Here is a 91,729-nt window from a genome sequence, read left to right as displayed (position 1 = left end):
AAAATCCGCCGAGCAGCTTGCGCCAGCCGCTGCCGGAGGAAAAACAGGTGTCATCCCGGTTTGCGCAGCAAGACCGGGACCCATGAACACCGGATGGATCAGAACCCGGCAAGGCCGCGCCCCATTCGTCAGGCACGGCGCGAATGGGTCCCGGACAAGCCCTGCGGGCTTTCCGGGATGACACGGGAAGCGGGTTCGCAACAAACGCGCCAAAAGGTGAATCCCCCTCTCCCTTGGGGGAGAAGCGCAGCCGGCTAATTCAGCCGCAGGCGCACGCGTTCGCGCTGGGCGCGGGCGGCGAGGGCGGCGCCGCCGTCGAGGGTGCTGGCGTGGGTCAGGGCCTCCAGCGCGCCGGCCAGGGCGCCCTGGCCCTCGCGGGCGGCGGCGACGTCGAGCCAGGGGCGATGGTCGAGCGGATCGAGCAGGGCGCGGCGCAGGGCGGCGCGCTCGGCGCGGCCGTAGTCGCCGGCCGCCGCGGCCCGGGCGAAGACGTTGTTCTGCAGCCGGATCAGCACCGCCCGGTCGCTGGCCGGCGCCATCAGCCGGTCCAGGCGGTCGGCGACGTTGGGGGTCAGGCCCGCGTGCAGCGCCCGGCGGGTCAGCTCGGAGGGCAGCACCACCCGCCCCTCGCTGAACGGGTCCAGGGCCAGAGGGCCTTCCGGGGTCTCGATGCGCAGCAGGAAGTGGCCGGGGAAGTCGACCCCCTGGACCATCAGGCCGCACTTGCGGGCCACGTGCAGGTAGAAGACGCCGAGCGCCACGGGCAGGCCGCGCCGCCGCTCCGCCACCGCCACCACGCAGGCGTTGTCGGGATGGTCGTAGGTGAGCAGGTCGCCGGTCAGGCCGAGGTCGCCGGCCATGGTCTCGGCCAGGGCCTCCTCGGGGCTCTCGCTGCGCAGGCGCGCGGACAGGCGCTCGACGCCGGTGCGGGCCAGGTCGAGGGCCGGGCGCGGATCGCGGGCGGGATCCTCGTGCACCGCGCAGGCGGTCGCGGCCTCCAGCAGCGGGAAGTCCTCGTCCGGCGCCCGTCCGGCCTCGCGCAGTATGGTTTCGGCGTCCTCTTGGGTCATCAGGTCTACTACTATGCGCCGTTCCAGGCGTCGGGACTGTGAACCGGCAGGCGGCCCGGCGCGAGCGCGATCAGATCGAGCCGAACGGCGAGGTTTTGCAAGCTGGGCCGACGTGCGGCGATTGCGCGCCCCGCCCGGCGCAGGCGATCGCGCTGGGTCTGCGACACCGCCTCGAGGGCCGCCTCCAGGCTGGTGCGCTGCTTGACCTCGACCACGGCCAGCACCTGGCCGCGCTGGGCCAGCAGGTCGATCTCGCCCTGCGGCGTGCGCAGGCGGAAGCCGAGGATGCGGTAGCCCTTGGCCATCAGCCACAGCGCCGCCCAGGCCTCGGCCCGGCGTCCGGCGATGCGGGCCCTGGCCCCGCGCGCGCTGCGGACGCCGCTCATTTCTGCTTCAGCTCCATGGCCCGGCGATAGAGGTCGCGGCGCGGCAGGCCGAGCGCCTTGGCGACCTCGGCGGCGGCGTCGGCGGGCTTGAGCCGGGTCAGGGCGTCGGCCAGGGCGGTGTCGGCGTCGGCGGCGGTGGCCGCCTCCTCGCGGCCGGGGCCGACCAGGATCACCAGCTCGCCCTTGGGAAAGTCCATCTTCGGGTCGGCGGCCAGCACGTCCAGCGACGCGCGGGTGACGGTTTCATAGAGCTTGGTCAGCTCGCGGGCGACGACGGCCTCGCGCGGGCCGAACACCGCGGCCATGTCGGCGAGGCTGGAAGCCAGGCGCGAGCCGCCCTCGAAGAACACCAGGGTGGCGCGGATGCCGGCCAGCTCCTCGAAGAAGGCCTTGCGCGCGGCGCTCTTGGGCGGCGGGAAGCCGGCGAACAGGAAGCGGTCGGTGGGCAGGCCGGCGACCGACAGCCCGGCCAGCAGGGCCGAGGCGCCGGGGATCGGGTGGACGGGCGAGCCCTGGGCGATGGCCTCGCGCACCAGCCGGAAGCCGGGGTCGGAGACCAGCGGGGTGCCGGCGTCGGAGATCTGGGCCACGCGGCCGCCTTCCGCCAGCAGGGCCAGGGCCTTGGGGCCGCTGCGCTCGGCCGAGTGCTCGTCATAGCGCTCGACCTTCTTGGAGAGGCCGTAGGCGTTCAGCAGCTTGGCGGCGACGCGGGTGTCCTCGGCCAGCACCAGGTCGCAGCCGGAGAGGACGTCGAGCGCGCGCAGGGTGATGTCGCGCAGGTTCCCGATCGGGGTCGCCACGATGTAGAGGCCGGGATCGAGCGGGGCTTCTGAAAGGGCCGGCGGGGGCGGGTGACGCGACATGGCGCAAGGCTTCGCCGGTTATCGCTCAGGTCGCAAGCCTTGAGGTGACGTGGTCGAGCAGCAGCCGGCCGGCCGCGGTGGCGCGCAGGCGGGCCGGATCCTCGGCCAGCAGGCCGGCGGCGACCAGGTCGGCGACCTTCGGGTGGGCGGGCGAGAGGCCCAGCACGGCGACCTCCTCGAAGGCCACGCCCGGCGCGATGCGCAGGCCGGCCAGCAGCCGTTCCTCGGCCGCTTCGGTCGGGGTCAGGGTCTCGCGGGCGGCGAAGGCGCCGGCCGCGGCGATGTAGTCGGCCGGCTTGGCGTGGGCGAAGGTGGCGGTGCGCGCGCCGGCCAGGGTCAGGCGGCCATGGGCGCCGGGACCGGCCCCGACATAGTCCTCGCCGGTCCAGTAGACGAGGTTGTGCCGCGAGCGGGCGGCCGGGCCGCGGGCGTGGTTGGAGACCTCGTAGGCCTCGAAGCCGGCGGCCTCCAGCACCTCCTGGGTCGTCTCGTAGAGCTGGGCGGCGGTCTCCTCGCCGGGCGGGACCAGGGCGCCGCGGCGGACGGCGCGGTCGAAGGCGGTGCCGGCCTCGATGGTGAGCTGGTAGGGCGAGACGTGCTCGGCCCCCAGGGCGATCACCTCGGCCAGTTCGGCCCGCCAGGCGGCCGGGGTCTGGCCGGGGCGGGCGTAGATCATGTCGACCGACAGCCGCGGGAAGGTGGCGGCGGCGACCTGCGCGGCGCGGCGGGCCTCGGCGGCGTCGTGGTTGCGGCCGAGCCGGGCCAGGCTGGCGTCGTCCAGCGCCTGCAGGCCGAGGGACAGGCGGTTGACGCCGGCGGCGGCGAAGCCGGCGAAGCGGCCGGTCTCGGCGTCGGTGGGGTTGGCCTCCAGCGTCACCTCGACCTCGCCGGCCGGGGTCCAGAGGCGGCGGGCCAGGGCGATGAGCTCGCCGGCCCAGTCCGGGTCCATCAGCGAGGGCGTGCCGCCGCCGAAGAAGATCGAGACCAGCTCGCGCTCGCCGGTCAGGGCGCGCTGGGCCTGCAGGTCGGCGGCGATGGCGCGGGCCAGGGCCGCCTGCTCCTCGCCGCGGCCGCGGTCGCGATAGACGTTGAAGTCGCAGTAGGGGCAGATCTTCGCGCAGTAGGGCCAGTGGATGTAGAGGCCCAGGGCGGTGGTCAAAGCAGGGCGGCCTTCAGCTTGGCGAAGGCCAGGGCGCGGTGGCTGATCTGGTCCTTGGCGACGGGATCCATCTCGCCGAAGGTGACGTCGGCGCCCAGGGCCCGGAAGATCGGGTCGTAGCCATGGCCGCGGTCGCCGCGGCCGGGGAACACCAGGGTCCCGTCGACGCGGCCCTCGACCACCACCGCCGGACCGTCCGGCCAGGCCACGGCCAGGGCGCAGGTGAACCAGGCGGAAAAGTCCTCGGCCTCGACCTCTTCCAGCCGCTGCTCGACCTTCTTCATGGCCCCGGCGAAGTCCTTTTCCGGGCCGCCCCAGCGGGCCGAATAGATGCCGGGGGCGCCGTCCAGCGCCGTCACCGACAGGCCGGAATCGTCGGCCAGGGCGATCAGGCCGCTGGCCCGGGCCGCGGCGCGGGCCTTGAGCAGGGCGTTGCCCTCGAAGGTCGCCTCGGTCTCCTCGGGCTCGCCGAGGCCAAGCTCGCCGGCGGTGACCAGCTCGAAGCGGTTGTCGAGGATGGCGGCCAGTTCGCGGGCCTTGCCGGGATTGTGGGTGGCGACCACCAGCTTGGCGCCGGTTTCGAGTTTCAGAGCCATGGACATCTACCTGGGTACGGACGGCGGCGGACCATAGTGCCAGGCCGGCCATGTTGCATTGCAAAAGTTTAATATCGTTTTTCGATGTTTCGTTTGCTCGAAAACGGCGTTTGGCTATTGAAAGCCCAGCTTCGCAGCCCCAGATGCTGCGGTGCAACATAAGAACAAAGGAAAACTCTCTCATGTTTATGTCCCACCTCGACCGCACCCTGATGATCGCCGCCGTGCTGCTGGCCGCCCTGCCGATCGCCGCGTTGGTGACGGGCGGAGCTTTCGCCTAAGCTCGCCTGGCTGCGAGAGGACGGAGAACGGCGATGCGCGCCCTGGGGCCCGGCTCGGTTTCGAGCTTTCTGAAGATCATCCTCGACGTGGTGTTCTTCGCCCTGTGGATCGGCATCGGCGCCGTCGGCCTGATGATGCTGGCCGCCGTCCTCTTCAGCTTCAATCCGGAGCTGCTGCGCAACATGTCGATCCGGACCGGCGGCGGGACCGAGATCGACGCCCGCGGCCCGGTGCTGCTGGGCGGCCTGGCCGCCGCCGGCCTCTATCTCGGCGGGGTGCTGGTGATCGTCGAGCGCCTGCGCCGCATCTTCGCCACCCTGACCGCGGGCGATCCCTTTCATCCCGAGAACGTGCGGCGCCTGCGGGTGATCGGGCTGGTGCTCGCCGGCCTGGAAATCGGCCGCTATCTGATCTACGGCCTCGGGGCCTGGGCTCTGCCCGACGCGGCGATCTCGCAGCCGGAGTTCAGCCCGACCGCCTGGTTCTCGGTGCTGGTCGTGTTCGTGCTGGCCGAGGTGTTCCGTGAGGGCGCGCGCCTGCGCCGTGAAGCCGAACTGACGATCTGATGCCGATCCGCGTGAACCTCGACCGAGTCCTGCTGCAGCGGCGCATGTCGCTGACCGAACTCGCCGACCGGGTGGGCGTGACCATCGCCAACCTGTCGATCCTGAAGACCGGCAAGGCGCGGGCGGTGCGGTTCTCGACGCTCTCGGCGCTGTGCCGCGAACTGGACTGCCAGCCGGGCGACCTGCTGATCTACGAGCCGGGTCCAGACGACGCAGGCCTGGACGACGACCTCGACTAGGCTCCGCGCGCCGGGGCGCTAGTATGGGGCCAACCTCCCCCCGTTCCGCGTAGGACCCCCCGCATGCTGCTGCACCTGTCGACCTGGCAAGAGATCGAAGCCTATCTGCAACGTTCCAAGAGCGTGGTCGTGCCGATCGGCTCGAACGAGCAGCACGGCCCGACCGGCCTGCTCGGCACCGACTGGCTCTGCCCCGAGATCATCGCCCACGAGGCGCAGAAGACCTCCGACCTGCTGATCGCCCCGACCTTCAACATCGGCATGGCCCAGCACCACCTGGGCTTCCCGGGCACCATCTCGCTGCGCCCGACCACCTTCATCGCCGCGATCGGCGACTGGTGCCGCTCGCTGGCCGGCCACGGCTTCGAGAAGATCTATTTCCTCAACGGCCACGGCGGCAACGTCGCCACCATCGAGGCGGCGTTCTCCGAGCTCTACGCCGAGGCCAGCTTCGCGCGGGCCGAGCGGGGCTTCGCCTGCAAGCTGAAGAACTGGTGGGAGCTGAAGGGGGTGAACGCCCTGGCCAACCGGCAATTCCCGGTCGGACACGGCAGCCATGCGACGCCCTCGGAGATCGCCGTGACCCAGTGGGCCTATCCGGACGCGATCAAGACCGCGAACTATGCGCCGCAGATCGCCCCGACCGGCCCGATCCGCGAGGCGCTCGACTTCCGCGCCCGCTATCCCGACGGCCGCATGGGCTCGGACCCGGGCCTGGCGACGCCGGAAAAGGGCGGCGAGCTGGTGAAGCTGGCGGCCGCGGGCCTGGTCGAGGACGTCGCCGCCTTCGCGGCCGAGGCGTTCCCGGCGCGGGGGTAGTCACTCCAACACCGCTGTTCTTCTCCCCGGCGGGGAGAGGGGGTTCCAGGTCAGGCCGTCAGGATCTGGCCGTCCACGACCTGGACCGGCCAGGGGGCCAGCTTCTGGTCGGCGCAGGGGCCGACAATGCAGAGGCCGTCGAGGGGGCGGAACAGGGCCGCGTGGCCGCCGCAGAGGATCAGGTCGCCCTCGCGGGTCAGGTAGCGGTCGTCCCAGGCGGCCAGCGGCCAGCCGGCGTGCGGGCAGGAGTCCACATAGCCGCGGACCTGCCCGCCCACCTGGACCACGAAGCCGGCGAACATCTTGCCGTCCTCGCGGAAGCGAAAGCCCTTCGAGCCGGGATCGGCCAGGTCGGCGAGCGCGCAGAGCGCCACGCCGGGGCCCGGCCGGGCCGGATTGTCGGGGCCATCGCGCATCAGTTGGCGAAACCGCCGAGGGTCGGCTTGAAGGCGGTGATGTCGACGCGCTGGAACAGGCCGGCCTTGTTGTAGGGGTCGTCGGCCGAGAAGGCGCGGGCCTGTTCGATGTCGTCGAACTCCATGACCAGCATCGAGCCGATCATGCCGCCGTCGTCGCCCAGCAGCGGGCCGCCCAGCTTGATGTGCGCCCTGAAGCCGCCGGCATAGGCCAGGTGGGCTTCGCGATTGGCCAGGCGCAGGTCGAGCGAGGCGGGCTTGTCGAGGCAGTGGATGGCGAAGATGGTCAAGATGGTTCCCCTTATCGTTCCGACTTGAGCGGGCGCGACAGCAGCCCGGCGATGGCGTCGTCGACCTGCGCCTCGCCGGCCAGGATGGCGGCGACGGCCTCGCTGATCGGCGCCTCGACCCCCCACTTGCGGGCCAGGGCGACGACGGCCGGCGCGGAGGCGACGCCCTCGGCCACCGAGACCTTGCCGGCCAGGGCCTGTTCCAGGGTCTGGCCGCCGCCCAGGGCCAGGCCGACGCTCATGTTGCGCGACTGCGGCGAGGAGCAGGTCAGCACCAGGTCGCCCAGGCCGCAGAGGCCGGCGACGGTCTCGGCCCGGGCGCCCAGGGCCACGGCCAGGCGGGTCATCTCGGCGAAGCCGCGGGTGATCAGGGCGGCGTGGGCGCTGCGGCCCAGGCCCTTGCCCTCGGAGATGCCGCAGGCGATGGCCAGCACGTTCTTCACCGAGCCGCCGATCTCGGCGCCGATCATGTCGGTGGCGAGGTAGGGGCGGAAGGTCGGCAGGCTGAGCGCGGCGGCCAGCCGGAAGCCCAGCTCCTCGTCCGGGCAGGCCAGGGTGACGGCGGTCGGCAGGCCGCGGGCCACGTCGATGGCGAAGCTCGGTCCCGACAGCACCGCGGGCGAGGCCTGGGGCAGGCTCTCGGCCAGCACCTCGGTCATCAGCTTCAGCGAGCCCTGCTCGACGCCCTTGGAGCACAGCACCATGGGCGCGCCGGCGCGCGCGTGGGGGCGGAAGGCGTCCAGGCTGGCGCGCAGGTGCTGGGCCGGGGTGACGTTGAGCACCAGGTCGGCGGCGGCCAGGTCGGCGAGGTCGCCGGTCGCCCGCACCGGGGCGTCGAACACCACGCCGGGCAGGAAGGTCTTGTTCTCGCGCGTCGCGTTGATGGCGCCGACCACCTCCGGCTCGCGCGCCCAGAGCGTGGTGGAAAGGCCGGCCCGCGCGCAGACCAGGGCCAGCGCCGTGCCCCAGGCCCCGCCGCCGATGACGCCTGCGCTCTTCATGCCTTGGCTCCCTTGCGGCCGAATGCGTGGGTCGGGTTGGCGGCGGCCGCCTCCGGATCCAGCGGCCAGCGCGGCCGGGCCGGGGCGTCCAGCGGGTCGGAGATGCCCAGCGCCAGGCGCTCGGCTCCGGCCAGGGCGATCATCGCCGCATTGTCGGTGCAGTAGGCCAGCGGCGGGGCGTCGAACGAGAATCCGTGCTTTGCGGCGATCTGCTGCAGGGCCGTGCGCACCGCCTGGTTGGCGGCGACCCCGCCGGCGACGACGAAGCGCAAGCCTTGGCCGGGCCGCTCGGCGGCGTAGGCGGCCATGGCCCGCTCGGTGCGCTCCGAGAGCTGGCGGGCGATGGCGGCCTGGACGGCGGCGGCCAGGTCGCGGCGCTCGTCCTCGGTGGTCACGGTCGCGGCGAAGCGGGCGGCGGCGGTCTTCAGCCCCGAGAACGAGAAGTCGAAGCCCTTGCGGCCCAGCAGGGCGCGCGGCAGGTCGTAGGCCGTGGGATCGCCGCCTTGGGCGAGCTTCTCCAGGGCCGGGCCGCCGGGATAGGGCAGGCCCATGGACTTGGCGATCTTGTCGAAGGCCTCGCCGGCCGCGTCGTCGATGGTCGAGCCCAGGCGCCTGCAGGCGCCGACGCCCTCGACGCTGAGCAACTGGCAATGGCCGCCGGAAACCAGCAGCAGCAGGAAGGGATAGGGGATGTCCGCCGCCAGCCGGGCCGAGACGGCGTGGCCCTCCAGGTGGTTGACCGCCACCAGCGGCAGGCCGCGGGCCAGGGACACCGCCTTGCCGAACGAGAGGCCGACCATCACCCCGCCGACCAGGCCGGGACCGGCGGTGGCGGCGACGCCCGAGAGGTCGCCATAGCCGAGGCCGGCGGCCTGCATCGCCTCGGCGGCGACGGCGTCGATGGTCTCGACGTGCGAGCGGGCGGCGATCTCGGGCACCACCCCGCCATAGGGCGCGTGCAGGGCGAACTGGGCGCCGATCACGGAGGACAGCACCTGGACCTGGCCGCCGGCGTCCAGGCGCACGACCGCCGCGGCGGTCTCGTCGCAACTGGTTTCCAGGCCAAGGACGGTCAGCGGCTCTGTCAACTAAGGGCTCCCGCCGGTTGCGGCATTCGGTCCGGTCCTATAGGCCGGGGCTTCCTTTGAAACGCCGAGGTAGACTGCGCGTCGTGCCCACGCAACCGCCCGTCCGGATCGGAGCCCGCGGCTCCAAGCTTTCGCTGGCCCAGACCGGCATCGTCCAGCGCCGTATCGCCGCCGCCCTCGGCGCCGACCCGACCAACCCCGCCGAGGTCGAGGCGGCGGCCCAGATCGTGGTGATCACCACCACCGGCGACCGGGTGCAGGACCGCCGGCTGCTGGAGATCGGCGGCAAGGGCATGTTCACCAAGGAGATCGAGGAGGCGCTGCTGTCGGGCGCCATCGACTGTGCGGTGCACTCGATGAAGGACATGCCGGCGCTGCTGCCCGAGGGGCTGTGCATCGCCGCGATCCCCGAGCGCGAGGACCCGCGCGACGCCTTCCTGAGCCACAAGGTCGCGCGGATGGAGGATCTGCCGCAGGGCGCGATCCTCGGCACCGCCTCGCTGCGCCGCCAGGCCCAGGCGCTGAACCGCCGCCCCGACCTCGACGTGCGGATGCTGCGCGGCAATGTCGACACCCGGCTGGCCAAGCTGGCGGCGGGCGACGCCGATGCGATCCTGCTGGCCATGTCCGGCCTCAACCGCCTGGGCCTTGGCCACCTGCCGCAGAGCCTGCTCGACCCGGTGGCGTTCCCGCCGGCGCCGGGCCAGGGGGCGCTGGCGATCGAGACCCGGGTCGCCGACATCGACAAGCCGTGGCTGGCGGCCATCCGCCACGCGCCGACCGGCGTGGCCGTGGCGGCCGAGCGCGGCGCCCTGACGGCGCTGGAAGGCTCGTGCAAGACCGCGATCGGCGCCTATGCGCGGCTGGCGAACGGCTCGCTGCACCTGATCGTCGAGGCGCTGTCCGCCGACGGCGCGCACAAGTTCCGCCACGAAGGCTCGGCCGAGCTGTCGTCCGCCGCCGATCCGCAGGACGCCGCGCGGGCGCTGGGCCTGTCGCTGGGCGAGGCGGTCAAGCGCGAGGGCGGCGACCTGATCCTGCCGCCGGAATAGGTTTCGCCTCGCGGCGGATTGATTCACGCGCTCTACCCCTCCAGGGTTGCAGGACGAGATGAACACACCGCGCCCGTTGAAAATCTGGATCACCCGCGCCCAGCCGGGCGCCGACGCCACCGCGGCCCGCGTGCGCGCGCTGGGCCATGAGCCGTTCGTGGCGCCGCTGCTGGCGGTGCGCCTGCTCGAGGGCGTGCAGGTCGACCTGACCGACGTGAAGGCGCTGGCCTTCACCAGCGCCAACGGCCTGCGGGCCTTCGCCGAGGCGTGCAGCGACCGCTCGCTGCGGGTGTTCGCGGTCGGCGCGGCCACCGCCCAGGCGGCCAGGGACGCGGGCTTTCGGCGGGTGCTGTCGGCGGACGGGGACGTCAACGCCCTGGCCGAGGGCATCGCCGCGCGCAGGAACGAGATCGGCGGGATCGTGCTGCATCCCGGCGCGGCCGAACTGGCGGGCGACCTGGCCGGGGCGCTTGAGCGGGCCAAGGTCGAGGTCCGCGCCCTCACCCTCTACGACACCGTCCCCGACGTTCTGAACACGCACCAGATCGAGCAGCTCGGCGAGGTCGACGTCGCCCTGGTGCATTCGGCCAAGGGGGCCAAGGCCCTGGCCGGGGTGCTCAAGGCCCATCCGCAGCCTGGCCTGCGCATCCTGGCGCTCTCCAAGGCGGTGCTGAAGCCGCTGGCCCGGACCCGCGTGGCGGCGAAGGTCTTCGCGCCCTTTCCCCTCGAAGCGGCCGTGCTGAATCTGATAGATCGTCAGCCATGAGCGACCAGTTGTCCGCCCCGCGCGATCCTGGATCCTACGGCCGGCGCCGGTCCCTGGGGCTGGGCGTCGGGGCGCTGATCCTGTTCGGCGCCGCCTGCGCGGCCGGGGGCTATGGCCTGGCCCGGTTCGGCCCGGCGCTGCCCGAGCTCTATCCCGACAAGCCGCGGACCGGCGCGGTCAGCGAGGCCGCGCCCTTGGCCGCGCTTCCGGCCCCGCCGGCCGAGCCTGCGCCGCTGGCGCCGCCCGCGCCGCCGCCGGCCGCGCCCGACGCGGCCAGCGGTTCGGCGGTGAGCCAGCGGCTCGAGGCGCTGGAGAGCGACCGCAGCCGGCTGGCCTCCGCCTCGGCCTCGGCCCTGGCCGCCAGCGCCCTGCTGCAGGCCGCGCAGGGCTCGCGGCCGTTCGCGACCGAGGTGAAGGCGATGGCCGCCATCGCCCCCTCCCTCGACCTGGGCGCCCTGCAGGCGGAGGCCGAGCGCGGCGCGCCCAGCCGCGCGGCCCTGGCCGCCAGCTTCCCGGACTATGCGGCGCGCGCCGCCTCGGCCGCCCGCGCGCCGGGCGAGGGCGCCGGGGTGCTGGCCCGGGTCGGCCATGCGCTTAGCCGGGTGGTCGCCCTGCGCCGGGTCGGCGAGGCGCCGGGCGATGGCCCGGACGCGATCCTCGCCCGCGCCGAGCGCCAGATCGAGGACGGCGACGTGGTCGGGGCGCTGGCCGTGCTCGACGCCCTGCCGGCCGACGCCAAGGATGCGCTGGGGCCCTGGCGCGACCGGGCCGAGCGCCGCGCCAAGATCGATCGCGAGATCGCCCGCATCCGCGCCCAGGCGCTGCAGGAGCTGTCGCAACTGGCGCGGAGCGGCGGATGATCCGCGCCGCGATCATCGTCTTCCTGGTCGCGGCCCTGGCCACCGCCATGCTGGCCATCACCGGCGAGCCGGGGCACGCCAGCGTCGTCTGGCTGGGCTGGCGGGCGGACATGACCGCGGCGGCCTTCGTGCTGATCACTCTGTTCGTGGCGCTCTCGGCGATGATGGCCTGGCGGCTGCTGCTCTGGGCGGCCGAGGCGCCGCGGCGGGCCGAGCGGGCCCGGGCCGAGACCCGGCGCCGCCAGGCCAACGAGGTGCTGACGCGCGGCTTCGTCGCGGCCGCGGCCGGCGACGGGGCCGAGGCGCGCCGGCTGGCGCTCAAGGCCGCCGATCTCGCCGACGAGGCGCCGGGCCTGGTGCGCGTGCTGGCCGCGCAGGCGGCGGAGGCGGCCGGCGACGCGGCGGCGGCCCAGGCCGCCTATACGGCCATGCTCGGCCTGCCGGACATGCGGCTGGCCGGGCGCAAGGGCCTGATGCAACTGGCGCTGAACCAGGGCGACCGCGCGAGCGCCACGGCCCATGCCGAGAAGGCCTATGCCGAGCCCCGCACCGCCCGCTGGGCGTGGCGCGCGGTGCTGGAGGCCCGGCTGGAGGCCGGCGACTGGGACGGGGCCCGCGACCTGACCCGGGGCGCGCTGGACCGCAAGATCGTCTCGCCGCTGGTCGCTGACCGCGCCCGTGCGGCGCTGCTCGCCGCCTCGGCCGCCCAGCTCGAGGGCGAGGCCGACCCCAGGCGGCGGGCCCAGGCCCAGGAATATGCGGCCGAGGCCGCCAAGCTGCAGCCCGGCTTCGCGCCCGGGGTGGTGATGGCCGCGCGTCTGCTCAGCCTCGACGGCAAGCCGGGCCGGGCGGCGCAGGTGCTGGAGAGCGCCTGGAAGGTCGGGCCGCACCCGGCGCTGTGGCTGGCCTATCGCGACCTGAAGACCGACGAGACCCCGCGCCAGCGCGGCGAGCGGCTGCGGCGCCTGGCCCTGCTCAATCCGGCGGCCCGCGAGAGCCGGATCCTCCTGGTCGAGCAGGCGCTGATCGCCGGCGACGCGCCGGGCGCCCTGGAGGCCGTCAAGGCGCTGGAGGGCGAGCCGGTGACCGCCCGCATCGCCGGCCTGTTCGCCCGCGCCGCCTTCGCCGCCGGCCAGCCGGACGAGGCGCGGGTCTGGCTGGCGCGCGGCGTCAGCGCGCCGCAGGAGCCGGACTGGTCCGACCTGGACCCCGAGGGCCGCGCCTTCGCCTATCAGCCGCAGGACTGGGCCCGGCTGGTGGTCAGTTTCGCCGAGAGCGGCGAACTCATCCATCCGCGCCACGAGCGGCGCGAGCGGACCATGAGCGAGCTGCCCGAACTGCCGATTTCCTATGCCGATTCAGCGCCTTTCCTGGCGACGCACGAGGCGCGGCCGGCCCCCTACGACATCGCCGACGGGGTCTATGACGACGAGGAGGAGCCGCCGCCGCCGGCCCCGCGCGGCGGCGAACGTCGACCTTCTGGAAGGCGACGCTTGGCGAGCGCGCCGAGAGTCGCTAAGTAGGCGCTCCCTCGCGGGCCAAATCGGCCGGCGAGCGCGTACCAGGCCGCTTTAGCTCAGCTGGTAGAGCACCTCATTCGTAATGAGGGGGTCACAGGTTCGAGTCCTGTAAGCGGCACCATCCCACATCAGATGTTTCGCGCCGGCCAAACGAAAAGGCGCGGTGGGCCGCGCCTTCGGTTGTTCGGCTGGCGGCCGCGCTAGGTCGGGGAGCCGGCCGGCGCTGGGGGCGCGGGCGGCTTGGCGGCGGGCTTGGGCGTCTCGGGCTTGTACTTGTCGTTGTAGGTGATCTTCTCGTCCGCGCCCTTGCGGAGGGTCTCGACCTGCCGGGCCACGGCGTCCTGGGTGCGCTGCTGCTTCAGGCCGGCGGTGGCGTAGTTCACGGCGCGCTCGCCGGTGAACGGCAGGCTGCGGCTTTCGCGGATCTGGTTGACGAATATGGCCGAGCCGCGCGGGAAGATGAAGATCTCGCCGGGCGGCAGCTTCATCAGGGTGTCGGTCAGGCCCTCGGGCGCGTTGAGGGTGTCGAGCACGGTGGTGGTGCGCTGGAAGTCCAGGTTCTGGCGCCCGAGCACGGCCTCGACCTGCTCCAGGGTCGTCAGCGGCTCGAACTCCTTCATCAGGGCGGGGGTGAACTTGCCCACGACGATCTGGTCGACGACCATCACCCGCCGGTCGGCGAACATGTGGGGGTGATCGGCGACGAACTTCTCGGCCTCGACCCGCGAGGGGCTGGCGACGGCGGCGGCGATCTTGCGCTGCATGGCGCCGACCAGCATGGCTTCCTTGGCCTGCATCTCCTGCTGGGCGAAGGCCGGCGTCTTGTCGAGCTTCTGTTCCTTGGCGGTCTGGGCGATCAGCTTGCGGGTGATGATCGATTCCAGGGCGGCCTGCTCCATGGCCTTGCGCTGCTGGGCGTCGGCGGGCGCGGCCCCGCCAAGTTCGCGATTGAGTTCGGTGACGGTGATTTCCTCGCCGTTGACGGTGGCCACGACCTGGCCCGTCGGCGCCTTGGAGCCGCCGCCGATCAGGTCGCAGCCGCTCATGGCCACGCAGGCCAGCAGCGCTGCGCCATGAGTCCAGTTCAATTTCATCGATCTCTCCCCGAGTGTGCCGCAGCGGCCCTCCAACCTGGCGCGCCATGTTAGCGTGCGCCGGTCAACCGAGGCTGGCCGCGGGTCTCTTTAACCTCGAAACGTCTTAAGCTGGCACGAACGGCGATCTTCGGCGAGGGTGATCCCGGCCGCGACGAAACGGCCCCTCGCCCGGGGCGCCTTCCTTGGCCTTTGGTGTTGCAACTCAAGGCCGGACAAGGGAAAACGCCTGCCGCCCGCTCGGCCTCGCCGGGTCGGGTCCCCCATGAGGTCCGCAAGTCCCAGCCCATGAGCGACGAACCCAAGCGCCGCCCCATACTCTCGCTCAAGAATCCGCCCAAGGTCGTCGTGCCTGAGGGGCCGAAGAAGGCTGCGCCGCCGCCGCCCCCCCCGGCGCCCGCGCCGGTGCAGCACGACTGGAAGTGCAAGCCCTGCGGGGCGGGGCTCTCGGTCGAGGCGTCGCTGGCGGACGAGGTCGTGATCCGCTGCCCGTCCTGCAACGCCAAGCTCGGCACGGCCGGCGATTTCCGCGCCGATCCGCCGCCCACGAAGCTGCGGGCGCGCCCGGCCAGGCGGGCTTAGGGGCCGACCACCTCGCGCATGACCGGCCCGATCTCGTCGTGCAGGACGATGTCGGCATAGGCGTCCTGGTCGGTGGGCTCGCGGTTGACGATGGCCAGGGCCGCGCCGTTGCGCTTGGCCAGCAGCGGGAAGCCGGCGGCCGGATAGACCACCAGGGACGAGCCCAGCACCAGGAAGAGGTCGCAGGCCAGGGTCGCGGCCTCGGCGCGGTCCATCGGCTCGCGCGGCATGGACTGGCCGAACGAGATCGTCGCCGACTTCACCAGCCCGCCGCAGGCCCGGCAGACCGGGATCTCGCCGCGCTGTGTGAAACTTTCGCGAAATTCGTCGAACTCGTGGCGCAGGCCGCAATCCAGGCAGCGCGCATAGTGGGCGTTGCCGTGCAGCTCGATGACCTTGTCGTCCGGCACGCCGGAATCCTGGTGCAGGTTGTCGACGTTCTGGGTGATGACCGCCGTGGCCCTACCTTGGCCGACAAGCTTGGCGACGGCGGTATGACCGTCATTGGGCCGCGCGCCCGTCCACTTCGCCGTGCCCGAGAACACCCGCGTCCAGGCCTCGCGACGGCGACCCTCGTCGCCCACGAACTCCTGGAAGTAGATCGGCTTGATCTTGCTCCACACCCCGCCGGGGCTGCGGAAATCGGGGACGCCGGACTCGGTGGAGATGCCGGCCCCGGTGAAGACGACGATCCGGCGCGCCTTCGCGATCGCCTGCGCCAACTGCTCGCGCATGCAAGCTCCTCCTGACCACTATCCCCTGGAAGATGGGTAGCGCGTCGCGACGCGCAACGCCATCGCGGTATGACCCGCCGCCGAACAGGTATTACCGGGCGTCGGATATAGGTATTACCACGCCTGAAGCGAGATGATCGTCACAAAGGCGTCGCATCTGTTCCAGCGGACACTTCGGATGCGACAATTTGGCAGGCCCCCATTAATCACGATTAACAATCCATAAGCCTGTTTTCGCTAGTGAATGCTGCGAATTGTACTGTTGGGGGCTTGCAGTGAATTTCAGTAACGCGCGCATATCCGCGAAGTTGATCATGGCGTTCGCCGTGATCCTCTCCGTCTTCACCCTGGCCTCGACGGCCGTGTTCTTCAGTCTCGCGGCCACGCACAAGGCCGCCGAGCAGAACAATGTCAGCAACCTGAACACCCAGGACGTGATCGGCGTGCTCTCCAACCTGGTGGAGCAGCAGAACGCGACCCGCGGCTTCGCAGCGACCCGCGACGCTGACCTTCTGAAGAACTACGAAGCCAACGGCGCGGCGGCCGACAAGAGCCTGGCCGCGTTCGCCGAACGCACCACCCGCCCCGAGCAGCGCGAACGCGCCGCCCGCCTGAAGACGGCGATCGACGCCTGGCGCGCGAAGAACGACGAGATCATCGCCCTGGCGCGGAACCCGGCCACCGAGTTCCAGGCGCTGTCCATGATTGGCGAGGCCCGGCTGGGCGACGTGCGCACGATCCAGGCCGAGATCATGGAAGGCCAGCGCAAGCTGGTCGCCCAGCGCTGGGAACAGCAGCAGACCGCCATGGACCAGGCGCGCATGACCCTGATCGGCGGCAGCCTGGTGGCGATCCTCGCCGCGGCCGCCATGGCCTGGCTGCTGTCGCGCGCCATCGCCACCCCGGTCAGCGCCATGACCCGCGCCATGGATCGGCTGGCCGGCGGCGACAACACGATCGACGTGCCGGCGGTCGGCCGCAAGGACGAGATCGGCCAGATGGCCCAGGCGGTGCTCTCCTTCAAGGAGGCCGCGATCCAGAAGCTGCGCGTCGAGGCCGAGGTCGCCGAGCAACGCGCCGCCGCCGAGCTGGAGCGCAAGGCGCGCGAGGACGAGAAGGCCCGCGAGGCCGAGCAGGACGCGGTCGCCATCGGCGCCCTGGCCGAAGCCCTGGGCAAGCTGGCCCACGGCGACCTGACCCACCGCATCACCGTCGCCTTCGCGCCGAAGGCCGAGCAACTGAAAACCGACTTCAACGCCGCCGTCTCCACCTTGCAGGACGCCATGCGGGTGATCAGCGGCAACACCACCAGCATGCGCTCGGGCGCCGGCGAGATCAGCCAGGCGGCCGACGACCTGTCGCGCCGCACCGAGCAGCAGGCCGCCAGCCTGGAAGAGACCGCCGCAGCGCTCGACCAGATCACCGCCACGGTCAACAAGACCGCCGAGGGCGCCAACCACGCCCGCGACGTCGTCGAGACCGCCCGCGTCGACGCCGAGCGCAGCGCCGCGGTGGTCAACCGCGCCACCGCCGCCATGGGCGAGATCGAGGAATCGTCCAGGCAGATCGGCCAGATCATCGGGGTGATCGACGAGATCGCCTTCCAGACCAACCTGCTGGCCCTGAACGCCGGGGTCGAGGCCGCCCGGGCCGGCGACGCCGGCAAGGGCTTCGCGGTCGTCGCCTCCGAGGTCCGGGCCCTGGCCCAGCGCTCGGCCGAGGCGGCCAAGGAGATCAAGACCCTGATCAACGCCTCGACCCAGCAGGTCGGCCAGGGCGTCGACCTGGTCGCCGAGACCGGCAAGGCGCTGCAGCGGATCGCCGCCCAGGTGGCCGAGATCAACGGCTCGGTCTCGGAGATCGCCGCCAGCGCCCAGGAGCAGGCCGTCGGCCTGCAGCAGGTCAACACCGCCGTTAATCAAATGGATCAGGTCACGCAGCAGAATGCGGCCATGGTCGAAGAGTCAACCGCCGCCAGCCATGCGCTCGCCAACGAGGCCGTCGAGCTCGCCCGCCTCATGGGCCAGTTCTCGATCGGCCAGGACCAAGGCCGCCCGATCGCCCGCAAGGCCCCCGCGCCGCGCGCCGGCAAGCCCGTCGCGAGCCGGGGCTACAGCTCCGGCGCCGCCACGGCGGCGAAACTCGAGCCGGTCGGAGAAACCGACACTTGGGAGGAATTCTGATGGAAGCCGCCACTTCGCGTATCCCCTCGCCCGGGGCTGAACTGATCTCGGTCCGCATCGGCGAGCAGGCCTATGCGATCGACATCATGGCCGTCCGCGAAATCCGCGGCTGGTCGGCCGCGACCCCGCTGCCGCACGCCCCGCCGCACGTGCTGGGCATGATGAACCTGCGCGGGGCGATCCTGCCGGTCATCGACCTGGGCGCGCGCCTGGGCCTGGGACCGGCCAGCCCCAGCGCCTCGTCCGTGGTGGTGGTGGCCCAGATCGGCGAGGCCCAGATGGGCCTGGTCGTCGACGCGGTGTCCGACATCCTGACCGTCACCGAGGGCCTGATCCAGCCGCCGCCGGAAGTCGGCAGCCCGGAATCGACCGCCTATGTCAGCGGCGTGATGACGACCGACACCGGCATCGTCTCGCTGCTTTCGCTCGATCACATCCTGCCGCCGGACATCCAGGCCGCGGCCTAGGGCGTGACCGCTTCAAGCGGCCGTCACGCTCTAAACGTTTGAAGGCAAGCCCTTTTGGTCCGGTTCGGGTGACGTCGCCCGAACCGGAAGGGGTCCAGCGACAGGCCCGCCAAGGGCCTGCACCAGTTCAGTCAGTCGTCGGGGAATCTAATGCTGGCTCGTCTCTCCATCGCATGGAAGCTCATGCTTGCGGCCGGTTGCGCGATCGGCGCGCTGCTGCTGCTGGCCGCCGCGCTCGTCGCGGCCAACGCCAGCGGCATGGTCCGCAACCTGTCCAACGACAACGCCCAGGCGCTGGCCGGCAAGGCCGCCGCGGAGGTGGCCAGCGACCTTGGCGAGGTCCAGGGGCTTGGCCGGTCGATGGCCGAGAGCCTGGGCGCGGCCCATGCGGCCGGCGTGCGCGACCGCAAGATCCTCTCGGAGATGATCAAGCCGGCGGCCTCCGCCGCGCCGATGATCCTCGGCTCGTGGTTCATGGAGATCCCCAACGAGATGGACGGCCAGGACGCCGCGCACATGGGCGACGTCGCTTCGGGCTCCAACCAGCTCGGCCAGTTCACGCCCTATTGGGTGAACGACGGCGGCCAACTGCGGCTCGAGCCGCTCGACACCGGCACCGACTACGAGCAGCCCTTCTACCAGACCAGCTTCAAGAGCGGCAAAGCCGCGATCGTCGAGCCCTATCCCTATGAGGTCGGCGGCAAGACCATCCTGATGACCTCGGTCACCTTCCCGGTGATGTCCGGCGGCAAGCTGATCGGGGTGGCGGGCATCGACCTGGCCCTGGACGACATCTCCACCGAGCTGGGCGCCCTGCGTCCTTTCGGCGACGGCCGGGTCATGCTGGTCTCGCCGGCGGCCAACTGGGTCTCGCACCCCGACGCCAAGCTGCGCATGAAGCCCTACGCCGACCCGGGCGCGGCCGAGCTGAAGACCGCCATGGCCCAGGGCAAGCCGGTGCTGCTGAGCGGCCTGGAGCAGTCGATCGGCAAGGTCGAGCGCCTGGTCACCCCGGCGCCGCTGCCGGGGCTGAACTCGACCTGGGCGGTGGTCATGGACGTGCCGACCAAGCACATCACCGGCCCGGCCCGCCAACTGGCCATCTGGCTGGCGGTGGGCGGCCTGGTGATCCTGGCCCTGGTGCTGGGCTCGCTGTTCATCGCCGTCGGCAAGCTGGTCCGCCAGCCGCTGGCCGGCATCACCGCCGCGGTGGGCGAGCTCTCGGCCGGCCGCTACGACAAGCCGGTGGGCGGCGCCGACAAGCATGACGAGGTCGGCGAGATCGCCCGCGCGCTGGAAGGCTTCCGCCACGGCCTGGCCGAGAACCGCGCCCTGCGCGCGGGCCAGGAAGCGGCCAACGCCGCCGCCGAGACCGAGCGCCGCCGCGCCGAGGCCGAGCGCGCCGCCGTCGCCGAGCAGCAGTCCGTCGTCGTCACCGCCCTGGCCCAGGCCCTGGAGCGCCTGGCGCAGGGCGACCTGACCGCCCGCGTCGACGCCCAGGTGGCCCCGGAATACGAGGCCCTGAAGCACGACTTCAACGTCGCCATGAGCCAGTTGCAGAACACCATGGGCGTGGTGGTCGGCGCGACCTCCAGCATGCGCTCGGGGGCCGACGAGATCAGCAAGGCGGCCGACGACCTGTCGCGCCGCACCGAGCAGCAGGCCGCCAGCCTGGAAGAGACCGCCGCAGCGCTCGACCAGATCACCGCCACGGTCAACAAGACCGCCGAGGGCGCCAACCACGCCCGCGACGTCGTCGAGACCGCCCGCGTCGACGCCGAGCGCAGCGCCGCGGTGGTCAACCGCGCCACCGCCGCCATGGGCGAGATCGAGGAATCGTCCAGGCAGATCGGCCAGATCATCGGGGTGATCGACGAGATCGCCTTCCAGACCAACCTGCTGGCCCTGAACGCAGGGGTCGAAGCGGCGCGGGCCGGGGAAGCCGGCCGCGGCTTTGCGGTCGTCGCCTCCGAGGTGCGGGCCCTGGCCCAGCGCTCGGCCGAGGCGGCCAAGGAGATCAAGACCCTGATCAACGCCTCCAGCGCCCAGGTCGGCCAGGGCGTCAGCCTGGTCGGCGACACCGGCAAGGCGCTGCAATTGATCGTCAGCCAGGTGGCCGAGATCAGCGGCATCGTCTCGGAGATCGCCGCCAGCGCCCAGGAACAGGCCGTCGGCCTCCAGCAGGTCAACACCGCCGTCAACCAGATGGACCAGGTGACCCAGCAGAACGCGGCCATGGTGGAGGAGTCCACCGCCGCCAGCCACTCGCTGGCCGGCGAGGCGGTCGAGCTCGCCCGCCTGATCGGTCAGTTCAAGACCGGCGACCAGGGCGCCGCCGCCGCGCCCATGCCGGCTGCGCCGCGCCAGCGCCCGGCCCCGCGCCTCGCCGTCGCCGGGGGCGCCTCGCGCGCGCTCGCCGCGCCGGAAGAGGGCTGGGAGGAGTTCTGATCAGGGGAGCGGCGGCGGGCCGAGCACGGCGTAGGCCGCCGGCTCGTCCAGGCCGTCGATCTCGATCAGCTTCAGCCGGGCGGTCTCGCCCGAGACGATCCGCAGCGCCGACTTCGGGCGCTTGAGGGTCTTGGCCAGGAAGGCGACCAGCGCCGCATTGGCCTCGCCGTCGGCGGGCGCGGCGCTGACCCTGACCTTCAGATAGGGCCGGCCGCCCGGGTCCAGCGCCCAGCCGTCGACGCCGTCGCGGCCGCCCTTGGGCGTCACCCGCACGGCCAGGCGCATCGACCTAGCCGAGGCCCATCAGCGCGGCGGCGGCCGAGGGCAGCAGGTAGCGCTGGACGCCCGAGATCACCAGGATCGCGATCACCGGGGTGACGTCGACGCCGCCCAGCGAGGGGATGATCTTCTGGAACGGCGCCAGCACCGGCCGGGTCACCGCGTCGAGGAAACGGGCGACGTTGTAGACGAACTGGTTGCGCAGGTTGATCACGTCGAAGGCGACCAGCCACGACAGGATGGCGTTGGCGATCAGCGCGAAGACCAGCAATCCGAGGATCGCGTTCAGGATGTAGAATACGAAGCCGACCAGCGGAGCCATCAGGAAATCCGAGTGAAATGGGGCCTCCTGTATCGGCTGGCGCGGCGGCGCTGGCAAGTCGCGACGCCGCATCGCCGATCAGCGTCTTGACAGACCCCGCCTTCGCCCCCTAAGTCCGCGCCTCCTGGGGCCGTAGCTCAGTTGGTAGAGCGCCTCGTTCGCAATGAGGAGGTCAGGGGTTCGACTCCCCTCGGCTCCACCAATTCCTTCGTGGAATTGGTTGCTTTCAGGATCTTCCGGACAATCAGATCTTCGTGCCGGGCGCGTCTTCGGTCAGGACGCCGTCGAAGTGTTCCTCGCTGGCGTCGGCTTCGGCCTTGGTGGCGCGGACGACGCCGTCGCGGTGTTCGGGCGGGCCATAGAGGGTGTAGAGGCGCAGGGCCTTGTCGCCGGTGTTGACCACGTTGTGGCGGGCGCCGGCCGGGACGATGATCGCGAAGTCGGCCTTCACCTTGGTCTTCTCGCCGTCGATCCAGACCTCGCCCTTGCCCTTCTCGATGCGGAAGAACTGGTCGTGGGTGTCGTGCGTCTCCTCGCCGATCTCCTCGCCCGGCTTGAGCGACATGAGCACCAACTGGAGGTGCTTGCCGGTGTAGAGCACGCGGCGGAAGTCCTTGTTGCTCTCGGTCAGGTCCTCGATGTCGTCGATGAAGCCCTTCATGGCGTCCCGTCCTTTGATGCAGCTCAGGCCCGCAGCATGGCCCCCGCGGGGGTCGCGCGCCATGACTCATGTCAAGTCGGGCGCGGCCCGGCCGCTCAGGCAAGCGTAACGGGAAGCCTGAGGAACACGTTCCCCGCCGCGGTGGGCGGCGGCAGGGCGCCGGCGCGGATGTTCACCTGCAGCGAAGGCAGGATCAGGGTCGGGGCGGCCAGGGTCGCGTCGCGCGCCTTGCGCTGGGCCACGAACTGCGTCTCGTCGACGCCGTCATGGGCGTGGACGTTGGCGGCCCGCTGCTCGGCCACGGTGGTCTCCCAGCGGAAGTCCTCGCGGCCGGCCGGCAGGTAGTCGTGGCCGACGAAGATCCGCGTCTCGCCCGGCAGGGCCATGATCTTGCGGATCGAGCGATAGAGCGTCGCCGCGTCGCCGCCGGGGAAGTCGGCCCGGGCGGTCCCGTAGTCTGGCATGAACAGCGTGTCGCCGACGAAGGCGGCGTCGCCGATCAGATAGGTCACGCAGGCCGGGGTGTGGCCGGGCGTGTGCAGCGCCCGCACGGTCAGCCCGCCCAGCGGCAGCTCGTCGCCTTCCGCGATCAGCCGGTCGAAGGCGTGGCCGCGGTCGTCGGCGTCATCGGCCTCGAAGACCGGGATGAAGGTCTTCTGCACCTGGGTGATCTGCGCCCCGATCACCACCTGCGCGCCGGTCTTGCGGCGGATGTAGTCGGCGGCCGACAGGTGGTCGGCGTGGGCGTGGGTCTCCAGCACATGGACCAGGCTCAGGCCCTGGTCGCGCACGGCGGCCAGGATCGCGTCGGCGGAAGCCGTCGACAGCCGCGCCGCCTTCGGTTCGAAGTCGAGCACCGGATCGACCACCGCGGCCGCGCCGCTCGCCGGGTCGATCACCAGATGGGTCGCGGTCGAGGTGGCCTTGTCGAAGAATGTCTGTACGTGTGGGGTCATGGTCGGTGCCTCCTGTGGCGCCCGACTACATATAAGAATTTGCTAATTTAGAAACAACTCATATATATCGGTCCATGTTCGATCTCGCGAACTTCGACATCGCCCGTTTCGAGGCCAGCGCCGGGGAAGCCGCCAAGCTTCTGCGGGCGCTCGGCAACGAGCGGCGGCTGATGATCCTGTGCCAACTGACCGAAGGCGAGCGATCGGTGGGCGAGCTCCTGCCCCTGGTCGGCCTCTCGCAATCGGCCCTGTCGCAGCACCTGGCGGTGCTGCGCGAGGAAGCCGTCGTGGCCACGCGCCGCGAGGGCCAGACCATCTGGTACCGGATCGCCGACCCCGCCGCGATGAAGGTGGTGGCGACGCTCGCGGAGATCTTCTGTCCTCCAGACATGAAGAAGGCCGATGCAACTGACCGCTCTCAACCCCAAGGACGTCGCTGACCTGCTGGCCCGTGGCCAGGCGGTGCTGTTCGACATCCGCGATCCCGACGAGTTCGCCCGTCGTCACGTGAAGGGCGCGCGCCTGCGCCCGCTGGCCGCCCTCGGCGCCGATCCCCTGCCGGTCCCGGCGGGCCGGATGGCCGTCTTCACCTGCCGCTCGGGCATGCGCACCGCCGCCAACTGCGCGCGCCTGGCCGCGGCGGTGGAGGGCGAGACCTTCGTGCTGGAGGGCGGGGTCGAGGCCTGGGCCGCCGCGGGCCTGCCGCTGGTCGAGGACCATGCGGCGCCGCTGGAGCTGATGCGGCAGGTGCAGATCGCCGCCGGCTCGCTGGTGCTGGCCGGCGTCGCCCTGGGGTTGCTGGTCCACCCGGGCTTCTTCGGCCTGTCGGCCTTCGTCGGCGCGGGCCTGACCCTGGCCGGGATCACCGGCTTCTGCGGCATGGCGCGGCTGCTCGCCGTCATGCCCTGGAACCGGCCGGCGCGCGCCTGACGCGCCATGGATCCCCTTGTCGCGAGCCTGAGCCTGGCGGCCCTGGGCGGCGCCGTCATCGGCCTGCTGCTCGGCGTGTTCGGCGGCGGCGGATCGGTGTTGGCCACGCCGCTGCTGCTCTATGTGGTCGGGGTGCGCGATCCGCACGTGGCGATCGGCACCTCGGCCGCCGCGGTGGCGGTCAACGCCCTGGTCGGCCTGGGCGCCCAGGCCAGGGCCGGGCGCGTGAAATGGCCCTGTGCCCTGGTGTTCGGCGGCGCCGGGTTGGCCGGCGCGCTCGCCGGCGCGCACCTCGCCAAGATGATCGACGGCGAGCAGTTGATCCTATGGTTCGCCGGCGCCATGGCCCTGGTCGGGGTTTCGATGCTGGCGCCCAAGCGGGACGAAGGCGATCCCGGCGTGCGGCTCAACGCGGCGCTGACCCGCAGGCTGGCCCCGCTCGGCCTGCTGGTCGGCCTGGCCGCCGGCTTCTTCGGCATCGGCGGCGGCTTCCTGATCGTGCCGGGGCTGATGGCGGCGAGCGGCATGACGCTCGCCAACGCCGCGGCCTCGTCCCTGGTCTCGGTGGCGTTGTTCGGGGCGGCGACCAGCGCCAGCTATGCGGCGTCCGGCCTGGTCGACTGGCCGGTCTTCGTGGCCCTGGTGGCGGGGGGCGGCATGGGCGCGCTGGCGGGCGGGCCGATCGCCGCCCGCCTCGCCGACAAGGCGGCGCTCGCCCGCCGGGCCTTCGCGCTGATGGTGCTGGCCACCGCCGCCTATGTCGCCTGGCGCGGCTAGGACGCCGCGCGCTGCAGCGGCGGGGCGAAGGAGGGCGAGACGTTGGGGAAGCGCAGGCCGCTCTCGCCGACCTGGTGCTTGAGGTTCAGCTTCGGGAACAGCAGCTCGGCCACGCGATAGGCCTCCTCCAGGTGCGGATAGCCCGAGGCGATCACCGTATCGACGCCGAGCTGGGCGTATTCCTCCAGCCGTTCGGCGATGGTGTCGGGGTCGCCGACCAGGGCGGTGCCGGCGCCGGTGCGCACCAGGCCGATGCCGGCCCAGAGGTTGGGGCTGACCTCCAGGTTGGCGCGGCTGCCGTTGTGCAGGGCGCTCATCCGCGACTGGCCGACCGAGTCCGAGCCCTTGGCCATGGCCCGCTGGAAGGCGGCGATGGCGTCGTCGGTGACGTACTTGATCAGCTCGTTGGCGGCGTCCCAGGCCTGGCCTTCGGTCTCGCGGACGATGATGTGCAGGCGGATGCCGAAGCGGATCGTGCGGCCGCGCCTGGCGGCGCGCTCGCGCACGTCCTCGATCACCTCCTTGAGCTGGGCCGGCGGCTCGCCCCAGGCCAGGTAGACGTCGACGTGCTGGGCGGCGATCTCGCGGGCGATGTCGGAGGACCCGCCGAACCAGATCGGCGAATGCGGCTCCTGCACGAACGGGAACAGCAACTGGCCCTTGTCGATGGACAGGTACTTGCCCTGGTGGGTCACGCGCTCGCCGGTGGCGAGCTGGCGCCAGATGTTCAGGAACTCCTCGGTCTGCACGTAGCGCTCGTGGTGGTCGAGGAAGAGGCCGTCGGCCGCCAGGGCCTGGGGGCTGCCGCCGGTGACGATGTTGACCAGGGCCCGGCCGCCGCTCAGCCGGTCCAGGGCCGCGGCCTGGCGCACGGCCTCGGACGGGTGGATCAGGCCGGGGCGCGCGGCGACCAGCAGCCGCAACCGCTCGGTGAACGGCGCGATCGAGGCGGCGGTGATCCAGGCGTCGGTGCAATGGGCGCCGGTGGGCAGCAGCACGCCCGAATAGCCGAGGCGATCGGCGGCGACCGCGATCTCGCGCAGGTAGCGCGGCGTCGGGGCGCGGTCGGTCTCCGGGTGGCTCAGATAGGCGTTGTCGCCCGCCGACGGGATGAACCAGAGGAAGTCGAGCGGGGTCTTGGACATAGGGTTCTCCATGGCGCCAAGGGGGCGCGTAGATATTCCTACTTAAACCATGGGAATAATCGCACTACGAGAAATCCTTAAGTGAAACCCCAGGATTCCCAATAATAGCGGGGTCGAAAGCCGCCCCAGAAAATCTGCTGCGACTCATATCCTATTTTCTCCATAGGAATAAGGGGTGACGTCCGTCCTCCCCTTCTGGCGTCACGCACCAAGCGAAGCGTGGACCCGGCCGGCGGGTCCACGCGACGCCCTCTGACCGCCGGCGCGCAAGCGCCCAACACGGCGCCGAACGGCGTCTCGAACCTGTTTCATCATCTGGAGGCAGGAGGCGCCCCGTCGCGCCTCTGCGGGGATAGCTGTGCCTGAACTGAGCTTGAAATCCAAACTGATCCTGTCCGCCGCCGCCGTGGCGGTCCTGGCCGCCGCGCCGCCGCCGGCCTTCGCCGACGACGCCGACGTCTCGGTCGAAGAGGTGGTGGTCACCGTCCGCCGCCGCGCCGAGAAGCTGCAGGACGTGCCGATCACCGTCTCGGCGGTCACCGGCCAGACCCTGGCGACCGAGCGCCTGGACCGGGTCGCCGACTACGCCGCCAAGATCGCCAACTTCAACGCCCTGCAGCAGAATACCCGGGTCTCGACCCTGACCATCCGCGGGGTCGGCGGCAACGCCAACAGCGACGGGTCCGAGGCCGGGGTCGGCCTGATCGTCGACAACGTGTTCTTCACCCACCCGGGCTTCTCGTGGCTTGACTTCGTGGACCTGGAGAGCGTCGAGCTGGCGCGCGGCCCGCAGGGCACGCTGCTGGGCAAGAACACCACCCTGGGCGCCCTGGTGGTCACCACCAAGCGGCCGTCCTTCACGCCCGAGGCCCAGGTCAGCGGCACGATCGCCAACAACGAGCGCTACCAGCTTCGCGCCAACGTCTCGGGCCCGCTCTACGGCGACAAGCTGGCCGGGCGGCTGACGCTCTATCGCGACGTCGGCGGCGGCTACGTCACCAACAGGTTCGACGGCGAGGACTATCTGGGCAACGACCGCTGGGCCCTGCGCGGCCAACTGCTCTACGAGGGCTCGAACTTCTCCAACCGCCTGATCGCCGAGCACTACGAGACCAAGGAATACAACAACTTCTACCCGCCGGCCGGCGACCCGACGACCTTCGTCGACGGCACGGCGCGCAACGGCTGGGAGCGCAAGCTGCGCACCGCCTTCGGCTACGTCCCCAGCTACGACGTCTATGACAACGCCGACCTCGACACTCAGAACAGGATCGTCTCGCGCACCGACGGGATCTCCAACCAGCTCGACTGGCGGCTGGGCGGCCATACCCTGACCTCGGTCACCGCCTGGCGGCGGCTCTATTTCCGGCCGAGCAACGACAGCGACCTGACCCCGTTCTCGATCTTCCGGGCCGGCTACGACGTCGACGTCGACCAGTATTCCCAGGAGCTGCGGATCAGCTCGCCGACCGACGGCCAGTTCGACTACCAGGCCGGCGTCTACCTGCTGAAGCAGGAGGTCACCAGCAACTACCGCACCCTGTTCTTCGACGACGCCAGCGCCTTCCTGCTGGGGCCGACGGTTCCCGGCTTCGTGCTCGACGGGCTGGAGACCGACCAGGTCGGCCAGGCGCAGACCAAGAGCGCGGCGGTGTTCGGCCAGGGGACCTATCGGTTCAACGACCGCGCCAGCCTGACCGCGGGCCTGCGCTACACCTACGAGGAGCGCGAGGCCTCCAACCAGGGCCTGGCCTTCGGCGGCGCGCCGCTGACCGGCGCCCTGGCCGCCTACGCCCCGTTCCGCGCGGCGGTGGCCGGGGCTCCGTTCCTGGTCGAGGGGCAAAAGGACTCCGGCTCGTTCTCCTGGCTGATCAACCCGGCCTACAAGGTCACCGACGACATCCTGGCCTATGCCAGCGTCAGCTACGGTGAGAAGTCGGGCGCGGCCAACCTCGGCGCGCGGCCGGGCGATCCGATCATCATCTCGCCGGAGAAGTCGCTCGACTACGAGATCGGCCTGAAGACCACCTGGCTCGGCGGCCGGGCGATCCTGAACGGCAACCTCTACTGGAACGACATCACCGACTATCAGGCCACCCTGACCAGCCAGGTCGGCACGACGGCGCGCTCGTACCTGTCCAATGTCGGCAAGGTCCGCCTGCGCGGGGTCGAGGTCGAGGGGCAGGCGCAGCTCACCGAAGCCCTGCGGGTCTCGGCCAGCGCCGCCTTCAGCGACGCGCGCTACGAATCCTACGCCAACGCCCCGGTCCCGGTGGAGTACGGCTATGCCGGCGGCCCGGCCTTCGTCGACCTGTCGGACACCCGCGTGCCCTTCGCGCCGAAGTTCACCGGCCAGTTCAGCGTCAACTACGAGGCGCCGGTGAGCGGCGACCTCGTGCTGTTCGCCTACGCCAACCAGACCTGGCGCAGCTCGACCTTCCAGCACTCGCTCTCGCAGTACGGCCGCCAGGACGCCTATGGCCTGACCCATGCCGGGATCGGGCTGAAGGACGCCTCGGGCCGCTGGTCGGGCAACATCTGGGCGCGGAACCTGTTCGACCAGGAGTACGCGGCCGCCTTCGGCAACGCTTCGGCCAACACCCCCTATATCGCCATCCTCGGTGAGCCGCGCACCTTCGGCCTCACCGTGAGCGGCCGCTACTGAGGGGGCGCCGGATGAGCCAGTCCGCCCCCGCCCGTCTGCCCGCCTGGCGCCTGGCGGTGTTCGCCGCCCTGGCGATCCCGCTGGCGGGGGCGGGCCTGCCGCTCGCCGTCTACCTGCCGCCCTACTACGCCCAGGAGCTGGGCCTGGGCCTCGGCGTCGTCGGCCTGATCTTCATGCTCAGCCGGGTGTGGGACGCGGTGACCGATCCACTGGTCGGGGTGCTCTCCGACCGCACCCGCAGCCGCTTCGGCCGCCGCAAGCCGTGGATCGTGGCCGGCGCGCCGCTGTTCGCCCTCTCCACCGCCGCGATCTTCGCGCCGGGGCTGTTCGGGGTGGAGCGGCCGGGCGCGGCCTGGCTCAGCATCTGGCTGGTGATCTTCTATGTCGGCTGGACGCTGATCCAGATCCCGGTCTCGGCCTGGGCCGGGCAACTGGCCGCGCAGTACCACGAGCGCAGCCGCGTGCAGACCTACTTCCAGGTGGCGACCGCCGGCGGCCTGCTGCTGGTGCTGATCCTGCCGGCGGTGCTCGACCAGCTCGGCGCCCGCGCCGGCCTGCCCGCCGATCCGGGGCTGAAGGTCGCGGTGATGGGCGGCTTCATCCTGGTCACCTTCGTGCCGGCCCTGATCGGCGCCCTGCTGCTGGTCAAGGAGCCGCCGGCCCCGCCGCCGACCGCCGCGCCCTCGACCCTGCGCCGCGACCTGATCGTCGCCGCCCGCGACCCGCTGCTGCGCAAGGTGCTGACCTCGGACTTCGCGGTCACCCTGGGGCAGCTTATCCGCTCCTCGCTCTTCGTGTTCTTCGTCTCGGCCTATATGGGCCGGCCGGACCTGGCCGCGGGCCTCTTCCTGCTGCAGTTCGTGTTCGGGGTGTTCGCCGGCCCGATCTGGCTGCGCATCGGCTATCGGATGGGCAAGCACCGGGCCGCCGTCGCCGGCGAGCTGGCCCAGGTGGCGATCAATCTCGGCCTGTTGCTGGTCACGCCCGGCGCGCTGCCGCTGCTGGTCGGCCTGACCATCGCCCAGGGCCTGGCCCAGGGCTCGGGCAACCTGATGCTGCGCTCGATGGTCGCCGACATCGCCGACAAGCAGAGGCTGGAGAGCGGCGAGGACCGCACCGGCCTGCTGTTCTCGGTCTTCAGCCTGACCGGCAAGGCCGCCACCGCCGTCGCGGTCGGGGTCGCCCTGCCGCTGGTCGGGCTGCTGGGCTTCAAGCCCGGCGCCGCCAACGCCGCCGAGGCGCTGCTGGGCCTGAAGCTGGTCTTCGCCCTCGGCCCGGCCCTCGCCCACCTGGCCTCGGCCTGGCTGATCTCCGGCTTCTCGCTGGACGAGGCCGGCCACGCCGACATCCGCCGCCAACTCGACAGCCGCGACGCGGCCGCCGTTCCCGCAGAATGACCATCGCTCAAGCCTCGAGGAGACCCTTCAGATGAGCACCCACAACCTCGACATCCGCCCCGTCGCCGGCCGCATCGGCGCCGAAATCGCCGGCGTCACGCTGTCCGCCGACCTCGACAACGTCACGGTCGCAGCGATCGACGAGGCGCTGCACAAGTACAAGGTGCTGTTCTTCCGCGACCAGACGCACCTGGACGACGCCTCGCAGGAGGCCTTCGCCGCCCGGCTCGGCGAGCCCGTCGCCCATCCGACGGTGCCGGTCGCCAACGGCAGCAGCTACCTGCTGGAGCTCGACTCCCACCGCGGCGGCCGCGCCAACGCCTGGCACACCGACGTGACCTTCGTGCCGGCCTATCCCAAGGCCTCGATCCTGCGCGCCGTGGTCTCGACCGCCTCGGGCGGGGACACGGTCTGGGCCAATACGGCCGAGGCCTACAACCGCCTGCCCGACCACCTGCGCGAACTGGCCGACAAGCTCTGGGCGCTGCACACCAACGCCTATGACTACGCCGCCGCCAAGCCGGCCGCGACCCGCGAGCAGATCGACCGCCATCGCAACGTCTTCGCCTCGACCGTCTATGAGACCGAGCATCCGGTGGTCCGCGTCCATCCGGTGACCGGCGAGCGGACCCTGGTCCTGGGCCAGTTCGTGAAGTCGCTGGTCGGGCTCTCGACCGCCGACTCCCGGCGGATCTACGACACCCTGCAGGAGCACGTGACCCGGCTGGAGAACACGGTGCGCTGGCGCTGGCGCGCGGGCGACGTGGCCATCTGGGACAACCGCGCCACCCAGCACTATGCGGTGGACGACTATGGCGACCAGCATCGGGTCATGCGCCGCGTGACGCTGAACGGCGACGTGCCGGTCTCGGTCGACGGCCGCCCCAGCCGCGCGATCTCGCCGGCGCCGGCGACCGCGATCGCGGCGGAGTAGCTCAGGCGTCGTCCCGGAAGGCGCGGAGCGCCTGTCCGGGACCCGCCTGATCGTGCAGGCCTGGGCTCAAGCCGGGGGCGTCGGTGCGAATGGATCCCGGTCTTCGGCCTGTGGCCGAAACCGGGACGACACTTCGTGGGTCAGTGCGCGTCGTCCCAGTTGGCGGCGGCGCGCGCGTCGACCACCAGCGGCACGGACAGCGCCACCGCCGGTTCGGCGGCGCGCTCCATGATCTTCTTCACGACGGCGATGGTCGCCTCGGCCTGCGCTTCCGGGGCCTCGAAGACCAGTTCGTCGTGCACCTGCAGCAGCATGCGCGCCTGCAGGTCGGCGGCCTTCAGCGCCGCCGGCATCCGCATCATCGCCCGGCGTATGACGTCGGCCGCCGCGCCCTGGATCGGGGCGTTGATCGCCGCGCGGTCGCCGAACGCCCGCTCGGCCTGCGACTTCGACTTCACGGCCGGGATGTTGACCTTGCGGCCGAAGATGGTGCTCACGAAGCCCTGGGTCCGGGCCGCCTGCTTGGTGCGGTCCATATAGGCGCGGATGCCGGGGAAGCGCTCGAAGTAGGTCTTGATATAGGCCCCGGCCTCGTCCTGCGGGATCGAGAGCTGGTTGGCCAGGCCGAAGGCCGAGATGCCGTAGACGATGCCGAAGTTGATCGCCTTGGCCCGGCGGCGGGTTTCGGCCGGCATGCCCTCGATCGGCACCCCGAACATCTCCGAGGCGGTGGCCGCGTGAATGTCGTGGCCCTCCATGAAGGCCTTCTTGAGCTGCGGGATGTCGCCGACATGGGCCAGGATCCGCAGTTCGATCTGGCTGTAGTCGGCGCTGATCAGCACATGGCCCGGCTCGGCGATGAAGGCCTTGCGGATGCGCCGGCCTTCCTCGGTGCGGATCGGGATGTTCTGCAGGTTGGGGTCGGACGAGGACAGCCGCCCGGTGGTGGTCGAGGCCAGGGCGTAGGAGGTGTGCACCCGGCCGGTCCGCTCGGCGATCGCCGCCACCAGGTTGTCGGTATAGGTGCCCTTCAGCTTGGAGAGCTGGCGCCAGTCGAGCAGCACCCGCGGCAGCTCGTGGCCCTGGGCGGCCAGGTCCTCCAGCATCGAGGCGTCGGTCGAGGCCGCGCCGGTGGCGGTGATCTTGCCCGAGGCCAGGCCCATCTCCTGGAACAGCAGCTCGCCGATCTGCTTGGGGCTGCCCAGGTTGAACGGCCGCCCGGCGATCCGGTGCGCCTCCGCCTCCAACTCGCCCATGCGGACCGAGAAGTCGTTGGAGAGCTTGCGCAGCGTCTCGGTGTCGACCTTGATCCCCTCGTTCTCCATCTGCGCCAGGACGGGCGGCATGCCGCGCTCCAGGGTCTCGTAGACCGTCAGCAGGCCCTCGGCCGCCAGCCGCGGGCGCAGGTGGTGGTAGAGCCGCAGGGTGACGTCGGCGTCCTCGGCCGCGTAGCAGGTCGCCGGCTCCAGCGGAACGTGCTTGAAGCTCTTCTGCGACTTGCCGGTCCCGGTCACCGCCGAGAACTTGATCGGCTCGTGCTCCAGCCAGCGCTTGGAGAGCTCGTCCATGCCGTGGCTCTTGTGGAGGCCCGCTTCCAGCGCGTAGCTGATCAGCATGGTGTCCTCGATCGGCGCGACCTGGACGCCGTAGCGCGACAGGACGGCGATGTCGTACTTGGCGTTCTGCGCCACCTTCAGGACGGTCGGGTCCTCCAGCAGCGGCTTCAGCCGCGCGATCACCTGGTCGACGGGAAGCTGCTCGATGGCCTCCGGCGGCTCGAATTCGAACCCGCCCGAGCTTTCGTTCTCATGGCCGACGGGGATGTAGCAGGCCTCGCCCGGGGTCACGGCCAGCGATACGCCGCACAGGGCTGCATTGGCCGAGGACAGGGCGTCGGTCTCGGTGTCGAAAGCCACCAGGCCCACGGCCCGGGCGCGGGCGATCCAGGCGTCCAGGGCGGCCAGGTCGCGCACGCAGACATAGTCGCTGGGATTGATGGCCGCCGCCGCGGGGGTGGCGGGCCTGGGGGCCGGGGCCGCAGGCGCCGCCGCGCCGCCGCCGGACACCCGGCGGGCCAGGTTCCTGAACTCCATCTCCTCGAGGAAGGCGGCCAGTTCCTCGGCGTCCGGGTCGTCGACCGCCAGGGCGTCGATCGGCTCGGGCAGCGGGGTGTCGCAGTCCAGCCGCACCAGCTCGCGCGAGAGGCGGATCTGGTCGGCGAACGCGATCAGGGTGTCGCGGCGCTTGGGCTGCTTGATCTCCTCGGCGCGGGCCAGCAGCGTGTCCAGGTCGCCGTACTCGTTGATCAGCAGGGCGGCGGTCTTCACCCCGATGCCCGGCGCGCCCGGCACGTTGTCGACGCTGTCGCCGCACAGGGCCTGGACGTCGACCACCTTTTCCGGCGGCACGCCGAACTTCTCGATCACCTGCTCGCGGCCGATCTTCACGTTCTTCATGGTGTCGAGCATCGACACCCGGTCGCCGACCAGTTGCATCAGGTCCTTGTCGGACGAGATGATCGTCACCTCGCCGCCGGCGTCGCGCACCTTGCAGGCATAGGCGGCGATCAGGTCGTCGGCCTCGTAGCCGGGCAGCTCCAGGCTGGGGACGCCGAACGCCCGCGTCGCGCGGCGCATCAGCGGGAACTGCGGGATCAGGTCCTCGGGCGGCGGCGGGCGGTGGGCCTTGTACTGGTCGTAGAGGTGGTTGCGGAAGGTCTTCTCGGAATGGTCGAAGACCACCGCCAGGTGGGTCGGGCCCTCCGGCTGGGCCTTCATCTCGACCAGCAGCTTCCACAGCATGTTGCAGAAGCCGCTGATCGCCCCGATCGGCAGGCCGTCCGACTTGCGGGTCAGCGGCGGCAGCGCGTGATAGGCGCGGAATATGAAGCCCGACCCGTCCACCAGGTAGAGCCGCACGGCCGGCCCGTCCTGGGTCGGTTCGCGGGGAATGTCGGCGAGGGTGGGGGCGTCGAGGGGCGCGTCGGTCATGGCCGGAAGATAGGATGCGGGCGCCCGAAGGTCACCCGCCTGCGTGGCGCTCGCGCACGATTCACGCCGGGCCGAACCGCTTGTTGAGGTCGGGGGCGCCCTGGCCGGCCTGGGCCAGCGCGCCGGCGTCGCCGTCGGCCAGATAGGCCTCCATCGCCCGGCCCAGCGCGGCGTAGGCGGCGCGGAACGGGCCGGTCGCCGAGGACAGCCGCCGCACGCCCAACTCCTGCAGCCTGCCGGCCGGCGACACCCCGCCGCGGCCCATGACGTTGAGCGGCAGGGCGATCTCCCGCGCCAGGGTCGCCAGCAGGTCATCGTCGGTCGGGCCGGGCACGAAGATCCCGTCCGCCCCGGCCGACCGGTAGAGTTCGGCCCGGCGCAGGGTCTCGGCCAGGGCCGCCTCGCCCTGCGCCAGGCCGCGCAGGTAGACGTCGATGCGGGCGTTGATGAACAGGCCCGCGCCCGCCGTCTTGCGGGCCGTCTCGATCTTGCGCGCGTGCAGGTCGGGCGAGCGGCCGCCGTCCTCGAAATTGATCCCCGCCGCCCCGGCGGCGACCACGCCCCTGACGGTGTCGGCCACGGCGGCCAGGTCGTCGGAATACCCGCCCTCGATGTCGGCGGTCAGCGGGACCTTGAGCACCCGGGCCATCTCGTCGATGGCGGCCAGCAGGGCGGGGACGGGCAGGAGGTCGCCGTCCGCATAGCCGTGCGCCCAGGCCACGGCGGCCGAGGAAGTGGCCACGGCCCTGGCGCCGGCGTCCTCCATCATCGCCGCGCTGGCGGCGTCCCAGGCGTTGGGCAGGACGAGGATCTGCGGACCCTCGTGGAGCGTCTTGAACGTGTCGGCCTTGGTCATAAACGTCTCCTTCTCGTCAGCCTGGACGATATAGGAAGCGCCTGTGCGACGGGCTGGCGGAAAACGGCCTTCGTCAGCGCGCTGCTGACAAGGGATGTCAGTGGCCGTGCGGGCCTTCGTAGACGCCGGGGGCCAGGCGCTCGTCCTCGGGGCCTTCCGAGCCGTCCGGCAGCACGAAGCGGCGGTCGCAATAGGGGCACTCGACGAAGGTGGCCTCGCCCATCTCCAGCCAGACGCGCGGATGGCCCAGCGCGCCGCCGACGCCGTCGCAGGCGACCCGGCCCGAGCGCACCACCACCACTTCCGACGGCGGCAGGTCCGGCGTCCGCGCGCCCTTGGCGGGCATGGGCTCCAGCCGCGAGGAGCGGCCTTGGTCGGGAACGGGGGCTTTACGGGCCATTCTTGAACTCTCCGGCGGCGGAAGCTTGGCGGATGCGCCGCACGCGCCTAGGTATCGGACCACGGCTTCGCCCGTCAATGCACGCCCCGGACGTAAAAGAGACGCATGGACCTACCTGAGTTCGCCATCGAGGCCGAAGGGGTCGTCAAGATCTATCCGGCGACCAAGACCGCGCCGCAGATGCACGCCCTGCGTGGATTGGACCTGAAGATCCCGCGCGGATCGATCTTCGGCCTGCTCGGCCCCAACGGCGCGGGCAAGTCGACCTTCATCAACACCCTGGCCGGCCTGACCAAGAAGACGTCGGGGACCGTGCGGATCTGGGACCGCGACATCGACCAGCGCCCGCGCGACGCCCGCGCCGCGATCGGCGTGGTGCCGCAGGAGATCGCCGCCGACCCGTTCTTCACCCCGCGCGAGTCGCTGGAGGTCCAGGCCGGCATGTACGGCGTGCCGCCGTCCGAACGCCGCACCATGGAGCTGCTGAACGCGCTCGGCCTGGGCGACAAGGCCGAGGCCTATGTCCGCCAGCTCTCCGGCGGCATGAAGCGCCGGCTGATGGTCGCCAAGGCCATGGTGCACAATCCGCCGGTGCTGATCCTCGACGAGCCGACCGCCGGGGTCGACGTCGAGCTGCGCCGCCAGCTCTGGGCCTATGTGGTCGAGCTGAACCGCAAGGGCGTGACCATCGTCCTGACCACCCACTACCTCGAAGAGGCGCAGGAGCTCTGCGACCAGATCGCCATCGTCAACCGCGGCGAGGTGGTGGCCTGCGAGCCGACCTCCAGCCTGCTGCGCCGGCTCGACACCCGCAACGTGGTGGTGACGCCCGAGGAGCCGCTGCTGATCGCCCCCGACCTGCCGGGCTTCGAGACCAGGCCCCGCGCCGGCGGCGCCTTCCAGGTGACCTACCGCACCGGTCATTCCAGCGTCGAACAGGTCCTGGCCGCCGTCCGCGCCACCGGCCTGCACATCAAGGACATCGCCACCGAGGACCCGGACCTGGAGGACGTCTTCGTCTCGCTGACGACCGCCGGCGCTTGACGCTTCCGTTTCGCGCCGCTTTCGGCTAGACAGCGCAACCGCGCTCAAACGCACCCGTAGCTCAGCTGGATAGAGCGTTGCCCTCCGAAGGCAAAGGTCACACGTTCGAATCGTGTCGGGTGCGCCATTTCGGTTCAAAGGCACGAACGCCTAGCACCGCCGCCTCTACGCCAGAGGCGGCGGTTAGCGTTCGGAGCAGTTCGCTCCGCAGACCACGGATGCGGACCTCCTTCCGGCTCACCACTTCGACCCGCTGCGCTACCGCCCGAACCTGGTCGCGGGCGAACGTCCCGTCGTCGTTCCGCAGCTTCTTGCGCAGCGCGGTCGCAAAGGCGCGCAGGCTGTCCGGCGTGATCGCCGGACCGATCTTCACGACATGCGCCAGCGCGCGTTCGGCATCGCCCTTGGCCTGATCGCGAGTCGCGGTCAGCTCGGCGATGCGATCCTTAAGCGAAGAATCGTTCACGTCGATGACGCCGTTCTCGATCGCATCATAGAGTCGCTTGAGCTTCGCTTCGGCCTCGGTCGCACGCCGCTCAAGATCGGCGACATGCTCGCGGCGCTGGTTCACCCATTCGTCGCGGCGTTCGAGGATCTGATCCATCAGAGCTTCGAGCCGCGCCGGGTCGAGCAGCCGCGCTTCGAGATGATCGACCACCGCCTCATTGAGCCGGTCCATCGGCACGGTGATGCCCGGACAGCCGGTCGCACCCTGCCGCGCCTTCGTCGAGCAGGTGTAATAGCGATACTCGCGGCCGACGCTGCTAGTGCCCGTGCGCAGCGTCATCGCGCCGCCGCAGCACGCGCAGAAGCAGATGCCGGTGAGCAGCGTCGGGCCGCCCACCGCCATCGGCGCCATCATCTTGGGGCTGCGCGCCTTGAGCGAGCGTTGCACGGCCTCGAACTCGGCTTCCGACACGATCGCCGGCACTTCCATGACGGCGTGCTCGCTCTCCGGCTTCGGTGTCTTCGTCTTGTGATCGCGGGTGTTGAAGCGGTGCTGGCCGACATAGGTCGTGCGGGTGAGAACCTGATGCACCGCGCCCAAGCCCCAGCGCCCGCCATCGCGAGTGCGGATGTTGTTCTCGTTGAGCCAGATGGCGATCGACTTGAGGCCCATCGGCCCTTTGTTATCGACGCCGTTGAGCGCCATGCGGTAGATGCGCCGCACTGTCTCGGCCTGGAGCGGGTCGATTTCCAGCTTCTTCTTGATCTTCGCGCCACGCTCGCCTGCCGCAACCACGCGATAGCCGATCGGCGCCCGCGCGCCGTTCCAGAAGCCTTGGCGGGCGTTCTCCTTCATCGCCCGCAGCGTATGCTTGCCATTCTCCTTCGACTGGTATTCGTCGAACAGCGTCATGATCTGACGCATCATCACGCTCATCGGATCATCACCCAAGTCCTGCGTGATCGAGACGAGCTTCACCCCGTTCTTCGCCAGCTTGCGGACGTAGAACTCGAACTGGAACTGGTCGCGGAAGAACCGCGAGAAGCTGTGGACGAGGATGACGTTGAATGCCGGTGGCTTGACCATCGCCGCGTCGATCATCGCCTGAAACGCCGGCCGGCGATCGTCGGTGGCGGTGTTGCCCGGCTCGACGAACTCAGCCGCGACCTCCCAGCCGCGCGACAGGCAATAGCCTTCGATTTGGCGGCGCTGGTCGGGAATCGACAGGTCGCTCTCGGCCTGGCGGCCGGTGGAAACCCGCAGGTAGAGCGCGGCGCGGGCGGTGGCCACGACCGGCGCCTCATCCTCATCTCGTCGCAGGGCGGCGCTGGTCATGACGCTTCACTCCTCACTTCACGGCAACGGTCCGAACAGCTTGTCCAGCTCGTGTCGCATATGGCCTTCGACCGCGCGCAGCTCGGCGTCGCCGATCGGAACCTGCTCCGGCCAGTCGTCGGTGACGACAATCGGCCCGTCATCCTCGCGCGGCCGGCGCGAAGCCCGGCGCGGCGCGACGCGGTTGGTGTAGTCATGCAGGTCATCCGGGCATTCGGCCCAGCGACGAGGCGTGCGGCGACGGACTTTGCGAGGAAGGGCCATCTCGGCACGCTGCCGCGTGTCCACACCTCGCACAAATGCTTCATCGCGGCGTAGCGCAGATAGGGACGTGGGGCGGCGGGCGTCATGCTTCGCCCCACGGATCGACCACCGTGGTCCGCCAATCGACGAAATCGCGGGCATTGCGAGTCGCCCGCCGCGCTCCACACGATCGTAACGATCTGTTTGTCGACCAAGCATCGATCGGTCGCACGATCCCCCGGTGTTCTGCCAGCACCATATCTCATCCTCCTTGCAGCGGCCGGTTGGCACCATGCACCACAACGCCTCACATTCGCACCATACACCTATTGATATGCAACGCAAAGCCATATACATGCATCATACTGGCGTGATCGTGCAACGCGCCACTGGGAATCGCTTATGGACCATTTCTCGATCATCCAAGCCCTCTGTCGCGCGGCAATGGCCGACGCTTCACCCGCTCTGCGCAAGCAGGTCGAGCGACTTCGTGACGCGCTGGCTAAGGATGGGGAATCCAAGCAGTCCGCCGCTCTGACCAGCATCCTCACGACCGCCGATCGGACGAAGGAGCTTTCGCCGAGCCGGATCGAGCGCTCCAAAGCGCAGCTCTCTGGTGAGACGCTGACACGGAACACGCCTGTTCCGGTCGACCGAGAGACAGCCGCGCCGTTGGCGGAGATTCTCTTTCCGGCAGACATTCAACCGACCGCGCCGCTCTTCAACACGACCGTCAGTCACGCCATTGAGACCATTATCGAAGAATGGGCCAACTTCGACGCACTGTCGGAAATCGACATTCGGCCTTCCAAGACCTGTCTTATTTACGGTGCTCCGGGGACGGGAAAGACCAGGCTTGCGCTTTGGATCGCGCAACAGCTCGATCTTCCCGTCGTGCTGGTGAAGCTGGACGGGCTCGTATCGTCGTTCCTCGGCACGACCGCACGCAATATCGGGAACCTGTTCGCCTTCGCGAACCGCCACCGCTGCATCCTTCTGCTCGACGAGTTCGATGCGATCGCGAAAGTTCGGGACGATCCGCAGGAAGTTGGCGAGATCAAGCGCGTCGTGAACGCGCTTCTGCAGAATCTCGATACGCGCCGCGATGTCGGCTTCACGATCGGCATCACCAATCACCCGAAACTCTTGGACACGGCCGTCTGGCGGCGTTTCGAGGTTCAGCTTGAGATTCCCAAGCCCGACTTCGAGATGCGAAAGGCGATCGCCGCGCATTTCATGCCGCCGGTAAAAGCCCCGGACATCCATTTGCGCCTGATCGCATGGTTCACCGAGGGCTCGACCGGCGCTGAGATCGAGTCTCTCGTGCGCACCTATAAGAAGGCCACCACCGTTCGCGAGGAGGACAAGCGCGGGCTACTCGATACGCTCCGCCAATTCGCCACGCTGAACGCGGCTCGGGTGCAAAGTGAACGCCGCGCGCTGCTGTTCGACGATTCCAGCAATCTATTTCGGGCCATGCGAGATGATCCGATCCTCGGCTTCTCGATGGCCGACATCGGCGAGATTGCCGGCAAAGATAAATCGACGGTCAGCCGTCAACTCGGCCGAGCGGCCAAGTCTGGTGATGGGGAGACGCTAAATGGCTAGTCCCATTCAGATCGTCCTCAATCCTGAAAACTATGAGGAGGCGCGCGACGCTGGTGGCGGAGGCGGCCGGAAGGACTTTTTCGCTCACCGCGATGCCGAGTTCACCGCCCATCGCGCCGCGCTGATGAGCCAGATCGACACGATTGCTGGCGTTCTCAGCGCCCAAGCACAAGGCGATGTCGGCTTCGTAAAGGTCATCCTTCGTCGCGAGGCTTGGGCCAAGAGCCATCGCCCGATCGCCAGCCTGTTTCGGCACGATCGCACTCCTGTCGTTGGCGCCGGAGATCTCGGGGTTATGCTCGTCGAAGCCCGACCCGGCACGCTCCGCCAGGTGGCCGCGGAGATCGCAAAGGCCGAAACCCACACAGAAATGCGCTTCAACGAGCAGAAGCAGAAGGACGAACCTTATCCGTCTGCCCGAAAGAGCGAGACCGGCGCCATTGACCGGATCGAACTCTATGGGCCGAGCGATCGGCGCAACTTCTCGGTCGATGAGGCTGTGGCGTGGCTCTCCAATCCGATGACCGGCAGCAGCTATCAGGTCGAACTGTTCGACAGCCCGCCGCCGCGCTCGGAGTGGGACCGCCTCGACCCGAGCCATCGGCGCCTTGTCGAGAGCTTCGTTGCCGGCTTCGCCGCGCTGGATCGCGGCCTCGCAGTCGAACGCTTGCCGAACCGTCGCCACAAACAGCCGATCCTCTCTGTCCGACTGGATCAGTCTGGAGATCAGCCGGTTCTACGGCTGAATGATGCCCCGGTCAGCGAGCGGCGGCGAGAGCTTGTCGCATTCAATCCAGACGTGAGTCGCCACGCCCGGCTGCTCGCCTTCCTTGACAGCCATCCGCTTGTGCGCCGGATCGAACTGCCAGGCATTGTCGTGCGGGCCGTCAGCACGCCTATCGTGCGCGCGCGGCCTGCCGATGTCACCATTCCCGCCCGCGACAGCCGCCGCAGTCATCCTCGGCTCGGGATCATCGACGGCGGAATCGGCGAAGCGCTGTCAGACTGGGTCATCGATCGGTGGGACGTTCTTGCGGAAGAAGATACCGACCTTGCGCATGGGACGTTCATCGGCGGATTGGCTGCGGTGGGAGGTGCGCTTAACGGCGCGGAAATTTGCCCTGAGCCCGACGGCGCGGAGCTGGTCGACGTCGCAGTCTTCCCGAACGAACGCAAAGCCGGAGCCTTCGCCTCCTATTATCCTGATGGCTTGCCGCAATTCTTCGATGAAATGGAGACAGCCATTTCGGACGCCCGCGCTCGACATGGGGTGCGCGTGTTCAACATGAGCCTGAATATTCTTCAGCCGGCGGCGCCAGATCGTTACAGTCCCCACGCAGCGCGGCTCGATCAGATCGCTGAGAGCAACAACGCGATCGTTTTCATTTCGGCCGGCAACATACAGCAGCAAGACCTTCGCCCCGAATGGCCTGCCGATGCCACGGCCGCACTCGCCAACCTCGCCACCGCCCGCAACGATGGCCTGCTTACGCCGGCCGAGAGCGCGCGCAATGTCGCTGTGGCGGCTCTAAACCCGCCCGGCCATGACGGGTGCCTTCCATTCGCACCGACGCGCTACAGCCGACGTGGCCCGGGACTTCGCGCTGGCGTCAAGCCCGACTTGGCGCACATCGGTGGCGCGGGTTCCCAGCACCCTGAACTCGGCCACGGGCTTTTCTCGATCTTGCCGGATGGGACCATCGTCGATGGCTGCGGGACTAGCTATGCCGCGCCCCTTGCAGCGAAGACGGCCGCTGTCCTGGATCACGCCATTGAGGGTGAGGTCTCGCGTGAAACCCTGATCGGCCTGCTCGTTCATCATGCCGAAATGCCGACTCCTTTGCAGGTCAAGGCACTCGCGCCGATCGCCAAGCATATGGCGGGGTTCGGAATGCCGCCTTCGGCCGACCGCATCCTAGAAACGGGTGACCACACAATCACTCTCGTCTTCGCGTCGCGCATCCAACGGGACCAGCAAATCAACTTCCGTTTCCAGTGGCCGGCGTCGCTGGTCGGTCCCGGAGGCAAGTGCCGTGGCCGCGCGAAGATTACGCTCGTCTCCACGCCCCCGCTCGATGCCCGGTTCGGATCGGAGTTCGTGCGCGTCAACATTAACGCTGTCTTGCAGCAGGAACAGGCCAATGGCGGGTGGAAGGGGCGGCTTGAGCCGCTCTATCTCCCGTCACGGCGGGAGGCTCCTCCGATCGAGGCGGAGCGCATCGAGCACGATCTCAAATGGAGCCCGGTGAAGGTCTTGGCGAAAACCTTCCCGCAGGGAGTGGGTCCATCCTCGAACTGGCGTCTCTTCGTCGAATATCTGACGCGGGCGGGCGAGATCATGCCCGAAGAAGGCGTGCCGTTTACGGTGATCGTGACCATCAGTGATCCCGACGCCGAACAGCCGGTGTTCAACGATATGCGTCAAAACCTTCAGGCCCTCGGCACCCAGATCGCCGACATCCGAACCGCAGCACGCATTACGCCGCGCGTGTAGTCGCCAGTAGAAGGGTCAGACTCGCTTGCAGAGGCACTACAGGAGACTGTGATGGCAAAATCAGTGACGCTCAGCACCGGAAGGACATTCCCGACCGTCACCGCCGCAAAGGAGCATTTCGCGGAAATCCTCAACGGCCAAGAGCTGAAGCAGGCTTTCTCCGGCAACGAGTTCGCAGATATTCAGGCCACCTATGTCGCCTATTGCGCCAAGACCGACTGGCCGTTGCCGTCAGCGCCAGCTTCGTTCTATCCCGTGCATGATCGCGGCCCCGGCTACACCACGCGATGTTTCGGCGTGACGTTCGAAGACGGCACGACGGGAAACTTTTCGATGGATAAGGCACTTCGGGCGATCGCGGCGTAGGGCGGTTCCGTCCTCTTCTTCGGCTTTCAGACCATTGCGTTTCTGAACTGGGTCTCGATTTCTGGACCTGCTGCCGCCGGGAATTTGGCGCCTCCCTGCGGGACCGCCGCTCTATCTCCGCTGCGCCCCAACCGAACCCCTGACGGGTTTCGACCCTGCCGGGTGACGATCAGCATGGCGGGGCGGCGCTGGCGCGCCGGTCGGTCAATCCGCCCTGCGGATTGCAGTTCTTTCAAGCTGCGGAGATCGGGCCAGGGCTGCGCCGGCCCGATCGCGCTGCTGTAGCTCTCCCCGTCGGTGGGGTAGGCGACGCTTCCCTTTAGGCCCGCCGCGCCGGGCCGCAACGCGCGCGGGGCGCGCTTACCTCCTCTGCGTTCCGGTCCTTTCGGATGCTGCCCGGCTCCGCCGGCGGGCCTGCCGGTCCGCTTCTTCGCCGCCCACCCCATTCCGGGGTGAGTGTGGTTTGAAGGAGAAGTGTGATGAACGTTGTTACCCAAACCGTTGCCGCCGAGCCTGTGTCGGGCGTCGAGATGTTCGTGCCGCTCGCCAAGCTCAAGAAGTCCCCCAAGAACGCGCGCAAGGTGCCGCACGGGGAAGCCGCTATTGAGGCGCTGGCCGCTTCGATCCAGCACAAGGGACTGATCCAGAACCTTGTCGTCGAGCCGGAGACCAAGGAGGACGGGACGCCGACCGGCTATTACCTCGTCACCGCTGGCGAGGGCCGCAGGCTGGCGATGCTGCTGCGCGCCAAGCGCAAGCAGATCAAGAAATCCGAGCCGGTTCGCTGCTGGCTCGATACCGCCAACGATCCGTCCGAGATCAGTCTGGATGAGAACGTGACCCGGACCCCGATGCACCCTGCCGACCAGTTCGAGCGGTTCCGCGAGCTTGCGGACGGCAAGGGATGGGGCGCGCAGGAGATCGGCGCGCGATTCGGGGTGTCGGCGGGCGTGGTGAAGCAGCGCCTTCGCCTTGGCGCTGTCAGCCCGAAGCTGTTGCAGGTCTATCGCGAGGACGGCCTTACGCTGGACCAGCTTATGGCCTTCGCCATCACCGACGACCATGACCGGCAGGAGCAGGTTTTCGCCAACCTGCATCATAACCGTGAACCGTGGATCATCCGGCGCGACATGACCGCGAGCAATGTTCCGGCGACCGACCGGCGCGCGCTGTTCGTCGGGGCGGACGCCTATGTCGAGGCGGGCGGCAACATCATCCGCGACCTGTTCAGCGAGGACCGGGGCGGGTTCTTCGAGGATGCGGGCTTGCTCGATATGCTCGCCGCCGAGAAGCTGCGGGAGGTCGCCGAGCAGGTTCAGGCCGAGGGCTGGAAATGGGCCGAGGCGCATATCGACTATCCCCATGCCCACGGGATGCGGCGCTTCTATCCGCGGTCGGTTCCTCTGTCCGACGAGGACGAGGCGCGGCTGGAGGCCCTGTCCGCCGAGCACGATGAGCTTGCCGAAGGCTATTCGTCCTATGACGAGATGCCCGAGGACGTGGCGGCGAAGCTGGAAGCGGTGTCCGACGAGATCGACGCTATTTCGGCCAAGCGCTACGCCTACGACGCCAACGTGATCGCCCACGGCGGCGCGTTCGTGGTCCTAAACCATGATGGCACGGTCAGGATCGAGCGGGGTTTCGTTCGGGCCGAGGACGAGGCGCTGGCGGACCCCCAGCCGGAGCCGGAAGAAGGCGATGCGACCGAGCCGCAGATGGGCGACGACAAGCAGCCGGAGGACGGCGACGAGGACGAGGAACCGGGCAAGCCGATTTCCGACAGCCTCACCCGCGACCTGTCCGCCCATCGGACATTGGCGCTTCGCGTGGCGCTGGCCGAGCAGCCCGATATGGCGCTGATCGCGCTGACCCACGCGCTCACCGCACAACTGTTCTACAGCTATGCGGAGGCCGGTTGCCTTGAGGTTCGTCCGACCGTGACGCCGCTTGGTAGCCATGCGGACGGGATCGAGGATACGCCGCTGGCCGCGCGGGCGAGCGAGCAGCACGAGGCATGGGCCGAGCGGATGCCGCGCGACGTGGCGGACCTGTGGGGCTTCATCGTCGGGCTGGACGAGGCGAAGCGGACTGCGCTGCTGGCGCATTGCGCGGCTCGCACCGTCAACGCCCTGCGGTTGCCGTGGGACCGCAAGCCCCGGTCGCTGCAAACGGCGGACAGGCTGGCGGGCGCGCTGGCGCTGGACGTGGCGAAGGACTGGACGCCGACCGTGGACAGCTACCTTGGCCGCGTGACCAAGGCGCATATCGTGGAAGCCGTGACCGAAGGCGTGTCCGAAGACGCCGCCCGCCGCATCGCGGACATGAAGAAGCCGGACATGGCGCAGGCCGCCGAGCAGCTTCTTTCCGGGACCGGCTGGCTTCCCGTCGCGTTGCGGACGCCCGAACCGGGGGGAGTGGACCCCGCACCTGTGGAGCCGGAGGACACGGAAAGCGTGAAGCAGCCGCCCGAAGTGGAGGATAGCGAAGCGTCCTATGCTGTCGCCGCCGAATAGCGGCATCGGGTCGGGACCGCGTGAGCGGTCCCGACCTTACTCTTGTGACCGGCGAAAAATCGCGGCCGCGCCCGTTGGGGCGTGGCCGCTTTCCCTTGGCAAAGGCACCCCGCTCCGAGGGCGCGGGGCGGCGTGCTGACGGTGGATCGACCGCTGCGTTTCTGGTGCGCGATTCGTCCAGTGATGTTGCGGACCCGCACGGCGGAATCGCTTGGCGACGATGATGCGGACGGTGAGCGACGTTCTATTCCAGCCTCGCGCTGGATCTCGGCGAACATGCAGGCACAGAGTCGGCGGCGTCTGCTCCCCCGCCATCTCGGCGAAGGATTGCTTGCGAAGTAATCCGGCGCGGGCCAGCAAAGAAGCGAATGCCGCCGCTGACAATGCCGTCATAGCCACAGCGTAGAATTTCCGGTTCGGCGACAACCGCGCGGCCTCTCGATTGGCTTGATCTAACCGGGGTCGGCTTCGCCTTGATCGGCCTGACGCAATGGCACCGCGCGGCTTTTTTCCGCCGCCTTCGGCTTTGCATCGCGAAACAAAAAAGCCGCGCGTCGCCATCCTCCGCTGCGCTCCGGCCGCGAGCGGTGCGCGTCCGATCATCCCCGCTTCACCGATCGCCATCGAGGCCGCGGCGGTCGTGGCCCGAAGCAAAAGGAACTTCGACATGGCTACCATCGGCACCTTCACCCAGGCGGCTAACGGCTCCTTCAGCGGAACCATCAAGACGCTCACCCTCAACGCAAAGGCCACCCTCCGTCCGATCGACAAGGAGAGCGACAAGGCCCCCGATTTCCGCCTCGCGGTCGGCACGGTCGAGTGCGGCGCGGGATGGAAGAAGACCAGCCGCGAGAACCGCGACTACATCTCGGTCAAGCTGGACGATCCGACCTTCGCGGCTCCGATCTACGCTACTCTGTCCGAAACCGAGACCGCTGGCGAATACGCTCTCATCTGGTCGCGCTGACCTCCGCACGGCGCCCCGCTCCCTCGGAGCGGGGCGCCTTCGTGTGTTGGCCCGCCAGTTCATAATATGGACGTGCCAGTGGCCCGGCATGTTGTGAGGTGCTTGGGGCGCTGCCCCCAGCGCCCTTCGGAGCGGCTTCCGCCCAGCTTCCTCCACGCTTCGCGTTCCGTGCAGCCGGTTCCCCGCGAAGCCGCCCACTCCGGTTGCACCCCCGGTCTCGCCGACGGGCAGGGTTTCAGCGCGGCGCTCCGCTGCGCGGAAACCCAGACCCAAGGAGGTTCAGATGCACTACCAGCTTGCCACCCGGTTCGGCCGCAACGCCCATCAGATCAGCGGCCGGGAGCCGCTCGACAATGAGGCGCTGTATCGGCACGTCCCATCCATCTTCGCCCGCGAGGCGCACGACAGCCGTTCGGAGCGGTATGTTTATGTCCCGACCATCGACATCGTGGCGGGATTGCGCCGGGAGGGATGGTTCCCGTTCTTCGCCGTCCAGTCGGTTCCGCGCGACGGTTCGCGCCACGGCCACGCGAAACACATGCTTCGCCTTCGCCGTGACGAGGGCATCGGCAAGCCCGAGGCCGCCGAAGTCATCATCGTGAACAGTCATGACGGAACGAGCGCTTATCAGATGTTCGCCGGAATGCTGCGGTTCGTCTGCACCAACAGCATGATTGCAGGCGAGCGGTTCGAGGAGGTCCGCGTGCCGCACAAGGGTAATATCCAGCACGATATTATCGAGGGCGTCTATACCGTTGCCGAGGACTTCCCCCGACTGATCGACGCCAGCGAGTCGATGAAAGCGATGCAGCTTTCCGAGGACGAGCGGCGATTGCTCGGCGAGGTTAGCCTTGTCGCTCGCTACGGAGAGGATGAAAGCCCGCTGCGGCCCGAGCAGATCATCGAGCCGCGCCGGCGCGAGGATGTGGACCGCAGCTTGTGGACCACATTCAATGTCATTCAGGAGAATGTCATTCGGGGCGGATTGCAGGGCCGCAAGCGCAACGCCGAGGGCCGTATCCGCCGCGCACAGACTCGCGCGATCAACGGCATCGACCAGAATGTGACGCTGAACCGCGCGCTCTGGACGCTCGCCGAGGGAATGCAGCGCCTCAAGGCAGCCTGAAGGTTCGCCGCCGCAGGGTCGGAGTTCCGGCCCTGCGGCTTCCGCGATTTCGCGCCGATCCGCTGCACCGGATCGGCGGCAGTCGCGCGCCCCATAGGTCCGCGCGACTGCAATGGCGCGCTCGCCGGGCTGGCGCCCGGCTCGCGCTGGGTAGTGGTAAAATCCCTGCCGCTGTCCTAAAAGGACAGCGGGCCGCTACGCGGCGGCCTGGGGTTGGTAGCCCCACGTTTAGCGGTTTGGTGTCGGCCGAAACGACGCCGCGAATCCTTGACCATGCGGTCGGGGAGCCTGCGACGTATGTCCAGGCGCTCCGGTGCTAAAGGTCGTAGGGCCGACTAAACGCGGTTTACCACTCCCCGATCACGGGTTCAGGAGCTGTTTGCGGGGGCGCACCGCAAACCAGCAGCTCCGTGGGTGATTGTCGAGCAATGCGGATTGCGCACCTAGTTATGCCGAGCAAGCGCATCGAAAATGCTTCGCCGAGGGTCTATTGGTTAACACAGGCCAAGACGTGAGAGCATGATGGGCAACAACCATTTTCATGACCGAGCGCCTGATTCCCCGCAGCTCACCAGCTATGACGAGGGACATCTGATGGTCTATCTCCGCCTCCTCGATGCGGAGGCGGACGGGACCGACTGGCAGGAGACCGCCGCGACAATCTTCGGCATCGACGTGGGCGCCGAGCCCGATCGCGCGAAGGCGATGCACGAAAGCCACCTTGCGCGCGCGCGGTGGATGACGGAGATCGGATACGCGCATCTGCTTGGCTGCGAAAGTCGGCTAAACCGTTAAGATTTAACTCCAATTCGGAAGCATTCTCGCTGCCCTCGTTGCACGGTTGTTCGCGGTCTTTGCGCTATCCTGGCGAGGACAACCGGAAGATGTTGGACTCCTAGAATCCGCGCCAAGCGCGGTTGGGAGGATGCAATGCCGACGCCGCCAGGGCGTCGCCAGCGGCGCGCCGGCGGACTGCCCGACGCCCTCGGGCGCGCCGAAATTGCCGCCGAGTTTCTCCGGCGAAACCGCACTTACCGCGCCGAACATGCGCAGATGCAGCAGCGCATCGCGAGCGGCGCCGTCGCGCAGAACGCAGCCGAGACGGCGTTCGCGCGGCGCTGGGGGTTATCCTTTCGCCACGGCGCCGGATGATCTCTCAGACCCGGTAATCTGGCGCCCGAAACTGACCGCCGTCACCGTCATCCTCGACGCCGCGCCGGACGAATTCGAGACGGCCGCCCCGGTCGATCCGCACGCGCTCGGCGCGCTGCTCGCCGACGAAGCGGGCATCGACGGACGCCACGTCATCGTCGCCGACGCGGCCGGCGAGCATCGGCTTTGGCTGCGCGATCCGCAGCCTGGCCGGCCGCTCGCCGCCGTTATCCCGCTCGACAAGGATTTCATCACGCGCATTGCGAGCCTGCTGCGCTTCCACCGCCGCCTGTTCGGCCGGGCGGCGGGGCCGCTGCCACGCGGCTGGCCGCTTACGACCTACCGCCTGGCACGCCTCGACCTGATGCTCCGCGCGCTCGACCTGCGCAATGGCGGCGCGACCTATCGACAGATAGCTGCCGAGCTGGGGCGCGAAGATGCGACCAAGCTGTCCGCGAGCGACTGGAAGATGTCGGCATCACGCTCATTCGCGGTGCGGCTGGTCCGCGACGGCATAGCGATGATGAACGGCGACTATCGCAAACTGCTCCGCATTCGCTGACTCGGCTCCTCCCGGTCCCGCCCTTTGGGGGTGGTCGCATCCGCGTAGCTGCACATCTTCATACCCCACCCGGCCGTTTCCATTCTGACAATTACGCCTCCTGCCGCCACCGCCCGCAGGAGCCGTCACTTGTCCGATACGCCCACTAACTTGCCACCCCGCTTTCTGCGCACGCCGGAAGCCGCGCGCTTTCTCGGCCTTTCCGGCCGCACGCTGGAGAAGCACCGCTACTTCGGCACCGGCCCCGCCTACCGCCGGATCGGCGGTCGCGTCGTCTATTCGGTCGATGACCTGCGGGCCTGGGCCGACATCGGCATTAAGCATTCGACCTCCGATCCGGGGCAGGACGACCTCATGCCGCGCGCGGATTCGGTGATCGCCCGGAGTCGGCGATGACCATCTCGCCGTCACCCATGCGTCACCGTCAGCCGTCCGACGACGGCATGACTCGCGTTGAACTGACCTGGATCGAAAAGCGGATCGAGCACTGGATCAGGTTCGGCCGCATCGCCGTGGACGAGATCGTTGATCGTCACCGTCGCATCGTGCGCTTTCGGCCCGGCGCGATCTTCGCGTTCGTCCGCTGGGCGGCGAACGACTATGGCACGGTAGTCTCGCGCCTCGACATCGTGCGCGCAGTCGGCGCGGACGAGCCGTTCACGACGCTGCCGTTCGTGCGGCCGGGTGGCGACATCCTGCTCAAGATCGAGGGCTGGCCCAAAGTCAGTCAGGTTCTCGCGGCGATCGACGCGACCGAACCGGCCGGCGTCGATCCGTGTGACGCCGCTCCCGACCATTGGCGACACGTCCATAACCGCATCGCTGCCGGACAAGCCCCGCGTCCCTACACGAAGGAGCGTCATCGCGCCTGGCTTAAGCGCCGGGAGATCGAGGGATGACGCGCCAATTCTATCTCCGCGCGACAGCCTTCGCCGCGTCAGCGTTCGTCCTATCGTTCGCTGCCATCGCGCTCACCGATCCGCTGCCGCGCGTCGTCTGGAACGCCAGCGCGAGCGCACCGCTCGGCCTCTATCGTATACAGCCCGACAGCGATCCGCCCGTTGGCGCGCTTGTCGCTGTCGCGCCGCCCGCGCCGCTGGCGCGGTGGATGGCCGAGCGCGGCTATCTCGGCCGCGACGTGCCGCTGTTGAAGCATGTCGCAGCCAAGGCGGGAAAGCGCGTTTGCAGGACTGGCGTAACGGTCAGCGTTGATGGGCGGGTGGTTGCCGCCGCTCTGATCCGTGACCGGATCGGCCGTCCGCTGCCCGCGTGGCAGGGTTGCCGCACGCTCGCGACCGGCGAACTGCTGCTTCTCAATCTCGACCATCCCGACAGCCTGGACGGGCGCTATTTCGGGCCGTTGCCGGCCTCGACCGTGCTCGGCCGCGCGATCCCGATCCTCACCCGCGACACACCCGAAGCGCCGCTGACGTGGCGTGCCGCCCGGTCCTGACGCCGCATCCACCCCACCAAACGAAAGGACATTCCCATGCAGATCGGCAGCTTTTTCCGCACCGCCAACGGCTATGAAGGCATCATCGAGACAGTGACGCTCGACGTCCGCATCTCGATCGTTGCCGCCGACCCGACCGACGCCGAAAAGGCGCCGGACTGGCGCGTCCATCGCGGCGACAGCGAAGGCCCGGAGATCGGCGCGGGCTGGAACGAGACCGGCGAGCGCGCCGGGGATTATGTCTCGCTGCGCATCGACGACCCCGCTTTCGCGCAGCCGATCCGCGCCGCGTTGTTCCAGAACACGGGCGACAAATCGGCCTGGTCGCTGCGCTGGAACCGCCAGCCGAAGTCGCGCGAGCAGGACTGAGCCGGTGCGATCCATGTTCATCCCTTTGTTTGCGGGAAAGTCGTGTCATCCCTTCGTCCCGCTCGGCCCAAGGCCGGCCGGCGCGCGCAGCGGAGGTCAAGGGCGGCCGAAGGCCGGCGCTTTGCGCGAACCCTTTACCGCAGCGAGCACGCTGGCAGGCTGGCGGCGAAGCGGAGTCGGATCGGCCATATTGATTGCCGCCGTCCTGCTGTCCGGTGGCGCTGCGCCGGGAACGGTTCGGGCGCAAGAAGCGCCCCTTGCCGCCCCGGCCGCAGCCCATCCCTACGCCGGTCATGTCGCCGATGCCGCGCGGCGGTTCGGGATTCCCGAAGCGTGGATATGGGCGGTCATGCGCGTCGAAAGCCGGGGCAATTCGCGCGCCGTCTCGCGGGCTGGCGCGATGGGACTGATGCAAATCATGCCCGCGACCTGGGCGGGGCTGCGCGCCCGTTACGGTCTCGGCCCCGACCCGTTCGACGTGCGCGACAACATCATGGCGGGCGCGGCCTACCTGCGCGAGATGCACGACCGCTACGGCGACGCGAGCGCGATGCTGGCGGCCTATAATGCGGGACCGGGGCGCTACGACGACTATGTGTCGCGCGGCCGTCCGCTGCCCGCCGAGACGGTTGGCTACCTCGCCCAGCTTACAACCGTAGTCGGGGCGCCTGGTGCGGTCGAAACGGCGGTGAGTGCGCCGCCGGACCGCTTCGCTTGGCGTCGTGCAGCACTGTTCGTCCGCATCACAGGCAGCGGGTCCGCGCCGTCTGCCGCGCAATCGGACGACACATCCGATGCGCCGGGATCGGTCGCGGCGCGCGCCGCGGAAGCGCAAGAGCGCGCTGCTCCTTCGTCACCGGAGACGCAGGCGGATACCTTGTTCGTCCCCCGCGCCCGCGCGGGCCGACCGCAATGATCGGCGCTCGCTCACGATCGGCCGCCGGATTCGAGAAGGGAACCGGGAGGGCAGGAAGCAGAGGGGAAGTGCGAGGGCAAGATATAAGCCGCACCCCGTTTCGCCGAAAAGCCAAGGCTTTTCCGTGGCTTCACGCGGGGGCGTCGGTCGGCGCGCGTGCCGCGCGGAAGGGAAAAGCGAGCAAAATCAACGTCTCGAATGGCACCACGGGCCATTCACGGCCGAAAGCGGTCCGGCCGTGAGCGAAGACAACGAGTTTCGCATCCGGCCCGGCAAGGCCAAGCGCGGCAAGGCGCAAGGCCGGAACGCCCGTGGCCTGGTGGCCGAGGTGCTGCGCGTCGCGGCGATCCACAGCGGCGGCCGGCGCACCGGGGGCGGCCCGCGCCGAGGTGGCCAATCCAGTTTTGGCCGGGGACGCACCGCGTTTGCCCGCAGCCGGCTATTCGGTTCGGGTCGCCGAGTGATGGTGAAGGCGCTACCCGTGAGCCATCGCAGTCGCGGCGGCCGGCGCATGGCGCCGCTGTCCGCGCACGTCGCCTATTTGAAGCGCGAAGGCGTCACCCGCGACGGTTCGCCGACGCGCATGTTCGACGCGGCCGGAGACAATGCCGACGATCGCGGTTTCACCGAGCGGTGCAAGGATGACCGGCATCATTTTCGCATCATCGTCTCGCCAGAGGACGCGGCCGAGCTGACCGACTTGCGCGAATACACCCGCGATCTCGTGCGACAGATGGAAACGGACCTGGGGACGCGGCTCGATTGGGTCGCAGTCGATCATTGGAACACCGACAACCCGCACGTTCATATGCTCGTGCGCGGTGTCACCGACACCGGCACCGATCTTGTCATGGCGCGGGACTATATCAGCCACAACCTGCGTTCCCATGCCGAGGAGCTGGCGCAGGCCGAACTTGGGCCGAAGCCTGAGCATGAAGTGCAGCGCGCGCTCGACCGCGAAGTGGCTGCCGAGCGCTGGACGCGGCTCGATACCGAGATCGGCCGCGCGGCCGACGAGCTGGGCGTCATCGACCTGCGAACCGAGCGGCCCGGCCCGGACGATCCGCGCCTCCGCCGGTTGATGGTCGGCCGCTTGCAGCATCTGGAGACGATGGGGCTGGCCGCTGAAGGCGAGCCTGGACAGTGGGCGGTCGCCGAGGGCGCGCAAGCCAAGCTGCGTGAGCTGGCCGCGCGCCGCGACATTATCCGCACCATCGGACAGGCTTTGAAAGATCACGGGCAGGACCGGCCGCTGGACAGTTACGCGGTTGTGAGCGGCGCGCCGGACAAGCCGATCGTCGGCCGGCTGATCGACAAGGGGTTGCACGACGAGCTGTATGGCGCAGCCTATGCCGTGATCGACGGCACGGACGGCCGCACCCATCATGTGCGGCTGCCCGGCATTGAATCGCTGGAGCAAAGCCCGACGCTCGGCGGGATCGTCGAGCTGCGCGCTATAGGCAAGCCGGGCGAGCCGAAGCACACCCTGATCCTCGCCACGCGATCGGACCTCGACATCGCCGCGCAGGTGAAGGCGCCCGGCGCGACCTGGCTTGACCATCGGCTGATCGAGCGTGGCACGGGTGTCGCGGACGGCGGCTTCGGCGCGGAGGTGCGCCGGGCGATGGACGCGCGCACCGATCAACTTGTCCGCGAGGGGCTTGCGCGACGCTATGGCGAACGCACGGTGTTCGAGCGCGGCTTGCTCGACACGCTGCGCAAACGTGAGCTGGACTCAGTTGGCGCGAAGATCGCGGGCGAAACGGGCCTTGCGTATCGCCCGACCACCTCCGGCGAGAAGATTGCCGGCATAGTCCGCCAGCGCCTCGCACTCGCCTCCGGTCGCTTCGCCATGATCGACGACGGGCTTGGCTTCCGTCTCGTGCCCTGGGCCAGCGCGCTCGAACAGAAGCTCGGCCGCCAAGTGTCCGGCGTCGTCCGCGCTGGTGGCGGGATCGACCTAGTCTTGGGCCGCAAGCGCGGCCTCGGCCTCTGAAGGAGACAGCTATGTCCGCGACGAAAATCCTGTGGGGCCAGATCATCACAGTCTTTCTGATCGTGCTCGCAGGTGTGTGGGGCGCGACGCAATGGACCGCCGCGGCCTTGGCCTATCAACCCGAGCTGGGGCCACCTTGGTTCATCGTCGGCGGCTGGCGTGTCTATCCGCCGCCAGCCTTCTTTTGGTGGTGGTTCTCGTTTGACGCATACGCGCCAGCCATCTTCAAGACCGGCGCTTTCATCGCCGCGTCGGGCGGGTTCGTGTCAATCGCCGTCGCCATTGGAATGTCTGTGTGGCGTGCGCGCGAATTGAAGAACGCCGAGACCTATGGCTCGGCACGCTGGGCGACGACGCGGGAGGTTCGGGCGGCCGGGCTGCTTGGCGCGAACGGTGTCGTGCTCGGCAAGCTCGCTGCTGACTATTTGCGTCACGACGGTCCCGAGCATGTGTTGTGCTTCGCACCCACCCGGAGCGGCAAGGGCGTCGGCCTGGTTGTGCCGTCGCTATTGACCTGGCCGGCCTCGGCGATCGTCCACGATATAAAGGGCGAGAACTGGACGCTGACCGCCGGCTTTCGATCCCGCCACGGCCGGGTGCTGCTGTTCGATCCGACCAACGCCGCGTCGGCCGCCTACAATCCGCTGCTGGAGGTGCGGCGCGGCCAATGGGAGGTGCGCGACGTGCAGAACGTCGCGGACGTGCTGGTCGATCCCGAAGGCAGCCTGGAGCGCCGGAACCATTGGGAAAAAACGTCGCACTCGCTGCTGGTCGGTGCGATCCTTCACGTCCTCTATGCCGAGCCGGACAAGACGTTGGCCGGCGTCGCGTCCTTCCTCTCCGATCCAGCTCGCACGATCGAGCAGACGCTGGCAGCGATGATGGCGACGCCGCACCTTGGCGAGTCCGGCGTGCATCCCGTCGTTGCCAGCGCGGCGCGGGAGCTGCTGAACAAGTCGGACAACGAGCGTTCGGGCGTGCTCAGCACGGCCATGTCGTTCCTCGGTCTCTACCGCGATCCTGTCGTGGCGCAGGTCACGCGGGCCTGCCAGTGGCGCATATCGGATCTGGTGGAGGGCGAACGGCCGGCGACGCTCTATCTGGTCGTGCCGCCCAGCGACATATCGCGCACCAAGCCGCTCATCCGCCTCATCCTCAACCAGATCGGGCGCCGTTTGACCGAGGAGCTGATCCCGAAGGGCAACCGCCACCGCGTGTTGCTGATGCTCGACGAGTTTCCCGCATTAGGCCGGCTCGACTTCTTCGAGTCCGCTTTGGCGTTCATGGCCGGCTACGGGCTCAAGGCATTCCTGATCGCGCAGAGCCTCAATCAGATCGAGAAGGCTTACGGGCCGAACAACGCGATCCTGGACAACTGCCATGTCCGCGTGAGCTTCGCCACCAACGACGAGCGCACGGCGAAGCGCGTGTCGGACGCGCTCGGCACCGCCACCGAGATGCGGGCGATGAAGAACTATGCCGGGCATCGCCTGTCGCCGTGGCTCGGGCACCTGATGGTGTCGCGGTCCGAGACCGCTCGCCAGCTTCTAACGCCCGGCGAGGTGATGCAGCTTCCGCCCGACGACGAGATCGTCATGGTCGCGGGCGTTCACCCGATCCGCGCGAAGAAGGCCCGCTATTTTCAGGACCATCGGCTTGCAGAGCGAATTACGGATGCCCCCAAGCCGGCCGCAAGCACAACGCAGCCGGACGACTGGACCGGGCGCTCGGCCGCCGCCGATCCGGCCGACGTGGCGCGGATCGTCCGGGCGCAGGAGGATGCCGCCAACGGCGGGCTGCGCCGTGAGCCCGAATTGCCCGAGCACGTCGCCATCGCGCCGGAGACATCGCCGCCCCCGGCGCAGGAGTTTGCGATTGTCGATGACGAACAGGATGACGCGGCTCGGCAAGCTGCCGTCCGGCGCCGGATGCAGGGTCTCGCGCGTCAAGCGTCGCTCGACCCCGGCGACGGCATCGAGCTGTAGGAGGGATTATGCGGACCCGCCTCAATGTCTATTTCCCGCCAGCGCTCGCCAAGCAGGTGGACGAGCTGGCGATCCGTCGCCGCATCTCTCGCTCGGCGATCGTGGAGGCGGCGGTCGCCTCCTACCTCTCGCCGGACGGCGCCGACCGCATGGAGGCGGCGTTCGCTCGACGGCTCGATCGCTTGTCGCGTCAGGTCCAGCGGCTTGAGCGCGACACCGGACTCACGACCGAGGCGCTGACATTATTTGTGCGGTTCTGGCTGACGGTCACACCGCCGTTGCCGGACGAGGATCAAGCGGCCGCGCAGGTAAAGGGGCGCAAGCGCTACGAGGGTTTCGTCGAGACGCTCGGCCGGCGCTTCGCCAGCGGCAAGAGCTTGAGGGATGAGATACCGGAAGATGTCTGGCCGCGCTCCGCCTCATCCGAGTCGGACTGAATAGACGCACCAACCACCGTGTAGTCGAAAGGCGATTCCGCCGCCGGCAACGTATCTGCCGCCCCCTCTACTACGCCCGCAAGTAGCTGTTGCGGCAGATGTATTTATGCGTCTCTTGCTGTGCCCCGACAGCCGGGCGGCGGTTCGCCCGGCCCTTCGCAGGAGCCAGTTCCTTGACCGTTCACCCGACCCGATCCGAGGCCAAGACGCGCGGCGCGCGGATGCTGCGCACCGCGCTCGGGCCATCGATCGCGGCATGGCTGGACGACCCGGCCGTGATCGAAGTGATGCTGAACCCGGACGGGCGGTTGTGGCTTGATCGGCTCGGTGAAGGAGTCAGCGATACCGGCGAGACGCTGACCGCCGCCGATGGCGAACGCATCGTGCGCCTGGTCGCGCATCATGTCGGCGTCGAGGTTCACGCTCGCAGCCCCCGCGTGTCGGCCGAGCTACCGGAGGGTGGCGAACGATTCGAAGGCTTGCTGCCGCCCGTCGTTGCGGCTCCCGCCTTCGCTATCCGCAAGCCTGCCGTTGCGGTGTTCACGCTCGACGACTATGCGACGGCCGGGATCATGTCGCCGGCCGAGGCTGCGGCGCTGCGCGATGGCGTAGCGGCCCGCGCGAACATTCTCGTCGCAGGCGGCACCGGCAGCGGCAAGACCACGCTCGTCAACGCGCTTCTTGCCGAAGTCGCCAAGACCACCGACCGCATCGTTCTGATCGAGGACACGCGCGAGCTGCAATGCGCCGCGCCCAACCTCGTCGCCATGCGGACCAAGGACGGGGTTGTGTCGCTGTCCGAGCTGGTCCGCTCGTCACTGCGGCTCAGGCCGGATCGCATCCCGATCGGCGAAGTGCGCGGCGCCGAAGCGCTCGACCTCATCAAAGCCTGGGGCACCGGCCATCCGGGCGGCATCGGCACCATTCACGCCGGCACCGCACTTGGCGCGCTCCGCCGCATGGAGCAGCTCGTTCAAGAGGCGGTCGTGACGGTCCCCCGCGCGCTGATCGCCGAGACCATCGACCTGATCGCAGTGCTGGTCCGTGACGCGCACGGCCGGCATCTCGCCGAGCTGGCCCGCGTCGAAGGACTCGACGCCGCGACCGGCGACTACCGCCTTACCCCGCTTCCCAAACCCCAGCCCGGAGACCTGCCATGATCCATGCCATTCGGCATGGCGCGCGTCGCGCCATGCTCGCCACCACCGCCAGCGTCGTCGCGCTGACCTTTGCCGTTCCAGCCCACGCGGGCGGATCGTCGATGCCGTGGGAAGCGCCGCTGCAAAGCATCCTCGAAAGCATCGAGGGGCCGGTGGCGAAAATCGTCGCGGTCATCATCATCATCGTGACCGGCCTGACGCTGGCTTTCGGCGATACGTCCGGCGGCTTCCGCCGGCTGATCCAGATCGTGTTCGGCCTCAGCATCGCCTTTGCCGCATCGAGCTTCTTCCTGTCGTTCTTCTCGTTCGGCGGCGGGGCGCTGGTCTGATGCAGGACGCAGCAGGTTTCTATGCCCCCGTCCACCGGGCGCTGACCGAGCCGATTTTGCTCGGCGGCGCGCCGCGGTCGCTCGCCATCGTCAACGGGACGCTGGCGGGCGCGATCGGGCTCGGCCTGCGTCTTTGGATCGCCGGCCTCGTCATTTGGGCGATCGGCCACGCGCTTTCCGTATGGGTTGCACGGCGCGATCCGCAGTTCGTGGACGTGGCCCGGCGCCATCTTCGCTTCCCGACATGGATGCAGCCATGATGAGCTTGCGCGAATATCGCAGCAAGGCCGCGCGCCTTGCGGACTTCCTGCCCTGGGCCGCGCTGGTCGGCGAAGGCGTGGTGCTCAATAAGGACGGGTCGTTCCAGCGCACCGCACGCTTTCGCGGCCCTGATCTCGACAGTGCGACGCCGGCCGAGCTGGTCGCCACCACGGCGCGCTTGAACAGTTCGCTCCGGCGCCTGGGCTCAGGTTGGGCGATCTTCGTGGAGGCGCAGCGCAGTCCCGCGCTCGATTATCCCGAGTCCGAGTTTCCCGATCCCGTTTCTGCGCTGGTCGATATGGAGCGCCGCGAACAGTTCCGTGAGGAAGGCGCGCATTTCGAGAGCGCCTATTTCCTGACGCTGCTTTGGATGCCGCCGGCCGAGGAAGCCGCGCGGGCTGAAGGCTGGCTTTACGAGGGCCGGTCAACCACCGGCGTCGATCCGTGGGAGCTGCTCAAGGGCTTCACCGATCGCAGCGACCGCGTGCTCAATTTGGTCGAGGGTTTTGTGCCCGAAGTCCGCTGGCTCGATGACGGCGAGATGCTGACCTATCTCCATTCGACGATTTCGACGCGGCGGCAGCGGGTGCGGGTGCCGGAAACCCCGATGCACCTCGACGCGCTGCTCGCCGATCAGCCGTTGACCGGCGGGCTGGAGCCGTGCCTGGGCGACCATCATCTCCGCACGCTCACCATTACGGGCTTTCCCAGCTCGACGTTTCCGGGGCTGCTCGACGAGCTGAACCGGCTGGCGTTCGGCTATCGCTGGTCCACGCGCGCGATCATGCTCGACAAAACCGACGCGACCAAGCTGCTTACCCGCATCCGTCGCCAGTGGTTCGCAAAGCGTAAGTCCGTCGCCGCCATCTTGAAGGAGGTGATGACCAACGAGTCGAGCACGCTGCTAGACAGCGACGCCTCGAACAAGGCGGCCGACGCCGACACCGCCTTGCAGGAGCTGGGCGCCGATTATGCCGGCATGGCCTACGTCACCGCAACGGTGACGGTATGGGACCGCGATCCAGCCGTCGCGGCCGAGAAGCTGCGGCTCGTCGAGAAGGTCATTCAGGGCCGCGACTTCACCGTCATCCCCGAGGGGATGAACGCGATCGAGGCGTGGCTGGGCAGCCTTCCCGGCCACACCTACGCCAATGTTCGCCAGCCCCCAATTTCCACCATCAATCTCGCCCACCTGATCCCCCTGTCAGCAGTATGGGCGGGGCCGGAACGGGACGAGCATTTCGGTGCAGCCCCCTTGCTCTACGCAAGAACCGAAGGCTCGACCCCGTTCCGGTTTTCCCTTCACGTCGGCGATGTCGGCCACACGCTGATCGTCGGCCCGACCGGCGCCGGCAAATCCGTCCTGCTCGCGCTGATGGCGATGCAGTTCCGCCGTTACGAGAACAGCCAGGTCTTTGCCTTCGACTTCGGGGGCAGCATCCGCGCCGCCGCGATCGGCATGGGCGGCGACTGGCAGGATCTCGGCGGAATGCTTGCCGACGAAACCGGAGACGGGGTGCAGCTCCAACCGCTCGCCCGCATCGACGATCCGGCCGAGCGAGCGTGGGCGGCGGAATGGCTGGCGGCGATCCTCGCGTCCGAAGGCGTCGCGGTCGATCCGCAGGCCAAGGAGCATATCTGGTCGGCGCTCAACTCGCTGGCGTCGGCGCCGGTCAGCGAACGCACGCTGACCGGCCTTGCCGTGCTGTTGCAGAACCAGCAGCTCAAACAGGCGTTCGCCTCGTATTGCATCGGCGGGCCGTGGGGCCGGCTTCTCGACGCCGAGGACGAGCGCTTGGGCGAAGCCGCCGTGCAGGCGTTCGAGACCGAAGGACTGGTCGGCGCCGGCTCCGCCGCCGCCGTTTTGTCCTACCTGTTCCACCGGATCGGCGGGCGGCTGGACGGCTCGCCTACACTCATCATCATCGACGAGGGCTGGCTGGTTCTCGACAGCCCGGACTTCGCAGCGCAGCTCCGCGAGTGGCTGAAGACCCTTCGCAAGAAGAACGCCAGCGTCGTCTTTGCCACGCAGAGCCTTGCGGACATCGAAACGTCGAGCATCGCTCCGGCCATCATCGAAAGCTGCCCGACGCGCATCTTCCTGCCGAACGAGCGCGCCGCCGAGCCGCAGATCGCCGCCATCTACGAGCGGTTCGGGCTTAACGCCCGCCAGATCGAAATCCTCAGCCGGGCGACACCCAAGCGCGACTATTATTGCCAGTCCCGGCGCGGCAACCGGCTGTTCGAGCTGGGGCTGGGCGAGGTCGCGCTGGCCTTCTCAGCCGCGTCGGCCAAGGCCGATCAGCTCCGCATCGCCGACATCATCGAAACCCACGGCCAAGCTGCTTTCGCGGCCGAATGGCTGCGCCATCGCGGCTGCGCGTGGGCGATCGAGCTTCTTCCCCCCAGCCAGCAGGAGTTACCGCTATGACCCGACTTCCCCTGCGCCGCGCCATTCTGGCCGGCGTCCTCGCCGCAGCGACCATCGCGCCGATTATGGCGCCCATGCCAGCCTACGCGCAGCTCGGCGGGATCGTCTATGACCCGACCAACTACGCGCAGAACGTGCTGACCGCGGCGCGCACGCTGGAGCAGATCAACAATCAGATTCGCCAGATTCAGAATCAGGCGACTTCCCTGCTCAACGAGGCCCGCAATCTGGCGAGCCTCCCGCAATCCTCGCTCGCCGAGTTGCAGGGTCAAGTGCGCCAGACCCAGCAGTTGCTCGGTCAGGCGCAGCGCATCGCCTATGACGTGGGCCAGATCGACCAGGCTTTCACCAGCCGATACACCGCCGGCGCCATGTCGGTCCCGCAACGGCAGCTCGTCGCAAATGCGCGCGAGCGGTGGGAGACCAGCGTAGGCGCGTTTCAGGACGCGCTCCGCGTTCAAGCCGGAGTGGTCGGGAATATCGACGGCTCGCGCGCGACGATGGACCGCCTCGTGTCGGCGAGCCAATCATCTCAAGGCGCGCTCCAAGCGGCACAGGCTGGCAACCAGCTTCTCGCGCTGCAATCGCAGCAGCTCGCCGACATCGCGGCGCTGCTGGCCGCCCAAGGCCGGGCGCAGTCGCTGGAGGCGGCGCGAAACGCAGCGGCCGAAGCCGAGGGGCGCGAGCGCTTCCGCCGCTTCCTCGGCAACTGAGCCGATGTCGGCTGCCGCCAAGATTGCCGGGGTCGCCGCTCTGGCCGGTCTCATGATGACGGTGGCGGTGATCGCCGCCGTCACCGAGCCGCGCGTGCCGGAGGCGGCCAACGCCGCGACGGCACGTGCCGAGCGCGATCCCTTGACGGCAGAACTCGCACGTTGCCGCGCGCTCACCATGCCGGATTCCGGCTGCGAGGCGGCATGGGCAGCGCATCAACGTCGGTTCTTCGGCAGGGAAGGCAATCAGCCGTGAACGACACCGGCGTCATCGACAACTTCCTACAGGTCTTCACGACCTACATCGACAGCGGGTTCGGGCTGCTCGGCGGCGAGATCGCGTTCCTCTCAACCACGCTGATCGCCATCGACCTGACGATTGCCGGCCTGTTCTGGGCGTGGGGCGCCGATGAGGACGTGCTTCAACGCCTCATCAAAAAGACGCTCTACATCGGCGTCTTTGCCTTCATCATCGGCAATTTCTCGACGCTTGCGGCGATCGTGTTCCAGTCCTTCGCAGGGCTGGGCTTGCAGGCGACGGGGGATGCAATGAGCATCGCCGACTTCATGCGGCCCGGCTTCATCGCCGCGACCGGCTTGGACGCGGGTGAGCCGCTGATCGTTGCCGCAGGCGAGCTGGTCGGTCCAATCTCGTTCTTCACCAACTTCGTGCAGATCGTCGTGTTGCTGCTCGCTTGGGCACTTGTCGTCATCGCCTTCTTCATCCTGGCGATCCAGATTTTCGTGACGCTGATCGAGTTCAAACTGGTGACGCTCGCCGGCTTCGTGCTGTTGCCGTTCGCCTTCTTCAACAAAACCGCCTTCATGGCCGAGAAGGTGTTGGGCCATGTCGTCTCCACCGGCATCAAAGTTCTCGTGCTCGCCGTCATCACCGGCATCGGCACGACGTTGTTCAGTCAATTCACCGCCGCCGCTGGCCCTGAGCCCACGCTGGAGCAAGCGATGTCGATCGCACTCGGCGCGCTGTCGCTGCTTGGCCTGGCGATCTTCGGCCCCGGCGTAGCGAACGGCATCGTTTCAGGCGGGCCGGCGCTGGGCGCGGGCGCAGCCGCCGGAACCGCGCTCGCCGCAGGCGGTGCGCTGGTTGGCGGTGCGGCCGCCGCACGCCTCGGTGCCGGTGCGGTCGCAAGCGCGATCGGCGGCGCGGCACGAGGGAGCGCCTTTACTTCCGGCGCCGCCAGCAGCGCCTATGCGCTCGGCTCGGCAGGCAAGACCGGCGCAGCCGCCGTCGCGGGCGGCGCGGCCGGTGTCGGCCAAACGGCGGCGGGTGCGGCGATGTCCCCGCTACGGAAGGCCGCCGCGTCCCTGAAAGACAGCTATCGCTCCGGCGGTCGCGCCGCAGTCACGGCGACAGGAGGCGCGATTTCAGGAGGTGCTTCGCCACCGGCACCAGCCTCCGACGACAGGCCTGCTTGGGCGTCGGCCATGAAGCGCCGCCAGACCATGACCCACGGCGCGACGATCGCCGCCCACACCCTGCGTTCCGGCGACGGCGGGGGAAGCGGCTCGTCCGTCGATCTCCATCAGAAGGACTAGCTGCCATGTTCCGACGACCGACCATCCGCTACGGCCAGACCCCCGAACCGGCCACGCCCTATCAGCGCGCCGCCCAAGCCTGGGACGACAGGATTGGTTCGGCGCGCGTGCAGGCGAAAAACTGGCGCCTCGCATTTTTCGGCACGCTCGCCCTTTCGGGCGGCCTGGCTGGCGGCCTCGTCTGGCAATCGGCCCGTGGCCATATCGTCCCTTGGGTGGTGCAGGTCGATCGGCTCGGCGAGACGCAGGCGGTCGCGCCGGCCGAGGCCGGCTACCGCCCGACCGATCCGCAGATCGCGTTCCATCTCGCCCGCTTCATCGAGCAAGTCAGGAGCGTGCCGGCCGATCCGGTCATCGTTCGTCAGAACTGGCTTCGCGCCTATGACTTCACCACCGATCGGGGCGCGGTCGCGCTCAACGATTATGCTCGCGCCAACGACCCGTTTGCCAACGTAGGGCGGGTGCAGGTGGCGGTGGACGTATCTAGCGTCATCCGCGCCTCGCCGGACAGCTTCCGCGTCGCCTGGACGGAGCGCCGCTATCAGGACGGCAGCCTCGCCGCCACCGAACGCTGGTCGGCGATCCTCACCATCGTCGTGCAGCCGCCTCGCACGCCGGATGCACTCCGCAAGAATCCGCTCGGTGTGTTCGTCAATGCCCTCAACTGGTCAAAGGAGCTGTCGCAATGATCGGCATTCCCTTCCGGCGCGCCGCCACCGCCGCGCTGCTCGTTTCCGCCTCCGCACTCGCCGGCTGCGCCACTACGTCCGCCCGGCCGCCCGCCATCACTTACGACGATCCGCCGCGCGAGGTGGCCGCGACCCCGGCCGCGGAACCGCCGCGCCCGGTGGAGATCGTTACGATTCCCGAACCGTTGCCGCTTCCCGGTCAGCTCAAGCCATTGTCGGATGCGCCTGGCGTATCGGAGCCGGCCGATCCCCGTAGGCGCGTCGGCGATGCAAACGCCGCCGCGCGGGTGCAGCCGGCCCGTGACGGCTTCCTCAATGCCATCCAGCAATATCCCTGGACGGATGGCGCGCTCTATCAGGTCTATACCGCCCCCGGCCAAGTGACGGACATCGCCTTGCAGGAAGGCGAGCAGCTAGTTGGACCGGGGCCAGTCGCGGCCGGTGACACCGTTCGTTGGATCATCGGCGACACGATCAGCGGCGCGGGTCCGACTGCGCGCGTCCACATCCTCGTCAAGCCGACGCGGGCAGACCTCGCCACCAACCTCGTCATCAACACCGATCGCCGCACCTATCATCTGGAGCTGCGTGCGACGCCCGCGACCTACATGGCCTCTGTGTCGTGGACCTACCCGCAAGATCAGCTCATCGCGCTGCGCGGCGGCAACATCGCCGCTGCGGCGGTCGCGCCGGCCGCGACCGGCGTGGACGTGACTTCGCTCAATTTCCGTTATCGCATCGAGGGCGACCGCGCCCCGTGGCGTCCCGTTCGTGCGTTCGACGACTCCGGGCAGGTGTTCATCGAGTTTCCGGCGGGGATCTCGCAGGGCGAGATGCCGCCGCTGTTCGTTACCGGCGCGGCCGGGGACGCCGAGCTAGTCAATTATCGCGTGCAGGGCCGCTACATGGTGGTGGACCGGCTGTTCGCCGCCGCCGAGCTGCGCCTGGGCGATCGGCGCAATGAACAGCGCGTCCGCATCGTGCGCGACGATGGACGGGAGCGGCGGCCGTGAACGATCGCACCGACATTCCCTCCACCGAGCCGGCCGCGCCGCAGCCGCTTCCCGCCGATCCAAAGCCATTCCAGCTTCGAGGCGATCCGCCCCGCGTCATGCGTCTGTCCCGAAAGGCGCTGACAGTCATAGGCGTGGCCGCCGGCCTCGGTATCGGCGGCTCGCTGATCTACGCGCTCAAACCGGCTGGTGAACGGCAGGCGGAAGAACTCTACAACACCGAGAGCCGCGCCACGGCCGAGACCATCACCTCGGGACCGAGGGACTATGCTCAAGCGCCGCGCCTTGGGCCGCCACTTCCCGGCGACCTCGGCAGCCCGATCGTGTCCGCCCAGCAGCGCGGCGAGAACGTGCCCGTGCCGCCGATCGGCACGCAGCCGGCGCAACCTGATCCGCGCGTGCAGGCCGAGGAGGCTGCGCGTCAGCGCGCCCAGCAGGAACGCGACGCTGCCCGCATGAGTGGCGTATTCCTCGGCGGCAACGCGGGCAACGCTGGAACGGCGCCGGCCCCATCGCTGATCTTGCCCGACCAAGCCGCTCAGCCATCGCAGCAGGCGAGCGCAGCGCAGGGCGATCAAGCTGGACGGCGCGCTTTCATGGCGCAAGCCTCGAACCAGCGAACGGTGAGCGCGGAGCGGCTGACCGCACCCCCGTCGCCCAACATCGTGCAGGCCGGAAGCATCATCCCGGCGGCGCTCATCACCGGGATCAGGTCCGATCTGCCCGGCCAGATAACGGCGCAGGTGACGCAGAACGTCTATGATAGCCCGACAGGCCGCATCTTGCTCATCCCGCAAGGTGCCCGGCTGATCGGCGAATACGACAGCGAGATCACCGCCGGGCAGACCCGTGTTCTCCTCGCCTGGGACCGGCTCATCATGCCGGACGGGCGCTCGATCGTTCTCGAGCGCCAGCCCGGCGCGGACGGCGCTGGGTTCGCGGGCCTACAGGACCGCGTGAATCAGCATTGGGGCAATCTGCTCAGGGCCGCGGCCGTCTCGACGCTGCTCGGCGTCGGCGCCGAGCTGGGAGCCGACAGCGAGGATGATTTGACCCGCGCGCTTCGGCGCGGCTCGCAGGACACGATCAATCAGACCGGCCAGCAGATCGTTCGGCGGCAGCTCAACGTGCAGCCGACCCTTACCATCCGGCCGGGCCATCCGCTGCGCGTGGTCATCACCCGCGACCTAGTGCTCGAACCTTTGGGAGCGACACGATGACAAAATTGAAGCTGGGGCCATTGGTGGACGATCGGCCTGTCAAACTAGCTGTGGAGCTGCCCGCCGGGGTCCACCGCGATCTTGTCGCCTACGCCGCCGCGCTCGCGGCGGAGACCGGCCAGCAACCTATGCCGCCGGAAAAGCTGATCGCGCCTATGCTTGCACGCTTCATGGACACCGACCGCGGCTTTCGTCGCAACCGCGCGCAAGGCAGTTAAGGGATTCCCGGCCTTCAGTTACCGGTGAAACGCTTGAAGCGATCCCGGCTATCGGCCTCGATAACTGCCTGCTCGGCATTGGCGCATTCATCACCGCGCACCGAGCCGTCACGACACCCTGCTACGATCTGCCGAGCCTCGTCGAGATTGGCCGCAAAATACTGAGTGCCGCGCGCTGCGGTCGGCTGAGGCGCGGCGGCAGCCGGACTGACGGCGACCGCTGTTTGACGAAGGGGGGCGAGGACCGGCCGCAAGAAAAAACCGCCTGTGAAGCCGATGACTAAAGTAACAAGAACGATGATTATGGTCCTGCCTTGTGACATCGAAACTAACTCCACCAACTGGATGTCTAGTTTACCGAAATCTTCTCGAGAAATCAAAAGACAGAGCATAGCGGGTCTTGATGAATCCAAGAAAGCGCCGCAACGCTGGATTGCGATTGTCGTCTCGCCAGCAACCCGAATATCCTGTCAGTGCCGGCCCTTGTTCGCCATGAATCGGCCGATAGACGACACTAGGATAGATCGCTCCGGTCGATCCCTCGCAGACAATGGTGACGCCCGAGTTGGCGCCGAGGATGCTCAGCACGGTCTCACGGCTCGCCCGCGACATCCGAATGTCAGGCTTACCGCCTGAGATCGGAAGTCTGCCAAGCAGCATGTCGCGGATTTCCGGGCCGGGATCGGCCGCAGGTAGAAGGAAGTGCTCGCCCCGAAGATCCGTCCAGTGAATGATGTCACGTTGAGCCAACGGATGTGAGGCGGGCAACGCGGCTAGCATCCGCTCGCTCCATAGCGGCTCGCAGCGAAACCCGTTGTGGCTGGGCGTCCCCACCAGGATCGCTATGTCGATTTCGCCCGTGTCGAGCCCAGCGAGCAGAACGCTGCGATCCGCCTCGACGCATTCCAGTTCGACGTCAGGATGCGCTTCGCGCCAGCTAATGAGGGTCGCTCGGAGATTGCCGGCGGAGACCGAACTATTATACCCGAGCAGTAAACCGCCAGCGCGGCCCTGGCCGGCTGCAAGCATCATGGTGACTAGCTTATCTGCCGTTGCCACCATTGGTCGCGCGCCACGAATAAACGCGGCTCCGGCGAGCGTCGTTTTGACCCCAGCCCGCGACCGCTCGAAGATAGACATTCCTATCGAGCGCTCCAATTTCGAAATGGAGCGACTGAGGGTCGATTGTTCAATATCAAGTGCCCGCGCGGCTCTGTAAAAACTACCATGATCCGCAGCGGCGATAGCATAACGAAGCTGGCGGATTTCAAAGGGCAAGCGGAACTCCTTACTCCGTTCAGTGATATCAGATACCTGCCAGAAACAACCCTATCTGAGCGCCGCTGCGGAGCGATTGGGAATGACGCAACTTCCTCCTATCGTCGTGGCGAGCAAGGCCAAGCTTCAGCCAATGCTTGTTCGGCGCCAGCGACCATGTGAACGTCCATGAAGTAGGTATTGTCTTCTGCCCAGCGCAGATAGGCTGAACGCAATCTATTCCGATCGTAACGCGGCGCCCCACACTCGCTACCCCGCGCCACTATCATCATGTCCAGCACGCCTTGAAGGTACGCGCCGCACGCTGGGTTGTTGGCGCGGCAACTTGCAACAAGTTCAGAGCCGTTCGTGTGAGTCGGTTGTTCCTGCGCATAACTAGAAGCAGCGAGCACGACGGATGATAGACACGCTCCGATGCTATAACCGATAGTCCTAAACATACTTGATCCTCGGATGTTGTTGTCAAGGAATGGGCCTTACCCTCATTCAGGCCCATTCAGGCGAGTGAGAGTTCAGTCGCCATCCTCATCGCTGTCGTTTTCATTCCCGAGGATTTGGCCTGTCGGCGTTACGAACAGCTCCACGTTCTTGCCAGTTTGGTCCTTGCCTTCGATCTCGTAGAGCGTGCTGCCGTCCGCCTTTCTGGTCACCAGCTCGGCTTCGCGGACGGACGCGAGTCGTGTGCGTGCGGCGTTCATCGCGGCCGCCGGCACCTGGTCGAGTGCGACTTCTTCCTCGCTATGCTCGCCGATAATGCGGTTTTCGTTCGCCTCATGGTTCTGCTGCGCCGCGAGCGCCACGCCTGCCACCGCCAACACAGCAGCGCTGGCTCCGATGACGAGAGTTCGTTTGCTAGCCATGTTCCGTTCCACTTCCTTCGGGGCCGGGGGATGAACGGGCGGCGGTCGCGGCCCGACTGGCCGTCGTCCGATCTTAATTTTGTCGATTGTTCATTGTGTCGAGTGCCGAGCGGAGACCGCGTGCGAGCTTTGCCGCGTCGTCATTGGCCCAGAAGTGCAGGAAGAACAGGCGCGGCTCGTCGTTCAACATATGATTGTGAAGCGCGGTGACTTCGATCCCGTTCGCTCGAAGCGCTCGAAGGACGGGGTCTACTTCGCTCGCGATGAGGACGAAATCGCCCGTGATCGCCGCCTTGCCGCCGCCGGTAGGCTGAAAATTGATTGCGGTCGCGGTTCCCATTGATTGAGGCGTCACCATGCCGCCATCCATGAGCCGCTCCGCACGGGGAATACTGTATTGCAGAACGCCGCCATTGACCCTGCCTTCGGCTCCCATCAGCTCGTCCAAAGCATCGGAGTTGAGATCGAGGCGGGAGGGTGCTCCCGCGCCAGGAGACGGTGGAGACATTGGGGTGCGGCTTGCGGCAATGGCTTGGCGCAGCGCCGCCGCCAGCCTTACCGGATCGCCATGCGCAGCTATGTGCATGTACATGGTGCCGGGCGCAGACCGCAGCAGGTGGTTGTGGAGCGCGGTGATGGTGAATCCGCCTTGCAAAAGGCGGGTCATCACGGGGTTCACTTCCTCGTGCGTGAGCACAAGATCGCCCATTACCATCACGTCGTCGCCCATCGGCTGAAACGCGGCCCAGGAGCCGAGCGCCAGCGAAGGCTCTATCGAGACGCCATCCAAGACAACGCGCAGGTCGGAGCGAGGAAATCCGTAGCGACGAACTCCGTCGGCCTGCTCGACGCCGACGCGCCCCAGCGCGGCGTCAACCTTCGTCCATTCCGGTGCCGCCCAAGCAGGCGCGGCTAGCAGCAGCGTGGCCAACCCCGATAACAACACCGTTCGCATAGTTTTGCTTCAACTCCTGATGCATAATGACATGCTGGTCGATGCTTCTTCGGGCACGCCAAGGCTGCGAGACTCATGCATCGGCGCGGACCGCAAGGCACCTTGTAGATTCACAAGGTCCGCTGGCGGCATTTTGCACTACAACGCGCAAACATACCCTTGTGCGAAAGCGGCCGGCGGCAAACGACACTGGCGCGCACTGTCGATGCTGCTCGCACAAGGCTATGGTTCTCCAACAACGCAGAGGAGATGCCTCCGCACTATGCGCCTGCTACTGATCGAGGATGACGAGGATACGGGGAGCGCTGTCGTTGAAGCGCTGCGTGCTCGTGGTCACGCCGTGGATTGGGAGGAGGATGGGAAAAGCGGACTTGATCGCGCCGCGAGCGGCGCCCACGCGTTGCTGATCGTTGACCGAATGCTGCCAGAGATGGATGGGCTATCGGTCGTCACCGAGCTGCGCCGTCGGCAAGTCGTAGCACCCGTGCTGATGCTTACGGCGCTAGGCTCAGTGGGCCAACGAGTCGAAGGTCTTGAAGGTGGCGCCGACGACTATCTTGTCAAACCGTTCGCAATCGCCGAACTCGTCGCGCGCGTTGAAGCGCTGCAGCGCCGCGCAGCCGGCCCGCCCAGCATCCTCTCGCTGGGCGACTTGACGCTCGACCGCCTCGCTCGGACGGTGCGGAGAGGCGACACGCCGATCGAACTAATACCGCGCGAGTTCCAGCTTCTCGAACTACTGATGCTGAACTCGCCGGCCGTGCTCACGCGGTTGATGCTGCTGGAGACCGTGTGGAAGTTCCGTTTCGATCCTGGCAGGAACCTCGTCGAAAGCCATATCAGTCGGCTGCGGGCCAAGATCGATCGCGGTGACGATCCCCCCCTGATCCATACCGTGCGTGGGGAAGGCTATGCCGCTTGGAGTGATTAGCCGGCTGTTGCGCTCGACGGTGTCGCGTCTTGTTGCCCTCAACGCGCTTCTGCTCGTCATCAGCATGGTCGCCGGCGCGCTCGGCGGCTGGATCGCAACGCGTGGGGTCGTTGAACGCGAGGCTCGAAACCGCATCGAGCTGGAGTCGCATGTCATCGCCGTCGAGGCGGACCGGGGAGGGCTTGATCGCGCACTGGCCATGATCCGGACGAAGGCCGAACGGCCGGGTTCGCCTGAGTATTATCTCATTGGTCCAGATGGACGCACGTTGATCGGCGACCTTCAGGTGGTGCCGCGAGAGACCGGTTGGCATTTCGCCGATCAGCCTTCGCCGCGACCTGGCATCGAGGGCGTTCATTTACTGGCGCTGACGCAACGCCTTCCCGATGGCTCCCTTCTAATCGTCGGGGAGGACATGGAGCGAAGCGAAGCGATCCGCGACGCTGTTTTCGGGGCCACTCTGATCGCCGGCGGAATCGCGTTGGTCTTTGGCATCGTCGCAGGCCTCTTTGCCACACGGCAAACGCTCCGCCAGATGAAGCGGATCAACGTCACTGTCCGCGCGGTCGAGGGCGGAGATCTCTCTGCGCGGACTGGAGCTCCAGTTCACGCGCGCACCGATCTTGATCAACTCGCGTTGGCGATCGATCGAATGCTCGACCAAATCGACACGCTCGTCGCCACGATCCGCCGCGTGTCGGCGGAGGTCGCGCATGACCTGCGCACGCCGCTGACACGCGTGAGGCACGCGGTCGAAACGGCGCTCGCGCAGCCCGATGGCGAGAAACGGACCGCGGCGCTGGGACGGGCGATGGCGGGGCTCGACGAGGCGCTCCGTCTGTTCAGCGCGGTGCTGGAGCTGGCGGAGATCGATGCCGGTAATGCTCGCGCGCGATTTGAGCCGATCGATCTGGCGGAGATCGTGGACCGGGTGGTGGATGCCTACCGTGCGGAGATTGAGGCTTCCGGCCGCCACATCTCGGTCCGCTCGGTTCGCACGGCGGTCGCCGGTGACGCCGACTTGCTGGCGCGCGCGCTCGCCAACCTGATCGAGAACGCGCTCAAATACTCCCGTGAGCACGCTCGGATCGATGTTTCGGTCACCGAGCACGCGGGCACGGTGACGATGGCGGTCGTGGACGACGGTCCTGGCGTAACCGATGGCGAGGTCGAGGAGATGTTGCGCCCGTTCGGGCGCTTGGACCGAGCGCGGCGTAAATCCGGCAACGGTCTCGGCCTCGCGATCGCCGACGCCGTGGCTCGGCTGCACCGCGGAACACTGACCTTTGCACGGCTCCAGCCGGGCCTGGCCGTCGAAATCAGACTACCGCGGGAATTGGCGGAGACGGCCGCCTTGAACGCGCATCGCTGACTAAGCGCGACCGAAAACGCTCCGCTAGTCCAGAGACCGACTAGCGTGTCCCGGAACGCGCGAACGCTTATGCCGGCGAAGCGGCGGTTCCTCGGCCGGCGACACGGCGCTCCCGCGCGGCAACCGCGCGCCGATACGCGGCCTCGGCTACCGTCCGCACGGCGCTGGGCGGAAACGGCGCTACCGAGCTGACGTTGATCTCGCACAAGACATAGCTGTCCGAGCCGCGATCATCCTTTGGCCCGTAGAGGAAGTCAGCATCCCAGAGCAGCGGGAGCTCGTCACGCTCGACGGCGAGGATGTGCTGCAAACCAGGTATCCACGACTGTTCCATATTGTCTCTGAGCGACTGAAAAGCGCCCGCATCGGCGGGGTGCATGACCCGTGGACCTGGCTGCGCCTCCGGCGAGTCGATCCCTTCGGAGGGTGGCGGCAACAGCGCGCGGATCAGTTGATGCCCGAAACCGACGACCTTGTCCGCGCTGACATAGCAGCGAATCATGCCGTCTCCGAGCCGCGGCTGGAAGGGTTGGTCGATAAGGCATTCGCCCCGCTCGAAATAGGGTGCGAACCGATCGATCAGGGCATCGAGGGGCATCTCAAGCGGAACGCTGCCCCGCGCGGCGTGAAGGACCGAAACGTTGGGTTGGGCGCCGCGCCCCCGGTCAACAACTTCGACCCGCCACACGCCCCGGCCGCCATTGCTCCGGTTTTCCTTGAGCACACGCGCCCCGGAAGCGAGGCGTTCGGGGAGCAGCGCGCGCAGTTCCTCTAGATCGGCGTAGCGGTGGGTGTCCGTGCCCCAGCCTAGCGCGCGCGTGGAATGAAGCACGTTTTTCACGCCCATCTTCGCGATGACATCGGGATGCGCACTGATCGAGACGCCCGCCCCCGCCGCCTCGTGCAAAATCGGATCGAGCCTTGAGCGGTCACCGGCGTCGCTGATCGGGTCGGCCCAGACCATCACGCCGTCGCAAGTCAGCAGACGGTCGCGCGCTGTACCAGCCGTCTCGTCGGCATATCCAATCGCCTCGACCTCGCCGCCCAGCTCACGCAGGGCTGCCATGATCGGCCACTGGCGCGCGCTGTGCGCGTCCGCGGGGCTGGTAGGGACGTCGGTTCGCCACAGCAGGCCGATCTTGGGGCAAGTGGCCAAGGCTGACTTCGCTCGCTTCCCGTTCATCGCCGCTTTCCAACTCAGGCGCTGGCCGCGGCGATCGCATGCGCATAGCGGCGGTCGACTGCTTCCCAGTCGAGGTTCTTGAACCAGGCATCGATATATCTGGCTGCCTGGGTGCCATAGTCCATGTGGAAGCTGTGCTCGTACATATCGAGGACGAGCACCGGCACGCCAGCCGCCGCGCCGTGCATATGGTCCCAAGCCCAGTGATTGTTGAGCGAGCGGGTGTGGAGGTTGTAACCCAGGATCGTCCAGCCCGACCCTCCCGCCAGGCTCATGCCGGTGCGCCGGAACTCGGCCTCCCAGTTCGCGAACGAGCCGAAGGCGGCGTCGATCGCGTCGCGGACCGAACCGGCCGCCTGACCGTCGCCGCCCAACCCGTCGAAGTAGATTTCATGCAGCACCACCGAGCCGGTACGGTGCAGTTCCTCGCGCTTGAGGCCGCCGTAGATGGCAGGCGGCGCTTCGGTATCGGCGAGCGCGGCGGCCAGCCGTGGCCGCAATGCGTTCAGCGTCCTGACCGAGCCGGCATAGTTGTTCTCGTGATGCGACGTGATCAATCGCTCGGACAGGCCCTCGAGCTTGGCCGGATCGAACTTGAGCGGCTTGATCTGATGGTTGCTGGCAAAGGCGGGTACAGTCGGCGGCGCGGCGGCCGGCGTCTGGGCGGAGGCTTCGTTGATCGTCATGGCGGCGGCTCCTATGCCTATGGTTGCGATTGCACTGCGTCGGGAGAGATTGTCGATCGCCACGTTCGGTCCTTTCCAACATGATTGATTAGGCTGCGTAAGAGTGATGGTGCGTCGCGATCATCCGAACAGGGCAAGGCCCGTCCCCGCCGCGGCGAGAACAACCCACAGGATCGTCGTTTTGGCCTTGAACACATAAAGGAGCGCGAGGGCGACGGCGAAGATTGCGAGCGGGATCACCACGCCGGGCACGTTCACGAGAGTCTTTTGCCCTAGTTCCAGCGTCGTGGCGGCGATCAGCCCGACGACCGCTGCGGATATTCCCTCTAGGAAGGTCTTGATCTTTTCGTTGTCTACCAACCGTTCAAGCTGGTCATGAAAGAACAGAGAAAAGCTGAATGCCGGCAGGAAGATGCCGATCGTCATGACGATCGCTCCGAGTGGGCCGCCGCCGAAATATCCGATGAACGTCGAGAAGATGATCAGGGGCGCCGGCAGAATTCCCGATAAGGCGAGCCCGTCGAGGAACTGCGCATCCGTCATCCATCCATTGCCGACCGCATCTGCACGCAGGAACGGGATGACTGTGTAGGCCCCGCCAAAGGTGAGGAGCCCGGCCTTGAGGCCCGAGATGAAAAGCTCCAGCAGCGACGGCTTTTGGTTTGCGATGGCTTGCGCCGAGACCGCATCCCCACCGACCGTACTGCCGAAAGTGACCCAGGCGAAGTAGAGGCCGACCCCGACGAGCACGGCCATGAGCAGGCCGGCCATCACCCGCTGATGGCGCGCCGCGAACATATAGACGAGGCCCGCGATCGGCAGGGTGAGCCAGAACGGAGTGCCGACGAGGGCCGCCAGGCCGGCGACGCCCGCGATACCCCAAAGCCAGCGGTCGAGCAGGATGTGACCGCCAATCCGGTGCACGGCGCGCACGATCAGGGCGATGACGGCGGGTTGCACTCCGAGAAATGCTGCGGTCGCGGCGGCAGTCTGCATGATCCCGGTGGAGAGATACAGCCACGACAGCGCGAACATTAGGACGAAGCCCGGCATCATGAATCCCAGACCCGCAAGAAGGCCGCCGAGCTTTCCCTTGGGAAGCGTGCCGAAGAAGACGCACAGCTCGTGCGCCTCCGGACCAGGGAGCACCTGATAGACGGCGAGGATGCGGTTGAACCTGGCGCTGGAGACCCAGTGTTCCTCATCGACCAGCTCACGGCGGATCATCGCGATCTGGGCGATCGGGCCACCCCAGGCCAGGAAGCCGAACCGCAGGAACTTCGCGAAAATCTGCGCATAAGAAAGGTCGGGCAATGTGCCTCCGTTCTCAGGATCCAATGCCCCACCCGCCACCTTTGTGCTCATTCGCTACGTTCCTCAGATCATGATCGTCATCCCTCGACCGATGGTCGAACGCGCTGCGCTGACTGCCGATCGAGTGGACTGCCCAGAGTGAAATGCGTGTAGAAGCCGTCCAGCGCGTCGCTTGCGTTGGCGATCCGCTTGAGATCGTCATCTGTGGACGCGCATACGCCTGCAAGCATGGCACCAAGGCCTGGCGTCTCGGAGCGCCCGAACTTGCCGTCCGCTATGTCCAGGTCATGGATAATCTCGCCGATCGCGACGAGTGCGGGATCATCTTCGAGCCTAGCTCGCCTCACGATCGTCTCGAAGCTGCACCGGTCTTGTTCGTGGGTGAACTCGGCATCGGCCATGTCGAAGCGCAGCTCGCCCGCATCGGGCGTGTAGCTCCTGCCATCGACGAACTTGAAGCTGGCGTGGGGGTCGACGAATCGTCGGATCAGCCAAGCGCAGGCGATGCGATCGACATGGACGCCGCGCCGCGTCACCCAGACACGATTCTTGAGGTCGGCGGGCGAAAACGCAGCCGCTTCGCCCGTGCGGCCGACATCGGGATGGGCATAGCGCTTTTCGCCCAACTCCCGCAGCGCCGCCTCCGCACCTTGACGGCCGTGAGCGCCAAAGAAGTCTAGCCGGACAATCTCGGAAAGCCGTCTCTGGAGTTTCGCAATCTCGGCCCCCGACGTCGGCCCGGTGTCGAGCAGCCTGTGTGCGGCCAGGGCCACCTCGTCATAGTCGGCGTCACGCGCAGCGTCGAAAAGCCCTCGTAGCTCCGCGTCGCTTTGGCCTTCGATCATCTGCGCGTTGATCAGCACCGCCTCGCCGCCGCTGTTCGTGATCTCTCCCAGCAGGTCGCGGAATGCGGCTTCGTTTTCCTCGCGACGGGGGAGCACATGAACCGCGTTTTTGAGCGGCACCGCGCCAATCGCTTGTAAGCGACGCCAAATCTTCACGCGCATGTAGGGTGGCTTCGCGGGTAGTTGGTGCAGCAGTGCTAACCAATGTTCCGGGTCGGGCGAGGATTCCATAGCACATGCGTATCACCAAGAATGTTAAAATGAAACACATATATCTCAGTTCCAAGCGGAGATAAGCCGCCGGCGCGCAATCGGTTCAAAAATGGCAAGGCTGGCGGTTGGACGGCGCGCCCGTCTCGAAAGGGCAGTCGGTCAGGGACGGGTCCGCTGCGTGCGAGATCAATGGACCCGCTACGATGGTTCAACTTAGGAAGCGGGCTACTTCCCCCCGCTTTTCGTCCGTCAATACAACCATCCTGCAGGCTCGGCGGAGTAGTATTAGTGGCTGGCTATATCGGGGAAGGGCGGCACGTTGCGCAGATTGGCGCTTCTAGCGTAGCGTTAACGGCGATACGTATTCGTTACCTTTATCCTGCGCGGGGCGCCATTTTTCTCCTGTCAGACAGGCTTCTAAGACGCCGCCTCGGCGGTCTCGCCAGCCCGCTCGGCTTCGGCCAGTTGCAGGGTGTGCAGGTTCTTCTGGCGTATGGCCTCGCCGGCTTCGTCGAAGAAGAACGGCAGGAAGGCGTAGCGGCGGCCCTTGGTGACCGGGGTCGCCTCGTGCAGCAGCGAGCATGAGAAGACCACCGCGCCGCCGGTCGGCGGGCGATAGGTCTTCGGCCCGAACTCAGGGAAGCGCAGGTCGCCGCCCTCGAACTCCTCGGCGTTCAGGTTGATCGAACAGGCGAACTTGCGGTGTGCGGTGCCGGTGGTGGTGTTGTCCCGGTGCGGCCGGAAGTAGCCGCCGTCCTTGGCGTCGTAGCAGGCGACGATGTAGCGCTCGATGCGGGTGGGATTGAACTGGAAGGCGTTGTTGATCTGGCGGACCAGCCGCGTCTCGATCCGCCGCCGCAGTTCGACGCGGAACGCCTCGTCCTCGATGGAGGCGTCCCTGCGGCTCTTGAAGTTGTCCAGCACCGCGACGGTCTTGCCGTTGATCTGGCGCATCGTGCCCGAGGGCGCGCCGCCGTGGTTGTCATAGAAGCTGATCAGCCGGCGGCAGATCTCCGGCTCGAACACCCGCGGCACGACCAGCACCGGCGCATGCAGCGGCGCGCCGGCGTGATGCTCGGGCTCGGGCAGGGCGCGCAGCGTCGAAAAGACGCGCTCGGTCTGGTCCATGCCGCCGGTCGCCAGCACCCGCAGGGTCGGGTCCAGCACGCACCAGTGCGGGGCCTCGAGGCCTTCGGCGGTCACCGCGCGGAAGGCGCGGCTGATGGCCCCGTCGCCGTCCAGGAACCAGCGCACGCCGTCCCGGTCCGTGGCCCGGCTGATGCCTTCCTGGTCACGGATCACGCAGAAGCAGATCAGCTTGCGCTGGTCGAAGAGCGCCTCGTGCGCCTCGATCGCGGCCAGGGCGGCCTGGCGGGCGACGGGATCGCCGGGCAGGAACGCCAGCAGGACGAAACGCCCGCCGAGGCTGGAGAAACTGAAACGGGGGTTGGTCGGCGTGGGAGCGACGAACCAGGGGGCGGCTTGACCGGGCGGTATGCTCATGGGCCGGTGGTCGCGTGGACGCCGGGCGTCCACAAGCATAAGAAGTTTATAAGTCGGGGCGTCCCACGGGGCATAAGCCCGGCATAATTGAAGCGACGCATGGCTGCGGCCATGGTCGCCCGCGTCGGCGGCCTCGCTCGTCTCCCATCTATCGAGCCTGGGGTTCCCACGGACAGGCGGACGCCGTCGACGCCCGGCTTTGCAAGGATCCGCATGGCGCGGGATTGGAAATTCAAGCCTGCGACGCCGTTGCGCGGCGCCTGGCGCTACCTCGCCGCATTCGGCATGGTGGCGGTCTCGACCATGGTCGCCGAAGTGGTATACCGCGTCTTCGACACCGACCGCCTGTCGATGGTGTTCCTGGCCGGCGTGCTGGTCGCGGCCGTCACCCTGGGCCCGGGCCCGGCCTATTTCGCCGCCTCGATCGCCTTCCTCATCTACGACATCTATCTGGTCCAGCCGCGGTTCGAGTTCACCATGACCTCGGCCGAGGACTTCCTGGTCCTGTTCGTCTTCCTGGCCGTCGCCATCCTGACCGGCGGCCTGGCCGGGCGCCTGCGCGAGGCGCAGTGGCGGGCCGAGGCCCGGGCGCGGACCTCCGGCGCCCTGTTCCGCGCCAGCGAAGAATTCTCCGCCTCGGACGACGAGGACGGCGTGCGCCAGGCCCTGGCCCACCGCATCGCCGAGGCGGGGCGGCAGGCCGTGGTTTTCCATGACGGACGCTGGTGGAGCGCGCCGCACGGAACGCAGCCGCCCGAGCGCATCTGCCAGGCCGCCGCCGTTCCCGTGGCCCAGGTCGCGACCGCCCAGATCGAGGGCTGGCGGCTGCGGCCGCTGCGCGCCGACGACCAGGCCCTGGGCCTGGCGGCCTGGCGATCCACCGAGCGCCGTCTGGCCGACGACGACGAGCGCCTGGTGGACGTGCTGGTCGACATGGCCGCCGCCGCCATCGCCCGCTCGCGGCTGTCGGGGGCGCGGGCCGAGATCCAGGCGCGCGCCCGCACCGAGCAGTTGCGCAACGCCCTGCTGTCGTCGATCTCGCACGACCTGCGCACGCCCCTGGCGGCGATCCTGGCGTCGGCCAGCAGCCTGCGCGAGTTCGGCGACCGCTTCGACGCGGCGGTGCGCGACGACCTGACCCTGACGATCCAGGAGGAGGCCGAGCGCCTGAACCTGTTCGTCGGCAACCTGCTCAACATGACCAAGCTGGAATCCGGCGCGCTCAGCATCGAGGGCGTCGCCTTCGGCATGGGCGAGGTCATGGACCGGGTGGTCCAGCGGCTGGGCAAGCGGGCTGGCGAGCGCGACCTGGGCAGCCAGCCGGCCGGCGACGACCTGGTGGTGTTCGGCGACCCGATCCTGGCCGAACAGGCCCTGGCCAACGTGGTGGAGAACGCCGTGCGCTTCTCGCCCAACGGCGCGAAGATCGAGGTCGCCGCCCGCCGCGAGAACGGCCAGGTGATCGTGGAGGTGGCCGACGACGGGCCGGGCGTGCCGGCGGCGGACCTGCCGATGATCTTCGAGAAGTTCTATCGCTCCCCGTCCACGGCGGCGGGCCAGCAGGGCACGGGCCTTGGCCTGTCGATCACCCGCGGCCTGGTCGAGGCGATGGGCGGCGATGTCCACGCCTTCGCCCGCCGGGACGGCCGCTCGGGCCTGGTCGTGGCCCTGGCGTTCCCGGGAGGCCGCGGATGAGCCTGGGCCACCTGCTGCTGGTCGACGACGAACAGCAGATCCTGCGCGCCCTGCGCCCGGCCCTGGCCGCGGCCGGCTACGAGGTCGCGACGGCCGAGACCGGCGGGGAGGCGCTGGCCCACCTGGCCAGCGAGGCCTGCGACGTGGTGATCCTCGACCTCGGCCTGCCCGACATGGACGGCAAGGAGGTCATCGCCCGCATTCGCGAGTGGTCGGAGGTGCCGATCCTGGTGCTGTCGGCCCGCGACCTGGAGCACGAGAAGATCGCCGCCCTGGACCAGGGCGCCGACGACTTCATCAACAAGCCGTTCGGGGTCGGGGAGCTGGTGGCGCGGATCCGGGCCTCGCTGCGCGGCCGCGAGCGGCGCTTCTCGGCCCATGCGGTGTTCCGCAGCGGCGACCTGGAGGTCAACTTCGCCACCCGCCGGGTCGCGGTGATGGGCGAGGAGATGCGGCTGACCCCGCGCGAATACGATCTCCTGAAGACCCTCGCGCGCTATGGGGGCCGGGTGGTCACCCACCGCCAACTGATCGCCGCGGTGTGGGGGCCGGCCGCCCAGGTCGACGCCCAGTTCGTCCGGGTGCTGGTGGCGCAGCTCCGCCAGAAGATCGAGGAAGAACCCTCGACCCCCAAGATCCTGCTGACCGAGCCGGGGATCGGCTACCGGCTGACCCCCGAGGACGAGGCGTAGGCGCTCCCTAGCGCTTGCCTGGCCAGGTCAGGAAGCCGTTCGCGTCGCGTCCGGCCGCCGGATAGGTGCAGCACGGCCCATGCGGCGGCGGCGGATAGTACACCGGAGGAGGCGGCGGCGGGGGCGGCGGCGGGTAGTAGGCCATCGGCGGCGGCGCATAGACCGGGGGCGGCGGCGGCGGCGCGTAAGCCGGCGCCGGATAGCTGCGGTAGGACTCGTAGATCTCTTCCTGCACCACCCGGCCCTGGGCGGGGGGCGGAGGCGGCGGCGGCGCGGGCGGCTCCACGCGGGCGTATTCGCGCTCGACCGGCGCCGGCGCGGCCGGGCGCACCGCCGGCTTCTTGGGCTTGGGCTTTGGCTTGTGATGCACCTTGATCGGCTTGGCCGGGGCCTTGGCGACCTTGGCCGGCGGGCAGGCCGCGGCGATGATCTGGGCCGGGTCCGGACAGGCGGCGGCCGGGGCCGCGGCGGCGGGGGCCTGGGTGGTCACGGGCACGGTCACCGCGCCCGGCGCCTGGGCGGGCTGGCGGGCGGCGCCCACCTTGGGCGGGCCGCTGGCGTCGCAGGCGGCGAGGGCGACAAAGACCGCAATCGGCAGGACGGTGCGCAGGCGCATGGTCGGTTTCCCGGCGTCGTTCAGCAAAGGTTGCCCCAAGGATGGGGATCAGTTTCCGTTAACGCTGTGGCTTTCACCGTGGGCGCGAAGAAATCTCGTGACAAGATCGTCGTAGAGGGCGAGCCGCTTATAGGCCCGGAAGTCGGCGGCGGCCTCGCGCCAGGCCTTGGCGAAGGCGGCCAGCCGCGGCGGATCGCCGGCCAGGTCGTCCAGCGGATGCAGCCAGACCCTGATGGTGAACAGCGCCCCGCCGGTCCGCGGCAGCCGGCGCAGGGTCTGGCGCTCGACCCGCACATGGAGTTCGGCGCCCGCCCTCGCCGGATCGATGCCGGCGATCCGGGCGCGGATCGGAGCCGGATCGGGCGTGAAGGTCTCGGCCGAGTTGACGACGCTCCAGTTGCGGCGCTCCAGGATCAGGCCGGGACGCAGGCCGTCGAAGATCCGCACCACCCGGGTCAGGAAGCGGCCCTCGAAGCCGTGTACGGGGGCGTGGATGTCGGCCAGGGCGCGGCCCAGCACTTCGCGGGCGCTGAAGAAGGTCGGGGCGCACAGCGACAGGGCCGAGACCCGCCAGTGGCCGTCGGCCTTCTCCATCAGCACCAGGTCGTCGGGGACCTGGCGGGCGGCTGCGTGGAGCGGCGGCAGGCCCTCGTCGGCCGGGGGACGCCCCGTCGCCGCGGCGACCAGCTCGCGCGCCTCCTCCTGGCCCGGCCGCGAGGCCGGCGTCTCGCCCCAGACGACGTCGCGGTGGGCGGCGAACAACGGGTCCTTGCGCGCCGCCGGGTCGGGCTCCCCGCCCTCCAGCCAGTCCGCCTCGGCGATCGGCTTCAGCCCGATGGCGAAGTCGGCGGCGTCCTCGTAGGGGGCGTGGCGGAGGCTCATCTGGGTTTGAAACGCCTGGCCAGCGCCCATAGCCCCACCCCCAGCACGATGCCCACCGTATCGGCCAGCAGGTCGATCCAGTCGCCCGAGCGGCCGAACGGCATCAGCGCCTGCGCCAGCTCGATGCCGGCGGCCAGCGCCCAGACGCAGCCGATCACCGTCCGGCGGCGATGGGTCGACATCAGCAGGCCGATGACGACCAGCAGGCCGAAGGCGATGGCGTGCGCGGCCTTGTCCCAGATCAGCTTCGCGCCCGGCACGTCGTCCGACGGCGCCAGGGTCAGGTAGAGGATGACGAGGACCGCCGCCCCGAAGACCGCCACGCGCAGCGGGCGCGGGATGAACGAAAAGAAGGCCTGCATGCACTTCTAGTAGCGGCGCTCCGCGGCGACGGCGAGCCTTTCAAAGTCGGCCGATGCCCGCTAGCTTCGGGCCAAATTCAAACGCGGGTTTAAATTGATGGCGATCGAAGCGGTGATCTGGGACTTCGGCGGGGTGTTCACCACCTCGCCCTTCGAGGCGTTCGCCCGCTACGAGACGGAAAAGGGCCTGCCCAGGGACCTGATCCGCAAGGTCAACTCGACCAATCCCGACACCAACGCCTGGGCCCTGTTCGAGCGCAACGAGATCGACGCGGCGGGGTTCGACGCGCTGTTCCTGGCGGAATCGACGGCGCTGGGCCATCCGGTCCCGGGCCGCGAGGTCCTGCCGCTGATCTCCGGGGCGGTGCGGCCGCGGATGGTCGCGGCGCTGAAGGCCTGCAAGGCGCGCTTCAAGGTCGGCTGCATCACCAACAACATGGTCAGCCACCACAGCCCCGGGGCCGACGAGCCGCAGCGCGCGGCCGGGGCCATGGGCCAGATCCTGCCGCTGTTCGACCATGTGATCGAAAGCTCCAAGGCCGGGGTGCGCAAGCCGGACCCGAAGATCTACCTGATGATGTGCGAGGCGCTGGGCGTGACGCCGGAGGCTTGCGTCTATCTCGACGACCTGGGCATCAACTGCAAGCCGGCCGCGGCCCTGGGCATGCGGGCGATCAAGGTGGTGGACGTCGACCAGACCCTGGCCGAGCTTTCCGCCGCTACCGGCCTGGTGTTCGACGAAGAGGCGGCGGCGTGACCCGCCCGTCCAAGATCGGCGCCGAGGCGGCGCTGGCCAAGCTGCCCGGCTGGGCCCGGGCCGACGGCGAGCGCGAGGCGATCTCGCGCACCTATCGCTTCGCGGACTTCAACACCGCCTTCGCGTTCATGACCCGGGTGGCGATCCGGGCCGAGCAACTGGACCACCATCCGGAATGGTTCAATGTCTACAACCGCGTCGAGGTGCTGCTGACCACCCACGACGCCGACGGCGTCACCGAGCTCGACCTGACGCTGGCGGGCTTCATGGACGAGGCGGCCCGGGCCGCCGGCGCGAAGGACTGAAAACCAGGAGGAGACGATGTCGGGACGGGTCGAGGGCAAGAAGGCCTTCATCACCGGGGGCGCCCAGGGCTTGGGCGCGGCCATGGCGCGCAGGCTGGCCGCCGAGGGCGCCAAGGTCTCGATCGCCGACATCAACCACGCCGGGGCCCAGGCGATCGCCGCCCAGATCAACGCCGAGCACGGCGAGGGGACCGCCTTCGCCTTCCCGCTGGACGTGACCAAGGAAGACCAGTGGATCTTCGCCCTGGAGGAGGCCGACGCGGCGATGGGCGGCATCTCGGTGCTGGTCAACAACGCCGGCATCAGCCGCGGCGGCAATATCGAGCAGCTCAGCTTCGAGGACTGGAAGCTGGTGATGAGCGTCAATGTCGACTCGGTGTTCCTGGGGACCAAGCACGCGCTGAAGTACATGCGCCAGAACCAGCCCGGCTCGATCATCAACATCTCGTCGATCGCCGGCCTGATCGCGGCCCACAATTCGCCGGTCTACAACGCCTCCAAGGCCGGGGTCTGGCTGCTCAGCAAGGGCATCGCCCTGCACTGCGCCAAGCAGGGCCTGGATATCCGCTCGAACTCGGTCCACCCGACCTTCATCGACACCCCGATCCTCGACCCGATCCGCCAGCAGTTCGGCAAGGAGGTCGCCGAGGGCAAGCTGGCGCGCCAGATCCCGCTCGGCCACATCGGCGAGCCGGACGACATCGCCAATGCGGTGCTCTACCTGGCCAGCGACGAGAGCAAGTTCATGACCGGCGCCGAACTCAAGCTCGACGGCGGCATCTCGGCGATGTGAGGGGATTTCCCTCCTTTCCTCCCTTGCGAAGCGGGGGGAGGAAAAAGGACGTCAATTGATCAGTATCGTCCCCAGCAGCACCCGGGCGCCCTTCTGGCCCAGCACCCGGTCGGCGTCGCGCTGCAGGGCCTGGCCCAGGACGTCGGGGTTGGGCGGCATCGAGGGCGTCATGCCCGAGGCGTAGGTCTGCAGGGTCTGGACGAAGGCGGCGCGCAGGCGCGGGACGACGCTCTCAGCCTTGGCCCGCAGCTTGGCGTCGGGCACGTCGAGCACGGTCTGCACCGTCAGCACCCCGCGGCGGCCGCTGGGGCGCATGACGGTGGCGGTCAGGGTCTGGATCTCGACATAGGTCCCGACCATGGTCTTCTTCTTCTCGTCGGTCTTGGGCGCAGCGGCCGTCAGCGCGGGGGCGGCGAGCACGGCGGCAAGGACAAGAAGGCGGCGGCGGTCCATGGCGACACCACGCCACATCATGGTTAGCGCTCTCTTTACGAGCTGGGTCGGACAGTGCCCGCGACGATTCGCAGTTCATGTATTGGAGCGCCGCTTTTGGGCCGGTTCGCAGCCACCAACCTCGACCTCGACGGCAAGGTGATCTTCGTCACCGGCGGGACGGGCTCCTTCGGGCGCCGCTTCATCGAAACCGTGCTGATGCGCGCCAAACCGCGCAAGCTGATCGTGTTCTCGCGCGACGAGCTCAAGCAGCATGAGATGCAGATCGACCTGGCCGAGAAGTTCGATCCCGAGACCCTGACCTGCATGCGCTTCTTCCTGGGCGACGTGCGCGACCGCGAACGGCTGACCCTGGCCATGCGCGGGGTCGACATCGTCATCCACGCCGCGGCGCTCAAGCAGGTGCCGGCGGCCGAGTACAATCCCTCGGAGTGCATCCACACCAACATCATGGGCGCCGAGAACGTGGTGTGGGCCTGCCTCTCCAACCGCATCAAGCAGGTGGTGGCGCTCTCCACCGACAAGGCCTGCAACCCGGTCAACCTCTACGGCGCGACCAAGCTGGCCTCGGACAAGACCTTCGTGGCGGCCAACAACCTGTCGGGCGACATCGGCACCCGCTTCTCGGTGGTGCGCTATGGCAACGTGGTCGGCTCGCGCGGCTCGGTCGCTCCCCTGTTCGAGCGGCTGCTGGCCCGCGGCGAGAAGGAGCTGCCGATCACCGATGCGCGGATGACGCGGTTCTGGATCACCCTGAACCAGGGCGTCGACTTCGTGCTGTCCTCGCTGGAAGTGATGCGCGGCGGCGAGATCTTCGTGCCCAAGATCCCCTCGATGAAGATGACCGACCTGGCCGAGGCCATGTCGCCCGGCGTCGGCATCCGGGTGATCGGCATCCGCCCGGGCGAGAAGCTGCACGAGATGATGATCTCGGCCGACGACGCCCGCACCACGGTGGACCTCGGCGACCGCTATGCGATCGAGCCGGCCTTCGTGGAGTTCGGCCGCCAATCCTATGCCGACGCCCATCCGATGGTCGCCGAGAGCTTCTCCTACGCCAGCGACACCAATGACGAATGGCTGTCGGGCGAGGGGCTGCTGGCGCTGCTGGCCGACGGCGCGCCCGAGCATCGCCGCCGCCGGGCGACGGACTGACCCATGCTGCCCTATGGCCGCCAGACCATCGAGGACGACGACATCGCCGCGGTGACGCAGGCGCTGCGGGCCGATTTCCTGACCACCGGGCCGACGGTCGAGGCGTTCGAGACGGCGTTCGCGCAGACGGTCGGGGCCAGGCATGCGGTGGCCTGCTCGAACGGGACCGCCGCCCTGCACCTGGCCATGCTGGCGCTGGACGTGCAGCCGGGCGAGGTAGTGATCGCCCCGTCGATCACCTTCCTGGCCACCGCCAACTGCGCGCGGTTCGTGGGGGCCGAGGTGGTGTTCGCCGACGTCGACCCGAACAGCGGCCTGATGACGCCCGCCACCCTGGCCGAGGCCCTGACCCGCCTGGACGGCCGGCGCCTGCGCGCGGTGCTGCCGGTGCACATGCGCGGCGACACGGCCGAACTTCCGGCCCTCGAAGCCGTGGCCAGAAGCGCCGGGGCGGTGCTGGTCGAGGACGCGCCGCACGCGCTCGGGTCCGCCCTGAAGTTCGGGAACGCCGCCCTGCGGGTCGGCGACTGCGCCCACTCGGCCATGGCCACCTTCTCGTTCCATCCGGTGAAGACCATCGCCACCGGCGAGGGCGGCATGGTGACCACCAACGACGACGGCCTGGCCGAACGCCTGCGCCGGCTGCGCACCCACGGCATGATCCGGCCGCAGGGCGGCGATCCGTGGTGGTACGAGATGCCGGAGATCGGCTTCAACTACCGCCTGCCCGACATCCTCTGCGCGCTCGGCCTCTCGCAACTGGCCAAGCTCGATCGCTTCGCCGCCCGCCGCCGCGCCCTGGCCGCGCGCTATGAGGAGGCGCTCGCGCCGCTCGCGCCGCTGGTGGTCCAGGCGACCCGCCCCGACTGGAGCGACCCGGTCCTGCACCTGATGGTCGCGCTGATCGACTTCCCGGCCGCCGGGCGGACCCGGCGCGAGGTGGTCGAGGCGCTGAGGGCCAAGGGCGTCGGGACCCAGGTCCACTACATCCCGGTCCACACCCAGCCCTATTACCGCCAGCGCTATGGCGAACTGGACCTGCCGGGCGCCCAGGCCTGGTACGAACGCTGCCTGTCGCTGCCGCTCTATCCGGGCATGGCCGACGAGGACGTCGACCATGTGGTCGCCGCCCTGGCGCAGGTGCTGGGGCGATAGAGGGCCGGTTCCCGCCGTTGCGCCGGAGAATCCCCCTTGCCCGGCCGGCCGCACGGCCTAGGTAAGGGGCCCCGCGCGGCCCGTCCGCGGTTCCACACAGTTCCTGACCTTGAAAGGCCAGCTTCCATGGCCAAGGACGATTCCGCCCCGATCAACGGCTCGGCCCTCGCGGTCGGCGCCGGCTGCTACGTCATCTGGGGCGTCGTGCCCCTGGCCTTCCAGGTCATGGGCCGTCTCGGCATCGGAGCCTGGGAGATCCTCGCCCACCGGACGCTGTGGGCGGTGCCGACCGCCTTCCTGTTCGTGGCGCTGGCCGGCCAGACCAAGCAACTGGCGGCGGTGCTGCGCAATGGCCGGACCATGGCCTGGCTGGCGCTGTCGGCCGCCGTCATCGCCATCAACTGGCTGGTGTTCATCTGGGCGGTGAACAACGGCCGGGTGCTGGAGACCAGCCTCGGCTACTTCATCAACCCGCTGATGGCCATGGCCGCCGGCGCCGTCATCTTCCGCGAGCGCATGGACGCCATCGGCAAGGGGGCGATCGCCCTGGCGGGCCTGGGCGTGGTCATCCAGGCCTTCGCCCTGGGCCACGTGCCGATCGTCTCCCTGACCCTGGCCACGTCCTTCTGCGCCTATGGGATCATCCGCAAGCGGGTGGCGGCCGAGGCCCAGACCGGGCTGCTGATCGAGTGCCTGATCCTGGGCCTGCCCGGGTTGTTCCTGATCGCCTGGCTGGAGAGCCGGGGCCAGGGCCACTTCACCGCCGGCGGCGCCTCCATGGCCTGGCTGCTGGCCTGCGGGCCGATGACCGCCCTGCCGCTGATGATGTTCTCCTGGGCCGCGCGCCGCATTCCGTTCTCGGCCATGGGCTTCCTGCAGTTCATCGCGCCCAGCATGACCTTCGTCATGGGGGTGCTGCAGGGCGAGGCGTTCACGCCTTTGCGGGGGCTCTCGTTCGCCTTCATCTGGGGCGGGGCGGCGGTGTTTGCCTACGGCGCCTGGCGGAGGAGCCGCGTGTTGGCCGCCGCCTAGGAAAGAAGGGCGCGTGACCGGCGCCGAACCGGCTCCCGCTTTCGGCCGTCACGCTCAGAGCGCGGCGTAGGCCGCCTCGATCAGCCGCCTGGCGCGGGCGTCGCCGATCAGGTCGGTGGACTGCTTGTTCATCACATAGGCCCCGGCCAGCTTCGTCTGCGGGTCGGCGAAGGCGCAGGAACCGCCCCAGCCGGAGTGGCCGAAGGTCTGCTCGCCCGGACCCCAGACCTTGACGGCCGAGTTGCGCATGAAGCCGGCGCCCCAGCTCATCACGAACGGCAGCACCAGGTCCTGGCCGTGGATGCGCTCGCGCGAGGCCTCGGCGATCAGGGCCGGCGACAGGATGGTCTCGCCGTCCAGCCAGCCGCCATCCGCCAGCGCCCCCATCAGCCGCGCCAGGGCCGGCGCCGTGGCGTGGCCGTTGGCCGAGGGGATCTCGATGCGCCGCCATTCGGCCTGGCCGCGGCCGGCGGGCGAGGACCAGGGGGTCAGGAAGGCGGCCTTGGTGGCGGGGTTGATCTCGCCGAAGTTCGGCAGGCCGTTCGGGCGCTGCAGGTCGGCGGCGCGGCCATGCTCGGCGTCGGGCAGGCCGATCCAGAGGTCGAGGCCGAACGGCACGGCCAGGTCCTCGCGCAGGGCCGCGCCCATGGTCCGGCCGTCGACGCGGCGGAAGATCTCGCCGGCCAGGTAGCCGAAGGTGATCGGGTGATAGCCGCTGGCGGTCCCCGGCGGCCACAGCGGGGCCATAGCCGCCAGCCTGGCGCAGATGGCGTCCCAGTCGAACCACAAGGCGGGGTCCATCTCGTCGGGAAAGCCGGAGAGGCCCTCCTGGTGGCTCATCACCTGCTCGATGGTGATCGCGTCCTTGCCGGCCTGACCAAACTCCGGCCAGACCTCGGCGACGCGCTGGCCGTAGTCGAGCTTTCCCTGGTCGACCAGGCGGGCGATCAGCAGCGCGGCGATCGCCTTGGTGGTCGAGAAGACCGGGGTCAGGGTCCGCTCGTCGAAGGGCTTGGTGCGCTGGCGGTCGGCGAAGCCGGCCCATAGGTCGACCACCACCTCGCCGGCCTGCACCAGGCAGAAGCGCGCGCCCAGTTCCTGGCCGCCGGCGAAGTTGTCGGCGAAGGCGGCGCGCACGCCGGCGAAGCGTTTCGGGCACAGGCCGTGGATCTCGGGGGTCATGCCAATCGCTCCAATCGCACGCTGGGAGAGGTCGCCTTCAGCCGCTGGGCCATGGCGACGATGGGGAGTTCGGCGGCCGAGGCGGCGTGGGCTGCGGCCACCGTCTCGGCGACGCCGCCGACCGCCCGCCCGAGCGCGTAGGAGCCGGTCAGGCCATCGAGGATCGCCGCGCCGAACAGGGCGCTCAGCAGGTCGCCCGTGCCCTTGGGGGCCGAGGGCAGGCGCGGGTGGGCGGCCATCCAGGCCTGCGACGGCTCGGCGTAGATCACCCCGATCTCCTTGCCCTGGGCGATCGAGGAGACCAGGGCCGGCCTGCCCAGCCGGCGCGCGGCGACCACCGCGTCCTCCGGCGTGCGGACGTCCTGGCCGGTCAGGTGGGCCAGCTCCCAGGCGTTGGGGGCGACGATGTCGGCGCGGGGCAGGAGTTCGCCGGCCACCGCCCGGGCCACCTCGGCCGGGACGTAGAGGCCCTTGCCGGCGTCGCCGAGGGTCGGGTCGACGATGACCACGGGTTGGCGGGCGGCCTCGCCGCCATAGCCCTTACGCTGGGCGCCGCGCACCGCGTCGATGGCGTGGGCGGCGGCGGTCACCTGTTCAGGGAAGGCGAAATAGCCGGTCAGCACCAGGTCGGTCTGGCCCAGCAGTTTGTTGGCCTCGATCCCGGCCAGCATGCCTTCCAGCGTCGCCGGGTCGATCTTCGCCCCGCCGGGCGGGCCCCAGCCGGGATGGCGGCCATAGACCACGGTCGGCACGACCATGGAATCGATCTTGAGGATGGCGAGGGCGCTGGCCTGGGCCGTTCCGCCGACGTGGCTGGCGGCGACGTGGCTGGAGATGATCAGCGCGAGCGGCATGGCGGACTTGCTTAGCCGAGGGATGTCCCGAGCGACAATCCAAATAGATGCTCCCCTGCTGGGGAGCCGAAGGGCGGGGGACTCGACTCTCGATCTTGAGAGCGGTCCCCCTCCGTCTCAGCGCCTAGTAGCGGTAGTGGTCCGGCTTGAACGGGCCGGCGGTCGGCACGCCGATATAGTCGGCCTGGTCCTTGGAGAGGGTGGTCAGCTTGGCGCCCAGCTTTTCCAGGTGCAGGAAGGCGACCTTCTCGTCCAGGTGCTTGGGCAGGGTGTAGACCTTGGTCTCGTACTTGGACTTGTTGGTCCACAGCTCGATCTGGGCCAGGGTCTGGTTGGTGAAGCTGGCGCTCATCACGAAGCTGGGGTGGCCGGTGGCGTTGCCCAGGTTCACCAGGCGGCCTTCCGACAGCACGATGATCTTCTTGCCGTCCGGGAATTCGACGTGGTGGACCTGCGGCTTGATCTCGTCCCACTTGAAGTTACGCAGGCCGGCGATCTGAATCTCGGAGTCGAAGTGGCCGATGTTGCAGACGATGGCGTTGTTGCGCATCCGGCGCATGTGGTCGACCGTCAGGACGTCCTTGTTGCCGGTGGCGGTGACGAAGATGTCGGCCTTGTCGGCGACGTCGTCCATGGTCTGGACTTCATAGCCTTCCATCGCCGCCTGCAGGGCGCAGATCGGGTCGATCTCGGTGACGATCACGCGGGCGCCGCCGTTGCGCAGCGAAGCGGCCGAGCCCTTGCCCACGTCGCCGTAGCCGAGGACGACCGCGACCTTGCCCGACAGCATGACGTCGGTGCCGCGGCGGATGGCGTCGACCAGGCTCTCACGGCAGCCGTAGAGGTTGTCGAACTTCGACTTGGTGACGCTGTCGTTGACGTTGATGGCGGGGAACGGCAGCTCGCCGCGCTCGGCCATCTGGTACAGGCGGTGCACGCCCGTGGTGGTTTCTTCCGACACGCCGCCGATGGCGTCGCGGATCGCCGAATAGAAGCCCGGCTTTTCCTTCAGGTAGCGCTTCATCACCGCATAGAGCGCTTCTTCCTCCTCGTTCTGCGGGTTGTTGAGGACCGAGGGGTCCTTCTCGGCCTTCGGGCCGAGCACGCAGAGCAGGGTGGCGTCGCCGCCGTCGTCGAGGATCAGGTTCGGATAGCCGCCGTCGGCCCATTCGAAGATGCGGTGGGCGTATTCCCAGTACTCGACCAGGTTCTCGCCCTTGATCGCGAAGACCGGCGTGCCGTTGGCGGCGATGGCCGCGGCGGCGTGGTCCTGGGTCGAGAAGATGTTGCACGAGGCCCAGCGGACTTCGGCGCCCAGGGCTTCCAGGGTCTGGATCAGCACCGCGGTCTGGATGGTCATGTGCAGGGAGCCGGCGATGCGGGCGCCCTTCAGCGGCTGGTCCTTGCCGAACTCGGCGCGCACGGCCATCAGGCCCGGCATCTCGGTTTCGGCGATGGCGATTTCCTTGCGACCGAAATCGGCCAGGGTGATGTCTTTCACGACATAGTCGGTCATCGGGCGGTCCTGTCGGAGAATGGTTTGTCGGCTCTATAGCCTCCGGCCGGCAGTCGGGCAACAATCACATAAAGATTTCTTTATATGATCCAGAAGGGCGGACTGGCCGCCAGCCGGCCCATGGCCCTGACCGCGCCCTTGACGCTCTTGGGCTTGGCCGCCTCGCGCGCCGCCAGCAGCGAGCGGGCGGCGGCCAGGGCGGCGCCCTTCAGCCGCAGCCGGCCGATCAGTTCGGCCGCCACGGCCACGTCGTTGAGCGCGCCCAGCTCCTCCTGCAGGCCCTTGACGGCCCTGATGAAGGACCTGGAGTCGGCGTCGAACAGCGGCGCGAAGGGCTCGGCGGCGTAGCGCAGCTTCTTGGCGGCGATCCGGGCCTGGTGGCGGGTCTCGTCGTCCGCGCCCTTGAGGTCTTCGGCCAGCTTCATCAGCGCCTTGCGCCGCCGATCGAGCGCCTTGGCGGCGAATTTCTCGGCGGGCAGGTCGCGGCGCTTGGCGCTGGCCTTGCCGCCCAGGGTCAGCCAGGCGCCGGTCTCGACCCAGGCGGTGGTGTCCAGCACCAGGTCGCGGAACCGGCCCGAGGCGACGGCGGCGCAGGCCTTGGCGTGGGCGCGCGCACGGGCGGCCTCGAGCGCCGGCGCCAGGGCCGCAAGGTCCAGGGTCGGGTCGACCAGGGCCGCGGCGCTCTCGGCGAAGACGTCCAGGTCGCGGGCTTCGTTGCAGGCCCCGGCCAGCCACTTCAGCTCGGTCTTGATCGCCTCGGCATGGTCGTCGTCGGTGACGGCGTTGAAGGTCGAGATCGCGCTGCGCAGCCGGCGGACCGCGACCCGTAGCTGGTGCACGGCCTCGACGCTGTCGGCTTCGCGCAGCACCACGCCGTTGGCGGCGATCTGCGCCAGGGTGTTGCGGGCGATCGCCTGGAAGGCGCCGGCGGCGGTCAGCCCGCGGGCCAGGGGCGCCTTGTCGTGGCGCCGCGGGGCGCGGTCCGAGCCGTCGATCAGCCCCTGGCCCTGGGTCGCCTTGCCGTCGAACGACAGATAGAGCGGCGCGGTCTTCGAAAGCTGCCGGGCCAGGTCGAACATCGGGCCGCAGTCGCCGCCCTTCAGCTCCAGCTCGACCTCGCTGACCCGCCGGGCGCGATCGCCGGCCTGGACCTCGCCCTCGTCCACCGCCAGCTCGATCGAGGACCCGCCGAAATCGAAGGTCCGCTGGCGGCGGGTGACCCGCACGGTGAAGATCGGCGACAGCGCCTTGCGCTTGGCCGGCGGCAGGGCGTCCTTGAGCGCGGGAAACGCCAGGTCGAGCCCCTGGCTGGTGATCGTCTGCTCGTGCTCCTCGCGGGCGAAGCCGTCGCCGCGCTTGAGGGTCTGGACCCGCTTGCCGCCGCCCTCGCGGATGCGCAGCGAAATCCGCGCCTTGCGCAGGTCGCCCTGCGGGGTGTCGTAATAGGTGGAAACCAGCGCCTTTTCCTGGGTTTCGCCGGGCGGCGCGGCGGCGAGCACGACGGCGAGGTCGGCCGGCTCGCACAGGAATTTCAACTCGATCTCGTCTTCACCCGCGCTCATGCGCTACACGCTCCCGACCCCGCGCGGTTCGCCGGCCTCTTGCAGGCGGCCCAAGTCGGCGCCCGTTCGCTTCGAGGAGGCTCCCCATGAACGCTCCAATTGCTCAAGGTTTCCGTTCTATCGATCCCGCAGAGCCGCGTCACGACTGGACGCTGTCGGAGGTGGAGGGACTGTTCGAGC

General features: G+C 68.7%; 95 protein-coding genes and 3 tRNA genes. 59 read left to right on the top strand and 39 right to left on the bottom strand.

Going from position 1 to position 91,729, the window contains the following annotated elements:
• Window positions 1–254 precede the first annotated feature (254 nt).
• Genes RTL41_RS17960 through rdgB form a run of 5 tightly spaced genes read right to left on the bottom strand, consistent with a single transcriptional unit; the run spans window position 255 to window position 4,074 of the window.
• The gene (locus RTL41_RS17960) at window positions 255–1,070 is read right to left on the bottom strand and encodes a transglutaminase family protein (protein ID WP_312166437.1); all 816 of its coding nucleotides are present in this window, start codon (window positions 1,068–1,070) and stop codon (window positions 255–257) included.
• A gap of 11 nt (window positions 1,071–1,081) precedes the next feature.
• Window positions 1,082–1,456, bottom strand: coding sequence for a YraN family protein (locus RTL41_RS17955; RefSeq protein ID WP_312166436.1), 375 nt, complete (start codon window positions 1,454–1,456; stop codon window positions 1,082–1,084).
• Window positions 1,453–2,319, bottom strand: coding sequence for a 16S rRNA (cytidine(1402)-2'-O)-methyltransferase (gene rsmI / locus RTL41_RS17950; RefSeq protein WP_312166435.1), 867 nt, complete (start codon window positions 2,317–2,319; stop codon window positions 1,453–1,455). The genes RTL41_RS17955 and rsmI overlap by 4 nt, the downstream gene beginning before the upstream one ends.
• Window positions 2,320–2,344: 25 nt before the next feature.
• Complete coding sequence (gene hemW / locus RTL41_RS17945; RefSeq protein ID WP_312166434.1) at window positions 2,345–3,478, bottom strand: radical SAM family heme chaperone HemW; 1,134 nt, start codon at window positions 3,476–3,478, stop codon at window positions 2,345–2,347.
• Window positions 3,475–4,074 carry an RdgB/HAM1 family non-canonical purine NTP pyrophosphatase gene (gene rdgB, locus RTL41_RS17940; RefSeq protein WP_312166433.1) on the bottom strand — a complete coding sequence of 200 codons (600 nt, stop codon included), beginning with the start codon at window positions 4,072–4,074 and terminating at the stop codon, window positions 3,475–3,477. Before rdgB ends, hemW begins: the two co-directional genes overlap by 4 nt.
• A gap of 314 nt (window positions 4,075–4,388) precedes the next feature.
• Between rdgB and RTL41_RS17935 the strand changes: the two genes are divergently transcribed.
• The 3 genes from RTL41_RS17935 (at window position 4,389) to RTL41_RS17925 (ending at window position 5,980) form a co-directional block, all read left to right on the top strand.
• A complete protein-coding gene (locus RTL41_RS17935; protein ID WP_312166432.1) occupies window positions 4,389–4,922 on the top strand; it encodes a DUF2975 domain-containing protein in 534 nt (177 codons plus the stop codon).
• A complete protein-coding gene (locus tag RTL41_RS17930) occupies window positions 4,922–5,161 on the top strand; it encodes a helix-turn-helix transcriptional regulator (protein ID WP_312166431.1) in 240 nt (79 codons plus the stop codon). Before RTL41_RS17935 ends, RTL41_RS17930 begins: the two co-directional genes overlap by 1 nt.
• 63 nt (window positions 5,162–5,224) lie before the next feature.
• On the top strand, window positions 5,225–5,980 hold the full coding sequence (locus tag RTL41_RS17925; RefSeq protein ID WP_312166430.1) for a creatininase family protein: 756 nt from the start codon (window positions 5,225–5,227) through the stop codon (window positions 5,978–5,980).
• A gap of 50 nt (window positions 5,981–6,030) precedes the next feature.
• On the opposite strand, the gene RTL41_RS17920 is transcribed toward RTL41_RS17925, so the two are convergent.
• The 4 genes from RTL41_RS17920 to tsaD are packed head-to-tail and all read right to left on the bottom strand — an operon-like array spanning window position 6,031 to window position 8,775.
• Window positions 6,031–6,396: a Rieske 2Fe-2S domain-containing protein gene (locus RTL41_RS17920; RefSeq protein ID WP_312166429.1), complete on the bottom strand. Its 366-nt coding sequence runs from the start codon at window positions 6,394–6,396 to the stop codon at window positions 6,031–6,033.
• Entirely contained in the window at window positions 6,396–6,686 is a 291-nt protein-coding gene (locus RTL41_RS17915) for a YciI family protein (protein WP_312166428.1), read from the bottom strand. Before RTL41_RS17915 ends, RTL41_RS17920 begins: the two co-directional genes overlap by 1 nt.
• An 11-nt stretch (window positions 6,687–6,697) precedes the next feature.
• Complete coding sequence (locus RTL41_RS17910) at window positions 6,698–7,687, bottom strand: NAD(P)H-dependent glycerol-3-phosphate dehydrogenase (RefSeq protein ID WP_312166427.1); 990 nt, start codon at window positions 7,685–7,687, stop codon at window positions 6,698–6,700.
• Window positions 7,684–8,775 (bottom strand): tRNA (adenosine(37)-N6)-threonylcarbamoyltransferase complex transferase subunit TsaD, encoded by a 1,092-nt coding sequence (tsaD, locus tag RTL41_RS17905; RefSeq protein ID WP_312166426.1) that lies wholly within the window; start codon window positions 8,773–8,775, stop codon window positions 7,684–7,686. Before tsaD ends, RTL41_RS17910 begins: the two co-directional genes overlap by 4 nt.
• An 83-nt stretch (window positions 8,776–8,858) precedes the next feature.
• Between tsaD and hemC the strand changes: the two genes are divergently transcribed.
• The 5 genes from hemC (at window position 8,859) to RTL41_RS17880 (ending at window position 13,094) form a co-directional block, all read left to right on the top strand.
• Entirely contained in the window at window positions 8,859–9,827 is a 969-nt protein-coding gene (hemC, locus tag RTL41_RS17900; protein ID WP_312166425.1) for a hydroxymethylbilane synthase, read from the top strand.
• 58 nt (window positions 9,828–9,885) lie between these two features.
• Window positions 9,886–10,593, top strand: a complete 708-nt coding sequence (locus RTL41_RS17895; RefSeq protein WP_312166424.1) for a uroporphyrinogen-III synthase — start codon at window positions 9,886–9,888, stop codon at window positions 10,591–10,593.
• Window positions 10,590–11,453, top strand: coding sequence for a mitofilin family membrane protein (locus RTL41_RS17890; protein WP_312166423.1), 864 nt, complete (start codon window positions 10,590–10,592; stop codon window positions 11,451–11,453). Before RTL41_RS17895 ends, RTL41_RS17890 begins: the two co-directional genes overlap by 4 nt.
• Window positions 11,450–12,976 carry a heme biosynthesis HemY N-terminal domain-containing protein gene (locus RTL41_RS17885; RefSeq protein ID WP_312166422.1) on the top strand — a complete coding sequence of 509 codons (1,527 nt, stop codon included), beginning with the start codon at window positions 11,450–11,452 and terminating at the stop codon, window positions 12,974–12,976. The genes RTL41_RS17890 and RTL41_RS17885 overlap by 4 nt, the downstream gene beginning before the upstream one ends.
• Before the next feature lie 42 nt (window positions 12,977–13,018).
• Window positions 13,019–13,094: transfer RNA gene (locus RTL41_RS17880), tRNA-Thr, on the top strand.
• A 79-nt stretch (window positions 13,095–13,173) separates the two neighbouring features.
• Here RTL41_RS17880 and RTL41_RS17875 read toward each other — a convergent pair.
• Window positions 13,174–14,067, bottom strand: a complete 894-nt coding sequence (locus RTL41_RS17875; RefSeq protein ID WP_312166421.1) for a SurA N-terminal domain-containing protein — start codon at window positions 14,065–14,067, stop codon at window positions 13,174–13,176.
• Between the two features lie 288 nt (window positions 14,068–14,355).
• Here RTL41_RS17875 and RTL41_RS17870 point away from each other — a divergent pair, with 288 nt between their 5' ends.
• The gene (locus RTL41_RS17870; protein ID WP_312166420.1) at window positions 14,356–14,649 is read left to right on the top strand and encodes a hypothetical protein; all 294 of its coding nucleotides are present in this window, start codon (window positions 14,356–14,358) and stop codon (window positions 14,647–14,649) included.
• Here the strand turns inward: RTL41_RS17870 and RTL41_RS17865 are convergent.
• Window positions 14,646–15,383, bottom strand: coding sequence for a Sir2 family NAD-dependent protein deacetylase (locus tag RTL41_RS17865; protein ID WP_312166419.1), 738 nt, complete (start codon window positions 15,381–15,383; stop codon window positions 14,646–14,648). The genes RTL41_RS17870 and RTL41_RS17865 overlap by 4 nt on opposite strands.
• A gap of 275 nt (window positions 15,384–15,658) precedes the next feature.
• On the opposite strand from RTL41_RS17865, the gene RTL41_RS17860 reads away from it, so the two are divergent.
• The 3 genes from RTL41_RS17860 (at window position 15,659) to RTL41_RS17850 (ending at window position 20,481) form a co-directional block, all read left to right on the top strand.
• Window positions 15,659–17,566, top strand: coding sequence for a methyl-accepting chemotaxis protein (locus RTL41_RS17860; protein WP_312166418.1), 1,908 nt, complete (start codon window positions 15,659–15,661; stop codon window positions 17,564–17,566).
• Window positions 17,566–18,033 carry a chemotaxis protein CheW gene (locus tag RTL41_RS17855; RefSeq protein ID WP_312166417.1) on the top strand — a complete coding sequence of 156 codons (468 nt, stop codon included), beginning with the start codon at window positions 17,566–17,568 and terminating at the stop codon, window positions 18,031–18,033. Before RTL41_RS17860 ends, RTL41_RS17855 begins: the two co-directional genes overlap by 1 nt.
• A 183-nt stretch (window positions 18,034–18,216) precedes the next feature.
• On the top strand, window positions 18,217–20,481 hold the full coding sequence (locus RTL41_RS17850) for a methyl-accepting chemotaxis protein (protein ID WP_312166416.1): 2,265 nt from the start codon (window positions 18,217–18,219) through the stop codon (window positions 20,479–20,481).
• Here RTL41_RS17850 and RTL41_RS17845 read toward each other — a convergent pair whose 3' ends face one another.
• Entirely contained in the window at window positions 20,482–20,766 is a 285-nt protein-coding gene (locus tag RTL41_RS17845) for a DUF167 family protein (protein WP_312166415.1), read from the bottom strand. It lies immediately after the preceding gene.
• A gap of 4 nt (window positions 20,767–20,770) precedes the next feature.
• Window positions 20,771–21,082 (bottom strand): YggT family protein, encoded by a 312-nt coding sequence (locus tag RTL41_RS17840; RefSeq protein WP_312166414.1) that lies wholly within the window; start codon window positions 21,080–21,082, stop codon window positions 20,771–20,773.
• Between the two features lie 126 nt (window positions 21,083–21,208).
• On the opposite strand from RTL41_RS17840, the gene RTL41_RS17835 reads away from it, so the two are divergent.
• Window positions 21,209–21,284, top strand: a tRNA-Ala gene (locus tag RTL41_RS17835).
• Window positions 21,285–21,326: 42 nt separating this feature from the next.
• Here the strand turns inward: RTL41_RS17835 and RTL41_RS17830 are convergent.
• Both RTL41_RS17830 and RTL41_RS17825 read right to left on the bottom strand, forming a co-directional pair.
• A complete protein-coding gene (locus RTL41_RS17830) occupies window positions 21,327–21,743 on the bottom strand; it encodes a cupin domain-containing protein (protein WP_312166413.1) in 417 nt (138 codons plus the stop codon).
• A gap of 95 nt (window positions 21,744–21,838) precedes the next feature.
• Window positions 21,839–22,699, bottom strand: a complete 861-nt coding sequence (locus tag RTL41_RS17825) for an MBL fold metallo-hydrolase (protein ID WP_312166412.1) — start codon at window positions 22,697–22,699, stop codon at window positions 21,839–21,841.
• Window positions 22,700–22,773: 74 nt separating this feature from the next.
• On the opposite strand from RTL41_RS17825, the gene RTL41_RS17820 reads away from it, so the two are divergent.
• Genes RTL41_RS17820 through RTL41_RS17810 form a run of 3 tightly spaced genes read left to right on the top strand, consistent with a single transcriptional unit; the run spans window position 22,774 to window position 24,406 of the window.
• On the top strand, window positions 22,774–23,139 hold the full coding sequence (locus RTL41_RS17820; protein WP_312166411.1) for a metalloregulator ArsR/SmtB family transcription factor: 366 nt from the start codon (window positions 22,774–22,776) through the stop codon (window positions 23,137–23,139).
• Window positions 23,102–23,629: a rhodanese family protein gene (locus RTL41_RS17815; protein ID WP_312166410.1), complete on the top strand. Its 528-nt coding sequence runs from the start codon at window positions 23,102–23,104 to the stop codon at window positions 23,627–23,629. The genes RTL41_RS17820 and RTL41_RS17815 overlap by 38 nt, the downstream gene beginning before the upstream one ends.
• Before the next feature lie 6 nt (window positions 23,630–23,635).
• Window positions 23,636–24,406: a sulfite exporter TauE/SafE family protein gene (locus RTL41_RS17810; protein ID WP_312166409.1), complete on the top strand. Its 771-nt coding sequence runs from the start codon at window positions 23,636–23,638 to the stop codon at window positions 24,404–24,406.
• Here the strand turns inward: RTL41_RS17810 and ssuD are convergent.
• The gene (ssuD, locus tag RTL41_RS17805) at window positions 24,403–25,551 is read right to left on the bottom strand and encodes an FMNH2-dependent alkanesulfonate monooxygenase (protein WP_312166408.1); all 1,149 of its coding nucleotides are present in this window, start codon (window positions 25,549–25,551) and stop codon (window positions 24,403–24,405) included. The two genes, RTL41_RS17810 and ssuD, sit on opposite strands and share 4 nt — an antisense overlap.
• A gap of 373 nt (window positions 25,552–25,924) precedes the next feature.
• Between ssuD and RTL41_RS17800 the strand changes: the two genes are divergently transcribed.
• The 3 genes from RTL41_RS17800 to RTL41_RS17790 are packed head-to-tail and all read left to right on the top strand — an operon-like array spanning window position 25,925 to window position 30,547.
• Window positions 25,925–28,216 carry a TonB-dependent receptor domain-containing protein gene (locus tag RTL41_RS17800; RefSeq protein ID WP_312166407.1) on the top strand — a complete coding sequence of 764 codons (2,292 nt, stop codon included), beginning with the start codon at window positions 25,925–25,927 and terminating at the stop codon, window positions 28,214–28,216.
• 11 nt (window positions 28,217–28,227) lie between these two features.
• Window positions 28,228–29,613: an MFS transporter gene (locus tag RTL41_RS17795; protein ID WP_312166406.1), complete on the top strand. Its 1,386-nt coding sequence runs from the start codon at window positions 28,228–28,230 to the stop codon at window positions 29,611–29,613.
• A gap of 31 nt (window positions 29,614–29,644) precedes the next feature.
• Window positions 29,645–30,547 (top strand): TauD/TfdA family dioxygenase, encoded by a 903-nt coding sequence (locus RTL41_RS17790; protein WP_312166405.1) that lies wholly within the window; start codon window positions 29,645–29,647, stop codon window positions 30,545–30,547.
• Window positions 30,548–30,687: 140 nt separating this feature from the next.
• Here RTL41_RS17790 and polA read toward each other — a convergent pair whose 3' ends face one another.
• The 3 genes from polA to RTL41_RS17775 form a co-directional block, all read right to left on the bottom strand.
• Window positions 30,688–33,537: a DNA polymerase I gene (gene polA, locus RTL41_RS17785; protein WP_312166404.1), complete on the bottom strand. Its 2,850-nt coding sequence runs from the start codon at window positions 33,535–33,537 to the stop codon at window positions 30,688–30,690.
• A 61-nt stretch (window positions 33,538–33,598) separates the two neighbouring features.
• Window positions 33,599–34,393 (bottom strand): isocitrate lyase/phosphoenolpyruvate mutase family protein, encoded by a 795-nt coding sequence (locus RTL41_RS17780; protein ID WP_312166403.1) that lies wholly within the window; start codon window positions 34,391–34,393, stop codon window positions 33,599–33,601.
• Window positions 34,394–34,490: 97 nt separating this feature from the next.
• Window positions 34,491–34,739 (bottom strand): zinc-finger domain-containing protein, encoded by a 249-nt coding sequence (locus RTL41_RS17775; protein ID WP_312166439.1) that lies wholly within the window; start codon window positions 34,737–34,739, stop codon window positions 34,491–34,493.
• Between the two features lie 159 nt (window positions 34,740–34,898).
• On the opposite strand from RTL41_RS17775, the gene RTL41_RS17770 reads away from it, so the two are divergent.
• Together RTL41_RS17770 and RTL41_RS17765 are read left to right on the top strand one after the other, a co-directional pair.
• On the top strand, window positions 34,899–35,837 hold the full coding sequence (locus tag RTL41_RS17770; protein WP_312166402.1) for an ABC transporter ATP-binding protein: 939 nt from the start codon (window positions 34,899–34,901) through the stop codon (window positions 35,835–35,837).
• Between the two features lie 50 nt (window positions 35,838–35,887).
• Window positions 35,888–35,964: transfer RNA gene (locus RTL41_RS17765), tRNA-Arg, on the top strand.
• Here the strand turns inward: RTL41_RS17765 and RTL41_RS17760 are convergent.
• Window positions 35,935–37,620, bottom strand: coding sequence for a recombinase family protein (locus RTL41_RS17760; protein WP_312166401.1), 1,686 nt, complete (start codon window positions 37,618–37,620; stop codon window positions 35,935–35,937). The two genes, RTL41_RS17765 and RTL41_RS17760, sit on opposite strands and share 30 nt — an antisense overlap.
• Before the next feature lie 18 nt (window positions 37,621–37,638).
• Entirely contained in the window at window positions 37,639–37,884 is a 246-nt protein-coding gene (locus tag RTL41_RS17755; RefSeq protein ID WP_312166400.1) for a hypothetical protein, read from the bottom strand.
• 381 nt (window positions 37,885–38,265) lie between these two features.
• Here RTL41_RS17755 and RTL41_RS17750 point away from each other — a divergent pair, with 381 nt between their 5' ends.
• From RTL41_RS17750 to RTL41_RS17620, 28 genes are all read left to right on the top strand, one after another.
• Window positions 38,266–39,471, top strand: coding sequence for an AAA family ATPase (locus RTL41_RS17750; RefSeq protein WP_088914089.1), 1,206 nt, complete (start codon window positions 38,266–38,268; stop codon window positions 39,469–39,471).
• Entirely contained in the window at window positions 39,464–41,965 is a 2,502-nt protein-coding gene (locus RTL41_RS17745) for a S8 family peptidase (protein WP_312166399.1), read from the top strand. Before RTL41_RS17750 ends, RTL41_RS17745 begins: the two co-directional genes overlap by 8 nt.
• Window positions 41,966–42,016: 51 nt before the next feature.
• Window positions 42,017–42,331: a hypothetical protein gene (locus RTL41_RS17740; protein ID WP_312166398.1), complete on the top strand. Its 315-nt coding sequence runs from the start codon at window positions 42,017–42,019 to the stop codon at window positions 42,329–42,331.
• 479 nt (window positions 42,332–42,810) lie between these two features.
• The gene (locus RTL41_RS17735) at window positions 42,811–44,844 is read left to right on the top strand and encodes a ParB/RepB/Spo0J family partition protein (RefSeq protein ID WP_312166397.1); all 2,034 of its coding nucleotides are present in this window, start codon (window positions 42,811–42,813) and stop codon (window positions 44,842–44,844) included.
• A gap of 667 nt (window positions 44,845–45,511) precedes the next feature.
• Window positions 45,512–45,811: a DUF736 domain-containing protein gene (locus tag RTL41_RS17730; RefSeq protein WP_293845133.1), complete on the top strand. Its 300-nt coding sequence runs from the start codon at window positions 45,512–45,514 to the stop codon at window positions 45,809–45,811.
• A 283-nt stretch (window positions 45,812–46,094) separates the two neighbouring features.
• The gene (locus RTL41_RS17725) at window positions 46,095–46,937 is read left to right on the top strand and encodes a DUF932 domain-containing protein (RefSeq protein ID WP_312166396.1); all 843 of its coding nucleotides are present in this window, start codon (window positions 46,095–46,097) and stop codon (window positions 46,935–46,937) included.
• 522 nt (window positions 46,938–47,459) lie between these two features.
• On the top strand, window positions 47,460–47,732 hold the full coding sequence (locus tag RTL41_RS17720) for a DNA -binding domain-containing protein (protein ID WP_293845131.1): 273 nt from the start codon (window positions 47,460–47,462) through the stop codon (window positions 47,730–47,732).
• Window positions 47,733–47,867: 135 nt separating this feature from the next.
• On the top strand, window positions 47,868–48,089 hold the full coding sequence (locus RTL41_RS20910; RefSeq protein ID WP_409418349.1) for a transcriptional regulator domain-containing protein: 222 nt from the start codon (window positions 47,868–47,870) through the stop codon (window positions 48,087–48,089).
• Complete coding sequence (locus RTL41_RS17715) at window positions 47,983–48,651, top strand: DUF2285 domain-containing protein (protein WP_409418348.1); 669 nt, start codon at window positions 47,983–47,985, stop codon at window positions 48,649–48,651. The genes RTL41_RS20910 and RTL41_RS17715 overlap by 107 nt, the downstream gene beginning before the upstream one ends.
• A gap of 129 nt (window positions 48,652–48,780) precedes the next feature.
• Window positions 48,781–49,047, top strand: a complete 267-nt coding sequence (locus tag RTL41_RS17710) for an AlpA family transcriptional regulator (protein WP_061937696.1) — start codon at window positions 48,781–48,783, stop codon at window positions 49,045–49,047.
• On the top strand, window positions 49,044–49,550 hold the full coding sequence (locus tag RTL41_RS17705) for a DUF2840 domain-containing protein (protein WP_312166393.1): 507 nt from the start codon (window positions 49,044–49,046) through the stop codon (window positions 49,548–49,550). Before RTL41_RS17710 ends, RTL41_RS17705 begins: the two co-directional genes overlap by 4 nt.
• Complete coding sequence (locus RTL41_RS17700; RefSeq protein ID WP_312166392.1) at window positions 49,547–50,104, top strand: S26 family signal peptidase; 558 nt, start codon at window positions 49,547–49,549, stop codon at window positions 50,102–50,104. Before RTL41_RS17705 ends, RTL41_RS17700 begins: the two co-directional genes overlap by 4 nt.
• A gap of 36 nt (window positions 50,105–50,140) precedes the next feature.
• A complete protein-coding gene (locus RTL41_RS17695) occupies window positions 50,141–50,473 on the top strand; it encodes a DUF736 domain-containing protein (protein ID WP_293845053.1) in 333 nt (110 codons plus the stop codon).
• A 190-nt stretch (window positions 50,474–50,663) separates the two neighbouring features.
• Window positions 50,664–51,389 (top strand): lytic transglycosylase domain-containing protein, encoded by a 726-nt coding sequence (locus tag RTL41_RS17690; RefSeq protein ID WP_312166391.1) that lies wholly within the window; start codon window positions 50,664–50,666, stop codon window positions 51,387–51,389.
• Window positions 51,390–51,627: 238 nt separating this feature from the next.
• Window positions 51,628–53,385, top strand: a complete 1,758-nt coding sequence (locus RTL41_RS17685) for a DUF3363 domain-containing protein (RefSeq protein ID WP_312166390.1) — start codon at window positions 51,628–51,630, stop codon at window positions 53,383–53,385.
• An 11-nt stretch (window positions 53,386–53,396) separates the two neighbouring features.
• Entirely contained in the window at window positions 53,397–55,370 is a 1,974-nt protein-coding gene (locus RTL41_RS17680; protein WP_312166389.1) for a conjugal transfer protein TraG, read from the top strand.
• A gap of 8 nt (window positions 55,371–55,378) precedes the next feature.
• Window positions 55,379–55,807, top strand: coding sequence for a CopG family transcriptional regulator (locus RTL41_RS17675; RefSeq protein WP_312166388.1), 429 nt, complete (start codon window positions 55,379–55,381; stop codon window positions 55,805–55,807).
• Window positions 55,808–56,028: 221 nt separating this feature from the next.
• On the top strand, window positions 56,029–56,967 hold the full coding sequence (trbB, locus tag RTL41_RS17670) for a P-type conjugative transfer ATPase TrbB (protein WP_312166438.1): 939 nt from the start codon (window positions 56,029–56,031) through the stop codon (window positions 56,965–56,967).
• Complete coding sequence (locus RTL41_RS17665; protein WP_054725809.1) at window positions 56,964–57,296, top strand: TrbC/VirB2 family protein; 333 nt, start codon at window positions 56,964–56,966, stop codon at window positions 57,294–57,296. The genes trbB and RTL41_RS17665 overlap by 4 nt, the downstream gene beginning before the upstream one ends.
• Window positions 57,296–57,556 carry a VirB3 family type IV secretion system protein gene (locus tag RTL41_RS17660; RefSeq protein ID WP_312166387.1) on the top strand — a complete coding sequence of 87 codons (261 nt, stop codon included), beginning with the start codon at window positions 57,296–57,298 and terminating at the stop codon, window positions 57,554–57,556. Before RTL41_RS17665 ends, RTL41_RS17660 begins: the two co-directional genes overlap by 1 nt.
• Complete coding sequence (gene trbE / locus RTL41_RS17655; protein ID WP_312166386.1) at window positions 57,553–59,988, top strand: conjugal transfer protein TrbE; 2,436 nt, start codon at window positions 57,553–57,555, stop codon at window positions 59,986–59,988. The genes RTL41_RS17660 and trbE overlap by 4 nt, the downstream gene beginning before the upstream one ends.
• Entirely contained in the window at window positions 59,985–60,701 is a 717-nt protein-coding gene (gene trbJ / locus RTL41_RS17650) for a P-type conjugative transfer protein TrbJ (RefSeq protein WP_312166385.1), read from the top strand. Before trbE ends, trbJ begins: the two co-directional genes overlap by 4 nt.
• Window positions 60,702–60,705: 4 nt before the next feature.
• The gene (gene trbK-alt, locus RTL41_RS17645; protein ID WP_312166384.1) at window positions 60,706–60,957 is read left to right on the top strand and encodes a putative entry exclusion protein TrbK-alt; all 252 of its coding nucleotides are present in this window, start codon (window positions 60,706–60,708) and stop codon (window positions 60,955–60,957) included.
• Window positions 60,954–62,258: a P-type conjugative transfer protein TrbL gene (trbL, locus tag RTL41_RS17640; protein WP_312166383.1), complete on the top strand. Its 1,305-nt coding sequence runs from the start codon at window positions 60,954–60,956 to the stop codon at window positions 62,256–62,258. Before trbK-alt ends, trbL begins: the two co-directional genes overlap by 4 nt.
• Before the next feature lie 5 nt (window positions 62,259–62,263).
• Window positions 62,264–62,947, top strand: coding sequence for a conjugal transfer protein TrbF (trbF, locus tag RTL41_RS17635; protein ID WP_312166382.1), 684 nt, complete (start codon window positions 62,264–62,266; stop codon window positions 62,945–62,947).
• Window positions 62,944–63,960, top strand: a complete 1,017-nt coding sequence (gene trbG / locus RTL41_RS17630) for a P-type conjugative transfer protein TrbG (protein WP_312166381.1) — start codon at window positions 62,944–62,946, stop codon at window positions 63,958–63,960. The genes trbF and trbG overlap by 4 nt, the downstream gene beginning before the upstream one ends.
• Window positions 63,957–65,180, top strand: coding sequence for a TrbI/VirB10 family protein (locus tag RTL41_RS17625; RefSeq protein WP_312166380.1), 1,224 nt, complete (start codon window positions 63,957–63,959; stop codon window positions 65,178–65,180). Before trbG ends, RTL41_RS17625 begins: the two co-directional genes overlap by 4 nt.
• Window positions 65,177–65,398 carry a DUF2274 domain-containing protein gene (locus tag RTL41_RS17620; RefSeq protein ID WP_303696929.1) on the top strand — a complete coding sequence of 74 codons (222 nt, stop codon included), beginning with the start codon at window positions 65,177–65,179 and terminating at the stop codon, window positions 65,396–65,398. The genes RTL41_RS17625 and RTL41_RS17620 overlap by 4 nt, the downstream gene beginning before the upstream one ends.
• Window positions 65,399–65,412: 14 nt before the next feature.
• Here RTL41_RS17620 and RTL41_RS17615 read toward each other — a convergent pair whose 3' ends face one another.
• From RTL41_RS17615 to RTL41_RS17600, 5 genes are all read right to left on the bottom strand, one after another.
• Window positions 65,413–65,790, bottom strand: coding sequence for a hypothetical protein (locus tag RTL41_RS17615; RefSeq protein WP_303696928.1), 378 nt, complete (start codon window positions 65,788–65,790; stop codon window positions 65,413–65,415).
• Window positions 65,753–66,676 (bottom strand): LysR family transcriptional regulator, encoded by a 924-nt coding sequence (locus RTL41_RS17610; protein WP_303696926.1) that lies wholly within the window; start codon window positions 66,674–66,676, stop codon window positions 65,753–65,755. Before RTL41_RS17610 ends, RTL41_RS17615 begins: the two co-directional genes overlap by 38 nt.
• Before the next feature lie 98 nt (window positions 66,677–66,774).
• The gene (locus RTL41_RS20905; protein WP_409418347.1) at window positions 66,775–67,116 is read right to left on the bottom strand and encodes a Rap1a/Tai family immunity protein; all 342 of its coding nucleotides are present in this window, start codon (window positions 67,114–67,116) and stop codon (window positions 66,775–66,777) included.
• A gap of 72 nt (window positions 67,117–67,188) precedes the next feature.
• On the bottom strand, window positions 67,189–67,536 hold the full coding sequence (locus RTL41_RS17605) for a hypothetical protein (protein ID WP_303696924.1): 348 nt from the start codon (window positions 67,534–67,536) through the stop codon (window positions 67,189–67,191).
• A 73-nt stretch (window positions 67,537–67,609) separates the two neighbouring features.
• Window positions 67,610–68,491: a DUF1259 domain-containing protein gene (locus RTL41_RS17600; protein ID WP_312166379.1), complete on the bottom strand. Its 882-nt coding sequence runs from the start codon at window positions 68,489–68,491 to the stop codon at window positions 67,610–67,612.
• A gap of 262 nt (window positions 68,492–68,753) precedes the next feature.
• On the opposite strand from RTL41_RS17600, the gene RTL41_RS17595 reads away from it, so the two are divergent.
• Window positions 68,754–69,422 carry a response regulator transcription factor gene (locus RTL41_RS17595; RefSeq protein WP_066961358.1) on the top strand — a complete coding sequence of 223 codons (669 nt, stop codon included), beginning with the start codon at window positions 68,754–68,756 and terminating at the stop codon, window positions 69,420–69,422.
• Window positions 69,403–70,794, top strand: coding sequence for a sensor histidine kinase KdpD (locus tag RTL41_RS17590; RefSeq protein ID WP_303696922.1), 1,392 nt, complete (start codon window positions 69,403–69,405; stop codon window positions 70,792–70,794). The genes RTL41_RS17595 and RTL41_RS17590 overlap by 20 nt, the downstream gene beginning before the upstream one ends.
• A 67-nt stretch (window positions 70,795–70,861) precedes the next feature.
• On the opposite strand, the gene RTL41_RS17585 is transcribed toward RTL41_RS17590, so the two are convergent.
• The 5 genes from RTL41_RS17585 to RTL41_RS17565 form a co-directional block, all read right to left on the bottom strand.
• The gene (locus RTL41_RS17585) at window positions 70,862–71,977 is read right to left on the bottom strand and encodes a Cj0069 family protein (RefSeq protein ID WP_303696921.1); all 1,116 of its coding nucleotides are present in this window, start codon (window positions 71,975–71,977) and stop codon (window positions 70,862–70,864) included.
• 14 nt (window positions 71,978–71,991) lie between these two features.
• The gene (locus tag RTL41_RS17580; RefSeq protein ID WP_303696920.1) at window positions 71,992–72,663 is read right to left on the bottom strand and encodes a superoxide dismutase; all 672 of its coding nucleotides are present in this window, start codon (window positions 72,661–72,663) and stop codon (window positions 71,992–71,994) included.
• A 120-nt stretch (window positions 72,664–72,783) separates the two neighbouring features.
• Window positions 72,784–74,028 carry a chromate efflux transporter gene (gene chrA / locus RTL41_RS17575; protein ID WP_303696919.1) on the bottom strand — a complete coding sequence of 415 codons (1,245 nt, stop codon included), beginning with the start codon at window positions 74,026–74,028 and terminating at the stop codon, window positions 72,784–72,786.
• 26 nt (window positions 74,029–74,054) lie between these two features.
• Complete coding sequence (locus tag RTL41_RS17570) at window positions 74,055–74,984, bottom strand: chromate resistance protein ChrB domain-containing protein (RefSeq protein WP_303696918.1); 930 nt, start codon at window positions 74,982–74,984, stop codon at window positions 74,055–74,057.
• Between the two features lie 468 nt (window positions 74,985–75,452).
• On the bottom strand, window positions 75,453–76,538 hold the full coding sequence (locus RTL41_RS17565; RefSeq protein ID WP_312166378.1) for a 2OG-Fe(II) oxygenase: 1,086 nt from the start codon (window positions 76,536–76,538) through the stop codon (window positions 75,453–75,455).
• Between the two features lie 213 nt (window positions 76,539–76,751).
• On the opposite strand from RTL41_RS17565, the gene RTL41_RS17560 reads away from it, so the two are divergent.
• On the top strand, window positions 76,752–78,233 hold the full coding sequence (locus tag RTL41_RS17560) for an ATP-binding protein (RefSeq protein WP_312166377.1): 1,482 nt from the start codon (window positions 76,752–76,754) through the stop codon (window positions 78,231–78,233).
• A complete protein-coding gene (locus tag RTL41_RS17555; RefSeq protein ID WP_312166376.1) occupies window positions 78,230–78,925 on the top strand; it encodes a response regulator transcription factor in 696 nt (231 codons plus the stop codon). The genes RTL41_RS17560 and RTL41_RS17555 overlap by 4 nt, the downstream gene beginning before the upstream one ends.
• A 7-nt stretch (window positions 78,926–78,932) precedes the next feature.
• Here the strand turns inward: RTL41_RS17555 and RTL41_RS17550 are convergent, their stop codons facing one another.
• From RTL41_RS17550 to RTL41_RS17540, 3 genes are read right to left on the bottom strand one after another with little or no spacing between them, the layout of a single operon-like run.
• Window positions 78,933–79,541: a hypothetical protein gene (locus RTL41_RS17550; RefSeq protein WP_312166375.1), complete on the bottom strand. Its 609-nt coding sequence runs from the start codon at window positions 79,539–79,541 to the stop codon at window positions 78,933–78,935.
• Window positions 79,542–79,589: 48 nt separating this feature from the next.
• The gene (locus RTL41_RS17545) at window positions 79,590–80,423 is read right to left on the bottom strand and encodes a DUF3445 domain-containing protein (RefSeq protein ID WP_312166374.1); all 834 of its coding nucleotides are present in this window, start codon (window positions 80,421–80,423) and stop codon (window positions 79,590–79,592) included.
• Window positions 80,420–80,785, bottom strand: coding sequence for a VanZ family protein (locus RTL41_RS17540; RefSeq protein ID WP_312166373.1), 366 nt, complete (start codon window positions 80,783–80,785; stop codon window positions 80,420–80,422). The genes RTL41_RS17545 and RTL41_RS17540 overlap by 4 nt, the downstream gene beginning before the upstream one ends.
• 97 nt (window positions 80,786–80,882) lie before the next feature.
• Between RTL41_RS17540 and RTL41_RS17535 the strand changes: the two genes are divergently transcribed.
• From RTL41_RS17535 to RTL41_RS17525, 3 genes are read left to right on the top strand one after another with little or no spacing between them, the layout of a single operon-like run.
• On the top strand, window positions 80,883–81,542 hold the full coding sequence (locus RTL41_RS17535; RefSeq protein ID WP_312166372.1) for an HAD-IA family hydrolase: 660 nt from the start codon (window positions 80,883–80,885) through the stop codon (window positions 81,540–81,542).
• On the top strand, window positions 81,539–81,847 hold the full coding sequence (locus tag RTL41_RS17530; RefSeq protein WP_312166371.1) for a 4a-hydroxytetrahydrobiopterin dehydratase: 309 nt from the start codon (window positions 81,539–81,541) through the stop codon (window positions 81,845–81,847). Before RTL41_RS17535 ends, RTL41_RS17530 begins: the two co-directional genes overlap by 4 nt.
• A 16-nt stretch (window positions 81,848–81,863) precedes the next feature.
• Window positions 81,864–82,640, top strand: a complete 777-nt coding sequence (locus RTL41_RS17525; protein WP_312166370.1) for an SDR family oxidoreductase — start codon at window positions 81,864–81,866, stop codon at window positions 82,638–82,640.
• A 51-nt stretch (window positions 82,641–82,691) separates the two neighbouring features.
• Here RTL41_RS17525 and RTL41_RS17520 read toward each other — a convergent pair whose 3' ends face one another.
• A complete protein-coding gene (locus RTL41_RS17520) occupies window positions 82,692–83,114 on the bottom strand; it encodes a hypothetical protein (protein WP_312166369.1) in 423 nt (140 codons plus the stop codon).
• A 75-nt stretch (window positions 83,115–83,189) separates the two neighbouring features.
• Between RTL41_RS17520 and pseB the strand changes: the two genes are divergently transcribed.
• From pseB to rarD, 3 genes are all read left to right on the top strand, one after another.
• Window positions 83,190–84,248, top strand: coding sequence for a UDP-N-acetylglucosamine 4,6-dehydratase (inverting) (gene pseB, locus RTL41_RS17515; protein WP_312166368.1), 1,059 nt, complete (start codon window positions 83,190–83,192; stop codon window positions 84,246–84,248).
• A gap of 3 nt (window positions 84,249–84,251) precedes the next feature.
• Window positions 84,252–85,403: a UDP-4-amino-4,6-dideoxy-N-acetyl-beta-L-altrosamine transaminase gene (gene pseC, locus RTL41_RS17510; RefSeq protein ID WP_312166367.1), complete on the top strand. Its 1,152-nt coding sequence runs from the start codon at window positions 84,252–84,254 to the stop codon at window positions 85,401–85,403.
• A 126-nt stretch (window positions 85,404–85,529) separates the two neighbouring features.
• A complete protein-coding gene (gene rarD, locus RTL41_RS17505) occupies window positions 85,530–86,435 on the top strand; it encodes an EamA family transporter RarD (protein WP_312166366.1) in 906 nt (301 codons plus the stop codon).
• Between the two features lie 54 nt (window positions 86,436–86,489).
• On the opposite strand, the gene RTL41_RS17500 is transcribed toward rarD, so the two are convergent.
• The 4 genes from RTL41_RS17500 to RTL41_RS17485 all read right to left on the bottom strand — a co-directional run bounded on the left by RTL41_RS17500 (window position 86,490) and on the right by RTL41_RS17485 (window position 91,549).
• Window positions 86,490–87,617 carry a serine hydrolase domain-containing protein gene (locus tag RTL41_RS17500; RefSeq protein ID WP_312166365.1) on the bottom strand — a complete coding sequence of 376 codons (1,128 nt, stop codon included), beginning with the start codon at window positions 87,615–87,617 and terminating at the stop codon, window positions 86,490–86,492.
• On the bottom strand, window positions 87,614–88,471 hold the full coding sequence (locus RTL41_RS17495; RefSeq protein WP_312166364.1) for a bifunctional hydroxymethylpyrimidine kinase/phosphomethylpyrimidine kinase: 858 nt from the start codon (window positions 88,469–88,471) through the stop codon (window positions 87,614–87,616). The genes RTL41_RS17500 and RTL41_RS17495 overlap by 4 nt, the downstream gene beginning before the upstream one ends.
• 124 nt (window positions 88,472–88,595) lie before the next feature.
• On the bottom strand, window positions 88,596–89,987 hold the full coding sequence (ahcY, locus tag RTL41_RS17490) for an adenosylhomocysteinase (RefSeq protein ID WP_312166363.1): 1,392 nt from the start codon (window positions 89,985–89,987) through the stop codon (window positions 88,596–88,598).
• Between the two features lie 80 nt (window positions 89,988–90,067).
• Entirely contained in the window at window positions 90,068–91,549 is a 1,482-nt protein-coding gene (locus tag RTL41_RS17485; protein ID WP_312166362.1) for a CHAD domain-containing protein, read from the bottom strand.
• Window positions 91,550–91,729: the final 180 nt, after the last annotated feature.

The organism is Phenylobacterium sp., from assembly GCF_031984885.1.
Taxonomy (GTDB): domain Bacteria; phylum Pseudomonadota; class Alphaproteobacteria; order Caulobacterales; family Caulobacteraceae; genus Phenylobacterium.
The sequence above is the reverse complement of the archived record's forward strand: the minus strand, read 5'-3'. Positions and strand labels throughout refer to the sequence as shown.

Coding starts and splice junctions, on each gene's coding strand:
- RTL41_RS17960 (WP_312166437.1), bottom strand. CDS start 1,070: ATGACCCAAGAGGACGCCGAAACCATACTGCGCGAGGCCGGACGGGCG.
- RTL41_RS17955 (WP_312166436.1), bottom strand. CDS start 1,456: ATGAGCGGCGTCCGCAGCGCGCGCGGGGCCAGGGCCCGCATCGCCGGA.
- rsmI (WP_312166435.1), bottom strand. CDS start 2,319: ATGTCGCGTCACCCGCCCCCGCCGGCCCTTTCAGAAGCCCCGCTCGAT.
- rdgB (WP_312166433.1), bottom strand. CDS start 4,074: ATGGCTCTGAAACTCGAAACCGGCGCCAAGCTGGTGGTCGCCACCCAC.
- RTL41_RS17935 (WP_312166432.1), top strand. CDS start 4,389: ATGCGCGCCCTGGGGCCCGGCTCGGTTTCGAGCTTTCTGAAGATCATC.
- RTL41_RS17930 (WP_312166431.1), top strand. CDS start 4,922: ATGCCGATCCGCGTGAACCTCGACCGAGTCCTGCTGCAGCGGCGCATG.
- RTL41_RS17925 (WP_312166430.1), top strand. CDS start 5,225: ATGCTGCTGCACCTGTCGACCTGGCAAGAGATCGAAGCCTATCTGCAA.
- RTL41_RS17920 (WP_312166429.1), bottom strand. CDS start 6,396: ATGCGCGATGGCCCCGACAATCCGGCCCGGCCGGGCCCCGGCGTGGCG.
- RTL41_RS17910 (WP_312166427.1), bottom strand. CDS start 7,687: ATGAAGAGCGCAGGCGTCATCGGCGGCGGGGCCTGGGGCACGGCGCTG.
- RTL41_RS17895 (WP_312166424.1), top strand. CDS start 9,886: ATGAACACACCGCGCCCGTTGAAAATCTGGATCACCCGCGCCCAGCCG.
- RTL41_RS17890 (WP_312166423.1), top strand. CDS start 10,590: ATGAGCGACCAGTTGTCCGCCCCGCGCGATCCTGGATCCTACGGCCGG.
- RTL41_RS17885 (WP_312166422.1), top strand. CDS start 11,450: ATGATCCGCGCCGCGATCATCGTCTTCCTGGTCGCGGCCCTGGCCACC.
- RTL41_RS17875 (WP_312166421.1), bottom strand. CDS start 14,067: ATGAAATTGAACTGGACTCATGGCGCAGCGCTGCTGGCCTGCGTGGCC.
- RTL41_RS17870 (WP_312166420.1), top strand. CDS start 14,356: ATGAGCGACGAACCCAAGCGCCGCCCCATACTCTCGCTCAAGAATCCG.
- RTL41_RS17865 (WP_312166419.1), bottom strand. CDS start 15,383: ATGCGCGAGCAGTTGGCGCAGGCGATCGCGAAGGCGCGCCGGATCGTC.
- RTL41_RS17855 (WP_312166417.1), top strand. CDS start 17,566: ATGGAAGCCGCCACTTCGCGTATCCCCTCGCCCGGGGCTGAACTGATC.
- RTL41_RS17850 (WP_312166416.1), top strand. CDS start 18,217: ATGCTTGCGGCCGGTTGCGCGATCGGCGCGCTGCTGCTGCTGGCCGCC.
- RTL41_RS17845 (WP_312166415.1), bottom strand. CDS start 20,766: ATGCGCCTGGCCGTGCGGGTGACGCCCAAGGGCGGCCGCGACGGCGTC.
- RTL41_RS17840 (WP_312166414.1), bottom strand. CDS start 21,082: ATGGCTCCGCTGGTCGGCTTCGTATTCTACATCCTGAACGCGATCCTC.
- RTL41_RS17830 (WP_312166413.1), bottom strand. CDS start 21,743: ATGAAGGGCTTCATCGACGACATCGAGGACCTGACCGAGAGCAACAAG.
- RTL41_RS17825 (WP_312166412.1), bottom strand. CDS start 22,699: ATGACCCCACACGTACAGACATTCTTCGACAAGGCCACCTCGACCGCG.
- RTL41_RS17820 (WP_312166411.1), top strand. CDS start 22,774: ATGTTCGATCTCGCGAACTTCGACATCGCCCGTTTCGAGGCCAGCGCC.
- RTL41_RS17815 (WP_312166410.1), top strand. CDS start 23,102: ATGCAACTGACCGCTCTCAACCCCAAGGACGTCGCTGACCTGCTGGCC.
- RTL41_RS17810 (WP_312166409.1), top strand. CDS start 23,636: ATGGATCCCCTTGTCGCGAGCCTGAGCCTGGCGGCCCTGGGCGGCGCC.
- ssuD (WP_312166408.1), bottom strand. CDS start 25,551: ATGTCCAAGACCCCGCTCGACTTCCTCTGGTTCATCCCGTCGGCGGGC.
- RTL41_RS17795 (WP_312166406.1), top strand. CDS start 28,228: ATGAGCCAGTCCGCCCCCGCCCGTCTGCCCGCCTGGCGCCTGGCGGTG.
- RTL41_RS17790 (WP_312166405.1), top strand. CDS start 29,645: ATGAGCACCCACAACCTCGACATCCGCCCCGTCGCCGGCCGCATCGGC.
- polA (WP_312166404.1), bottom strand. CDS start 33,537: ATGACCGACGCGCCCCTCGACGCCCCCACCCTCGCCGACATTCCCCGC.
- RTL41_RS17780 (WP_312166403.1), bottom strand. CDS start 34,393: ATGACCAAGGCCGACACGTTCAAGACGCTCCACGAGGGTCCGCAGATC.
- RTL41_RS17775 (WP_312166439.1), bottom strand. CDS start 34,739: ATGCCCGCCAAGGGCGCGCGGACGCCGGACCTGCCGCCGTCGGAAGTG.
- RTL41_RS17770 (WP_312166402.1), top strand. CDS start 34,899: ATGGACCTACCTGAGTTCGCCATCGAGGCCGAAGGGGTCGTCAAGATC.
- RTL41_RS17760 (WP_312166401.1), bottom strand. CDS start 37,620: ATGACCAGCGCCGCCCTGCGACGAGATGAGGATGAGGCGCCGGTCGTG.
- RTL41_RS17755 (WP_312166400.1), bottom strand. CDS start 37,884: ATGGCCCTTCCTCGCAAAGTCCGTCGCCGCACGCCTCGTCGCTGGGCC.
- RTL41_RS17750 (WP_088914089.1), top strand. CDS start 38,266: ATGGACCATTTCTCGATCATCCAAGCCCTCTGTCGCGCGGCAATGGCC.
- RTL41_RS17745 (WP_312166399.1), top strand. CDS start 39,464: ATGGCTAGTCCCATTCAGATCGTCCTCAATCCTGAAAACTATGAGGAG.
- RTL41_RS17740 (WP_312166398.1), top strand. CDS start 42,017: ATGGCAAAATCAGTGACGCTCAGCACCGGAAGGACATTCCCGACCGTC.
- RTL41_RS17735 (WP_312166397.1), top strand. CDS start 42,811: ATGAACGTTGTTACCCAAACCGTTGCCGCCGAGCCTGTGTCGGGCGTC.
- RTL41_RS17730 (WP_293845133.1), top strand. CDS start 45,512: ATGGCTACCATCGGCACCTTCACCCAGGCGGCTAACGGCTCCTTCAGC.
- RTL41_RS17725 (WP_312166396.1), top strand. CDS start 46,095: ATGCACTACCAGCTTGCCACCCGGTTCGGCCGCAACGCCCATCAGATC.
- RTL41_RS17720 (WP_293845131.1), top strand. CDS start 47,460: ATGGGCAACAACCATTTTCATGACCGAGCGCCTGATTCCCCGCAGCTC.
- RTL41_RS20910 (WP_409418349.1), top strand. CDS start 47,868: ATGCCGACGCCGCCAGGGCGTCGCCAGCGGCGCGCCGGCGGACTGCCC.
- RTL41_RS17715 (WP_409418348.1), top strand. CDS start 47,983: ATGCGCAGATGCAGCAGCGCATCGCGAGCGGCGCCGTCGCGCAGAACG.
- RTL41_RS17705 (WP_312166393.1), top strand. CDS start 49,044: ATGACCATCTCGCCGTCACCCATGCGTCACCGTCAGCCGTCCGACGAC.
- RTL41_RS17700 (WP_312166392.1), top strand. CDS start 49,547: ATGACGCGCCAATTCTATCTCCGCGCGACAGCCTTCGCCGCGTCAGCG.
- RTL41_RS17695 (WP_293845053.1), top strand. CDS start 50,141: ATGCAGATCGGCAGCTTTTTCCGCACCGCCAACGGCTATGAAGGCATC.
- RTL41_RS17680 (WP_312166389.1), top strand. CDS start 53,397: ATGTCCGCGACGAAAATCCTGTGGGGCCAGATCATCACAGTCTTTCTG.
- RTL41_RS17675 (WP_312166388.1), top strand. CDS start 55,379: ATGCGGACCCGCCTCAATGTCTATTTCCCGCCAGCGCTCGCCAAGCAG.
- trbB (WP_312166438.1), top strand. CDS start 56,029: ATGCTGCGCACCGCGCTCGGGCCATCGATCGCGGCATGGCTGGACGAC.
- RTL41_RS17665 (WP_054725809.1), top strand. CDS start 56,964: ATGATCCATGCCATTCGGCATGGCGCGCGTCGCGCCATGCTCGCCACC.
- RTL41_RS17660 (WP_312166387.1), top strand. CDS start 57,296: ATGCAGGACGCAGCAGGTTTCTATGCCCCCGTCCACCGGGCGCTGACC.
- trbE (WP_312166386.1), top strand. CDS start 57,553: ATGATGAGCTTGCGCGAATATCGCAGCAAGGCCGCGCGCCTTGCGGAC.
- trbJ (WP_312166385.1), top strand. CDS start 59,985: ATGACCCGACTTCCCCTGCGCCGCGCCATTCTGGCCGGCGTCCTCGCC.
- trbK-alt (WP_312166384.1), top strand. CDS start 60,706: ATGTCGGCTGCCGCCAAGATTGCCGGGGTCGCCGCTCTGGCCGGTCTC.
- trbF (WP_312166382.1), top strand. CDS start 62,264: ATGTTCCGACGACCGACCATCCGCTACGGCCAGACCCCCGAACCGGCC.
- trbG (WP_312166381.1), top strand. CDS start 62,944: ATGATCGGCATTCCCTTCCGGCGCGCCGCCACCGCCGCGCTGCTCGTT.
- RTL41_RS17620 (WP_303696929.1), top strand. CDS start 65,177: ATGACAAAATTGAAGCTGGGGCCATTGGTGGACGATCGGCCTGTCAAA.
- RTL41_RS17615 (WP_303696928.1), bottom strand. CDS start 65,790: ATGCTCTGTCTTTTGATTTCTCGAGAAGATTTCGGTAAACTAGACATC.
- RTL41_RS20905 (WP_409418347.1), bottom strand. CDS start 67,116: ATGTTTAGGACTATCGGTTATAGCATCGGAGCGTGTCTATCATCCGTC.
- RTL41_RS17605 (WP_303696924.1), bottom strand. CDS start 67,536: ATGGCTAGCAAACGAACTCTCGTCATCGGAGCCAGCGCTGCTGTGTTG.
- RTL41_RS17600 (WP_312166379.1), bottom strand. CDS start 68,491: ATGCGAACGGTGTTGTTATCGGGGTTGGCCACGCTGCTGCTAGCCGCG.
- RTL41_RS17595 (WP_066961358.1), top strand. CDS start 68,754: ATGCGCCTGCTACTGATCGAGGATGACGAGGATACGGGGAGCGCTGTC.
- RTL41_RS17590 (WP_303696922.1), top strand. CDS start 69,403: ATGCCGCTTGGAGTGATTAGCCGGCTGTTGCGCTCGACGGTGTCGCGT.
- RTL41_RS17585 (WP_303696921.1), bottom strand. CDS start 71,977: ATGAACGGGAAGCGAGCGAAGTCAGCCTTGGCCACTTGCCCCAAGATC.
- RTL41_RS17580 (WP_303696920.1), bottom strand. CDS start 72,663: ATGACGATCAACGAAGCCTCCGCCCAGACGCCGGCCGCCGCGCCGCCG.
- chrA (WP_303696919.1), bottom strand. CDS start 74,028: ATGAGCACAAAGGTGGCGGGTGGGGCATTGGATCCTGAGAACGGAGGC.
- RTL41_RS17570 (WP_303696918.1), bottom strand. CDS start 74,984: ATGCGCGTGAAGATTTGGCGTCGCTTACAAGCGATTGGCGCGGTGCCG.
- RTL41_RS17565 (WP_312166378.1), bottom strand. CDS start 76,538: ATGAGCATACCGCCCGGTCAAGCCGCCCCCTGGTTCGTCGCTCCCACG.
- RTL41_RS17560 (WP_312166377.1), top strand. CDS start 76,752: ATGGCGCGGGATTGGAAATTCAAGCCTGCGACGCCGTTGCGCGGCGCC.
- RTL41_RS17555 (WP_312166376.1), top strand. CDS start 78,230: ATGAGCCTGGGCCACCTGCTGCTGGTCGACGACGAACAGCAGATCCTG.
- RTL41_RS17550 (WP_312166375.1), bottom strand. CDS start 79,541: ATGCGCCTGCGCACCGTCCTGCCGATTGCGGTCTTTGTCGCCCTCGCC.
- RTL41_RS17545 (WP_312166374.1), bottom strand. CDS start 80,423: ATGAGCCTCCGCCACGCCCCCTACGAGGACGCCGCCGACTTCGCCATC.
- RTL41_RS17540 (WP_312166373.1), bottom strand. CDS start 80,785: ATGCAGGCCTTCTTTTCGTTCATCCCGCGCCCGCTGCGCGTGGCGGTC.
- RTL41_RS17535 (WP_312166372.1), top strand. CDS start 80,883: ATGGCGATCGAAGCGGTGATCTGGGACTTCGGCGGGGTGTTCACCACC.
- RTL41_RS17525 (WP_312166370.1), top strand. CDS start 81,864: ATGTCGGGACGGGTCGAGGGCAAGAAGGCCTTCATCACCGGGGGCGCC.
- RTL41_RS17520 (WP_312166369.1), bottom strand. CDS start 83,114: ATGATGTGGCGTGGTGTCGCCATGGACCGCCGCCGCCTTCTTGTCCTT.
- pseC (WP_312166367.1), top strand. CDS start 84,252: ATGCTGCCCTATGGCCGCCAGACCATCGAGGACGACGACATCGCCGCG.
- rarD (WP_312166366.1), top strand. CDS start 85,530: ATGGCCAAGGACGATTCCGCCCCGATCAACGGCTCGGCCCTCGCGGTC.
- RTL41_RS17500 (WP_312166365.1), bottom strand. CDS start 87,617: ATGACCCCCGAGATCCACGGCCTGTGCCCGAAACGCTTCGCCGGCGTG.
- RTL41_RS17495 (WP_312166364.1), bottom strand. CDS start 88,471: ATGCCGCTCGCGCTGATCATCTCCAGCCACGTCGCCGCCAGCCACGTC.
- ahcY (WP_312166363.1), bottom strand. CDS start 89,987: ATGACCGACTATGTCGTGAAAGACATCACCCTGGCCGATTTCGGTCGC.
- RTL41_RS17485 (WP_312166362.1), bottom strand. CDS start 91,549: ATGAGCGCGGGTGAAGACGAGATCGAGTTGAAATTCCTGTGCGAGCCG.